The following is a 112312-nucleotide window of genomic DNA, read 5'->3' as shown; positions in this document are numbered from 1 at the left end:
CCAGATCACCGGTCACTGCGACGAGGACCGCATCGGTTGGCTTGTGCAGTTCCTCGCGGAGCTCTGTAACCGTACAATCACACGGCAGTTCCAGACGAACGCCGTCCACGGTCGCCCAGTGTGTCTCCATGCGGTCACAGACGGTCGATGGGACTTATACCGTTGTGCACGCAGTGACAGGCAGCGGTCAGTAGTCGTCTCTTACCACCGAAACGCATATTTTGGCGGCACGTCCACACCATCTCCTCACACCTCATCAGAATTGTACCCAACCATACGCAGAGCGACGAATCTATCACACAGTGTAACTGCGCTGAAAACGCTTAGGAGTGTCGCGCTCACATGGGTAGTCGTGAGCGAAAATCGCGTCGTTCAGGGTCGAATGGTGACCGCACAGACGCTTGCAGAACTGATCGAAGACGACTCCGTTATGGAGGCCGAGCAAATTTCCGAGGCCGAGACGGACTGTCCAGAGTGCGGCGGGAACGTCCTCGAGGTCGGCTACATGCCGTCGGTGACGGAGTTCGTGACGGGACAGAAGTGCCAGGACTGCGACTGGGCAGCGACGGACCGGGACTGAGCCGCTGTTTTCTCTCAGGCTTCCACTCGAGTGCACGGTCAGATAAGCGTACACGGTCAGATGCGCACTCGAGTACACGGCTCTTGGAGGACTCCGACGAACACAGGGTCACCAGATGAGCAGCTCGAAGACGGTGACGACGGCGGCGAGAAAAATGTGCTCGCCGTCGACGATGAACCCGTAGTACAGCGGTCCGTAATCCGGATCAGCGAACGGAATGTACGCCCCGACGTAGGCGTTCATCGCGAGCACTATCAGGAACCGACTCGAGAGCACTCCGCTCAGAACGAGTGCGACGACGACCGCTGCGATCACGACGTTTGTCACCTGCGCGCCGATGCGAGTCCAGCGCGGCCCGAAAACGTTCGGCACCGTCGCAATCCCCTCCTCGCGGTCCCCCGTGATGTCCTTGAGGTCGAAGATGACGGCTGCGACAGTAATCATCGCGGTGACGTAGCCCGCCAAAAACAGGATGTCGACGGTCCAGAGCTGCTGGTAGTAGTAGCCCATTCCGAGGGGCAACAGTCCCCAGGCGAGGCCGACTACCACGTTCTTCACCAGAAACACCTGCTTCAGGCCACTCGAGTACGCCGCGGCGACGAGCAGCGGGACGAGCATGTAGCCGGCCCCCGGAACGCCGGCGGCGACGGCGGCGACGATTGCGAGCAGGTACAGCCCAGCGCCGACTGCCAGCCAGAGTCGGCCGTACCGTCGCGTCAGCGCCGCTCGGTCGGGCATGTTTTCCTCGTCCTCCGCGAGGTCCGTGAGCCGGTTGACGGTGTAGACGAACATCGTCACGGCGAAGACGATGAACAGCGGCAGCGCCTCGATGGGAAGGTCGGCAAGCAGCGCCGTCGTCACGACGACGCTCATCGTCGCCAGCGAGATAAAGAGGTTGCTGTGGACGAGTAACTCGAGTGCGCGCGTGAGTGACGAGCGCCAGCGGTCGACGGTGTCGGCGCTGTCAGTGTCAGTGTCGGTATCGGTCGAGGTGGTCACGGGTACCCTTCGCTGGGAGTGGCGGGTGTGGGTTGGTGGGGGAAGGCTGTCGTCGGGTCGGACGTCGTCGCCCGGGGCGTCGGTGTCGACACTGCCGAGACAGCTGGAGTGAACACGGAGTACGTTTGGATCCGTCGGGAGTCAAACCCTTCGGTCCGCGGTCTGCGTGGGCTGGCTGCTGCCGTGTGTCCGAGACAGTCGCCATCCACGTAACAGGCAGATATCACGCCGCGAGTGGAAACTAACAGGATTTAAGCAAGGTCAGAACGGCCGTTCGAATGGCTATGAAACTGCACGAGTACCAGGCGAAGCAGGTCTTCGCCGACGCCGGCGTCCCCACGCCGTCGTCCCAACTCGCCTCTGACGTCGACGGTGTACTGACCGCGGCCGAAGAGATCGGGTATCCAGTCGCAGTCAAGGCGCAGGTACAGGTCGGCGGCCGCGGCAAGGCCGGCGGGATTGAACTCGTCGAGAACGACGAGGAGGCCCGTGAGGCCGCCGAGTCCATCATCGGCATGGACCTCAAGGGCTACCACGTCGGACAGGTTCTCGTCGAGGAAGCGGTCGACTTCACCGACGAACTCTACGTCGGCATCACGATGGACCGCGGCGAGGGCAAGCCCGTCGCTATGGTCTCCACCAAGGGTGGAGTCAACATCGAGGAGGTCGCCGAGGAGGACCCCGACGCGATCGCCCGCGAGCACATCGACCCCGCGTTCGGCATGCATCCGTTCCAGGCCCGCAAGGCCGTCTACGACGCCGGTGTCGACAAGAGCGTCGCCAACGACGTCGCGAGCGTTCTCACCACCCTCTACGATCTTTGGGAGAGCCGCGACGGTTCCGACGCCGAAATCAACCCGCTGATGGTCACGGCTGACGACGAGGTCATCGCAGCCGACGCCGTGATGAACATCGACGAAGACGCCCTCTTCCGCCAGCCCGAGCTGGCCGAGATGGAAGAAGAAGCTGCAAGCGGCGGCGACGAACTCGAGCAGAAGGCAGACGAGTACGGCTTCGACTACGTCCGTCTCGAGGGCAACGTCGGTATCATCGGCAACGGTGCCGGTCTCGTCATGACCACGCTCGACCTCGTCGACTACTACGGCGGCGAGCCAGCGAACTTCTTGGACGTCGGCGGTGGCGCGAAGGCAGCACGCATCGCCAACGCGCTTGATATGGTCTTCTCCGACGACAACGTCGACAGCGTCGTCTTCAACATCTTCGGCGGCATCACCCGCGGCGACGAGGTCGCCAAGGGGATCAACGAGGCACTCGAGCAGTTCGACGAAATCCCGAAGCCGGTCGTCGTCCGTCTCGCCGGCACCAACTGGGAGGAAGGCATGGAGATTCTGAACGAAGACCTCGTGACTGTCGAACAGACACTCGAGGACGCGGTCGAGCGTACCGTCGCGTACGCCGAGGAGGTGAACGAATAATGAGTGTGCTAGTCGACGACGACACGCGCGTCGTGGTACAGGGAATTACGGGCGGGGAAGGCAAGTTCCACGCCGAACAGATGATGGAGTACGGCACCAACGTCGTCGCCGGTGCGGTCCCCGGCAAGGGCGGCCAGGAGGCCGCCGGCGTGCCGGTCTACGACACGGTCCACGAGGCCGTCGAGGAAGAGAACGCAGACACCTCGGTCATCTTCGTCCCGCCGGCGTTCGCGGGCGACGCCATCTTCGAAGCGCTCGACTCCGACCTCGACCTCGCCGTCGCAATCACGGAGGGTATCCCGACCCAGGATATGGCGAAGGTCAACAAGCGCCTCTCGGAAACCGACACCCGACTCGTCGGTCCGAACTGTCCCGGCCTCATCACGCCCGGCGAGGCAAAACTCGGTATTCTCCCCGGCAACATCTTCTCCGAGGGGAAGGTCGGTCTCGTCTCGCGCTCCGGGACGCTGACCTACCAGGTCGTCGACAACCTGACCAACCGCGGCATCGGGCAGACCACCGCCATCGGCATCGGCGGCGACCCGATCATCGGCACCGACTTCGTCGACGCACTCGAGCTCTTCGAGAACGACGACGAGACGGAAGCGATCGTCATGTGCGGTGAGATCGGCGGCGAGGACGAAGAAGAGGCAGCAGCGTTCATCGACGAGCACGTCGATACGCCGGTCGCTGGCTTCATCGCCGGCCGCACGGCACCGCCAGGAAAGCGCATGGGCCACGCCGGTGCAATCGTCTCCGGCTCCGGGACTGGCACCGCAGAGAGCAAGATTAACGCGCTGAACGACGCGGGCGTCCCCGTCGGCGACACGCCAGAAGAAGTCGCAGACCACATCGAAGAGTTCATCGCCTGAGCGCGGACACGCGCTCCGTTTTGCGGTTTTTGTGTTCTGTCGTACCGTTCGATTCAGCTCGACCCACGTCCGTGAGTCGGAACGCAACTCTGGCTACCGAAAGGTCTCCACCGACACGTTCCGATAATTCGTCAGCGTCCCCCGCTCGCGTTCGACCCGTTGTTTCGCGATCTCGAAGTACTCCTCCTCGAGTTCGACCGAAATCGAGTCCCGGCCACAGCGGGTCGCGCCGACGGCCGTCGAGCCGGAACCGGCGAACGGGTCGAGGACGGTGTCGCGGACGAACGAGAACATGCGGATGAGCCGTTCAGCGAGCGATGCGGGATAGGGTGCAGGGTGGTCGGTCTGTGCTTCGCCGGTGATGTCGGTCCAGAGCTGGCGGAACATCGTCTGGTGGCGGTCGGCCTCGATCAGGCTCAGGACGCGCTCTGCGACAGTTGGGGAGCGGTAGTCGCCGGGTTTGCGAAAGAGCAGAATGTACTCGATATCGTTTTTGATGACGGCACCGGGTTCGTACGGTTTGCCGAGAAAGCGCGCGTTGCCGCCGGCTTCGAGACTCGAGTTGCCGATCTTGTACCAGATGATCGGCGCGAGATTGTCGAAGCCGATGTCGGTACAGCGCTCCTGAATGGTGGCGTGCAGCGGGAGGACGCGGTGGCGGCCGTGGTCGCTGCGCGAGCGGAGCACGTCGCCGACGACGATGCACATGCGGCCGCCGGGGACGAGCTTCTCGTAGCACTGCTCCCAGACGCGGTCGATTTCGTCGTTGAACGCCTCGTAGCCATCGATATCCCCCAGCTGGTCCTCGCCGCCGGTGCCGTTCTCGTAATCTTTGATATCGAAGTACGGCGGCGAGGTGACGACGAGTTCGATGCTCTCGTCGGGCACCATCGAGAGGTCCCGCGCATCGCCGCGGTGGAGTTCGTGATGTGACGGGAGCGCGTTGACGGCCTGGTCTACCTCCCCCATTCGTCCCCTGTCCCGCGCGAGTTCGGGGAGTGCAGACTTCAGCTCCCCGTCAGTGCGCTCGAGCAGATCCGCGCAACTGTCGGGGACGAACTCCCGTAAATCCACGTCTGTACTCATTAGCTACCAATGGAGACCCACCCCGTGTCAAAGCTGCGTTTGTCCTCGTGAGGGTGCTGTTGCGCTCTGCGTACTCGCTCGCCACTGCCTCACAGCCGACTCACCGTCGTTGAAAAGAACAAGAGTCGTAGGCTCGGTCTGCTGGATTCGGTCTCCGGTCTCGAGTGTCGACACCGCCGACACCGCCGACACCGTTGGCCCCGTCGATGCTCAGCTATCCCGCCGCGAGCTCGCGACGACCAACGGCCAGCCCCGCGATAAACGCGAGCACGACGACGCCGATGACGAAGCCGTCGACGACACCGAATCCGCCGTAGGGCGAGGAGGTCGCAAACAGGCGCGTTACCTGCATCAGCGCGACGACGAGGAACGCCAGACCGAACAGCGACGAGGTCGCAACCCAGGCACCCCGTCGCACCGCCGTCATCGACTCGTCCGCATCAGTAACGCTCCGTTCTGTGGGCTCTTCCGGCGGGTTGGGCGTCGTTCGATACTCTTTCCCCATGGTAGCACGCGACACGCGAGCGCCTAAAGGTGTATTCGGTCATCGCCCTAGATGTCAACTGATAGTCGTTGCCACTCATCCGTAGGTACCGTTCTTCTCCAGCGCCAATCCGCCCCCCGCTTGCAATCACGGGCTGTTCCGTACGGCGAATCTACGCTGGCGTGGCCTCGAACACTCACTGTAACACGGCACAGCGAGTGGTCTCAGCCCGACGGGATAGCAACAGAGGTGCTAGTATGAGTCGATGACGGGGTACTCGAGTACCGACAGTAGCGAGGCGTGTCCGTGATTGCGTTCGAGAGCGGTCAGAAGAGGTTGCCGACGGTGGTGCGGAGGCGGGTGAGGACGCCATCGGTGTTTGTGTTTGTGTCTGTTTCTGTGTCTGTCTCTGTGTCTACCTCTGCGTCTGGCTCGGGCTCGCTATCTCTATCCCTCTCTGTGTCTGTGCCCGTCTCACCCTCGATGGCTGCAGAGTCGTCGACAGTGCGCTCATCGTTCGTCTCGTCGACAGCGCGGTCCGTAATCGGACCGTCGTCAACGACCCGCGGGGAGTCAGCAGGTGTGTCAGCAGCGTCGGCGTGTGCATCGACCGATTCGTCCGTGGCGGACGCGTCAGGATCTGGTCCGGCGCCAGGAGTTCCTGTCTCAGAGTCGGCTCCCGTTCCGGCTCCGGACTCAGACTCTCCTTCCGACTCCGTCACTGTCTCGTCTGCCTCCACCGACTCACCAGTGTCAACCCAGAGGAACTCCTGTTCTTTCGTCCGGCCCGTGAGCAACAGTTCCTCGAGTTCCCCTTCGTCTGCCAGCAGGCCCTCGAGGTCGTCGCCGGGGTGCTCGTCAGGTTCCTCGTCGGCGCTTGCGATGATATCGTCCGGGCTGTCCTCGTCGAGGACGTCGTCGACGGCGGCTTCGTCGTCGCCTTTGAGCTGACCGAAGACGGAGGCTGCGGTCTGGTCGGCGACGCCGTCGCTAGTCCCGGTGGTGTCAGTGCTGGTTTCGTCGGCGCCGTCGGTCTCCTCGGCCGTCGCTGTTCCATCGTCGTCGGTCTCGCTGGCGTGTCGCCTGGTCTCGTCCTCGTCGACTGCCGGCCCGCCGAACACGTCGTCGGTCATCTCGCCAAAGAGATCCGTCCCGTGCCCGCCGACGTCGACGCCGCCATCCCCCGCGTTGTCGTCGGTCGTACTATCGGTCATGCACGCTCACAGTCACACTGTATTATAATAGCTAATTAATTTTTGCAATTTTTCCTGTCACGTCCGAGATGAGACGTACCGTATTAGTGTATTGGCCGTTCTCGTCCGAATAGCGATGAGTGGGTGGACGAATGGTCACTTCTGTCTAACACATCCTGTCTTTGGGAGTGGGACGGGAGTAATGGATACGTCTCCGGTTGCTGACTTCAGTCAGCGAAATCCGCGCAAACACTATTAGTCACCGCGATGAATGTCAAGGACTACCATGACTGGCATCGAGTACGACGATTTCCTCGACCGCGAGTACGACCCCGATTCGACTGACCTCGTCTGTACCTTCACCATCGACCCAGCCGAAGGCATGTCGATGGAAGCCGCCGCGAGCCGCGTCGCCTCGGAGTCCTCGAACGGCACGTGGGCCGCCCTGCACGTCGACGAGGACGAACTAACTCATCTCGGCGCGGTCGCCTGCGGAATCGACGGCGACGAGATCACCGTCGCCTACCCCGCGGAACTGTTCGAGGCGGGCAGCATGCCGCAGATCCTCTCCTGTATCGCGGGGAATATCATGGGTATGAAAGCCGTCGACGCAATCCGACTCGAGGACTGCGAGTGGCCCGAGTCGATTACGTCGGGCTTCCCCGGCCCGCAGTTCGGCACGAGCGTCGCACGCGAGAAACTCGACGCCGGCGACCGCCCGATTCTGGCGACGGTTCCGAAACCCAAGGTCGGCCTCTCGACGGACGCCCACGTCCGCGTCGGCGAGGAGGCCTGGCGCGGCGGCGTCGATCTATTGAAAGACGACGAGAATCTTACCGACCAGGACTTCAACCCGTTCGAGGACCGCCTCGCGGAGAGTCTCGCCGCTCGCGACCGCGTCGAGGAGGACGTCGGCGAGCGCAAGGACTACCTCGTGAACGTCACGGCGGAGACGAACGAGATGGTAGAGCGCGTCGACCTCGTCGCCGAACACGGCGGCGGCTTCGTCATGGTCGACATCATCACCTGCGGCTGGTCGGCCGTCCAGAGTGTCCGCGACCGGTGTGAGGAACACGGACTCGCGATCCACGCCCACCGGGCCATGCACGCTGCCTTCGACCGCATGGACCACCACGGTGTCTCCATGCGTGTCATCGCACAGCTTTCCCGGCTCTGCGGCGTCGACCACATTCACACCGGCACCGCCGGACTCGGCAAGCTCGCAAACGAGGACACGCCTGGGATCAACGACTGGCTCCACGGCGACTGTCACGGGCTGAACCCCGTCCTCCCCGTCGCCTCCGGTGGCCTCCACCCCGGCGTCGTCGACCAACTCATCGACGCGCTCGGTACCGATATCTGCATTCAGGCCGGCGGTGGCATCCACGGCCACCCCGACGGCACCCACGCCGGCGCGAAAGCGCTTCGGCAGGCTACCGACGCGAGTCTCGAAGGCGTCCCACTCGAGGAGTACGCGCAGGATCACGCCGAACTCGCGACCGCACTCGATAAGTGGGGGAGCGAAACACCGCGATAATTCCCGTAACGGGCCCCGTCGTGCCAACTTCCTTATGAGAACGGAACCGTGAGAGTAAAACCACGCCACGGACTCCCTTCAGGCGAATGGAAGACTGCGACCGCGGGTTCGACCTCGAGGCCCGACTGGGGTCACTCGAGGAACGCGCGCAAAAACGGACGCTCTCCCCCGTCGATCGGGTCGCCGAGCGCGGCTACTTCGCAGACGCCGCCGGCGGCGATCTGCCGGTACTCGACGCCGACGAGGCGCTCGTCTTCTCCTCGAACAACTACCTCGGGTTGACAGACGACCAGCGGGTGCAGGACGCGGCGCGACAGGCCGCCGCCACCGTCGGTACTGGTGCCGGTGCGAGCCGCATCATCACCGGCGATACCATGGTCCACCACGACCTGGAGCGACTGCTCGCCGAAACCAAGGGCACCGAGCGCGCGCTCGCGTTCTCCTCCGGCTACGCTGCGAACGTCGGTACGATCACCGCACTCGAGCCGGACGTCATCTTCTCCGACGAACGCAACCACGCGAGTCTCATCGACGGCTGCCGACTCGCCGGCTGTGAGACCGTCGTCTACGACCACTGCGATCCGGCGAGTCTGCGCGATGCACTCGAGTCCCGTGCCGCGGCCGACGCCAGCACGGGGACGAACGGAGACAGCGACGACGAATCCTGGCTCATCGTCACGGACACCGTCTTCAGCGTCGACGGCACCGTCGCGCCGCTCTCGGAAATCTGCGACCTCGCCGAGGAGTTCGGCGCGTGGGTAATGGTCGACGAGGCCCACGCGACGGGGCTCTACGTGGACGGCGGCGGCGTCGTGCAGGCGGAGGGACTCGAGGACCAGGTTCACATCCAGATGGGGACCCTCTCGAAGGCGCTTGCAAGCCAGGGCGGCTACGTCGCCGGCAGCGACGCACTCATCGAGAGTCTGCTCAACGAGGCGCGCTCGTTCGCCTTCTCGACGGGACTCGCACCGACGGCGGCCGCGGCCGCGAGCGAGTCGCTTCACCTCGCACGCCACAGCGAGGCGCGCGAACAGCTCTGGGAGAACGTCGCGCATCTCCGGGACGGACTCGAGACGATGGGGTTCTCGATCCCGGGTGAGTCCCAGATTCTCCCCGTTGTCGTCGGCGACCAACGAGATGCGCTCGCGTTCGCGGACGGGCTTCGCGCCCGCGGGATCGTCGTTCCGCCGATTCGGCCGCCCGCGGTGCCAGAAGGTGAGAGCCGGCTCCGCGTCGCGCCGATCGCGACCCACGACCGCGACGATATTATCACGTGTCTGGAGGCGTTCCGGACGGTCGGCTCCGAACTCGGGTTGCTGTAGCGGTTCGTTCGATGTGCGCGGCGGTTCGGTCTCGGGCACGCTCTCGATCAACGTCTGTTCTGCACAGGTTTCAGCCCCTCTATAGTGCTACTGCCGCGTTGTTTGCTCGTTTCGGTTCTCGTCCTCGACCTCGTCATCGTCGATCCCTCGCTTCGCTAACTGCCCCTTCACGACCATTCCAACCCCGACCAGCCCGAAGAACGCACCCAACACCATCCAGAGGACGGGTGCGTTCGACTGCTCCGTCTCGAGAAACGCCGCCTCGGGCTCGCTTGGATCGAGATACGCCGTCACCTGTTCACCCTCCGGGTACTCCGCGACGATCGACTGGGCTGCCGACCGACTCGAGTGCCCGCTGCGAGAGTCACTCGCGTGGAGATTCGAACTGGTGTACGTCGACTCCTCGTAGGTGTATTCGAATTCGACGACGGGGTAGTACGTGGAGCCGCTACTGCCGCTGCTTGAACTCCGTCGGTCGACGTCCGTCTCGACGATTTCGGCGTCGACCTCGACTGCGTTCTCGAGGCGCTCCTCCTGAGTGGTGTAGTCGGAGTAACCGAGCCAGATGACGCCGGCACCGACGAGGAGTAACAGGAGTGCTTTTCGAAGATTTGGTTTCGTTGTGGTATCGCTCTGGTTCTCGCTCCCGGTATCGATGCTGGTCTCAGTCTCAGTCTCGGTCTCGGTCTCGCTGCCAATAGCGTCTTCCTCACCGGTGCCTGCTGTGAAGCTGTCAGCGTCGTTGGCACCCATTGTGAGGGCGTCGTCATTACTATCACCTGTTGTGAAGTCGCTCTTGTCGGTCATGGACCTGCTCGTGCGGAACGGGGCCAGGGCGGTACCCACCGAGCCGAACCGCGATTATGACGACGTGTCTACGGGTGACGTATAGGTCTTTCTACACCTCACAGAAGTGGGATCGTTGTCACTGGAGACGCTATAGACGGCCAAATTGGACGAGATTGATCAGAAGAAGTCGTTCAGGCCGGACTGATCGTCGTCGGTCTCGTCTGGTGCACCTGTTTCAGCAGGTGTGTCGTCCGGCTCTTCCTCAGACGAACCGGCCCCGTCCTCTCCCGCAGAGACGAGCGTTTCCTGTCCCTGTCCATCGCTGGCTGCTTCAGACGCCTCGTCGTCGGCCGGCGAATCCGCGTCCGTCGCCGCTGCTGAATCGGTGTCCGAATCGGACGTATCGAAGAACGCAGAGCCGGAGTGTTCGACCGTCTGCTCGGTGAGTAGCTCTTCGGCGTCCTCGACGATCGACTGGACCTTGTTGGTGCTCTTTCCACTTCCCGTCACGAACGAGACCTCCTTCTCGTCGAGCTCGTACGCCGCGGCCATTTGCACTGTCAGATCCCGATTCTTGCAGTGGTGGGTCATCGCCGAGAGGAACGGCATGATCTCTCGGCGGGCGGTCCCGACACTCGTTCCCTCGCGCTCGGCGATCCGTTCGGCGATTGCGTCGCGCGTCTTGCGCGTGCCCTTGCTGCTGCCGAGTTTGCGCCAGTAGCTCGGCGGCCCGTACCTGGTCCAGCCTCCCTTGGGCTCACGGCGGGAGGCGGCGACGCCGGCAGTCATGTTGTCCGAGGCGTAGCGCCAGAACGAGTAGTTCTGCGTCGAACGAACTCGGCCTAGCCAGCGGTCGGCGTTCGCGAGGAACTCGTAGGCGTCCGCCAGTTCCGCACCCTGGTAGTCCTTGGGGACGTTATCTTCGATCCAGTTCAGCATCTCGTCCGGGTTCTCGTCGACGTCGTAGGAGGCCTTGAGCGCACCTTCGGCGTCTTCTTCCTTGATGAGCGTGTCCAGAAAGTCGAAGATACCTTCCGTCGTGTCACGGTCGCCGGTCACCACGTCGTCGACGGTCAGTCGTTCGGCTTCCTCGGCGACTGCCTGGAGGTCGTTGACCGCAGATCGGAGGTCGCCGCTCGTGTCCTCGGCGATCTTCTGCAGGGCGTCGTCCTCGAACTCGATGTCCTCGCGGCGACAGATATCCCGCAGGACGGGGACGATCGAGCGCTTCGAAACGTCGCGGAACTCGATCGTCTCGCAGGCGTTACGGAGACTCTGGCTCATGTCGTAGAACTCGTTGGCCACGAGCACCATCGGCTGGTTGGCGCTCTTGACGACGCGGGTGACCTCCCGCGAGCCGCCGTAGTCGGCGTTGCCGTGGAAGTTGTCCGCTTCGTCCAGAATGACCAGCCGTCGGCCCGACTCGCCGCCGGTGAGCGTCCCGCTCTTTGCGGCCTCGCCGGCGATGCGCTCGATGACGTCGGCTCCGCGGCTGTCGCTGGCGTTGAGTTCCATCACGGGCCACCCCAGATCGTTCGCCAGCGCGTGGGCGGCCGAGGTCTTCCCGACGCCGGGGCTCCCGTGGACGATCACCGCGTCCCGGTGGTCGTCCCAGGTCTCGGCCCACTCCTTGAGTTTGTCGCGGGCCTTGTTGTTCCCGCGTACCTCCGACAGCGTCGTCGGACGGTACGTTTCGGTCCAGTCGCTCATTGCTGGCTATTGGGACGAGTCGCGTTTAGGGATTGCGGAGCATCACTCCTCGGCGACCGTCTTCAGGTCGAGTCGGGAGCTACGTCTGCGTACGTGTCGTCGCTCGAGACGATCGTCTCACCGCTCGATTCGACGAGGTGGAGCGCATCGAACGGCGTGAACCCGTGGTCTTCGACGTACGTTGCTGCGGCGACGACGGTGTCTACGTCACCGCGTACCTCGACGAGGTTGACGGCGTTCGAAACGACGCGTTCGGTGTCTCGGTCCTCCCGGTAGGCGACCATCAGGAGTTCGATGAGCGTGAACTGTGAGGTCCACAGTTCGTCCTGGTGCGCGCGATACACTGTCTCGGCAGCCTCTCCGAGCCAGTCCTCGTCCTTGATGAGCGCCAGTAGAAAGTCGGTTTCCGCGTACATCTATCGGCCGGCCTCGTCGAGGGCTAGATCTCGTGCACCGTCGCGAAGTTCGTCGGCCGACTTCTCAACATCCCCGAATTCGTTTCGGAGCGCCTCGAGTGGATCCTCGGCGACCGGCACGAGCTTGATTCCGTCGTGAAGCTGCACGATGTGGTAGCGCTCGCCGTATCGCTCTCGAATTTCCTTCGGAAGCGTCAGACGGCCACGGTCGTCCAGAGCTACGTCGGCCATAGTCGGTATACTGTGGGCGAAAAGAAAAGCGTTCCCCGAATAAACAAAAATACCCATCAGAAGAGAAACTCGTTTACATCCGCTCCCTAAACGCCAGCTATGTCGCTGGAAATCACCGTCGGTGGCTGGCTCTCGCTCGTCGTCACCGTCGCTCTCGCCACAATCGTTGCCGGTGGCATCGGCGTTCTGTACGGCTACGTCGCATCTCGGCTCAGTGGAGAAACGGCAACACGCGGACTGAATACGATCACAGTAGGCTTCGCAACCGCTGTTGCCTTCGCCCTCTGGTTCAACGTCGATCTCGGACACGTCGCGGTTCCCCGACTCATCTCCGATGGCTTCGCAGTGTTGCTGGCCGGACTCGCCGGCGGAGTCGTCGGAACGGCGTCCGTCGTCGGTACCCTTCGGACGACACCCGACCTGTTCCATTCTGCTGACCCGGCGACCGTTTGTCGGCGGTACGCTCGCTCTCTGACGATGCTCATCGTTCTCGCGTTCGGTTTTGCCGCCCTCCTCGTTCGACCGGTCCTTCAGGGCGGTCCACTCGCTACGCTCGCGCTCGTCCCACTCATCGGTCTTCTCTGCTGGGCCACTACACCCGTTCTCATTTCGCTTCTGAACCCCGTCCGCCAACCAACCGACGCTGAACGAGCGCGTCTAACGGGTGTACTCGAGTCCGCGGCGCTCACACCACGCTCCGTCCGCGTTCGTGTCGTCGACTCCGAGACTCAGTTCCTGACCACTCGCCTCGCCGGGCCGCCGCAGTATCGAGTGCTGTTCGTCTCGCGGGCGGCACTCGAGTCGCTTGACGACGAGGCTCTCACGGCACTGGTCGTCGCGCGGCGTGAGCAAAAGCGCTGTTACAGTACGCTGGTCGTGATGCTGCCGCTTCTCGGTGCAGCTGTAGGCTTCCTTCTCGCGTTCTTCCTCAGCGGGGCTGCTGTCGGTGCGGTCCTCGCACTCGCGACCGTCCTGCTCGGATGGGGCGGAACCAGACGGCTGCGGTACTTCACCGACAGACGAGCCGCCGACGAAGTCGGCGCTGCCGTCCTCACGGATGCCATCGAACACGCTGTTGGGACGGGTGGGTTCACTCACGATACCGATCCCGGTCGTGAGTGGTTCTCCCCAAACCCGTCGTTCGGCGCGCGAATCGAACGGCTACGCGCACGGTCGGACGCGACTGATAACGGCGGAGATAGCGGTGCTGCTACGTCGCAGTGACGGCCGCCTACGCAAGCCAAGCCGCGGACGCTAACTGAGTCGAGCCCGAACCGTCGGTATGAATGTCGCACTCCTCACCGTCGGCGACGAACTCCTCGCCGGGCAGACGACGAACACCAACGCCTCCTGGCTCGCCGCCCGACTCAGCGACCGCGGCGCGACCGTCAGGCGCATCCTGACGGTGCCCGACGAACGCGAACTCATCGCGAGCATCGTCGCGCGCTGGCACGACGACCCCGAGTTCGACGCGGTCATCGTCACCGGTGGCATCGGCGGCACGCCCGACGACGTCACCGTTCCCGCGGTGGCCGACGGCCTCGACCGCGAGTTCGTCGTTTTCGAGGAGATTTACGACCGACTGCGCGAGAAAGCCGCCGCGTTCCGGGAGGAAAACCCGGAGCTGGTCGCCGACTACGACCTGCAACTCGACCTCGAGGTCGCCGCCTCGCTCCCCGAGGGTGCAACACCCATCGTCGTCGACGAGGGCTGGGCTCCCGGCTGCGTCGTCGACGGCGTCTACGTCTTCGCCGGCATCCCCGACGAAATGCGCGCGATGTTCGAGAGCGTCGCCGACGAGTTCTCCGGCGAATCCGTCGCCCGGACGATCTACACCCCCGCTCCCGAGGGCTCGCTGCACGACGTACTCGAGTCCGTCACGAACGAGTTCGACGTCAGTGTTGGGAGCTACCCGCGCAGCGAGCAGCGACCGGGGCGGATTCGGATCACTGGGACGACCGCGGAGTCGGTCGACGCGGCGGCGTCGTGGGTTGAGTCGCGTGTCGAGACGGTAGAACCAGCGTTCGAGTCGGAGTAATCAGGTGGGTGTGGCTACCGGTACAGCGAGACGTACAGCATGCCGAATCCGACGATGAACGGAATCGTTTCGACGATGTAGAACGCCGTTGCAGCCGACGGGAGCTGTGACGTGATCGTCGTCAGGGCAACGCCCATACTGAGGAAGGCAAAGCCGATGAACGCCGACTCGAGTCGTTTCGACTGACTCTTCGTGTACGATTGAAAGCTGATGAGGGTGAGGCCGAGTGCCAGTGCAAAGACGGTCAGTTGCATCAGCATGAGGACCCCCTCTGCGAGTGCGTCGAGCATTAGTGGAGATCACCTGAGTGAGAGAGTGTTGGAGGGAGGGGTTGTAGCGGTTTTGGCAGGCGCGTTGGTTCCGTATTCGTGTCTGTATTCGTATTCGTATCCGTATCCGTGTCCGTGACTGTATGCGTATTCATCGACCGAATCGCAGTGAGAGGAGTCGTCTCTCCGTTGGCTGAGTTGATTGCGGAGCTGTACTCGTCCCGGTATCGGGGTATCGTCGCCACCGCCATCATCATCACACGTCCAGCGATCACTACTGGACTCCGAGTTCGTCCCACAGTCGCGTGAATCGGTCGGGGAGATTCTCCTCCCGGAAGATTCGGACGTCGTACTCGTCGTCTTCCAGCGAGATGACCGTGCTATTGAAATTGCACGTGTACTCCTTGTAGTGATTCCCGTCGTCGGCGACGAGCGTCCGGTCATTGATCAGTTCGTTCTCTTTGAGGACGTCGAGGCGACGATAGATCGTCGGTTGTGAGAGCTCGAGTCGCTCTGCGAGCTCCTTTGCCGAGCCCGGCTCACGACTGATCGAGGCGAGAATGGTCCGCGCATGCTCGTCCCCGATCGTATCGAGAATTTCCTCGATGGAGGACTCCTCATTCATGTCTAACCCGTTGCGCGAGTCACAGCAAAAGGCTTTCCCAGTCCGGCCGACTTTCTCCATCCGTTATATTTTTATTGGCCGAAACGTATTGGCTAGTACTGACACGGACCGCGGTACTGTCAGCAGAGAACAATATACTCTTGCCGCTATTCTCAATTCCTGAAGACACCTATATATACCCCTTCTCTGCGTTCGAATCCGCTGATCGGGATATATCATATGTTGGTGAGAGTGACGAGTATGGCAACGACTGATGGTGTGTCAAACGGGATGACTGAACCCTGTGAAGTCTGTGAAGTTGACACCTTACACGAAGTTTCTGTGCAGCTCGTTACTGAAGGCGGCGAAGGCGCTAACGCGCGGTACTCGCGAGAACCGTACCGCGTTCGCGAGTGCCAGCGCTGTGGTAACCGTGAGAGCAAGCGAATGAACAACGCGTAGTCGAACCCGACACGCGAAACTGACGCTTTTTCCGCAGCCGTCGATCGAATTCGACGCGCTCCGGTAGCTACTTGGGGACCCCATCCGACCGACGACTATGGGCGGACGCGGGCCGAAACGCGAACTCGCAGAGAAGATCGCCGGCGAAATAACGCTGAGTGACGACCCCGGAGCGACGCTGCGCAAGTGGCGGACCGACTTCGACATCTCTCAGACTGATCTCGCGGCCGAACTCGACGTCTCTTCGTCGGTGATCTCCGACTACGAGAGCGGCCGCCGTGAGAGCCCCGGCATCGGCGTCGTCGGCCGACTCGTCGAGGGACTCCTCACGATCGACGAGCGCCGCGGCGGCGACCGGATCCGGCAGTACGGGCGCGTGCTCTCCGCGGGGTTCGACAGCGACGTCGTCCTCGATCTGCGCGAGTACGCGAGTTCGGTCCGTCTCTCGGAACTCTACACCGATGTCGACGCGACGGAAGTCGCCTCCGGCGGCACGGATCGCATCAGCGGTCACACCGTCATCGACAGCATCGAAGCGATTACCAGACTCTCCAGCGAGGAATTCTTCCGTCTCTACGGCCAGAGCACCAACCGCGTCCTCGTCTTTACGGGCGTCACCCGCGGCGAAGCGACCGCCGTCGCCCTGCGCGTGCTCAACCCGACGCCGAACGCCGTCATCCTCCACGGCATCGACGAAGACGACCTCTGGCCCCACGCGGCCGACCTTGCACGCATCGACGGCTACTCGCTCGCCGTGACCACGACGCCGCTCGAGGACCTCCTCGACGAACTGGTGGGACTCGAGTAACCCTGCTATGGATCGAACCGAACAGTGGACGGCTGCCCTGGCGGTGTTCTACCTGGCAACGCTCGCACTCGTATACGTCCTCGATGAGCCGAGCGCCTGGCTACTCTGGGCGGTCGGCATGGTCGTCGTCTCCGGTGCGGTGTTGATCGCGTTCAACCGGTCGACGCCGGTCGAGGACGATGGCGCTGCTGAGCAGCACTCGGAGTGACCCGTTACGATCCCATCGTTCACCAGGAGAGTGCCATCCACCACAGCGCTGCGCTGCCGGCAGCGATCATTGCCAGACCCCAGAGTACCCCGCGATCGACCGTTCCGCGGAACCACGCTCGTGCGAGCGCCGTCTGATCGCACCCGCTCTCGATGAACAACTCGGTCGTCGGCTTTCGTGCAGCGATGACGAGCGGTGTGCCGTCCGTTTCTGTAGCCGGTGTTGCTCCAATGCCGTCTGTCGCGACAGTAGGATCCACAGCGGCACCCGAATCAGCCGTCTTCGACCGCGCAATACCCGTGACCGTCACCTCGGCACCCGGCTCGAGTACCGTCTCGTGATACGTCCGCTCCTGATCGACATCGGCCGCGTACCGCGCGTCGCGCAGCCACGCCGCGAGGCGGTCCGGCGGCGTCTCCGATGCCCGCACCCGTGTCGTGGTCGACTCGAGTGCAACCGCTGCGTGGGCGGGGTCGACTCGGATCTGACCGGTGTCGTCTTCGAGGACGAATGGGACGTGGTCGCACTCGAGTTGCTGCGTTTCGTTCGCGGTTCCGATTCTCAGTCGAGTCGCAAGCAGACTGCTGAGGCGAGCAATGAACGACGACGGTGTCGCTGTGTCAGCGTCGGTTGCCGTAAGCTGGTACCAGACGGCGATGGTCCCTGTCAGTGGTGTGGTGAGGGTGTTGGTGCTAGTGTGGGTTCCACCGCTCGTCTCACTATCCGTCGTCGGAATCACTGTTCCCGAAACGGTGATGAGTCCGTCGTCGACGCCGCCGATAGCTGTCGGTCCCTCTTGTCGGAGCCGGTAGCTGGTCACCGCGGCGACGACTCCGCCGGCAAGGAGATAGAAGCCACCGCCAATGGCGATTCCGCCAAGAGCAGTCGCGAAGAACGCGCCACGAGCAGTCCCCGAGTCTGCCGCCTCGGGCCAGAACGGATAGCCGCCGACCGCAAACGGTAGCCAGACGACGAGCGTCGCGACCAGGAGCGTCCCGGCGTACAGCCGCGTTCCGAGAGAAAAGCGCCGTCCCGCCCAACGGGCACCAGACTCCGGATCCGGATCAGCGTTGTCGGCGTGTATCGCCAGTGCAACGAAAACAGCCCAGATGTGGCCGAGAAGTACGAGTGCGACCAGGTCGAGTCCGGTGATGGTGGAGATCATCGATCGCTGAACCCGGCGCGGTTCGTCTCGCGTTGTACTCGAGTAGCCAACTGGGGCCGGTGACGGGCGGGATGCGGATACGGATACAGATGCAGCATGCTAGCGAGGAGAGCAACGGTCAACCGGCCCTGATCGTTGATCGTTATGGGCCGCGATTAGGCAACCTGTGCTTCGTACTCGTCAGCCGAGAGCAGGTTCTCGAGTTCGTCCGCGTCGGCGGGATCGATCTCGAGCATCCAGCCGTCGCCGAACGGGTCGTCGTTGACGAGTTCGGGCGCGTTGAAGAGTTCCTCGTTGATGGCGACGACCTCGCCGCCGACGGGGGCGTAGAGATCGGAAACGGCCTTGATGGACTCGATAACGCCGAATTCGGCTTCCTGAGAGAGTTCGTCGCCGTCGTCAGGCAGTTCGACGAAGACGACGTCGCCGAGTTCGTCCTGTGCGAAGTCGCTGATACCGACGCGGACGGTTCCGTCGTCGGTTTCGAGTGCCCATTCGTGCGATTCGAGGTATCGTCGGTCGTCGGGAATGTCGAAGCTCATGTGAGGTGTCTGGGTATCGTGTCTGCGGTGTGTGAAGTGGTTCGTCTCTCGGTTACGGGTCGCTATCTTCGTCTGCGTGCAGCCGGTACTTAAACCGTATCGATGAACGGCATCGTTTCAACTCTTGCCTTTTTCGACTGGCCGCGGACGACGACTTGTAGGGTCGTTCCCGGCTCTGCGTACTCACTCGGGACGTAGCCGAGGCCGATCGGCTGGTCGAGTGTCGGACTCATCGTCCCGCTGGTGACGGTGCCGATAACGCGGCTATCCATGTTTGTAATGTCGTAGCCGTGGCGTGGAATCCCGCGATCGATCAACTGGAAGCCCACGAGTTCCTCGTCGAAGCCGTCCTCGCGAGCCGACTCGAGTGCGTCGCGGCCGACGAACTCGGTGTCGAGTGCGACGGTGAAGCCGATGCCGGCCTCGTACGGCGTTCGTGGATTCGATTCGAGGTCGAAGTCCTGGCCGGCGAGCAGCAGGCCGGCTTCGATTCGGAGCGTGTCTCGCGAACCGAGCCCACAGGGTTGGCAGTCGAACTGTGCCCAGATGTCCTCGGCCTCGGTGGCGGGCACGATCAGTTCGAAGCCGTCCTCGCCGGTGTAGCCGGTGCGTGCGGTCCAGCACTCGACGCCGTCGACGGTTGCCATCGTCGCCGTGAATCGGTCGATATCGGTGACCGACTCCTCGGTGACGTCGTCGACGAGTGCGGGTGCGTTCGGCCCCTGCACGGCGAACATGGCGTACTCGTCGGTCTGATTATCGACGGTCGCCTCGAGGTCGAACTCGTTGCGGTAGCTGATCCACCGTTCGTGGGTCGCTTCGTCGGTACCAGCGTTCGGAACGAACAGGTAGGTCGCCTCGCCGTCCTCGTCTGGAAGGCGGTAGACGACCGTGTCGTCGATGATCTGTCCATCTTCGTCCGTAATCGTCGCGTATTGGGAATCGCCGACAGCGAGTCGGGTGACATCGTTGGAGGTCAGCCGTTGCATCAACGTCGTCGCGTCCGGACCGGTGACGTGAATCTGGCCCATGTGCGAGACGTCGAAGATACCGACGTCCTCCCGGACGGCCTCGTGTTCCGTCTGAATCGAGTCGAACTCGACCGGCATATCCCAACCGCCAAACTCCGTAAATTTGGCACCACGTTCGTCGTGAATCCCACGCAAAGGCGGCGTCTGAAGCGGCATACTCGGCAGGACACGCCGGGGATAGTAAGGTCTTTTGTGATTGTGTTGTCACGATCGTGACGTGTATGGCGCACACTGTGAGACAAAAAAGCGGGATGCGTCGGTGCGGAGGCTGTACCCGTATGGCTGCTGCCCTGACAGTCACCAGACCACAGCCCTGGTCCTCTAGTAGCAACTGCAACTGTTTACACACTAATCACCGAGGAATCTGGCGATTAGGTGTACACTGACTTGCAGTGGCTCCTATCTGTCACGACCCACTCGAGTTGGCATGGCGTGGCCGATGTCCGACTGCTGGTGTGGGTGGCGTGGTGCGTGCTGGCGTCGTCGTGTCAGTGGCCGGCACTCGAGTGGAACGTGGGCTTGGTGTGAAACGCCCCGGTCGGGACTCGGTTAGGAGCCCAGTTCTTCGATGGTGAGCGTGTAGGAGCCACTCCCGTCGTAACGGTCGACGAGGATACCGAGTTCCTCGTTACCATCCAGGTCGACCTGGATCTCCTCGTCTGCGCCCCAGTTGTACGAGCGGCGGTCGTAGTCGCTCGTCGTCGGCGTGCGACCGTCGAGTGTCAGGAAGAGGTCGAAGGTGGCACCTGACGATGGGCCGTCGAGGGTGACGGTTGCGTGACACGGGTTGTCGGTCGACAGCTCGTAGCTGTAGGTGTCACTCGGGTTGCCGCCCCAGCCGCCGCTGAGGTAGCCATCGGCGCTTGCGGTGTTCGTCTCGTCACCACATTCTCCGTCACCTGGATCGTCATCGTCGTCGTCATCATCGTCGTCGTCCGGATCCGTCGTCACTGCCTGCTCGGCGTCGACCCGACCGTAACCCTGTTCTTCGGAGGACAGCCCGATGTCGACTGCAGTGTTTTGCAGGTGACTACGCAGTTCATCGTTCGAGAGACCCGGATGGGCCGACAGTGCGAGGCCGGCGACACCGGCGGCGACCGGTGACGCCATCGAGGTGCCCGAAAGTGCGTCGTAATCGTCCCAGTTGACCGTCGAGAGAACGTTCCCGCCGGGTGCGGCGAGTTCGATCTCCGGGCCGACGTTCGAGAACGACGAGAGGGTTTCGCCCTCGTCGAGCGAGGAGACGGCCATGACGCTGTCGTAGGCCGCCGGGTAGGAGACGCTGCCACCGTAGTCGTTCCCTGCTGCGGCAATGAGCAGCGTTCCCTGGTCTTCGGCGTACTGGCAGGCGTTGTCGAGCGTCTGACTGTAGCCACCGCCACCGAGGGACATGTTGATGATGTCTGCATCCTGGTCTGCAGACCACTGAATTGCGTCGGCGATGTCTGAAAGTGACCCACCGCCACCGTCGCCGAGCGCGCGTGCTGAAAGCATCGAACAGTTACTGATGCCGGCGTGTCCGGTGCCATTGTTCGTACCGCCAGCGGCGATGCCGCCGACGTGTGTGCCGTGGTTCTCACCGGCACTGACCGGATACGGGTCGCCGTCATTGTCGACGAAATCGTATCCGTAGTTCGAGACGCTGCCGTCCATGTTCTCCGCGAGGTTCTCGTGGTCGTACTGGATACCCTGGTCGATGACCGAAATCGTCACGTCACCGTCGCCGTAGGTCTCCGCCCAGGCCCCCTCACAGTTGACCTGCTGTGGCGCGTACTGCTGGCCGTACATCGGGTCGTTCGGGACTTCCAGGGTTTCGTAGGTCGCGTTGTCCTCGGCGTACTCGATGTCGTCTTCCTCGAGGACGTTCCGTTTGAAATTCTCGCGTGCCTGTTCGGCAGCGTTGCTCGGGAACTTGACCGCAACGTAGCCGAGCGTCTCGTTCGTGTGGACGATGTCCGCGTTCGCCGGAATCTTCGATTCGACCGTCGCCTCCGTGCTTGCTGCGCGCTCGGAGACGCCGACGATGATCTCGTCCTTTTTGGGGCCGGGCTCGCGTCCCGGTGTTGCGCTGGCAACTCCCCCGAGTCCCAGGAAAGCCCCCAATGCGCTTGCCGCTTTCAGTACTGATCGCCGCCCGACATTTCTATTGGTATCACGTGTCATGATACGACATAGAAAATACTGACTTTCTATTAAAGTGTTATGAAACAGGTTAGAATTTACACCGATAAATCTAGGCATCTATTACACTTCTACAGTCTAATATCTCTAAGAAATAACCGTCGACAACAAGGTTCTGCTGATACGTTCTTTGAGGCTGGTAAACACTCGCATAGTTTGCAGATAATGGGGAATACTGCGCTCTGGTTCAGACACGTTGTCGCCCAGGTGGAAACCGAGGGTGAGATTGGCGTAACAGCGCTGATTTGTCTCGGATGTCACGTGACAGCACCCCGCCTCGACCGCTGTCTCTGCCCGCTCTCGGTACCATCCCCACCCGGTGAGTGGCGCGCGTCAGTAGCCCTGCTCAGTCAACTCGAGTGTGTACGTCCCACTCCCGCCCGTTGCGGTGACGAGGATACGAATCTCGTCGTCCGACTCGAGTGCGGTCGTGAGCGACTGGCTGTCGCCGGTGTCGGTGGCAGACGCATCGGCGTCCCACTGGGTTGGCCGTCGCCCGTCACGCGTGATGTAGAGTCCAACGTCGGAATCCGATGGGCCCTCGAGCGTGAGCGTTAGTTCACACGGGTTCGCCGTCTGCGGTGTGTATCGCCAGCGCGCGGTGTCGGGCCACCAGCCGCTGCCGTCGAGGTCGCCCTCGACGCGGGCGGTGTTGGTTTCGTCGCCACACTGTGGCTCGTCCTCGTCGTCACCGTCGTCATCGGGTTCGTCGTCACCGTCGCCGTCACCCTCGTCAGCGCCGTCTTCTGTTCCATCGTCGCCATCACCCGCTGTCTCCTCGATAACCTCTTCGGGAGACAGTCGCTCGCCGTCGAGTTCGACCCACATCACGTCGGGTTGGCCGATCTCGATCGACGTGATCGCGCCCTCGACGCTGAAGGCGTCGCCCTGCCCGCCGCCGGTGACGCCGCCGGCGTGCCAGGTGCCGTCGTCTTCCTCGATGTAATCCTCCGCGCTGTAGGTGCCGCCCTCGATGGTCCCACCGGAGGGTGTCTGTCCGGGAGCCGTCGTAAACTCGACCGGACCGGTGGCAGTGAACTCGTAGCCGGCGAATCGAGCGTCGGGTTCGGTGACGAACGAGAGCAGGTGGGTTTCTCCGTCCTCACTGTCGTCGTCGTTCTCCGAATCCTCGTCGTCCTCACCAGCTTCGTCGTCGTCCCGTTCGTCCGGCCCATCGTACCCCTCCGGGGCTGTCGTAACTGCGTTCCCCGCATCGACGCGACCTGCACCCTGTGCTGCCGAACTGAGGCCGATATCCGCGGCGGTGTCTCGCAGGTGCTCGCGCAGCGCGCTACTCGAGAGCCCCGGATACACAGACCTGACAAGTCCGGCGACGCCGGCGACGACGGGGGCGGCTGCCGACGTTCCAGAAACCCGGTCGTAGCCGTCGTTGAGCGTCGTTGAGAGCAGGTTTTGCCCGGGCGCGGCGAGATCGATCTCGGAGCCGCGGTTCGAGAACGATGCGAGTCGATCGCGCGACGTGACGGCCGAGACGGCGAGGACGTCGTCGTATGCGGCTGGATACATGACGCTGCCACCGCTGTTGCCGGCCGCTGCGACGACGAGCGCTCCCCGTTCGGTGGCGTACTCACAGGCGTTTTCGAGCGTCCACAGCCCGCTCGAACTCCCCAGCGAGAGGTTGATCACGTCGACGCCCTCGTCCGCCGCCCACTGGATCGCATCAGCGATGTCCGAGAGCGCGCCCCGGCCCTGTTCGTCGAGCGCCCGCGCGGCCAGCAGCGAGCAGTTGCTGATTCCAGCCTGCCCCGTCCCGTTCCCCGTCTCGCCGGCGGCGATTCCGGCGACGAGCGTCCCGTGGGTGTCGTCCCTCGAGAGCGGCTCGGGATCGCTTCCCCGGCCAACGAAGACCGCTCCGACACGGTCATCGAGGTTTCCGACAAGGTTCTCGTGATCGTACTCGACACCCTGGTCGACGACCGCAATCGTCACGTCGTCGTCACCGAGCGTTTCAGCCCAGGCCGCCTCACAGTTGACCTGCTGTGGTGCGTGCTGGCTGTCGTAGTACGGATCGTTCGGCGTGTACAGCGACTGCAGCGTCGCGTTCTCCTCGACGTACTCGACCGCATCGTTCGACTCGAGTGCATCCCGAATCCGATCCACCGCCTCCGCGGGGAGTTCGGCCGGGAGCTCGACGGCGACGTACTCGAGTTGCTCGTTCGAGTGGACGACCGTCGCATCGGCCGGCACCGCGTCGCGCGCCGTTCGTTCGGTGCCGTCGGCCGAATCGCGCGCGTATGTAGATTTAATTCCGAGGAGTAGTTCCGTCTGTTTCGGCCCTGGATCGCGGCCGGGCGTGGCACTCGAGAGACCGGTGGCTCCGACGAGCCCACCGAGAACTCCGGCACCCCTGAGCACCGATCTGCGGCTTCGCGTATCGCGTCGTTCTGGTTGCATGCGATGATAGTCATCTTTTCGTGAAAGTAGTAGAGTTTTATCGAACTCAGAACGATTTATTCTCTATTTCTTACAGTCAATTTATGATTCTAGAAACATATGTTGTATATAAGTGCTGCACAGCTGTAGGCGGCGACTTATACGAGACGGAGTGGCGTGAGAAACAGAGACACTGTTTTCGCCCGACGGCGGTGGGGTGAACTAGCTGTCGCGATTGGAGGTGCCAGAACAGACGGGGAGAGAGGCGAACACACCCAGTGGCAGCGCTCTGCGGTGAACGAGAGTGGGAGTTCCAGGCGGTTTCGCTACACCTTTCCCGGACCCGTGGCTACCGATCGGTATGTTTGACCGCGTTCGCGCCCGTCTCGCTCCCGATACCGACTCCCACCGCGAGCCAGCCGTCGGGCTGTTCGTCGACGGGCCGAACGTCTTCCGCGACGAGTTCGACGTCGATCTCGACGACCTCCGCGACGTTGCGAGTGATCTCGGCCGCGTCGGCGTTATCCGACTCTATCTCGACGAACACGCGACACCCGGGCTCATTCAGGCCGCCGAGGCGCGCGGCTTCGAAGTCGTCATCACAAGTGGCGACGTCGACGTAAAGTTAGCCGTCGACGCGACCGCACTCTCGACCGACCGGACGGTCGACACGCTCGCGATCGCCTCGCGCGATACCGACTTCAAACCCGTTCTCGAACACGCGGCGGCGCAGGGAATCGAAACGATCGCAATCGCGCCGGGCACCCACGGCCGTTCGGATGCGTTGCAGAACGCGGCGGACGAGGCGATCACACTCGGTTCGTAAGCCGTCCACCGGCTGAGACTTTATACCCGCGCCGGTCGTGCGAACAGCTATGGAGACGGTATCACACCAGGGCCGGGAAACGGCCTACGAGGTTTCAGACCGGGGTGGGGAGGGGCCGACGATCTGTTTCGTTCACGGGAGCGGCGGCACGCGGGAGGCCTGGAAATCCCAGCACCGCCTCGCCGATCAGTATCCCGTCGTCACGCTCGACCTGAGCGGTCACGGCGACTCCGGCGATATCGACGCGAGCGCCGGCTACACAACCCTCTCGGCCTACGCCGACGACGTCATCGCCGTCGCGACCGAAACCGACGCCGACGTTCTCGTCGGCAACTCACTCGGCGGTGCCGTCGTCATGCACATCCTCATCGAGCGCGGCGACGAGTACCGTCCGGACGCCGTCGTCCTCACCGGCACCGGCGCTCGTCTCGGCGTACTCGAGGACCTCCGCAACTGGCTCGCAGACGACTTCGAGCGCGCCGTCGAGTTCCTCCACGGTTCCGACCGCCTCTTCCACGACGCCGAGAGCGAGTTGGCGACGCACTCGAGTGACCAGATGCGCGCGTGCGGGCAGGCGGTCACGCAGCGGGATTTCGAGACGTGCCATACGTTCGACGTGCGCGACGAACTGGGTGGGATCGGCGTGCCGACGCTGGTCGTCTACGGCGAGCACGACAAGCTGACGCCGCCGCGGTATCACGAGTTTCTGGTCGACGAGATCGACGACGCTCAGTCGGTCGCACTCGAGGACGCGGCGCACATGGTAATGCTCGAGCAGCCGGCGGCGTTCAACGAGGCGGTGAGCGAGTTCGTCGCGTCGACCGTGGAGTAGGCGGGAGAGCGCGGTACGCGGAGTTGGATGGCATGGTATCGAAGCGGTTTTCGGATTAGTGATGGGTTCGGTCGGTGGTCGAACGACTGCGTTCAGCGGTCGAACGACTGCGTTCGGCGATCAATGCCAAAGAGGACACCACCAACCACAAGCAGTCCGACCGCGACCGAGACGATCGGTGTCCCACACCGGTTCACGCCGCCGTCCGGCGAGTACTCTAGCCAGAGCCACGAGTAACCCTCGTACTCGAAGCCACCCGGCGGTCCGCCGACGTATCCAACGTCGGTGCAGGACGAGAGCGGAAGGGTGGGTTGTGGGAGCAGGACCAGGGCGAGGACGATTGCAAGCGCCAGTGTGCCGCCGATAAAGAGGCAGATCGCACTGACTGACGTCACGATACGCGACATACTGTCTGTTAGCGCTATATTGCAATCAATGTTGGTTGTATCATCAATCAACAACAGTTTTGTGAGACATGTCTGTACTGAACGTATGGACGATCAGTCGCCGAGCGATGACCCGGACGGGAGAACAGACGCGGAGAGCGACTCAGACGACGAGTGGAACCCACGCCTCCCCAGTGATGTCTTCGCAGACACCTTCCTCCGGGCGGAAAACGGGCGGGTCATCACGTTCAACGTGCTCCTATTCGCGACCATCGCGATCGGATTCGGTGTTCCACCGGTCCTGTACAACATCTTCGCCGGGTTCGGTGGTTCCTTCGGGATGGAAGGTGAAATCGAGAGCCTCCACATCGTGGTCGATGCGATCGGCTCTGCAATTTTGCTCGCACCGGTTGTGGCGACCCTGACCGGCGTCCTCACCGGGACTCAGTTCGACCAGTCGCCGTCCGCCGTTGGCACGCTCGGTGCCATCGGTGCAGTCGCCGGCTTCGTGGTGTTCTGTCTGCTCTTGTTCGTTCTCGGCTCACTCAGCGGCATGCCGTCGAACCCACTTCTCAGCGCGCTCGCCGAGGATCTATTCTTTCCCGTCACGATGATCGCCGGAGTCGCGCTCGCTGCGTTCGGTGCGGCGGCTACCGCGAGTGCGTTTTCCCAAGGCTGACGCCTTCGTTTGGAATACGATCTACGATCGACACCCTACAACCCAACCTCGCCGTCATCGCTATACGCACCGACCGCGAGCACTAACCGAACCGCTCAATAAATCTCGTCCAGATCCGCCGACTCGTGACTGTGCTCGTCCGCCGGGAACGAGCCAGATTCGACTGCCTCGACATAGTCATCCACGGCCGACTCCATCTCCTCGCGAACCGACCCAAATTGCTTCGCGAACGACGGCGACCACTCGCTCAACCCGACCGCGTCGTCGACGACGAGCACCTGTCCGTCACACTCGGGACCGGCACCGATTCCGATCGTCGGCGTCTCGAGTTCGGCCGTCACCTCGGCAGCGAGATTCGACGGGATGTGCTCGAGGACCAGCGAGAACGCGCCGGCCGCCTCGTGCCCGCGAGCGAGGTCGAGAATCTGTTCTGCGGCCGCCTGGTCCGTCCCTTGCCGAGGGTAGCCGCCGTACTGGTTGACGTGCTGTGGCGTCAGCCCGAGGTGAGCCATCACCGGAATCCCGAGCTGGACCAGTTTTTCGGTGAGGTCGACCGTGTGCGGACCGCACTCGAGTTTGACCGCGTCAGCGCCCTCCTCTTTGAGCATTCGACCGGCGTTTTCGATGCTCGCGGCTTCGTCGACGCCGAAGGAGAGGAACGGCATGTCGGCGACGACGAGGGCATCGTCGGTTGCGCGGCTGACAGCGCCGACGTGGCGTGCCATGTCGTCGACGGTGACGGGGAGCGTCGTGTCGTGGCCGAGCGACGTATTGCCGAGGCTGTCGCCGACGAGGATGATGTCGACGCCGGCGTCGTCGACGATGTCGGCGGTCGGCGCGTCGTAGGCCGTCAGCATCGTGATCGGTTCGTCGCCTGCTTTGGCGCTCACGTCCCGGACAGTGGTCATGCGTACGTTCGTGTTCGCGTTCGAATAGTAAACAGCACCGTTCTTCAGCTGCGCTGCTGGCGAGCCGTCGCGACGCGAGTAGCGCGCGAGTTTCGGGCGCGCCAAGCACACGAGTTGGGTGGGCCACAGCCGCTGCGAGCGGCGAGTCGCGACGCTTAAGAGGGCTGAGTCGGGAGATTCACTCGTGCCAGACCCCGTCGAAACCACCACGCCCGACGGCGTCGATTACGGGTGGGTGATGCAGGTGACGTTCGTCCTCACGATCCTGATCGGGGCACCGATCGTCGCGCTGCTTTCGACGAGCGCGGAGCTTCCGACGTGGGGGTCGCGAGCCGAGTTTGCAATCCGCGTCGGTGCGGTCATCTGGCTGTTCGTCTCGATTTCGGTATTTCTGTACGCGAAGCGCGCACAACGCTAACGCGTCCCTATGCGAGGCTGGGCTTGGGGGTCGAAGTGAGAGAAGCGTAGGAACGAGAGCAAGCGTGGTGCGGGACAGGACACAAGAAACGAGAACCCGGCGGCCGCTTCAGACACCAGACGGCCCATCGTCGACGTACTCGAACTCGACGCCGGCCCGCCTGGCCGTCTGTTCGTCCCGTGCCGAATCACCGATAAAAACCGCGTCCGACGGTTCGACACCGAGCTCGTCGACCGCAACGAGCAACGGCTCCGGATCCGGCTTCTGCGTCTCGACCGTATCCCGACCGACGATCACGTCCACCGCCGACGCGAGTCCGTGGGACTCGAGTGCCCGTCGGCAGGCGGCCTCACAGTTGAGCGAGCAGACGCCGACCGCCGTTGCTTGCGCGCCGTTTTCGAGTTCGTCCGCGTGTGCGAGCCGAGGTGAGGTCGATGCACCGTCGCGTTCGTGGGTGGCGATAGCCTCCTCGACGGCGTCCGTGAGGCCAGCGTCGCCCGCGCCCTCGAGCATCGCCCAGAGATCCTCGCTTGGCGGGTCGACGTTCGCGTCGGCGTAGACGCTCCGTACGTCGGCAGCGACGGCGTTCCAGTCGACGTCGAGGTCGACGAGCGTGCCATCCAGATCGTAGACGATCGCGTCGTACTCGGTCACAGTGCTGTGGAGGGCCGGCGGGTCCATAGGGACTTCGGTCAGCCCGGTCGAGTCCGGCTGTGAGGATCGGGATTACTCGAGTCGGGCTAACTGATTGAGCGCGTACACGGTCCGCAACACGTCGACGCTGCGACCGCGGTCGAAGACGAGTTCGTCCGTGTCGAGGACGTGCTCCAGGGTGTCCCGCGAGGCGTGTTCGGGAGCGGCGGCGATGCCGGCGTCGTTCTCGGCGGCCCAGCGCATGACCCGCAGGTCGCTCTTGGAGTCGCCCATGACGAGCGCGAACGGGTCCGCGACGTCGAGCACGTCGAGCGCGCGCTCGACACCGACGACTTTGTTGAGTTCGAGACTGCCGATCTCAGCGGCGTCGGCCTCGTAGTAGGCCACGTCGATTCGGTCGAGCACGGCTTCGAGGTCGCCGGGAACGGCGTCGGGGTCGAGATCCGGGTACGCGCCTTCGCTCTCCAGGACGGCCCGAATTTCGGGGTCCTGGCTGGCGTAGAAGGTATGCGTCCAGTCGGTGATCGATTCGCCCTCGAGTTCGACGTCGCCGTTTTCGGCGTCTCCACCTTCCTCCACACTGCCGAACGCGGCCACCGTGCCTACCGAGTCCGCGAGCAACTCGAGTACGTAGACCAGTGCTTCGTCGATGATCTCGCGGGCCTGGGTGGAGCCGGTTTCGTAGTTCGGCTTCATCGTCACGTTGAATTCGTTGCCCTGCAGGTGACAGCCCCGCCGCAGATCCGCGGGGGCGTCGGGCAGGATGCGCGAGCGCACGTCGTCGAAGACGTCCCGAATCTCGTCGTCCAGGTCCTCGTAGAGCAGTTGTTTCGTGTCGGCTCCGTGGCCCGGCGTGAAGACGCCCGTCCCCGCCTCGTAGACGATCGAGAGGTCGCCGGAGTGGACGATTTCGCTGCCCAGCCCCTGGATCGCAAAGCCCTTGACGTTCTCCAAGGTCTGGCCCGTACAGATGACGATCGGGATCCCGGCTTCGTGGAACTCCGTCAGTACGTGTAGTGTCTCGCGGGGGATCTCGTTGTCCGTGCCACCGGCCGAGCGCAGCGTCTCGTCGACGTCGAGCACGAGTACGTTCACCGCGCGGCCGTACTTGGCCTCCAGATCGAGTGCCGTAAACGCCTGATCGCGGGTCGTGTGCGCTGCAATCTCCGCGAACGTTTCGCCCGCTGCAAAGTCACTGCGGATCTCGTTCTTGCGCGCTTCGAGTTCGTCGTTTGCATCCTGCCAGTGCTCGAGTGCAACTCGCGAGTCGACGGCGGGGAAGATGTCGACGAACTCCTGATACTCACGCAACGTGGTGGTGTCGTACTCGTCGTACAGCCGGTAGACGAGATCGTAGCGTTCCATGTGATCAACTGGCAGTGGCAGCGGGATAATCGTTTTCAGTCGGGTGTTGCGGTGCGTACGTAGGACGTGTGCTACCCACCGCTCTCGCTCTCGCTCTTGCGTGATCGTTGCCGTGGTCCACGGTCACGGCCCATTTTCGAAAGGACGACACGACTATAAAAACCGCGTCCGAAGGACAGCATATGAAAAACGTCGACGATCTCATCGAGAGCGCTGCTGAACTGGCGGCGCGCGGGCTCTCGAAGGGCGAAATCGCAGACGAACTGAACGTCTCACGCGAAACCGCAAGCTGGCTCGTCGAGCGAAGCGATGCGACGACGCAGTCCGATGCGGAGACGGACACAGCGGATACGTCGTCGGCACCAACGACCGCTGCCGAGAACGGGAGCCGTCCACAGGACATCCACGTCGACTGGGCCGCGATCGGTCGCGACAGCAAGCGGATGGGCCATATCGCTGCTGCAATGGCCGATCTCCTCGCAAAACACGGCGAGGATGTCGACCTGACGATCGGGATCGAGAAAGCGGGTGGTCCGATCGCCACGCTCGTCGCGCGGGAACTCGAGACGGACCTCGGCACGTACACGCCTGCAAAACACCAGTGGGAAGAAGGCGATATCGAGGATCTCGGCGGGACCTTTTCCCGGAACTTTGCCGGCATCCGCAACCGAGAGTGCTACATCGTCGACGATACCATCACGAGCGGGACGACGATGCGAGAGACGATCGAAGCGATTCGCACGGAAGGTGGCGAGCCGCTTGCCTGTGTCGTGCTCGCGGACAAACAGGGGATCGAAGAAATCGAGGGCGTCCCGGTCTACTCACTCTTGCAAGTGATCAGTGTCGGAACAAACGAGTGACACCGTTCGCTGTGCAGTGTCCGACCGATAGCACACGAGACTGGCGGCCAAGACAGACAGTTTCTGCGTTACGAAACTCTTCTCGTTTGATTAATCGAGCGTCTCTTCGGTGTCTTTCACCCGGAAAGCGTTCCATACGCGAGTGATCCCAGTCCTCGCTCCGGTTCGAGTCAGTGATGTGAGTGAAACGCTCTAGTGCCCGCGTGGCCCCTGCTCGTAAACGATTGTTAGATGATGGCCTGAATTCGCCGTGCTCGGCCATGCCATCTGAGTATGTGTACCCTCAGAGATACAAATTTATGCCGCATGTTACCATATATTTATCTCGGTGTCTTGGGGAGTGGATGTAACAATCGTTTGTCCGCTGTACCCGCGAGATAGGTGCCGCATTCTATTGGTGGTCGCCGTTCCGGTATGGAAGCGAGGATCTGACAATGGACGACCGACTCACACGCCGACGACTGATCGCGATCAGCGGTGCGGTAGGCGCTGCTGCGCTCGCAGGATGTAACGACGATCCGGAAGATCCTGATGACCCGGCCGATCCGGGTGACGACCCAGCAGATGACGACGATCCAGCCGATGAGAACGGCATGGATGACGAGAACGGAGACGAAGAGAACGGCATGGACGATGAGAACGGCGACGAAGAGAACGGCATGGACGATGAGAACGGTGACGAAGAGAACGGCATGGATGACGAGAACGGCGACGATGAGAACGGTGACGAAGAGAATGGTGACGAAGAGAACGGCGACGAAGACGAAGACGACGAAGACAACTAACCGTCACCAATAACAGTCACTTCTTCGGAACTGAGCGCGCCACCGACCAGGCGCTACTCCGTACCGAGCAACAGCGAGTCACAGAGTTCGTCCGGCCCGCCGGACTCGAGTAGCTCGCGCTGTCTGGTTGCCCCGCTGTCGCGTTCGTAGACCTCGCGGATGCCGTCGATACCGAGGCGAGCACACTCGCGGTCGACGACCTCGCCGAGGTCGACGGTGCCTTCGAGGTCGCGGTCGATAAACGAGGCCTCGTGGCCGTAGCGCAGCGCGCGCCACTTGTTCTCGTCGAGCAGTTCGCGTCGGTGGCGCGAACTGGGAGTGCCGTCCTCGTACTCCTCGGCGAGCGCCTCGACGAGCGCGTGGGCGTACTCGACGAACGCCAGCACGATATCGGGCTCGGCCTGGCCGTCCGGCGTGCGGAGTTCGACGGTGCCGTGTTCGGTATGCGGACGCACGTCGTACCAAAGTTCGCCGCGGTCGTTGATCGAGTCAGTTTCGAGCATCCGGCGCTCGAAGCGGTCGAAGTCCTCGTAGTCCTCGAAGTAGGTCGGCATCCCGGTGTTCGGAAGCCCCTCGAAGAGTTTCGCGCGTGCGGACTGCAGGCCGGTGTCGAAGCCGTTCCAGTACGGCGAGTTCGCCGAGAGAGCGAGCATGATCGGGACGTACCAGCGCAGTTCGTTGGCGATCCAGACGGCCTTATCGGCGTCGTTGACGCCGACGTGGACGTGGACGCCAGCGGTGGTGTTTCGATGCTGTGGGTACTGAATGCGATCGAGTTGCGCGCGATAGCGTGGCTTTTCCGCGTGCTCGAGTTCACGCCAGCGCGCGAGCGGGTGGAGCCCCGCGGCGGCAATTCGGAAGCCGTGGCGCTCGGCGTGGTCGACGAGTGCACGACGGATCTCGAGGAGCACCTCGCGGGCGTTGCTGGGATCCTCGATGAGCGGTGTCTGGGTCTCGATGACGAACTTGAACAGTTCGTGGTCGAGTCTGTCGGCGAGGATCTCCGGAGGGTCGTGGTCGTAGACGAGTTCGTCGGTACCGCTCGTGGGTCGACCGTGCTCGTCGACGACGAAACACTCCTCTTCGATCCCCAGCGTGCCCATGCGCGTGAACGAATCCGGCGACCCGCGTTCCATCGTCTGGACGTTTCGTCTGTGACAGTAAATACGGTTTGGAGTCGGCACACTGTGTCGGTAGGACAGAGTGTCACGGAGACAGGAACGATTTTACCGGCGAGTCACCACTCACTCGCCACAGCGCGAAACGTGAGACTGTACAGGGCTGGGCTTCATCTCACGCCGCAACTCGTCTGCTGGGCCATCCTACTCGCCCGCTGCATCCGCTTTCGCGTCCGTCTGCGTGCTCGTCTCCGCGGTCGCACTCTCGCGCAACTTGAACTTCTGCACCTTCCCGCTCGGGTTCTTCGGTAACGCCTCGACGAAGACGTACTCTCGCGGGCGCTTGAAGTCTGCAAGATGGTCGCTCTCGAGTACGTACTCGTCTAGTTCCACATCACTGATGGCGCTGCCGTCGGTGACGACGTAGGCGGTGACGCGCTCACCCCACTCCTCGTCCGGTTCGCCGACCACAGCGGCCTCCTCGACGGCGTCGTGAGCGAACAGTACGTCTTCGACTTCGGCCGGGTAGATGTTCTCGCCGCCCGAGACGATCATGTCGTCCTTCCGGTCGACCACGTAGAGGTAGCCGTCATCATCGTGATAGCCCAGATCGCCGGTGTAGTACCAGGTCGTCCCCTCGTGCTCGCGAAGCGACTGCGCAGTCGCCTCCGGCCGGTTCCAGTACTCGCGCATCGTACACGGGCTGGCGATGAGTATCTCGCCGATTTCGCCCTGTGCAACGTGCTGGTCCGGGTCCGCATCCGGTTCGACGATCCGCACCTCGTGGTTGAGCGCCGGCAGTCCCGCACAGCCTTGCTTCTCGAGTTGGTCCTCGGGTCGCTGGATCACACCTGCCGGTCCGATTTCGGTCATCCCATAGGCCTGCAGATAGTCCTCACAGAGGTGCGTGCGGCAGTTCTCGAGCACCTGTTCGGGCATCGGCGCAGCGCCGTACAGCCCGACGCGCAGCGAGGAGATGTCGACATCCAGGTCGGCAGCGGTCAACGACAGCGCGTTCCAGGCCGTCGGTGCGGCGAACAGCAGCGAGACATCGTACTCCTCGATCGCCTCGAGCGCCGCCTGGGGCTCGAACTCGTGGTGGATAACGGTCGTCGCCCCTCGCTGGACGCGCGGGAACAGGTTACAGTGCAACTCTGCACAATGGTACAGCGGCATTACCGACAGTCCGACATCGTCTCTCGTCACGTTCATCTCGGCGATACACAGCAGGTTGTGATCCACCATACTCCGGTGTTCGTGGACGACTCCCTTCGGCCGCCCCGCCGTCCCCGAGGTGTAGATGAACGCGTAGGCATCGTCCTCGGCCACGTCGACCGCGGGTCGGTTGGCTGCGCCGGACTCGAGTACCTCGTCGAACGCGGTCGCATACGACGGGACATCGTCGTCGATGTAGACGTAGTCGTCGACGGACTCGAGTGCGGGTCGGGCAGCTTCGACGGCCTCGCGCGTTGCGGCCTCGAAGACGAGTAGGGCCGCCTCGGCGTCGTTGACGATGTACTCGATCTCACCGCCCGGCAGGCGGAAGTTCAGCGGCGTAAAGACGGCACCGATCTTTGCGCACGCGTAGACAGTGATAACGAACTCGTTACTGTTGTGCAACACCGTCGCGACCCGGTCACCCTTCTCGATGCCGCGCTCTCGGAGCGCGTTCGCGAGTCGATTGACGCGCTCGTCAAATTCGGCGTAGGTGAAGCGCAGGTCCGCACGCGGGTCGATGATCGCGTCGCGGTCGGGGTACCGGTCAACCGTCTGCTCGAGTGTGTCACCGATTGTGGTGTAGTTTGACATTCCGCATTGCGGTTCCACAACGGATCGGATAGCTGTTGGGGCTGGATACAGCCGTTGAACCGCAGTCACCTGAGGTCGGTCGCAGTCACCCGAGGTCGGTCTCCCAGACTCATAGAACGGTCGGTATCCGCTAATTCGGTTGTTCACCGCCGAAGAACGGTCACGCGTGCTTCGAGGCTGGAACGACGCACAATCGATGCGCCGTTACGTCAGTCGTGACCGGCGTTATCCTCGATGCCGTTTGTACCGGTGTTCGTCTCTGCGTCGTCTGTGGAGTCGTCGCGGTTGCCCGTATTCTCCTGCGCTGCGTCCGTTGTGTCCGTCGTATCCGTCGCGTGATCGACGCCGTTTCTCTCTTCATCCGTGTCCGTGTCCGTGTCTGTGCTTGCATCTGCACCTGCAGTATCGCCGGTCACATCGGCGTCCTCGTTGCCGTCAGCCTCGTGTTCATCGTCCGCGTCGTCCGACTCGAACTGATAGGTGGCAATTTCCGTCGAGCCACAGACTGGACACGTCTCGGGATACTCCTCGAACTTCGACCCACAGTGTCGACACTCGTGGAGGACCACTCCATCCGCGTCGGCCGGCGGTCTGTCATCCGCCCGTTCTCGTTGCAAGAACGACGGAAGAAGCCTGTCGAGTGACATCGTAGTGTATTAGCTCGGTCGTGTCGGCGAGTGTGCAGTGCCATCAGGCCCGCGGAACGCCGTTAGTGCCGGTTCGTTCGTTCCGTCGGGTGAGAAGACGGTCACCACGTCGTGTGGTCTAATTTCGGTATCACCGTGGGGCGTGATCACTGCGTCGTCGCGTTCGATTGCGACGACGAGTGTCTCGTCTTCTAAGACGTCGTCGTCGGCGGCCGACTCGAGTGTGCGGCCGGCGATCGGCGCGTCTTCGTGGACGGAAATTTCGACGACTTCCGCGCCGCCGGTGAGACTGATGTAGTCTGCGAGCGGTTCGCGGCGGCGACCATCTGCGGGGCCGTAGGGCGTGTAGGGGAAGTCGTGCTCAGTCTGCATGAGGAACTCGTCTTCGATTGCAACGTCTAGTTGTTCGAGTTCGCGTCCGATGCGACGGAGGTCGGCGGTGTCGGTGCCGACGGCGAGGACGTGGAGGTTCATGTGCCCGCCCATGAGTTCGCGGACGTTGATCACGCCCGGAATCGTCCCGATTCGGCGGGCGACGCCCTCGACTTCGCCGAAGGATGCGTGACAGAGGAAGAGATTCATCAGCGAGCCGTCGGCGTGCTCGAAGTCGACGGTCGCGTGGTAGCCGTCGATGATGCCGTGTTCTTCGAGTTGGGCGATCCGGTTGCGGATCGTCGCACCGGAGACGCTGACTTGCTCTGCGATGGCGGGGGCTGACGTGTTTCGCGCGTCGGACATCAGCGCGTAAATGATTCGCCGATCGATTTCGTCAAGGCGATAGCTGCCTCCGGACCCATCTCCCATGTCCCTTTCTGCGTGACGACAGAATATATATCTACGGTACTTTCTATCGCCTAATTTGAAGTCGGTTGGTTTTCGCATCGAAAATGATCAGTTCAGTAACTGGTGCATCGTGAGCACCGCTGTGTCTGTCAGTTTTTCTCGAAGCTGACGAGTTGCGTCATCAGGACGGTCTACCGTACACAGAGAGCAGACACGACAGTGACCCGCCGGTTCCGGCGAACAGATGTCGACCGTCACGATACTTCCTCCGGGAGGACGAGTACTGGAACATCCCCCACTGTCACGAGTCGTCGCGTCTTGTCGCCGGTGAGTACTCGGAGAAGACGGCTGCTCTCCCGAGGCACGAACGCGATGGCGGCACCATCGTGTTCGTCGACGACAGTCTGAATTTCGTCGATGATATCCCGCCCGTACCTGAGTTCGGTTTCAACTTCGTATCCAACCGGCTCGAGTGTCTCGAGCGCCTGCTCGAAAACCGTTTCCGCCTGGCGCTGACGCGCACCGAGTGGCGCTTTGTCAGGTGCACCACCCGCTTTCTCGATCACGTGAACGACGTGGATCAACACGTCTGGTGCGACGTGCTGTCGTATCGATTCGTACGTTTGTCGTGCATCCGCCTCGTTTGCGACCGGGACGATTACACGACGGAGTTGTTGTACTGTCATCGGTCCATCCGCTCAGCGCGGTTCATCCCCTGGTGCTGCGATGGCAGACTGAGACGAATTCACTACGTGAGTGGCTATCATCTATCGCTTCCCGTTCTCGGTCGGTGATGACGATACGCAGATATATTAGTCTCTAGGTTACGATTCCGAATTTCTCGCCCGATATTTTACCGCTTCAAAATATACGACAGCAGTGTGAATTCACTACCGCTCTCACTCATAGAGTCCAGCGGTCCGGAAGAGCGCACCGAACAACACCGCAATCGGAATGATCTCGAGACGCCCAATCCACATGTTGAAGAACAACATCGCTTTGGCCGTCTCGGGCATCTCTGGACCGGTGATTCCCGCATCGAGGCCGACATTACTCTGTGCACTCATCACGTCGAAGATGACGTACTCGAGTGGGTGGTCTGGCGAGAGCGTCCAGAGGAGGACGGCGACGCCGACGATGAGGAACACGATCCAGAGGACGAAGACGACGGCAGCTTCGGTGTACTCCCGCTGGGCCTGTGTTTCTGAGAGTGTCCGCTTACCGAGGCGGAGCTTTCTGATCGCCGTGTCTGGAGAGAAGACGCTCCGAATCTGCCAGAGGGTCCCTTTGAGAAGCGTGGCGACGCGGATGAGTTTCAGCCCGCCGACGGTCGAGCCAGCGGCGGCACCGGTGAGCATACCGAGACAGACGAGCAACGTTGCACCGGCTGTCCAGGCCTGTTCCGTGCCGTTGCCGATTGTCGCAGTACCGAAGCCAGTGTTCGAGGTCGCAGAGACGAACTGGAAGAGCGCGATACGGAACGTCTCCTCAACGGTTTCGTACTGGTCGGTCAGCAACAGGGCGGCAGTTAGTGCAACCGAGCCGATGCTGAACCAGATGAAAACCCATCTGGTCTGAATATCGGCGTAGATATTTCGAATCTCACCTTTGAGGATGAGATAGTGAATCGGGAACGCAATGCTGCCGGCGACCATCACCGGGATGACGGCGTACTCGATCAGCGGACTCCCATAGTGACCGATCGAGTCGGCGTGGATCGAGAAACCGCCGGTGGCGATGGCGGTCATCGCGTGGTTGATCGCCCCCCAGAGTGGCATCCCGACCGCGAGGAACAGCACGATGGCTGCAGCTGTAAAGCCGAGGTAGAGCTTCCAGATCTCTCGAACCGTCGAGACGATACTGGGGTGAATCTTCTCCGATCGGGCTTCGCTCTGGTAGAGCGTCAACGAGCCGCTTCCGGGTCGCGCGAGAATGGCGACGGTGAGAACGATGACACCGACGCCGCCGACCCACTCTGTGAACGAGCGCCACCAATGTAGCGACCGCGGGAGGTCGTCTTCGACGGCAGCCATCGTCAGCCCGGTGCTGGTGAAGCCGCTCATACTTTCGAACATCGCGTTGAGCGGCTCTCGAAAGACAGCCGTCGTGTCGTTGATCGCTGGCGTGTTCATCCACGCTGGAAGCGGATCCACAGTGATTCGTCCATGCGATCAGAAGGAACGGTACGCCGCCGAGGACGCCGACGACGCCCCACGCACTCGCCGCGATGAGCATCCCGTGAAGCGTTCCGGGGTCCGGCGCGTTCGCGAAGCCGCGTGCGAGGGCCGTCCCGATAGCGAGCATGAGCAGACCCGAGACGACGAACGCCGGCACCGCGAAGTACTCGCCGTTAAGCGCGGCGACTGGAACGGAGAGAAATGCCATGAGCGAGACGACCTGCACGATACGGCCGACGCCTCGCCCAACGGTACTGAACTGCATCGGAATCAGTGCTCACCGGTGAACGCTGCGACCGCATCTGCGAGCGAGACATCGTCCGTGAACACCGTCACCTGATCACCCGCCCGAATCGACGTATCTCCTTTCGGTGGTCGGATCTCCGAACCGCGCTTGAGCGCGACGACGAGACAACCGTCCGGGAGCCGCCCGGACTCGGTGGCCGTCCGGAGTCGCTGCCCGCTCATCGGTGCGTCTTCGGTGACGGTCAACTCGACAAGTTCCGTGTCGTCCTCGAGGTCGATAAAGTCGCTGACGCCGGGGTACCGAACCGAGTGGTAGAGATAATCGGCGATCAGCCGCTGTGGATTCTCGATGAGTGTAACGCCGATCTTCTCGAACACTGGTAGGTTTTCGGGGTCGTGAACAACACTGACGAGATTTGCGACATCGTGTTCCTGTGCGAGCAACATGACCATGATGTTGACCGCGTCGACGTTCGTCGTCGTAATGACGGCATCAGCACGGCCAATTTCGGCATCTGTGAGCGTGCTATTCGTCGTCGCATCCGCGTTGAGGACGAGACAGTCGTACTCGCTCGCGATTTCGTTTGCGCGTTCCTCGTCGTCTTCGATGACGACAACGTCGTTGCCGTCCGCAACCGCGAGGTCGATCAGATTCGAGCCGATGCTCCCTGCGCCAACGATAATGATGTACATCTCTTATGCCTCCGAATCAGTCTGCGTTTCGTCCGAACCGGCCGATTCGACCCGTGAAAACACGAGGACGGGCTGTTCACTCTCGGTGATCAGGCGATACGATTCCGTATTCGATAGCAGCCGTTTTAGCCGGCTCTCCGGCTGGTGGGCAAATCCGATAGAGGATGCGTCGACCGCCTCCGCTGTCGCGATAATTTCGTCGACGACATCGGCCCCGTACCGAAGTTCGCGGCGAATCTCCGGACCATTCTGAAACCACGTCTCGACGATTTCGAAGATCGATTCGGCCGCCGTTGCTCGCGCCTCGAACGGCGCTTTGTCGGGATAGCCGGTTGTCTGTTCGAGTACGTGGACGACGGTGATCGTCTCGACCCCGTCGTCGACGACCGACTCGAGTGCGTCACACGTCGCACGTGCATCCCGTTCGTTTGCGATCGGGACCACGAGTTGTTCGATCAGGGAGTTAGTCATCGTCTCCCCCTGGTGTACCGGTTGTGTACTCGTTGCCGCTATCGTCTGTCGTCAGTGACCTCATATTGGACACTGATGACACTATTTTTGATTTGGGAATATAAGACTGTCTAGTTTAGGAATCAAAAATATTCTCCACTCAAATTGACTAAGGAGAATTGCTCGGTCGGTCGCGGAGGAGAGACCATCAAAATGCAGCCCGGTTTTGTGCCACCTGAAAAAAGTAGTTGACTGGCTTGTCACTGTGATACTCACCGTCTCGATAGCAGTCCAGACCCGCTGGTCCGGATCGATCAGCTTGCTCAGTCAATACACTTAACAAAGAGTGGGGTTCAGTATCCCAGTATATGAGCCGACTTTCGATCCACAAACATCCGCGGCGTCTTTTCTCTCTATTCAGTATCCACGGGGGTGTCAGTGTCTATGTCTGACCAGGAACTCGCACGTGATCTCGGCTTCCTCGAAGCGTACACGCTCGGCCTCGGCACTATGATCGGAGCCGGTATTTTCGTTCTGCCGGGCATCGTCGCCGAAAGCGCCGGTCCCGCGAGCATGATTTCGTTCGCGGTCGGCGGACTCGTCGCACTGCTAGCGGCTCTTTCACTTTCAGAACTGGCAACTGGTATGCCGAAAGCTGGTGGTAGCTACTACTACGTCAACCACGCGCTCGGCAGTTTCTTCGGTACGATCGTCGGCTGGGGTATGTGGGCCGGACTGATGTTTGCGACCGCGTTCTACATGCTCGGCTTCGGCCAGTACCTGCTCGATCAGTCGTCGGGTGCGCCCGCCGTCGTCGTCGCCGCTCTGGGCATGGCCGCACTCCTCGTCGCCGTTAACTACCGCGGCGTCAAGGAAACCGGCTCGCTCCAGAACGTCATCGTCATCCTGCTCGTCCTCCTGATCCTCGTCTTCATCACCGTTGGAATCGCGCGTATCGATACGACGCTGCTCGATCCGTTCGCACCGGATGGCTGGGGAGCTGTCGGCGCCACGGTCGGCACGGTGTTCGTCGCGTTCATCGGCTTCGAGGTGGTCGCCACCAGCGCTGAGGAGATCAAAGATCCGGGACGGAACCTCCCACTGTCGATGATCGCGGCCGTCCTCACACCGACGGCGCTGTACGTCCTCGTCATGCTCGTCAGCACCGGTCTCCTCCCGGTTCCAGAGCTCGAAGCCTCCGACGTGCCCGTCGCAGACGTCGCCGCGACCGCCGCAGGCATGTTCGGCTCGCTCACCGTGGGCGAGTACACACTCGAGTTCGCCACGGTTGGCTCGGTCGTGATGATCGCCGGTGCGATCCTGGCGACGATTTCCTCGGCGAACGCGTCGATTCTCTCGGCTGCGCGGGTCAACTACGCGATGGGCCGAGATCAGATTCTGACGAACTGGCTCAACGACATCCACGACCGGTATCGGACGCCGTACCGCGCGATTCTCGCGACGGGGGCAATTATCCTTGCACTGATCGCAAGCCCGCTCCCGATCGACACGCTCGCGGACGTGGCGAGCTTCATGTTCCTCATTACGTACGCGCTCGTCCACATCGCGGTCGTCGTCCTCAGACGCGCGGAGCCGGCGGAGTACGACCCGGACTTCCGGATCCCGGCGGGGCTGTATCCGCTCGTCCCGGTGCTTGGCTTCGTCGCGTGTCTCGTCGTGTTGGTCCAGATGTCACTTACCGTTCAGCTGATCGGCGTTGGCATTATCGTCGTCAGCATCGGCTGGTACGTCTTCTACGCGAAAGAACAGGCGATTTCGACGACGTTAATCGGTGAGGCCGTCGCGCCGGCGGACGAGGAACGCCCGGAGAACGATGTCTACCGCGTCGTCGTCCCCGTTTCGAACCCTGAAACGCAGCGGCCATTGATCAGATATGCTGCTGCGAGCGCTGCGAGTCAGGACCAGGATGCTGAACTCGTTGCCGTCAACGTCATCGAGGTCCCGCCACAGACCTCGCCGTCGCAGATCGAGTTCGAAGAAGAGCGCGTCGAGAACCAGCGCACACTCCTGGACCGAACCATCGAGGCCGCCGACGATCTAGACGTGCATATCAGAACGCGCGCGATCGTCGGCCGAAACGCGGGTGAAACGATTCTCTCGGTACTCGAGGAGGAGGCGGCAGCTCACATCGTCCTCGGCTGGGCGGGTGAGCGCCGTCGCCGAGACGTGCTCTTTGGTTCGACGATCGATCCGGTACTCGAGCGCGCTCCGTGTGACGTGACGCTCGTTCGAGATCCCACGGAGGAACCGGGGGACATCGTTGCACTTGCCGGGAGCGGACCGCACGCGCCAGCTGCTGCGCGCCGAGCGGGCGAGCTTCGGCGGGCGTTCCCCGAGAGCTCGGTGACGCTGTTGAACGTGCAGCCGCCGGTGGAACCGGACGGTGGGATGGTAGCAACGGCCGATACTGCGACGGAAGGGACAGTTGAAGACGAAAGAAAGCGCGAAGGCGAGGGCGAAGGCGAAAACGAGGATGAGGATGTGGCCGTGGATGCGGACGCAACGGACGACGTCGCGCTCGACCCGACTGCGATCGGTCGCGAAACGATCGCAGATGTCGCGCAAACGGCCGATCTCGCGGACGACGAGTTCGAGTCCCGCGTCGTCATCGACGAGGATGTCCGGGAGGCCCTCGTTGAGGCGGTGCTTACCTACGACACAATCTGCGTCGGGGCAACGGGAACGAGCACGGTCGCACAGGCGCTGTACGGATCGATCCCACAGCAACTCGAACAGGAACACGACGGAACGGTCCTCATGGCCAGAGGAGAGACCAGAACGCCCCGAACGTTCCGGCAAGCACTGGTCCAACGACTCGAACGGTGACCAATCGATGGCTACACTAGTATCCATGAGAGACGATGTTTGCATGGGAGAGGTGAGTGTGGAATGCGCGTAATCGTCGTGGGTGCTGGCGAGGTTGGCCGATCGATCGCCGCCAATCTGGAATCGTCGCACGACGTCGTCGTCGTCGACCGCGACGCAGAGACGGTCGAGGAACTGACGTACGGGCTCGACGTGCTCGCGATTCAGGGAGACGGAACAAAACTCGAGACGCTCCGCCAGGCCGGCCTCGACGACGCTGGGTTGGTGATCGCCTGCACCGACGACGACGAGTCGAACGTCGTCATCTGTGGAGCTGCGAAAGCGAACGGCGACACCTTCACCATCGCTCGGGTGAGACGACGGACCCTTCTCGAGACGTGGACCGGTTCGGAAGGGGCCTTCGGCGTCGACTTCATGGTCTGTACGGACCTGCTGACCGCCCAGACGATTTTCCGGATTTCGGGCCTACCGGCCGCACAGGACGTCAACATGTTCGCCGGCGGGCTCGTCCGGATGGCCGAGTTCGAGATCGGACCGAACAGCCCCGTCGCCGGTTCGACGGTCAGGGAGGCAGACCAGTACGATTCGCTGACGTTCGCCGCCATCTTCCGCGGCGAGGAGATGATCGTTGCAACCGGCGAGACGAGCATTCAGGCGGGCGATCGAATCGTCGTCATCGGCAGTCCCGAGTCCGTGACCGGGTTCGCCGACGACATCGTCTGTACCCACGACACCGACGCTGACGAGGTCGTTATCGTCGGCGCGAGCGAGATCGGCTTTCAGACCGCTCGCGAGTTCGAAGAGCACGGGTTCAACCCGCGGCTGATCGAACAGGACCACGACCGCGCTCGCGAGTGTGCCGAAGCCCTGCCGAACACGATGGTAATGGAAAACGACGCCACGGACGCCGAGTTCCTCGCGCGCGAACACGTCGACGAGGCGGACATCGTCGTTGCGGCGCTCGACGGCGACGAGAAGAACCTGCTCGTCTCCTTGCTCGCGCGCCGACTCGGCGTCGACCGGACCGTCGCAGTAATCGAGAATCTCGAGTACGCGGAACTCTTCGAAACGGTGGGTATCGACGTCGCGATCAACCCGCGCGAGGAAACCGCCGAAGAGATCGTCCGGTTCACCCGGACGGATCATACGGAAAAGATCGCGATGCTCGAGCACGACCGGGCAGAAGTGATCGAAATCGAAGCCGGCCAGAACAGCGTTCTGACGGGTCGAGAGATTGCCGACGCGACCGCGGATCTCCCTGACGGGGTCGTGATTGGTGCGATCTCGAGAGGCGGTCGTCTCGTCACGCCGCGCGGGACGACGGTCGTTCAACCCGGCGACCACGTCGTCGTTTTCGTTGACTCCGCGGTGTTGGATGAGGTTTCACAGGTGATCTGATGCGGCGTCGCCTTCACGTCAATCTGCGGGCAGGGCTAGCACTCGTTGGAACACTACTTGCCCTGCTCTCGATTGCGTTTATCGTGCCGATCGTCACTGCCCTGCTGTATGGTGAGGATCTGTGGGTGTTTGTCGTCTCGATGGCGGCCACTGCCGGATTCGGCCTCCTTCTCCGTCAACTCGATCCTGACCCAACACCCGGTGCGCGAGAAGCGTTCTTCGTCGTGGCGTTCACCTGGCTGTTCGCGTCGATCTTTGGCGCGTTACCGTACATCCTCGCGGGAACTGGGGCAATTTCCCACCCGACCAACGCACTCTTCGAGAGCATGAGCGGCTTCACGACGACCGGCGCGACGGTGATGGAGACGATCTCCGTCGAGGAGCACTCCCACGCGATCATGCTGTGGCGACAGCTCACACAGTGGCTCGGCGGGATGGGAATCATCGTCCTCGCCGTCGCAATTCTCTCACAGCTGGCCGTCGGTGGCGCACAGTTGATGGAAGCCGAGACGCCGGGACCCGGCGTCTCGAAGCTCACGCCACACATCGCCGAGACGGCTCGCGTGCTCTGGCTCGCGTACATCGGCTTTACGCTGCTGTACATCGCACTGTTGTACGGTCTCCACCTCACGGGCTACGCGCCGGAGATGGACGCGTACAACGCCATCGCACACGGCTTTACGACGCTGCCGACTGGTGGGTTCTCCCCCGAAGCCGACAGCATGGCTGCCTTCTCGCCGGCCGTGCAGTGGCTCGTGATCCCGTTCATGTTCATCGCGGGCGTCAACTTCGTCCTCTGGTGGCACATGCTCGCAGGTGACCGCAGGGCACTCATCAACGACACCGAGTTCCGATTCTATCTCGGCGTTGTCACCGGGATGACGCTGCTGCTGACCGCCGTGCTCGCAGTCACAGCCAGTGACGTCGGTCCAGATCCGGGACTCGAGTCCAGCCTGCGCCACGCGGCGTTCCAGATCGTGTCGTTGACGAACTCGACGGGGTACGCGAGCGTCGATTTCGACGCGTGGAGCGGCCCGGCACAGGCGCTCTTGCTGTTCGTGATGTTTCTGGGCGGCAGTACGGGGTCGACGGGTGGCGGGATCAAGATGCTTCGCTGGCTGGTGATTCTCAAGTCACTTCGTCGGGAGGTGTTTACGTCGATCCACCCGGAAGCAGTGCGACCGGTTCGCATGAACGGCAAGGTGCTCGACGAGGAGGCGATTCGTGGGATCTACGCGTTTACGCTGCTGTACGTCGCGATATTCTTGGTCGGCATCGTGCTCCTCGCGGTCGATACCGCACGCGTCGGCTACGATATCGGCACGATCGACCTCGTTAGCGCGTCCATTGCGACGCTCGGAAACATTGGGCCCGGGTTCGGTGTTGTGGGACCGATGGCGGGCTACGGCGACTTCCCCGAGACCTCGAAGTTGCTCATGATTCTCTATATGTGGATCGGCCGGCTAGAACTGTTCCCGGTGCTTGTGTTATTGACGCGGGCGTACTGGCGGTCGTGAGCCGGGCAGTGGTAGTTAACTACTGTCCGTCTCGGCGAGTGCGTACACCGATCCGTCGCCGCTGCCGACGTAGACGACGCCGTCGACGACCGCGGGGCTGGCGGCGACCCAGCCCTCTGTCGTGAACTGCCAGTTCGTCTCGCCCGTCTCCGCCGACAGCGATCGCACGGTGCCGTCCTCGTTGCCGACGTAGAGTGCGTCACCGACGACGACCGGACTGCTTCGGACTCCCTGAAAGCCGCTCTCGGCCCAGAAGTACGTCTCGGGGCTCGCAGTCTCATCGTCATCGTCTGGCTCCGGTCCTGCAGTTGGCGAGAGGGCGTGGACGTAGTTATCGAAGCTCGCGGCGTAGACTGCGTGTTCCGTGACGGCCGGACTCGCCGTGACCGAGCCACCTGTCTGGAACGTCCACCGGATGTCGCCCGAGTCAGCCTCGACTGCGTACAGCAGATCGTCGTTGCTGCCGACGTAGACGACGCCGTCTGCGACGGTCGGCCTGCTCTGAATCCGGTCGTCCGTCTCGACGCGCCAGCGTTCGTCGATCGGATTATCGGTTTCGTCGCCATTAGCAGCGCCAGGCCACTGTTCTTCAGCCGTCTCGATGTCGACCGCGTAGAGCGAGTGGTCCGTACTCCCGAAATAGACGGACCCGTCTGCGACCGCAGGTGCACGCATGACGGAGTCTTCGGCCTCGAACGCCCACAGCAGTTCGCCGTCGTCGGCGTCGAGCGCGTAGAGGTGGCCATCGTTGCTGCCGACGTAGACGACGCCGTCAGCAACGGTTGGACTTGCGGCGACACCTTCGTCGGTCTCGAACGTCCACGTCGGTTCCGGCTGCGTTCCGTCCTCGTCTGCCGGCAGCGCGTACACCGTCCCGTCCATACTCCCGACGTAGACCGTTCCGTCGACCACCGACGGACTGCTCGTGATCGACTCGCCAGTCGCGAACGACCAGCGCTCGTCGCCGGTGTCCGACTCGAGTGCGTACAGTGAGCCGTCCATGCTGCCGACGTACACTGTCCCGTCGACGACGACGGGGCTGCTGTAGACACTGTTGTCTGTCGGGAACTCCCACAGTGTCTCTACCTCGGCTGTCGGGCCGACGCCCGGTGCGTGACCGGTGTTCCCCGCGTCGTACTGGAACGACTCCCAGGAAACGTCCGCATCCGGATCGGCCGACGGAACCGACGGCGTCACGTCGTCGGTACTCACCTGTTCAGCATCGTCGGAGAGACAGCCCGCCAGCCCGAGCATGCTCCCCGTCGCTGCACTCGCCAGAAACGCTCGTCGGTCGCACGGTCCGTTCATTCGTCTCTTGGTGAGTGTCGGACATCACTATATATGGGTTTTCTGTAACACGAACGAAACTGCTGGTGTCGTCGGCACTTCCGGTACCGGTACCGTCACTGCCACCGCCACCGCCATTTACATCACCACCCTCCCTACCCGACAGCTACTCCGTACCCGACAGCTACAGCGGCCGCGCCACGATCCCCAGATGGTCCGCGTGGTACCGCTCTAAGGATTTCGTATCGAGTACCTCGTACTCAGTTTCCAGTTCTTCGCGCACGTCGTCAAACACCGCCGCCGGGTCGCGCGTCACGTCTTCGCTTCGGGCCTTGACCGCCAACAGCAGTCTGCCGTCGTCGGCGAGGAACCGCCGGTTCTCGAGTGCAACTCGCGCCTGCCCGCGCGTGGCAACGTCCTGGACGATGACGTCGATGTCCGATTCGACGACGTGAGCGTAGGTGTCTGGCTTGCGGGCGTCCGCGAGCAGCGGGAACAGCCGTGGACGCGAGGCCGACGCCTCAAGGAGGTCTCGGGCTGGCCGAGCCGCGAACTCGACGGCGTACGTTGGGCCGGCGAAGTCCGCGACGTGGCTCACCGTCGTTCCGCTCGCCGCGCCGAGATAGAGGACGGTGTCGCCGCCCGCCAGATTCGTCTCCATCTCGAGTTCGATCATTGCGCCGAGTTTCGAGCGGCTAGGGTCCCAGGCGCGCCACTCGCCGTCGGTCGGTTCGCCGTAGACGGGGTCGCCCCGGGTGGCGAGGCGGCCGTCACCGTCGCCATCGCCGCCGAACGCGTGGCGCTCGACGCCGTCGGGGAGCGCGTTATGCATCGGACTCGCCTCCATTTTCGGCGTCGTTGCCGGCAGTGCCATCGCCATTGTCGTCGGCCGCCGTCGTCCGCGCCTGAATCGTCTCGACGCGCTCTTCGAGTTCTGCCTCCAGTTCCGGCTTTCGCTCACCAGAGTAGTGGTCTACGCGCGCGGCGATCGCGACCTTCCCCGCGACGGCACGGGCCGCAGAGCCGCGCTCGTCCGGATGCGTCCCGCGAACTGCGTCGTGCATGTAGAGAATCCCGTGCTTGGGCGAACTCGCGTGCCCGCGAAGGTGGGCGAACAGCGCATCTTCCGCACCCAGCACCTGAATCGTCCCGCTTGGCTTCTTCGCGAGGGACTCGAGTCCACCCGCCAGCGAGAGCAGTCGGGCACCGAGCACCGGCCCGGCGAGGGCGGCGAGATTCGGTGCGACAGTTGGCGTCTGGCGCTCGACGAACTCCCGGAGGTCGTCGGCTTCGTTCGCGAGGTCGACGACGCGTTCGGCCAGGGAGGCGATCGGTTCGTGGCCGGACTCGAGTGCGTGCTCGCCAGTGACGATGTCGCGGGCGAACGCGGTGCCGGTGCCGGCGTCGGCGTCGATGGTGCCGGCCCACTCGGCGAGGCGTTCGGCGAGTTCGTTGGCGGTGCGTTCGCAGTCGTCCATGGCGCGGACGGCGTGGACGAGCTGGCGGTCGTCGGCGGCTTCACGCTCGGTGACGGTGGCGCGAGTGGCTGCCATCGTTGCTGTGTGCAGCAGGTCGTAGTACTCGTCCTCGTCGTCGGCAATGCCGGTTTCGACGGCCAGTGCTGGCCAGTTGTCGGGTGTGGCGGCGGTTCCGTCGCGGATCGCGGTGACGGCGGTGGTGTCGTGGGCGTCGGTGTCGACGGTGTCGAGGTCCTCGAGGTCGTCGGCATCGACGGCCGCGAACCAGGCCGACTCCGCGGCGGCGCTGTCAGTCATACTGCTATCGTAGTGACCGGGCTCGTATATGCGTTCCCGAACGGTACAGGAAACGGTGTGGCAGAAAAGGTGGTGAGGAAGAACGGGTAGTGTGGCAGAGCGGACAGTGTGGCAGAACGGGGGTGGTTAGGTGTCGCTCTCGAGCTTGCTCTCGGTGTCGGTATTGGTGTTGGTGTTGGTGTCGCCGTCGCCGTCAGTGCGCTCGTGTTTCCGGCCAAACAGCCGATCACGAAGCGATCGCGAGGTCGGTCGTTCGGCGAGCAAGACCGAACAGTCGACCTCGTTGACCACGTCGTAGGCCAGCGAGCCGCGGAACAGCCGCGAGAGCAGGCCGCGTTCGGTCGCGCCGATAACGACCAGCGAGTGGTCACGGGCTGCCGTCGCAATCGCAGATTCGACGTCACCAGAGGTGTCGATTCGGATCGTCGCATCGTCCAGTCCGCGCTCAGCGGCCCACTCGCTCAGGAACGCTTCGCCGTCCTGTTGGCTCGTCCCCTCGTCAACGACGTGCAGGAGGGTGATCTCCGCACCGACCTGTTCACGGAGCTCTCGTGCGACTTCCGCGCTCAGTTCGGAGTCCGGGCCACCCGCCGTCGGCACCAGCACGCGCTCAGGATCGAAGCCGCGGTCGTTGAGCACGAGGAAGTCACACGGCAGATCGTGCGTAAGCTCGTCGAGCGGCCGTTCGGCACGACCCGCAGACCACGGTCGGTCAGGACCCCAGCCCATAACGACCGTGTCGGCGTTCTCGCGCTGGGCGACGTTGAACACCTCGTCGAACGATCGATGGGAGACGACCGTTCGAACATCGACGGGCACGTCGAGCGTCTCCGTACTCTGCTCGACGTTCGTCATCAGCTTCTGGGACTCCGCGTCGATGCGTCGCATGTGTTCGGAGCCCTCCTCGAGTGGCGTCTGGTCTGGCACCTCGACGATGTGGACGGCCTGGACGCGACCGTCGTTTGCCTTCGCCAGCACGCTCGCGAGCGAGAGCAGTTCGGATTCGGTTCGTGGATTCGAGACGGGGACGACGACGGTGTGTTCGTCCTCGTTGGCGGGTTTGACGGCACTCGCCGCGGTGACGGCTGCGTCAGGCATCTCGGAGGAGCGGTCCAGGATGTACGTCCCGAGCAGTCCCTCGAGATCCGTCTTGGTTCGCGCGTACGCGAAGTACCAGATAACTGCGAAGACGACGAACGCGCCGGCGATCAGGGTCGCCGTGTTGTCCATGTAGTAGATCAACCCGAGCGAGAGGACGAAACCGGCAATCGGCAGGTACGGGTAGAACGGTACCTCGAAGTCCGGATCGTACTCCGGCGGGTTCGTCTCCCGGAAGACGATCAGCGAGGCGTTGATCAGCGCGTAGACAACCAGGTGGAGCACGCTTGCTGCACTCGAGAGGATCTCGACTGTCTCACCGAGGCCGATGATGAAGATGATGATCAGGCCACCGGTGATGGCGATCGAGCGGTACGGCGTCGCGAATCGGGGGTGGATCTCGTTGAGCGAGTCGGAGACGATTTTGTCACGGCCCATCGCGAAGTTGATACGCGCGGACGCGAGGATCGATGCGTTCGCACTCGAGGCGGTTGCGAGCAGTGCCGCGAGCGTAATCGACGTGACGCCAATCCCGAGAATCGGGATTTCGAAGCCGGCGACCGGGAACTGGTAGTCGAAGACGATCTCGGCCGCGTAGGACATCGGTGCGTCCTCGACCGTATCGAGGAAGAACTCCTCGTGCGGAATCAGTCCCATCAGAAGCCCGACCAGGATGGCGTAGATGACCATCACGATACCGACGCTGCCGATGATCGCGATCGGAAGGTTCCTGCCGGGGTTCTTGAGTTCCTCTCCGATGGTCGCGATCTTCGCGTAACCGAGGTAGGAGACGAACACGAGCGCCGCACCGGGGAGCATCGCGCCGACACCCTCGGGGGCGTAGCTGCCGTCGGCGGTGACGGTTCCCCAGTCGAACGAGAAGAAGCCGACGATGGCGAAGATCGTGAGGAGACCGAGCAACAGGGTCACGATGACGGTCTGAATGCCACCCGTTTCCTTCGCGCCGATGTAGTTGACGCCGACGAACACGGCACCGGCGATGACGGCACCGATCTGAATTTCGGTGAGAACGAGCGGGCCGATGGCAATCGTCGGGAGGAGTGCGAGTTCACCAACACCGGGAATCGGGACAACGACACCATCGAGTAAGTCAGCAAGATACCCACCGAACCCGATGCTGTAGAACGCGCTCGCGAAGGCGAGTCCGATCCAGTCGCCCATCCCCGATATCGACCCGAACAGCGGACCGAGCGCTCGGTTGATGTAGTAGTACGCTCCGCCGGCTTTCGGCATCGCCGTTCCCAGTTCACTCACGGAGAAGGCGTTGATCATCGCGATCATCCCGCCGACAATGAACGAGACCACGACGAGTGGACCGGCCTCCTGTGCAGCAATACCTGGGAGGACGAAGATCCCGGCTCCAATCATGGTCCCGATACCGATCGCGAGCGCCGAGACCAGCCCGAGGTCTTTCGCGAGTTCCTCGTCGCTGCCGGTCATCGGACTTCCCTCCGGGGTCGACGATAGTCAAAAGTCGAGAGTGAGTGTGGTTGTGTTGGTCGTGTCATTGTTGTGGTTGTCTCGTGGTGTGGTTTCCGCGAGCTATCCTTCTCCAATACTGTATCCGGACGCGATGCGAATCCGGCGCGGTATCGAAAGTCGCGTCTGGTCGGATACGTTTCCCCACAGTCCAAACATACTCGACCGAAGTGGGACTTTCCTCTTAACTGGTTCGTTTGTCCGCCGAGAACGTGTGGGACGCACTCCCCCAGCCGACTGGACCAAATACATCCGCTCACTCCTACCCACAAACGTGCTCCCAGACCAGCAGCGTCGGCGGCAGGACGATAACTGCCATCAGGTACGAATAGATCACGCTGATCACCATCACCAGTCCGAACTGGCCCAGGATCGGCGTGATTGCGAGCACAAGCGAGCCCGCGCCACCGAGGGTCGTCAGCATCGAGCCCGTTAGCGCGCCACCGGTCCCCTGCATCGTCGTCACCAGCGCCGTATAGCCGTCGCCACACTCGTTGAACTCGTCGATGAACCGGTGGGTGACGTGGACCGAATAGGCGACGCCGATCCCGATCGTGATCGACAGCGCCGTCCCCGTCAAGGCGTTCAGCGGAATATCCAGCAGCGGCATCGTTCCGCCGAGGAACGCCACCGTCACCGCAATCGGCACCAGATTCGCAATCCCCAGCGAGGCCCGTCCTTCCAGCACGTGGTAGATCACCATCAGGAACACGGCCGTCAGCCCGAGCGCCAGCGCGAGGCTGAGCATCGACGACTCGAAGATCAGATCCGAAATCTCCTGAAAGACGACGATGTCTCCCGTCGGCGTCGTCTCGAGCCGGAAGTCCGTCGCTAGCTCTTCGGCGTCGGCCGTCACCTCCTCCTGCGTCGCGCCCGCCTCGACCGTGTAGATCACGCGCATGCTGCGCTGATCCTCGGTGATGTACTCGAGTGCCGCCTCGCGCGAGTCGGATTGGAGCAACTGATCGAGGATGTGACCGACGTTGCGGTCGGGGACGCCGGTGTTGCTCATGTCGTTGGCTGCGAGGAGGTGGGCGAAGTCGTCGTCCTGGTCGGCGTGGTCATGCATGACGTCGATGATGCTCTCGCTGTCGGCGACCGCGTCCTCGGTGACGATGGTCGAGGGTGGGTCCTCGCCGGCGCGATAGACGGACTCCAAGACGTGGTCTTCGTATATCGGCCCCTCGACGTAGACGGTGACCTGGTCGTCCTCACCGCTCTCGAAGTTATCGTTGAGGTAGGTGATGGTCTGGGTCGCGGTGTACTCGGAGGGAGCGAGCGGTTCTGGGGCGGCCTCGATGTAGCCCGGAATCTCCTCGGGTGGGAGGAAGTCTTCCTCCTCGAAGGTCGTGTCGACGGTCGTCGCGTACGCGCCCGCGCCGCCGGTCACGAGCAGGGCAACGAGCAACATCGCGATCGGTGCGCGCTTGCCGAGGTGTGCGCCAGCGGGGAGGAGGCGACCGAGCGTGGAGTCTTCGGAGCCGAGCGGGGACGTGCTAAACAGCGGCAGGTCGTGCCGACGGCGCAGGCGGTCGAGCCAGACCTTCACTGCGGGCAGGAAGATGCCGAAGATGAGGAACGTAAAGAGGATCCCGATGCTCGCGACGAACCCGAACTCGCGGATCGGGTCGAGATCGCTCGTCACGTTCGCTCCGAAGCCAATGACGGTGGTCCCCGTGACGATGAAGAAGGCGATGAGCAGTTGCTCTGCGGCGTCTTCCATGCTGGTCTTGATGCTCGCTCCGGTCACCCGCTCCTCGCGGTAGCGATTGACCGCGTGGATGCCGAAGTCGATCCCGACCGCGAGCAACAGCGGCGGAATCGCGATCATCATGATGCTGAACGGAATCCCGGCGTAGCCCGTGAAGCCGAACGTCCAGATGACGGTCATCACGAGCGCGACCAGCCCGAGCACGAGGTCGAACGGATCCCGGTAAGCGACGATCAGGAAGACCAGCAGGAGAACGATCACCACCGGGATAATGATCCCGAGCGAATCCTCGATCACGTTCTCGAACTCCGCGTCGAAGATGCCGCCACCGAAGACGACGATCTCACCGTCCGCGGCGTCAGCCACGTCCTGCAACTGGAACTGGACGTCCTGCGGATCGGTATCGCTCTCGTGGGTCGCCGTCGCGATGGTCGCCGACGCCGAGGGCTCTGCCGGACTAACATCGTCGCTCAGCGAGGCCGCAAAGGACGGCTCGTCGGCGAGGTCGCGAACCGTCTCGCGAACGGTTCCATCGTCGGTGCGTTCGAGCGTCCGAATCTGCTCGTCCAGCGTCGTCGCCGTCGGGTCGATCGCCTGGGCGACTCCCTGGGCGGTGCTCGCCGTCTCGGCGACGCGGAACTCGTCTTGTTGTTCGATGTGCTGCTGGAACTCGAGTAGGCGGAGCAACGCGTCCCGGGTGAGCACGTTCTCGCCGCGCTGAATGAGCTGTGTCGTCGGCGCGTCGGATTCGAACGGCGGTTCGAACTCCTCGTTGACGGCGTCGTTGGCCTCCTGTGCCGGAATTCCATCGGCAAACGTGTCGATGTCCTCGTCCATCTCGATCTGGCCGAGCCCGCCGGCGAACAGTGCCGTGACGAGCAGGAAGGCGACGATGACTGCCTTCGGCCGGTCGGTAATCCAGTAGGTGAGCGCCCCGAGGGTTCGCTGGAGGAGTCCGTCGCCCATCGTCTCAGTGGTCGGTCTCGGCGGGGTCTGGTTCGGCCTCCTTCTGGGCGGCCGTTCGGTCGTCGAGCACGTCGGTGTCGTCCGGCGTCGAGCCAGCGTCGTCGCTCACGGATCCACGTTCGCTTCCGTCGCCGGGCTCGCTAAACCGCGTCTCGACAGCAGCCCCGTCGTCTCCGCTTTCCGCTTCGGAACCCCGGTGCCGTGCGAGCGGGTTCGGAATCGAGATTGCAGCGAGTCGGCCGAGGACGGGAACGCCCTCGACGGCGGCCGCGAGTCGCGCACGGAACCACCAGACGGCAGCGCCGACGCCGCCAACGACGCCAAGGATAGCCAGCAGTGCCTGGGTCGAGAGTCCGTCGTCTTCGGGTTCGACGACGTCGATCGGCACCCGGTAGGTGTCCGTCAGCTGTGAGTTCGACCGCGCGTCGTCGTACCGGAAGTCGAGCCGGAGCGGGTACGTCTGAGCCATCGCGCCGTCCTCGACCGAGACGTCGAAGATGACGGTCGCAGACTCGCCGGACTCGAGTGCCGGGATGAACGCCTCGTCGTCGCTGCTGTCGAGCGGATCGTTCGTGAACAGCTTCGCTTCGATGTCGGTCACCGTTTCGTCGAGCTGGTTCGTCACCGTGAGTTCGACGTCGCCGCCGCTGGCGCGCTCGAACGTCGCGTTCAGCGCGTCGAGGGCGAACTCGTCGCGTTCGGGGGCGACATCGACCAGCGCGTCGAGTGGCTCGGTCATCGTGCGGACCTCGTCCGCACCGTTGCGATAGCGCACGTCGGTTTCGACCACGCGGGGACCGGGCTCGGCCTCGCCGCCGACGCCGATGCGGAACTCGAACGGTGCGGACTCGCCGGGTTCGAGTTGGCCGACCGCGTACTGTCCCTCGCGGGGATAGACGTTCGAGCCACTACCGAGGCTGTCGTCGAGGTCCGGGACGATGCCGTTGTCACCGCTGTCGTCGACGACGATGACTGCCCCGTCGACGGGGTTTGGTCCCTCGTTGACGAGTTCGCCCTTCACCGTGCCGTCCTCGCCGACCGTGAGGTCACTGGTAACGTTTGCGAGCCCGAACGACTGCTGGTCCTTCGTTGGCGCGCCGACGCGGAGTTCGCGCGAGGTCTGATCGACGCCCTCCTCGTCGCGGAACTCGACGGCAGCGGTGACCGGATACGTCCGTGCGACGGCGTCATCCACGAGCTCCATGTTCGCAGTCGCCGTCACGGTCTCGTTGATCTCCCAGTCGCCGATGTACTCTTCCGTCCCGGCGGAGAGCTCTGACTCCTCGGTCGTCGGCGTGACTGCCTGGAGGTTCTGGTCGGCCGCGCCGAACTGGACCACCGCATCGCTCGCGTTCTCGACGCCAGTGTTGGTCAACTCGAGTTGGACCGTCCCGCGGTCGCCGACGATGAGCTCCGACTCGATGAGGTCGGCGTCGAAGCGTGCGCGGTCGTCGACGACGATGTCGACGGTTTCGGTGTCCGTGCTGGTTCGTTCCGAGCCGCCGGAGGTCGTGTAGGTGTAGTCGATTTCGACCTCGAGTTCGTAGCTGCCCGCCGAAGCGTTCTCGTCGACGACGATGTCGAACGATTCGGAGAGTAGCATCTGGCTCGACATGGTCGGCATCGGCGTCGTCTCCGTCTGGACGGAGACTGGCGTCTCGTCGTCCGCCGGGCTGACATCGACGGTGATGTCGCGGGCGTCGCCAGGTGGCGTGTCTCCGACCTCAGCGTCGTCCTCCGCGGACGCACCGTTCCGGATCTCGAGTTCGATTGCAGTCTCCTCACCCGGTTCGACGATGTTCTCGGGGAGATACACGTCGAAGTCGGGGTTCTCGGACGCTGTCACGATCAGCGGCGAGCCAGCCACGAGTCCGACTGAGAGCAAAACCAGAAGCAGGCCGACGAGGTACGTCCGTCTCATTACCTGACCGTTTCGTCAGCTCACCTATCAACCTTTCTATTGCAAACCACAAGATTGTTGTTTCTAAGCACAGTGATACGAGTATGGACGACGATCACATCGAACTGCTCGCCGAACTCGGCCTCTCGGGCTACGAGGCGCGAGCGTACCTCGCACTCGCGCACAACGGCTCGCTCACCGCCGACGAAGTTGCGAGCGAAGCCGATATTCCCCAGGGCCGGATCTACGACGTGCTAAACTCGCTCGTCGATCGCTCGCTCGTCCGCGCCGACGACGGCCGGCCGCGGACCTACGTCCACGTCGAGTCGACCGAAGCCGTCGACCGACTGCTCGAAACCCGCGTCACCGAACTCGAGGACAAACAATCAGCGTACGAACGCACCGCCTCGGCGGCAGCCGACGCCCTCGCTGATCTCTCGCACTCGAGTACCACCGCCGGCGAGGGGTTCGCGACGAGTGCCCTCCACGACCAGGCCGCCCAGGACCTGCTGCTCGAGCGCTTTGCGGCCGCGGACGACTCGATCCGGATCGTCGTCGACGCGGTCGACATCGGCCCCGAGTGGCGTGACGTCTTCTCGGCGCGGCTCGCCGACCTCCTCGAGACCGGGCTCTCCGTTCGACTGCTCGCGAGTGATCTCTCGAGTGCGACCGACAAACTCGGCGCGCTCGTCGACGCCGGGCTGGCGGTTCGTCAGGTCGAACGCGTTCCTCAGCAGCGGTTCATCGTCATCGATGGTGTCGAGGTCTGTCTGGAGGTTGTCAACCCCGTCGCGGACGAGGAGCTACTCGCGGTGGTCAACTTCCGGGATAACGAGACGGCACGAGAACTCGCAGAGAGCTTCGACGAACTCTGGTCGGCTGCCGAGCCCGTGTCACCGGTAGAGGGTAGCGACGAGCAATAAATCGAAGTTGCAGTTGCAGTTCCGTACAGTTATAGTTAGTTGCAGCTGGTCAAACCCCAAATGTCGCCCGGAGCATATCACGCGTTCCGGGACCGAGACCGACCGCGACGACCGTGATGAGCAGGAGGATCGTATAGCGCGGACTCTCCTCGAAGACCGTTTCGTCGAAGATCCAGATCACGAACACCGCAGCGGCGAGTTTGACCAGGAGGAACGGCCACGCTGCGCCGGTTACGGAGACGACATCCGCTGGAAGGAGCGAGCGAGTCGTCTCGACGATCGCTTCGTTCACCGGGTGTTTCGGAAGCAAGTTGTGGTCGTGCCCGAAGACCGTCGCCCAGTCGAGGCCGATGACGTTCGCGACGCCGTCGACGGCGTGCGCCCAGATGACGACCGCACCCATGAACATCGTTCCGCGGTGGATACCTGGCATGAACGCGTGGGTTGCCCGCCAGGTGAGCCACGTCGCCACTGTCGCACCGACGAGTGTTACGATGAGGAGCCACGGATAGAACGTGGCGTAGGGTTCTGCCCAGGCGAGATAGCTAAGGTAGCCGATCGTGCCGGTGAGCAACACCGTCCCGATCGCCCCCAGCGGGTACTCGTAGCCCGGGACGTAGTCGTTGCGCTCGAGCCAGACCGAGACGACGACGGCGACGAACGCGACGAAGAAGACCACGAAGTAGATGAGCGGACTAATTAGCAGACCGGACCACGGCAGCTGGATGGCAAGCTCACCGGTTTCGCGGTAGGCGGCGACGTTCGCGTCCTCGACGACGCGCAGGGCTCCGCCGAAGAGCATGAACGGGAACAGTCCGTAGAAGCCAGCTCGGTAGCGCTCGATCTCGAGTCGGTCGATCAGGAAGACGATCCCGATGACACCCAGGATGAGCGTCGGGATGTAGCCGGCGTAAGAGACGAACGTGTACCCTGGTGACGCAGTCGGGCCGGCGTCAGGGCCGGCTTCGCTGGCGGGAATCTGTTCACCGCCAGCCCAGGCGACCTCGCTCCAGCCGTGGGCGTCGGCGACGACGGGGCCCCAGTAGTACTGCCAGATGATATCGACGTACACCCGCTCCGGAAACGCGGTCGCGGCGAATATCACCGCGGCAGCGAGTGCGACGACGGTGAGGGCCCAGACTTTGAGCGGGCCGTACCGTTCGACGGTCTCGTACATACCCGATATGCATGGGGGCGCGTGCTTACCGTTTCCGGTTTTCCTCGTTTTCTGCTACACCACCAACACGGGGACGGCGGTCAGTTCGCTCCGCCCTCGATCGCTCGCGCAGCCGCGAGCACCTCCTCGTGAATTTCGGTCTCACCGTTCGACGCAACCAGTCCGTCGCTGTCGTGTCGCCAGCGCTCGCCCTCCAGATCCGTCACGACACCGCCCGCCTCGCGGATCATGCCAACACCCGCGACCGTGTCCCAGGCGTTCGCCCGCCTGTTCGTCACGACGCCCTCGAGTGCCCCCGCCGCGACCATCGCGAGTTCGAGCTGGGCACAGCCAAAGCGACGGATGTCACCGAAGCGGGTGACGAGTGCGCGTGCGGCGGCGGTGTACTCACCCCGTTGTTCGAAGTTCCACCAGTAGGTCGGACAGACGGTGCTCGCCTCGGGGTCGGTGCGGTCGCTGACCGACAGCGCCTCGCCGTTGCGGAAGACGCCATCGGGGCCGAAGCGGTAGGTGTCGGAAAGTGCGGGAAAGACGTTCGTCGCAGCGACCGGTTCGCCGTCGACGACGGCGGCGACGGCGGTGCCGAACGCGCGGATTTCGTTGACGTAGTTGTTGGTGCCGTCGATGGGGTCGATGATCCAGGCGGGACCCTCTTCGGGGACGGCTTTTAGCGCGTCGCTCTCCTCGCCGACGATGGGGTCGTCTGGAAATGAGTCCTGAATGACGTCGATGACGGCGTCCTGCGCGTCGCGGTCAGACTGTGTGACGACGTCCGTTTTGCCGTCCTTGTACTCGATGTCGAGATCGGTTCGGAAGGCGTCCTGGGCGATGTCGGCACCCGCGGCGGCCGCCTGGGTGGCGACGGTTGCCCGTTGTGCCGTCGCGTCGACCTCGCTCTGTGTCTTCGCCCTCCCGTCCTTGCTCTGTGCTGCCGTCTCGTCGCCGTCGCGATTACTCATTAGCACTCATCGGTGTCCCGCCCTGAAAAGAGGTGGCGATTGCTACAGTTTGGGCGAGACTATGGCTGTGACAGATACCACACTCGCTGTCGAGCAATCGTCAGCGCAGAAGTTTGCGAGGGAAGATCGCTTCGTGCTGATCTTCCGCATCTTGCGATGCGAGGGGAGGGAATCGAACCACCTCCGGGAACCTGCGCAACGCGCAGAACCCCGGCGTCATTCGATCCCTCCTGCATCTCACTCGGCACGTCTTTGTGCCTCGTTGCGATGCGAGGGGAGGGAATCGAACCCACGAACGTCTACACGAGCGGATCTTGAGTCCGCCGCCGTTGGCCGCTTGGCTACCCTCGCACGCACGCCACAGTTGGTCGGTCGCTGGGTTAAACGGTCCGGTTTTGCTCTCACGACCGACCCAACCGTCTCGCCTGCGTCTGATCTGCTGTTCCGTTCCACCACGTATACTCACGGACGATCCCAGATACCGTCATCTCCCACGACCACGCTCAACACAGCCTTAACCAGCAGGTACCGGCTTTTTTGACGGGCTCTGTGTGGCCACACACATGGCGACCAGCAGACAACTCACCGTCGACCTCGCGGACACCGAAGCCATCATCGGCCGCCCGCTCACCATCCGCGTTCGCGACTCGAGTTGCCGTCCGGTCGAGGGGGCGATAGTCAGCACCGCAACAGGCTCGAAAACTGCGCGAACAAACGCCGACGGCTACTGCCAGCTCACGTTCCACTCGCCGGGTTTCTGGCAGCTCTTCGTCACCCGCGAATCGGACGAGCGCCACACCTACCGCCCCACCACGACGGTCGTTCGCGCGATTACGGCCGGTGCGGCGACACAGCGTACGCGACGTGCAATCGCGTCTCAGGCGTAGTGGAACACCGACTCCGACACATAGTACTCGAGACATCCACTTCGAGACACCCACCTCAACCACACCACCGCAACGCACACCGCTGCTACGGCAGCCGGGACTCGAGTGCGCCGTCAGCGTAGTCGGTCCGGCAGTTCGGACAGCGGTAGCCGCCGCTGGCGTTCTCGTAGAGGCGCTCACCACAGCACTGACACCGTCCGTAGGAATGGATCATCTACCCTGACGTTGGACGCAACCGAAATAAACACTTCGCTTACCTGTGTCTGACAGCGTCTCCGGAGTGGCTGTTGGATGCGCTGGAGCCGGGTATTAGTGGCTCAACACGGCGAGTTGTGCTTGTTCAAATACTGGTTGATTAGTGTCTGACGTATCAGCTGGTGGGGACCGACCCGTCTCGAGAGCCACCACTAACTCCCTCGAACTCGGAAGGGTACTCGAGTGGCATGGACGAGCACACGAACGATCCGTCGGTCGGGCCGCCGGCGAACGAGCCGACTGGGTGGGTGCCAGCGGCGGACAACACTCGCGGTGGCGACAGCAACAGCAATGGCGGCCACTGGGAACACGCCACCCTCCGTCGCGCTACCCGCCACGGCGTTCGTCTCTTCAACGACGGCGCGTACCACGAGAGTCACGACTGTTTCGAACTCGAATGGTACAACTACGGCCGCGGTTCCACGGAGAGCCAGTTTTGCCACGGTATGGTGCAGGTTGCCGCCGGCGTCTACAAACGGGTCGACTTCGAGAACGACGAGGGGCTGCGCTCGCTCTTTCGGACCGCACTCCAGTACCTCCAGGGTGTTCCGCGGGACTTCTACGGCGTGGACCTGCTCGAGGTCCGCACCGTGCTCACGAACGCACTCGAGAACCCGGCCCGCGTCGACGGCTGGCGGATTCCGATCGACGGCGAGCGACCGGTTGCGGGGCCGGCGGACTACGAGTATGTGGCGGCACTCGAGGAGTGAGACGGTCTGTTGTGACCTGCACTGGTGATCGTGTCCCCGGTCAAGTAGCATCGGAATCCCGTCACGGCGATCTGCCTGTGCCGAAGCCGCTTCTTGAGCTCACTGCGTGCAGTTGGTTCCCGAGAAGTCCCACGGCAAGTCACACGGCGTGTCAACGCACCAAATGTTCCCTCGAAGACCGAATCTCCTTTGGGGCCGAAGCACCAACAGTCGTGTAATGAAAGTTGCACAGCTCGGGTCGGGAACGCCGGAAATTGCGGTTGTAGCCGGCGTTCACGGCGACGAACCCTGTGGCGTTCGGGCAGTCGAACGGTTACTCGATGAGCAGCCTGCAGTTACCCGACCAGTCAAACTGATCGTCGCGAACGAGAAGGCACTCGAGCGTCAGGTTCGCTTTATCGACGAGGACCTGAATCGAGCCTTCCCCGGCGATCCCGACGCGAAGACTCACGAGGGACGACTCGCGAGCGAACTGGTGGACGAACTCGAAGGCTGTCTGGCGTTCTCGATGCACTCGACCCAGAGCCACGCGGAACCGTTCGCAATCGTCAACCAGGTTACGGAGACAGCGAGAGAGCTGTGTCCCCAGATCCCGGTCGCTGCGATGGTCGAGACGAGTATGTTCGCGGAGGGACGACTCTTCTCGTCCGTCGAGACGATCGAAGTCGAGTGTGGGTTACAGGGCTCGGAAACCGCAGCGGAAAACGCAGACCGTCTCACACGCGCGTTTCTGACCGCCGTCGACGCGCTGCCGGGCGACACCGTCCACCGTGACCTGCCGGTGTTCCGACTCACTGACGTCATCCAGAAGGAGCAAGCAAAGACGTACGAGGTCTTCGTCGACAACTTCACCGAGGTCGCAGCGGGCGACCCCTTCGCGGCCGCCGACGGTGAGGCACAGATCGCCGAAGAGGCGTTCTACCCGATTCTCATGTCCTCGAACGGCTACGAGGATGTCTTCGGCTACACGGCAGAGAAACTCGACGTATTGACTGCAGAGCCGATTGCCGACTGACCCGGCGTCCCATCCCGAAGGCGCTGTTGTCGGCGTCACCGACGCCTACAATTTTCCCTGCGTCTGTAGCATTTATACGCAGCGACCCCCTTCCCGCGAGTGATGAGTCTCTCACTCCTCGCACTCGCGTTCGGCGACCTGTTCCCGAACGGGATCGAACACTACGCGGTCGGCGGCCTCTTCGTCGGGCTCGGCGTCGCCGTGATCTACCTCGGCACCGCGATTCCGGCCGGCGCGAGCACGTTCCTCGAGTCGACGCTGTCCTACGCGTCGAACCTCTCGCGCTTCCAGCAGTACCGTCCGTCGCGCGACTGGCGCGTCGTCTTCACCCTCGGTATCGTCGCCGGCGCGTTCGTCTACGCCGCGACGTTCCAATCCGGACTCGTCTCGAGTTCGCTCCACCAGCCCGCGACCACGGGTGAGTTCCTGGAGGTCGGCGGTCTGACCCTGTGGCTCACGGAAGTCCAGCCCTGGCGGCTGTTCCTCGGCGGGGTACTCATCGGCGTCGGCACCCGGCTCGGCAAGGGCTGTACCTCCGGTCACGGCGTCTGTGGCGTCGGCTCCGCCTCGGGTGCCTCGTTCGTCGGCGTCGCGACGTTCCTGTTGATCGCGATCGGCGTCGCCCAGCTCGTTGCGGCGCTGGGGGTGAGCCCGTAATGAGCGCCGACCACGAACAGCATCCGCTGTTTCTCCCGCTGGTCTTCGCCGGCGGACTGATCTTCGGCTTCGGCCTCGGCTTCAGCCACATGGCCCAGCCGGAAGTCGTCCTCAACTTCCTCCAGTTCGACGACTTCGGGCTCCTATTCGTGATGTTCGGTGCCGCCGTCGTCACCGGTATCACGTTCTTCGGCATCAAGCAGTTCCGAAGTACGGCTCCGTTAACGGGCGCAGTCTACGGTCGCCGGCTGAAGACCCTCGACAAGAACGTCGTCATCGGCGGCGGTATCTTCGGGGTCGGCTGGGGGCTGTCGGGCATCTGTCCCGGCGCGGCCTACGCCAGCCTCGGCGTCGGCAACATTACCATCCTCTACGGTATCGCGGGCATGTTCGTCGGTGCATACTTACAGGGCTACTGGCGCTCTGCGAGCGCAGAGAGCGACGCGCCGGCAGCGGCCGCGGACTGAGGGGACTCGCTGTGGCGGTTTGCTTACGAACCCTCCCACCATATCCGCCAGCCGGACGCAAGCCGCGAACGCCAGCCGCGAATGCCAGCCGCGGACGCAAGGTCTATCCCACTCACGACCATACTACTACTCGACAATGGACTTTCCACCAAACCAGGGTCTCGATCAGGAGGAAGTCACCGAACAGGTCGAGGAAACCATCGCCGACAACGAGGTCGTCCTCTTCATGAAAGGCACCGAACTCATGCCTCAGTGTGGCTACTCCCGTCGCGCGCTCGGCCTCATCTCCGAGCACCGCGAGGAGTTCGAAACCGTCGACGTACTCGAGTCCCTCGACGAGTATCGCACTGCGCTCAACGAGCACAGCGGCTGGGAGACCATTCCGCAGACGTACGTCGACGGTGAGTTCGTCGGCGGCTCGGACATTCTTGCGGAACTCGAGGAGCGCGGCGAGCTTGCAGAGACGCTGGATACGGCGTGATCGCCGGGGTCCGTTGCGCAGCCTTCGGCCGGTCACCCGACTGGCCGACGACCGGTCAGTCGAACCTGTCACTCACGGGCGCAATGGCAGATCATATAAGCCCCGCGCCCGTAGTATCACCCAACGACTGTCGCTTCACACCTTCCCACTATGTCAACAGAGGAATCCAGACACGTTTATCGGCTCCACTCGACGCTCGAACTGCCACTCGAAGATCTCCGCGACCACATCGACGAGGCCGCCTATCCGGACGGCATTGCCGATGTGGAGATCACGCGACGGAACAACACGCTGATCCTCAAGGCGGTCGCCGAGGATCAGTCGGTCAGTAAGTACACGCCGACGGCACAGTTGAAAGCGAGCGTCACGGAGAACCGGGTGTACGAGGAGGATCCGGACGAGCGCCGCCAGAAGTCCTTTAGCTGGGACGAGGAGGAAGAAGAGGAGATCGAGTCCGAACTCGTCGAGTACGCCGCGTTCAAGGGCGACCGCGAGACGGTGCTCCAGAACTCGCTGTTGCAGTACGAGATGTTCCTCGTCCTCTGTGAGATCGCCTCGGCGGCCGAGAAGGGGACGCTGACGGCCATTTCGGAGCACGACGGTGACCTCGAGGCGACTCGAATCGTCGACGGCGAGACGCGACCGGCGGACATCGAAGTCGTCGAAGGGCCACGCGATCACGGCTCCGGCGAGTCCGGTGTCAACTGGCGCGACAACAAGTTCATCAGCGACTAACGGGTCGAAGACACTTCTCCCGCTGGGTTCTCGTTACGAGTGGCGACGCTCTCTCGCTACTCACACATATGTAGTCTGTCACCTGTGCCCCCCGCTCACTCATTGCCAACGAGTCGATCGTATCGGTCTGGGTACTCGCGCAGCCTCGCTCGTCCCAGAAGCGCGTGCAGGTAGTTCTGTACGCGCTCGTTCCAGGGCGTCCACGCCCCCTCCTCATCCTCGTATCCGTCCCACGAACTCCGGCTCACGTCTGTCACCCGGAGGTCACCAATCCCTTGCTCTGAGAGGACGACCAGAAACGGCGTCTGATCTGCTTCGATGGTCGACTCGTACGTCGACCGCGCCCTCCGCTGTTCATCCAGCAGATGGCCAGGATCGAAATCGTCATCAGACGGATCGATGACGAGATTTTCGACCGCAAACTCGTGGGCTCGCCAGTCGGCCAGCCCCCGGCTCAGTCCGAGTACCTGCACCAGCAGAAAGTCGTCATCAACCGACCTGCGCCACGGAACTGGCGTCCCGGCTGGAAACACCCATCGGGCGAGGCGGTCGTGTGCGAACTCGTAGGGACCGTAGCGCTTCCCCTCCACGTCGTCCTCGATATACGACAACTGGACCTCGTCGCGTGTAGGCATAGACTCGAGTTCCTCGGTCAACGCATCGCGAACGGTTTCGAGGTGGTCGGCATGCGGTCGGGCTGCGGCGGCGTCGCCGCCATCGACGCCAACGTCGTCCCACAGGCGGTCGCGGTAGCGTTCGGCGGTTTCGACGTTGATTTCGGCCTGCAGGAGGCCGGCGGTTATGTCACCGATATCGCGGGGGTCGTAGTCGTCGATGTCGGGGCTGGTGTCGTCGGTCTCAGCAGTTTCAGCAGACTCGTCGAACGCCTCGAGATCAGCCCATCCCGCCCGTCCCCGACCGACCTGCAGTTCGGACTCGATCTGGGTGTACCAGGCCAGATCACGCTCCGGATCGAGGACCGGATAGCCACTGATGTCCGCGATGACTGCGTCGATTCGATCGAAGAGTGCGAACGACCGCTCGGCGAGTTCCTCGAGTGTAACAGCATCCTGTTTCGCCCGCGCCTCCCCGAGGTGTTCCCCAGCGAACTGCATTCCATACACGGCGTTGGACAGTGCCTCGTTGTACTCGCCGTCCGCGAGTGCGTCCTCGGCAGTCCCGAGCCAGCCACCTGAACTGCGCATTCTTCGCTCGTCGGTATCGATTTCGTCCCAGCGCTCGAGTGACTCCGTCTCAGTCTCTGCCAGCAACTCGACCGCCATACGAGCGTGCGCTTCGGTCACGGTGGGCTGCCAGAGCGCACTCGGTGTCGGGGGTTTCGGATAGTAGTTCGTCGCGACATCGACCAGACTGTTCGGCAGCGCCGTCGGCCGCGTCGCGCCGAGGGCGACGACCGCGCTCCCGGTGAGTCCGACACCGCCAGCGGTTCCTGCCAGAAGCTGTCGACGGGTAAGCGAGGGAGGATCGGGGACCATATTATTCGATGATGACTGCTAGCGTGCTAAAATAACTTTTCGTCTGGCGTCCAAAATGCGACCCCCCCTCGTCAGCGGACCGGAGTCACGAGACTGGGTGGACTCGAGCATCGGGGTGGGTCGATTCGGCCGAGCGGGGGATAAGACCGGACCGACGCTTGGAGTCGGGGCCGACGAATAGCAGCGCTGCCGTTGAACGCGACCGGGAAGTGAGTGCCGGTAGTCGCCGTTTTCCGTCTGTAAGCACGCCGTATCACCGCTTCGGCCAGAAGCCAGCAGTCGACTACCAGTCGTACTTTTCGGAACTGACCTGTGGAATACGGTGACGGTTCGCCGTTTCAGTCGGTTACGCATCCTGAACACTCCGGGCGAGCGCGGTAGTCAGTTCTTTCGACCCGTTTGCTACCACGCACAGTGAGTGACCGGTCACAATCACTGCCGTCGTATTTCGGCCCGACGTATTCGAAAACAAGACTTTCAGGCCAGTGACGTGCTTCTTTTCGGTAGCGCGCTGATAACGATAGGGTCGCTACGAGAAGCCGAGAGTGCATGATTCACGAGGTGATCCGTCGTGCGCTGTCTCTTCTTTAACAACACGCCGGCACACGTCCACCTGTACAAACACACCGTGTCACGGCTCGAGGATGCGGGCCACGAGGTGCTCGTGCTCGCGCGGGGAGACGAGTGTACCGAGGCGTTGCTCTCGTACCACGACGTGCCCTACGAAACCTACGGCGACCGCAGTGAGTCGCTCCAGTCGCTGCTGTGGGAGGTGCCGGCGCACCTCTCGACGATCGCTCGGCAGGCGCGTCGGTTCGACCCCGATGTGGTCTTCGGAATCGGACCCTACGCCGCGTACACGGGGGCGATTACGCGCGCGCCAGCGGTCGCCGTGCTCGACTCCGAACCCTCGCTCGACCACGTCGTCTCGAAGCCCTTCGTGCGCGCGATTCTAACACCCGAGGCGTTCCGGAAGGACCTCGGCGCGAAACACTACCGGTTCCGTGGCTTCAAGGAATCGGCGTACCTCCACCCCGACGTCTTCGAGGCGGACGAGTCAGTCAGAGCGGACCTCGGCGTCGACGCGGACGAACCGTACGTTATCGTCCGACTCAATGCGTTCAACGGCCACCACGACGTCGGCAAGCGCGGGTTCTCGGCCGACCAACGCCGGCAGCTGCTGTCGACACTCGCCGAGCACGCGACCGTCTTCGTCTCGGACGAGGGCGGCGACCTGGCACTCGACGAGCTCGACGTGCGTCCGTACGAACTCCACCCCGCGCGGATTCACGACGCGCTGGCGGAGGCGGAGCTGCTCGTCGCTGACACGCAGACGATGGTCACCGAGGCCGCCCTGCTCGGCACGCCCGCGATCCGCTCGAACTCCTTCGTCGGCGAGGACGACATGGGGAACTTCATCGAACTCGAGGAGCGCGGACTCATCGACAACTGCAGCGAGTTCGAGACCGTTCTCGCCCGCGCACAGGAGTTGCTCACGGACGAGTCGACGGCCGAGACGTGGGCGAAGCGACGCGACAGCTACACGGCTGACATGGTCAACCTGACCGAGATCATCACGTCCATCGCAACGTCCTACAGCGAACCGAGCGCACAGCCAGCGACGGCTGAGGTAACGGGGGTGCGTGCGGACTGATGCGCGTCTGTTCCATCGTCGGGGCCAGACCCCAATTCATCAAGGCCGCCGTCGTCTCCCGAACGCTTCGCGATGTCGCCGAGGAAGTTCTCGTCCACACCGGCCAGCACTACGACGAGGAGATGTCCGACGTCTTCTTCGACGAACTCGAGATTCCCGAGCCGGAGTACAACCTCGGAATCGAGTCGGACACCCACGGCCGACAGACCGCGCGGATGGTCGCGGCGATCGAGCCCGTCATCGAGGAGACCGAGCCGGACGTCATCCTGCTCTACGGCGACACGAACTCGACACTCGCAGGTGCGATCGTCGGCTCGAAACGCGATGTCGCCGTGGCACACGTCGAGGCCGGGCTCCGGAGCAACAACCGATCGATGCCCGAGGAGATCAACCGCATTCTGACGGATCACGCCTCTGACCTCTGCTTCGCCCCGAGCAGGGACGCGATTCGGAACTTGGCGGACGAAGGGATCTCTGACGAGGTCTACTGGACCGGCGACGTGATGTACGACGCTATCCTCGACGCCCGCGAGCGCTCGGCCGACCAGTCGACGATCCTCGACGACCTCGGCATCCAGCCCGGCGAGTTCGTCCTCGCGACCGTCCACCGCGCGAGCAACACGGACGACCCCGAGAACCTCGCGGCAATACTCGACGGCCTCGCCGACGCACCCCTGCCGGTCGTCTTCCCCGCCCACCCGCGCACCGTCAACCGACTGCAGGAACACGGCCTCTGGGAGCGCGCGAGGAGCGAACTCGAGTTGATCGAGCCACTCGGCTACCTCGATTTCGTCCGACTGCTCGACACTGCGGAACGAGTAGCGACCGATTCGGGCGGCGTCCAGAAGGAAGCGTTCTTCCTCGAGACGCGCTGTGTGACGCTGCGCGAGGAGACCGAGTGGGTCGAGACGGTCGACTGTGGCTGGAACCGGCTCGTCGGCCCGAAGACGGCTGCGATCCGCGAGGCGCTCACGACGGACTGGGCACCGAAGTCGACCCCACGTCCGTACGGCGACGGACTCGCTGGCCAGCGGATCATCAGCCTCCTCCAGCAGCACCTCGCCGATAGTGAACTAGAGGAGCAGCTCGAGGCGCCGCCGTTAACCAGCGCGTAGGCGGGTCCGAGATTCCGACAGAGGTTTCCGGTCCCCCAAAGCGTTTTACCGTGGTAATTATATCTAATTACGAGATGAGCGAGAACTTCCCCGACTACGTCGATGTCGACTACGAGGACGGAACCGGCGAGGATCCCGTCGACTATCCACACATCAACGACAAGATCGAGAAGGCAGTGGAGGTCACCCGCCAGGGACTCGAACAGTACGAAAACCCCGCGGTCATGTGGACCGGCGGCAAGGACTCCACGCTCGTCCTCTACTTCGTCAGCCAGGTCGCAGAGCGATACGACCTCGAGGTCCCCCCCGCAATCTTCATCGACCACTACCAGCACTTCGACGAGATCCACGACTTCGTCGACCACTGGGCCGACGAGTGGGATCTGGAAGTCATCTACGCCCGCAACGAGGACGTCGGCGAGTACGTCGACGAGCACGGCCTCGAACCCGGCGACGACATCGACATCTCGGGGCTCTCCGAGCACAACCAGCACCACGTCGAGAACATACTCGAGTACGAGGAGGACACGTTCCCGTTCCTGCTCGACACCTACGTGGGCAACCACCTGCTGAAGACGGTGGCGCTGAACAACGCCCTGGAGGAGCACGACGTCGACGGCGTCATTTCGGGCGTCCGCTGGGACGAACAGGAGGCTCGCGCCGACGAGACGTTCTTCTCGCCGCGCCACGATCCGGACATCTACCCGCCACACGACCGCGTGCAGCCGATTCTGCAGTTCGACGAAGCCGCGGTGTGGGAGGCCTTCTGGAACTTCGTCGTACCGGATACGGTGCCGGAGTTCCCGGACGACGGCTACGTGCCGGAGAGCGACACGGACCTGCCGAACGACCTCACGCAGGACGACATTCCGGTGTCACCGAAGTACTTCGCCGGCTTCCGCTCGCTCGGCAGCGAAGTGAGTACCGAAAAGAGCGACGAGGAGCCTGCCTGGCTGCAGGATCTGGAGGGAACGACCGAGCGTGCGGGCCGCGCACAGGACAAGGAGGACCTGATGGAGCGGCTGCGCGACCTCGGTTACATGTGATGCGGGCGAACTGAGAGCCGGTAGCCGGGTGAGCGACCCGTTCATTTTGAGTTGCACTCGACTTTCGAGTCTCATCGACGAACCGCCCGCGCTCGGGCGGTGTACTTCAACAAACGCGAAAACTGCGTTCCGTGCGAACGACGGCGGTCTCAGTGTCGGCGTTGGCTCAGTTCGTCGCGCGGTACTCGCCGTGCTTGACGCCGAGTGCGAGCATGATCGCGCCAAAGACTGCCATCGAGGGCACGACCATCATCAGAATCGTGTCTGGAGCCATCCCCATCGGCATCGTCATCAGCCCGGCCGTTCCGAGCGCGATGATCAGGATGAACGCGGCGACCGTCTTCGGCAGGTCGAGTTCCATACCCGATGTTCGGGGTTGTACCGGCGTAACGCTATCGAAACAGACTGTTCGTTGAACGAGAAGAAACCGCAAGCGCTTGCGCCGACTACTCCGACGGGCGCACCAGATTCGCCAGTGCGACGACGGTTCCGAGGAACCAGCCAAGCGGGAAGGAGATCCCCACCCACATCGCCGCGTAGGCAGCCCCTTCGAGTTCGTAGTTCGCGCGCAGGAACTCGTTGAGCCCACCGACGTGGAGGATGTTATCGAGCGCCCAGGCCGCGAAGTCGTAGCTCGGCTCGAGGACGACGCCCTCGAGTGACGGCGTGACGAGCGCGGCGACGACCGGCGGCAGGAACAGCGCCGTCATCGCGAACGGGTAGGCGAACAGCACGGAGACGGGTCGGCCGCCGACCTTGGACGCACCGGCTGCGAGCGCGGTCGAAATCGTCGCGACGGCGCTTGCGGCACCGATCGCGATGGTTTCTTCGACCGGCAACTGGAGGTGTGCGATCACCGTCAGCGTCCCCCAGACGAGCAGTGCGATGGCTGTCACGCCGACGATGCCGAGGCGGGTTCGCGTCGAGTCGAGTTTCGCCGCGTAGTAGCGGGTAGCATAGCCAATGACGGTAAGCGGGTACAGGATCAACAGCCCGAGCGTGCCGAAGACACTCCAGGCGTAGTAGGCGATCTTCTGTGGAAGCGTCTCGGGACGCCACTTTCCCATGACGGAGTGGCCGCGACCGCGCTGGCGCGGAAAGACGAGTTCCATCCAGGCACCGTGTAACTGATCGAGGTCAGCCCTGATCGCACCGATGATCCCGCCACCGCCACCACGTTGCGTGCGGGTGGACATACCTGAGCCAAAAAACTGACGTACCGTAAACTTTCCTCCTTTCTTGTTTTTCCGCTCGTCAAATTAGTCATAATTCTAATACTTGGGCAGCTGCAGGCCAATCTCCCGGCGGGTCAGTTCCAGAGCCCAAACTCTGGATCGACTTTCCGATCCGTCTCCTCGATCGCGTCGATCGTTTCGATGTCGTCTTGGTCTAACTCGAGTGCAAGCGACTCCCAGTTGTCCCGAATGTGGTCCTCGCCGGTCGCCTTGGGGATCGAAGTAACCCCAATCTCGCGCAGCCAGGCCAGACTGACCTGCGCCTCGCTGACGTCGTGTTTGTCGGCAATCTCCTGGATCTCGGGCTGGTCGAAGACATCGCCGCGAGCGATCGGCGAGTAGGCGACGACTTCGACATCGTGTGCCGCGCAGGCGTCGCGGATCTCCTCCTGGGGAAGCAGCGGGTGCAGTTCCACCTGATTCGCAAGGATTGGTGCGTCACAGCGCTCGACGGCCTCCTTGAGTTGCTCGGGCTGGAAGTTACTCACGCCGACGTTCTCGATGAGTCCCTCTTCGTGGAGTTCCGAAAACGCGTCCAGCGTCTCTGCCGGGTCGTACGTCCGCGCCGGCCAGTGGACGTACAGCAGGTCGACGTACTCGACGCCGAGACGGTCGATACTCTCGCGGGCCGTCTCGAGTACGTCGTCGTACGCGAGATTCGAGAGCCAGACCTTGGTCGCGAGGAAGACATCCTCGCGGTCGACGTCGGCCGCGGCGATTCCCTCGCCGACGGCTTCCTCGTTGTCGTAGGCCTGGGCGGTGTCGATGTGGCGATAGCCCGTCTCGAGTGCAGTGCGAACGCTCTCGGCGCACTCCTCGGGCGAGTCGTTCTGCCAGGTTCCCAGGCCGAGCATCGGCATGCCGGCTGCGGTCGGACACGTCTCAGGTGCAATTTGTTCGGCGTTGTCGGCTGCCATATCCGACGAGAGGAACGGGATGCGAAAATGGGTTGGGGTTGCGGCGGCGGGCGGAGAGCGGTTGTGAACGGGTGACAACGGTTTCCCCACAGCGGTGTCGCCCCAGCGTCAGTCGTAGAGATGATCCCAGGGCCGGTGGGACTCGAGTACCGCGCTCCCGGCGAGCACGGTGTCGTCTCCGAAGCGGGGGCCGACGAGCTGGAGTCCGACGGGGTGTCCCGCGTCCGTGAGCCCGGCAGGCGCGGAGGCGGCGGGGTGGCCGGTCCAGTTGAACGGCCAGGTGAGCGGCCACTCCCAGGCTTCTGCGTCGAGGTCCTCGTGGAGGCCGACGTTGGCGCGCGAGAGCGTTGGCGTCACGAGCAGGTCGTACTCCGAGAGCACGTCCTGTACGGCGTCGAAGATGGCCGTCCGGGCGATATCCGAGCGGGCGATGTCGGCGGGACCGTACTGCTCGCCCAGTTCGAGCATCCGGTAGAGGCTATCGGTGATCGCCTCGGGGTGGTCGCGCAGGTCGATCCCGTGGGATTCCGCGGTGACGGTGGCGCTCTCGAGCATCGACGTCGTGAACGTCGGGATCACCGCCTCGATGAGGTCGTCCAGTTCGTAGCCGTGATCGATGGAGACCTCCTCGACGGTAGCACCTGCGTCCTCGAAGGACGCCACCGCGTCGTCGACGACCGAGCGAACCGCGTCCGTGACCGGGAAGACGTCGAGAGCCGGGCTGTAGGCGATCCGCAGGTCGGTGGACGGCTCCTGCACAGCGTCTCGGAACGCGATATCGACGGGAACACTCTCGGGGTCGTCAGGATGGTGACCCGCCATCTCTGAGAGGAACGCGGCCGAATCGGCGACGGTGCGCGAGAGCGGCCCCTTCGTCACGTGGTGGCGGGCCCGGCCGAAGCCGTTGGGTCTGCTGATCGAGGGGACGAGACCGAACGTCGGTTTGAAGCCGTAGACGCCGCAGGCGGCCGCCGGAATGCGAAGCGAGCCGCCCGCGTCGCTGCCGGTCGCGACGGGCGTCATTCCTGCCGCAACCGCCGCCGCGGAGCCGCCGGAGGAGCCGCCCGCGTTCAGTTCGGTGTCGACCGGCGACGCCGTCGCCCCGATCACGTCGTTGGTCGTCGTCCCTTTGTGGCCGAACTCGGGCGTGTTCGTCGTCCCGAGCACGATTGCGCCGGCCTCCTCGAGTCGCGCAACGGTGACGGCCGTTTTGGGTGCCACGAAGTCGGAAAACAGCGTCGAGCCGAAGGTGTAGGGCAGGCCCTCCTTCAGCGAGCCGAGGTCCTTGAGCGCGATTGGAACGCCGTGGAGGGGGCCGATCTGTTCGTCACTGTCGTCGCTCCCATCCGGGGCGTCAGCGCCGGCGGACTCGAGTACCCGGTCCGCTTCGGCGGCTGCCTCGCGCGCCTCGCCAGCGCAGACGGTAACAAAGGCGTTGATTTCGTCGTCGCGTGCGTCGATGCGGTCGAGATGTGCCTCGACCGCCTCGGTGGCGGTCACCTCTCCGGCTCTAATTTGACTCGCGAGTTCGGTGGCCGACAGCCGCGTGAGTGCTGACTCGTCAAGACGATCCGTTTCGTGGCGCTCGCGTGACATACCCGTACTGTCTCACGAAGTGAAATATACGTTTGCTCGGCTGGCGCGCTCGTCGGGTTCGTCGGAGGGATCCTCTACTCGAGTTCGAGTGCCCCAAACTGCTCCGGCGGCACGCGATTCTCCGTCGCCTGCTCGAACGCATACGCGAGTTCGAACAGCCGCGGCTCGGCGAACGTGCGGCCGAGTAACTCGAGTCCGACCGGGAGCCCGTCGTCGGTGAACCCGGCAGGGGTGACGATCGCGGGCAGACCAGTGTGAGCCGAGAGTTCGCAGTTCATCTCCTCGAACGGCTGGTGCTCGTCGACGGTGACCGGCGGAACCGTCGAGGGCGGGTACAGCAGGGCGTCGAGGTCGTGGTCGGCCAGCGTCGCAAGCACGCTGTCGCGAAGCTCCCTGCGGCGTTCGAGCCGACGCAGGTAGCCCGTGTTGTCGTCGAGTGAGTCCTGATCGGTTCCGAGGATCTCACCGCCCTCGAATCGGGCCTCGATCGACGGCGCGAGTTCGCCCGAGTCCACGATGGCTGCGAGTGATTCCTGCGGGGCATCATCGCCGAGCGTCTCGAGATACGCGTCGAAGTCCCGCGCGAACTCGTATGCGAGCACGCGAGCGCTCAGGAGCCAGTTCGTGTCGACGACGTCGACCGGATCGACGACCGTCGCGCCGGCCGCCTCGAGGTCGTCGATAGCGTCCTCGAGGACGCTCGTCACGGCTGCGGCGTCGTCTTCGGAGACGGCCTCGTACTCGTCGGCATCGCCCTGGAGCCCGAAGAACTGCCGGGCGATCCCGATTCTGGCACCGTCGAGGCCGTCCGCATCGAGGTGGGCGGTGTAGCCGTCGTCGGGAACCTGCCCGACACCTCTGGCCGTGACCGGGTCCTCGGGATCGTAGCCGGCCATGACATCGAGCAGTCGCGCGGCGTCTTCGACGGTTCGTGCGATGGGGCCGGGCGTGTCCTGCGTTTCGCTGAGTGGGACGAGCCCGGTTCGGCTGCACAGGCCTCTGGTCGGCCGAACGCCGATGAGATCGTTGAACGCGGGCGGCGAGCGATTCGACGAGCAGGTGTCGGTGCCGGTGCCGATGAGGCCCAGGTTTGCGGCGATAGCCGCGGCGCTGCCACCACTCGAGCCGGACGGCCGGTGCTCGAGATCGTAGGCATTTCGCGTCGCGCCGCCGAGCGAACTGATCGTGTCGACGCCGAAGGAGAGTTCCTGCAGGTTCGCCTTCGCGATGATGATCGCGCCAGCCTCCCGAAGCTGGTCGACGATGAACGCGTCGCGGGAGGGCTGTGAGTCCGCGAGCGTCGTCGAGCCCGCCGTGGTCGGCATGTCGTGGGTGTCGTGGTTGTCCTTGATAATCGTCGGAACGCCGTGGAGCGGCCCGACGAACCCGTCGCGCTCGAACTGGGCATCGAGGTCGCGGGCGCGGTCGCGAGCCCTGTCGTTCACTGTCAGGATCGCGTTCAGGTCGTCGTCGTAGGCGTCGATGCGCGCCAGATAGCGCTCGACGAGTTCTTCAGCGGTGACCGCGCCGTTGGCCATCGCGTCGTGAACGGCTGCGACGCTGGTCTCGAGCAGGTCGAACGAGTCTGTGTGGTGTGTGGGCATCTGTGAGTGGAGTCTATCGGGTGGTCTCGGAGAAGGAACCTGAATCTATCGTCCGCGGGGTGACATGCCGCGGCGCGGTCTGGCTGTCGCGTTCCGATGATAGCTCGGTGTTGCCACCGTTGTAACGCATCAGCAGCCTCCCACTCGGCACGTGCAGGCTACTCGCGTTTGGCCGCGGAGCCCGTTCGCCGAACCGATGACAACGACAACCACTCGAGTCGATGCGATCTCGAAGGCGAGCACAGCGACGACGGTAATCGACGCGATAATGGAGTTCGTACGCGGGAGGCGAGCGAGCGGGCTCTTCCTCCTCGGGGCCGCAGCACTCTCCTCGCGAATTCCGGGCGTCGGGACGGCTGCCTCGGTGCTGTTGCGTGCGTACCGGCGGCTCCGATAACGAGGATTGTAAGTCGAGAGGCGCGACCTCAGAGAAGCAGTCTCCCGCTAGTCCGGTTAGTACTTCGGCTCAGCGCCGCTGATATCGTACACTCGATCCAGCACGCTATCGCGCTCCGAGCGCCAGGCGTCGAAGTGGTCGGGGCTGTCCGGGTAGCTGTCGTAGACGCCCTTGAGCGAGCCGGCGGCCTGCTGGACCTTGTAGAGGTCGTAGAGCGTATCCCAGTGGCCGAAGGTCTTGATCAGTGTTTTGAGTTTGAGCCCGAGACTCATATTGGCAGTCCCCTTCTTACCGATCGCATCGACGAGCTGTTGGCCCGGCATCGCCGTGAGGACCGAAACGAGGTCGTCCAGTTCCTGTGCGGTGCCGAAGATGTTGTAGAGGTCCATCGCCGCGAAGCGCTTGCCGAAGTCCGTCTGGACGCGCTGGTTGTACTCCCAGAGGGCCGCCTCGCTCACGTCGCCGTCGGAAATCGCGTCGACGGCGATCTTCGCCGCCCAGTGGCCACCTTTTGCGGCACCTGGAATACCACCGCCGGTACACGGGTTGACGTGCCCAGCCGCGTCGCCGACGGCCACGTAGCCGGGGTGGACCGCCGAGTCGTACGGTCGGCGGGTCGGGAGGGCGGCACCAAGCTTGTTCTTCACCGTCGCGTCCTGGAACTCCTCCCGATTGGCGATGTCGTCTTTGAGCGCGTCGACCAGTTCCATCGGCTCCTGACTCATCTGGAAGCCCAGTCCCGCGTTGATCTCCGTCGCCGAACGCGGGAAGTACCAGAGGTAGCCCAGTTCCTCAGTCGGCTTGAAGACGAGCGCGTCGTCCCACTCGACCGGCTCTGGCACCTCGAGTACCTCGCGGTAGGCCGAGCAGAACTGCGAGTAGTTGACGTTGGTGTCGAACGACGACGCCGAGAGGTCCGCCTTGTCCTGCAACACCGAGAGCGCACCCGCGCCGTCGATGACGATTTCGGATCGGTACTCGAGTGCCTCGCCGTCCCTGATAGCGGTCACACCCTCGACGGTGCCGTTCGGCTGGATGACGTCGTTGACGACGGTGTTGTAGTGGATGTCGACGCCGGCGCGGTCGGTTTCTTCTAAGAGGATCTGACCGTACTTCCAGCGGTCGACGACGCCGCCGGTCTCGTTGAACGGAATCTCGAGACGCTCGCCACTCTGTGGGTTCTCGAAGATGGCGCGTTCGATTCCCTGATTGGTGAACGCCTCGTCTTTGAGTCGCTCGCGGTCGAGCACGTTCGGGAAAGAACTCTTCCCCTTGATGCCGTCCCCACAGGCGATGTAGCCCCCTTCCTCCTCGCTCTTGCGCTCGAGAAGGACGACGTCGAGCCCCTCCTTGGCGGCGGTCGTCGCAGCGAAGCAGCCGGCAGTCCCCCCGCCGACGACCACGATATCGTAGGCCTCGGTAGCCGAAGTCATCTCTATTCCCGCTAAAGGGTGTCGGGAATTAAAAATACGTGGGAACTGTTTTGATGCCGCTGGGACGACGGAATAGGGTGATTGTCGCCTCCGTCGGGGCAGAAATCGCTGCTTCTGGAGTCACTGTGTCTACAATTACGCTCTACTGATACATCCGAAGCGGCTGCGCCTGCGTGCTCTGTTCCTGACCGACCGCCTGCATCTGTTGTGCGAGCTGCTCTCGTTTCTCACGGATATCCTCGGCGTGGTCGACGAGTTCCTGCACGTCGACCGAGAGATCGGCTACGGGTGCGATAGCGTCCTCGAGAAGCACGCTCGCTGCCTCTGGGTCGGGGAACTGCGGGCTGCATTCAACGACGAGTCCGAGGCTGTCGTAACCGGCCTGCGCCGCGTGGTTGATGAGCGCGCCAGTGGGGCCGGTGACGACACCATCCTCCGGTGGGACGTCGATCTCGCGGTCCTCGAGGAGATCTGGTGCGCTACCCGTTCCGATGCCGTAAAGATCCGGTCGCTCGCCGTTGTCCCGATCAGCCGGTAATCCGCTCAGGTACAGCGGCATCGCGTCGTAGTCGATAAGCCAGCTCGTTACGCACTCGGCGACGTTGTCGAGCGCTTCCGGTCGGATTGGCGCGTCGCTTTGCAGTGCGAGCAAGTCGTGCTCCTCGCTGACGTAGAGCCGTACGGGTGGCCGAACGGTTCGGTCACCACTCCGGTAGACGCCGATACGAGGCAGCCCCTGGCAGTGGACGCTCGCGTAGTAGCGCATATCGAACTCGTCGACGAGATGGTCGGTTGCGATTTTGCCGACAAGTCCGATGCCGGGAAAGCCCTCGACGAAGGTGGGGTCATCGAGGTCGGCCTCCGCTCCCTGCAGACTGATTCGTGCCATGTGTTGGCAGACTCCGCGAGTGGGCATAAAAACGACGACGCTGTCGGCGACCGAAGCGGACGGCTCGAGACGGGGCGGGTGGTTGGGGAGCGGGGACGAGGATCGGGAGCGGGAGTGGTGAGGAGTGGGTGCGGTGGCAGGGACGAGGAGTGGAAGTGGAAGTGGGAGTGGGAGCGGGGGTGAGGACATAGATGGGAAGCAGGGACAGGGCAACGACGGCCCGGCCTTCGAAACCCACAAACGCCGGGCAATCAAATCGAAGACTAATGGAGCCATTCGAGCGGTACCGACCGATCATCGACGACTTCGAGGCCTTCCTCGGCGCCTGCGAGCGCCCGCTCGGCAACGCCGTGCGCGTAAACACGATCAAGGCTTCCCCCGAGCGAGCGACCGCCGCACTCGAGGAGGACGACGTCGCGTACGAGCAGGCCGAGTGGAACCCGCGCGTGCTACGCCTCGAGACGGACTCACCGGGCTCGACGTGGACCTCCTTTCACGGCTTTACTCACGGTCAGGAGGAAGTCTCGGCGGTCCCGCCGGTCGTCCTCGATCCCCAGCCCGGCGAGCGCGTCTGGGACTGCTGTGCGGCCCCCGGCGGGAAGGCAACCCAGCTCGCCGCGCTGATGGACGACCGAGGAACGGTCGTCGCGAACGACAACAACCTCGGACGCATCTCGGCGCTGCGGTTCAACGCCGAGCGCCTCGGGGCGACCAGCCTCGCGGTGACGAACGACGACGCGCGAAACTACTCCATGAAGCGATTCCCGTTCGACGAGTTCGACCGGACGCTCGTGGACGCGCCCTGTTCCTGCGAGGGAACGATTCGGAAGAATCCTGACGCGCTCGACAACTGGTCGGAGGGCCACATCGACACGATAGCGGGCATCCAGAAGGGCATCCTCCGCCGAGCGATCCAGACGACCCGCGAAGGTGGCACCGTCGTCTACTCGACGTGTACCTTCGCGCCGGAGGAAAACGAGGCCGTCGTCCAGCACGCCATCGACGAGGAGGACTGCCGCGTCGTCGACTTCGACCTCGAGCTGGAGCACGCACCCGGCCTTACCGAGTGGCGAGACGAGACGTTCGATCACACACTCGAGCAGGCCGCGCGGATCTACCCACACCACAACGACACCGGCGGCTTCTTCGTGGCGAAACTGGAGGTGACCGCCTGATGAGCGACACCGCCGACGACCTGCGCAAAAACGACGGTCAACAGTTCGGCCGCCTCCCCGAAACCGACGCCGACCGAACCGTCGAGGGCCGCGTCAGCCGCGCTGCCGTCGTCGACTACTTCGAAGACCGGTTCGCGATCCCGCCCGAGACCTTCGACGACTACACCTTCTGGGAGAAGGGCGCGGGCAAGATCTGGCTCTACAGCGGCGAGGCCGACTCGCCGCTCGAAATCGAGGCTATCGGCATGACCTGTCTGCGAACCCGCCAGGAGCACTGGAAGCCCACGACGGACTTCGTCCAGCGCTTCGGCGCACACGCCAGCGAGTGCGTGATCGATCTCGACCGCGAGGCCGCCCGCCGGTTCGCTGCCGGCGAGGACCAGGAACTCGAGTGGGACGGCGATTGGGGATACCTGATCGCGGCCCACACCGTTGCGGGCGAGCGCGAACCGCTCGGGATTGGACTGTACGTCCACGGCGAACTGCGATCGATGGTACCGAAGGGGCGACAGCGAGAGTTGTAGTCCCCGTTCGAATCGGTCGCTGTAGCCGGACAGCCGTTTTCAGTGTGACGCTGAGCAGCCTCAGGCCAGATCGAACTGCGCGTAGTGTCGCACCAACTCGAACAGCCCGTAACAGGCGATCAGGAGGCCGAGCGCCAGCAGGAACGCCCGCGCAGATCGAACAAAGAGGTAAAGTTCCGGCAGGAATCCAACGAGTGCAACCGCCGTGCCGGCAGCGACGAACTGGAATTCTCGTCTCATCCGTTACAGTCCGTTCTCACAGCGGATTGAAATATTACTTTTGGTGATCGGATCGGGGTCTTCGACCCTGACAGAATCCTTGAGATGGTCGTCGATGGCTCACTTGTACGCTGGACACGCTTCCGAAGAATGCGGGACACGGACCCGTCGCACCCACTACCGGAGTGCGCCCACCAGCGACCGCGCCGTCCCCGGCCCGTTCTCGAGTACCGCCCGCGGAAACCGACGCCGAGCGCCAGCCAGGGCGTACTCGAGTGCCCGCGTTGCATCGTCGAAAATGCCGGTTCCGTGACCGACGATGACGCGGTCGGGTTCGTACTCGCGCAGCGAGTGGGGCGGGTCGAGTCGGAAGAAGAGTTCGAGGCCGAGGCGTTCGTCGTCGACGAGGAAGGGGTCCGCCGTGCCGATCGATTCGGGGGTGTATAGCGTCTGGTGATTGTCCCAGTAGAGAATCGCCTCGTCCCAGAGCGGGATCGGCTGGCGGCGGACGACCTCGACGACGGGGTCGAACGAGTCCGCGTAGCGCTCGATCGGGGCCGTCGTTCGGTCGTCGACGCGGCCCATCCACTCCGGGATGGTGATGGGAACGTCGTACCGCCGCGCGAACTGTTCTGCATCGCGCGTGTGCCAGCACGAACAGATTGCGACGCCGGCGACTGCGGTCTCGTGTTCCTCGGCGAGATCATCGATCAGGTCGTCGACGCCGGGTGCCCAGAGCGGATCGAGGAGCCAGACGCCGGCCTCGCCGACGACGGCGTGACTCGCCCGCTGACCGAGTTCATCAGGGTGAGCAAGCCAGCCGACGCCGTCCTCCCAGCGGTCGATTTCTTGGAAGCCGCTGGCTGCCTGTCGTTCGTATGCCATATCTGTGGGTGCATGCGAACGGTAATAGCAGTTTGCGTCAGCGACGACGGGGAGGCGGACAACTGACGCGCCTCAGCGCTCGACGACCGTCCCGCCGCTCAATCCCTCCCACTCCACGCGGTAGCCGAGCGCGGCGAGCACTGCGCTGGCGTCCGTCAGATCGGACTCCTCGAGAACGGATTCAGCTTCTTGGAGAGTCATGCCGACCTCCATCTCGTCGCCGACGGACTCGAGTACCCGCGGGCGAACGAGCGTGCGGCCGACGCGGTCGTGCTCGGGGAACTGCGTCTCCGCAAAGGCATCGGTGCTCACACCGTGACGACTGGCGAGGGACTCGAGTGCCACGACATCGTCGTCGGGGGTGAGTTCGGCCGGCAGTTCGGCCGCGCTTTCCTGGACCAGGTCGGCCTCGTACTCGCGGAGCACGTCGACGACGGCTTTGACGCGGACGGTCCCGGAATAGGGAATCGCGCGGTGGTCTCGCGTCTCGATTGCCTCGCCGACGCCAAGCGAGTCGTCGACCGCGACGAGGAGGTCGACGTCTTCGAGGGACTCGAGTTGGTCGAGTTTCTTCTGGACGTATTCGGGCGTCCAGAATCCCATAATTTCGAAGTAGAGCCGGTACTCGCCGTGGGCGTACTCGAACGCGAAGTCGGGAATCATCACCCGCGTGCCCGTTGCGAGCGGTTCGGGTTCACGGACGAGATTCCAGTCGAGATCGAGTTGCGTGAAGCGGGCGGCGAAGTCGGATTCGACGCCGCTGTCGAAGGTCACGTCGGCGACCGGTTCGGCGTCGGGGACCGTGACCGGGTCGTCGTGGGAGAGCGAGAGCGTCCGCTCGGTACCGCGGTCGTCGATGGTCGCCTCGAGGTGCCAGGCCTCGGCGCTCGCGACCGTCCGCAGGAAGCGCGCAAAGCGGGTGCCGTACCGTCGCGTCGCCCGGAAGAGGTGTGTCGGTCCGGTGACGACGACCTCGCGGTCGCTCGCGAGACTGGCGGTTGACCCGGCCGCCGCATCGGGGTTCCGGATTTCGTACATCAATCGCAGCCGTTTGATCGCCGAGACGAGCGCCTTCGGATCGCTCGATCTGACCCGCAGTTCGGTCGCGTCGAACAGCGCCGTCTGGGCCAGCGAGAGGTTGTACTGCGCGAGCAGGTCGTCGGGGCCCCAGCGCGAGGCGACTTCGGTGAGGACCTGGCGCTCGTCTAAGTCTGCGTAGAGAGTGGACTCGAGTGCGTCCGCCGACACGCCGAGCGATTCGCCGGCCCGGATGAGCGCCATAGTACGCTCGTCGTCGGTAACGACACCGACGGCGTCTGCGGCCTCGAAGACCGCGCGGCGAGCGCGTTCGGGGTCGACATCGGCGTCGGTTTCGAAGGTGGATTCGCGTTCGAGCAGCGCCGAGAGGCCGCGAACGAGTTTGAAGTCGTCCGCGTTCCGTTCGAGGTCGGTGAGGGCGTCCTCGAGGTCGCCGCGCTGCTGGTCGACGTGTCCCTGGTAGGTACCGATGACGCGAGCTGCGAGCGGGCGGTGCTCGCGTGCGGCGAACTGTGGGTAGAAGCCGCCGCCGGCGCGGGAGACGCGCAGCAGGTCCTTCGTCAGCATTTCTAGCTAGTACTGGGAGCGACGGGGGCAAAAGTCACGCGACCGGCCCATCGTGTTTCGTGGACTCAAAAAGAGTCTTTTAGGTGACCTTCCATTGGCGAGACGTGATAGCACAGCAGCTGCCAGTCGGTTCGATGAACAGTGTCCCGGCGGTCGACGAGTACGTGCCGGCGCTCATCGGCGCGGTAGTGACTGCCGCCATCTTCGTCGTCGCGTTCGTGGTGCTCTACTGGGTTGGAAAGGCACTCTTGCTCAGTCTCACCGAGCGGTCACTCGAGAGCCGCGGCTTCAACGAGGGGCTGATCTCGCTCGCGCGAAGTATCGTCACCGCGCTCATCCTGCTCGGGTCGGTCGCAATCGCGGCGACGGTCGCCGGCTTCGGCACGATTCTCGTGGCGCTGTCCGCGCTCGGTGGTGCCGTCGTGTTGGCAGTCGGGTTCGCCGCACAGGACCTCATCGCCAACTTCGTCGCGGGAGTCTTCATCGTCAAAGACGAGCCGTTCACGATCGGAGACATCGTCGAATGGGACGACAATCAGGGCGTCGTCCGTGACATCCAGCTCCGGGTGACACAGCTCGAGACGTACGACAACGAACTGGTGACTGTGCCGAACTCCGAACTCGCCGACTCGGTCGTCGTGAATCCGTCCAGAAACGGGCTGCTTCGCGTCTCCTACGACTTCGGCATCGGCTACGACGACGACATCGGCCAGGCGAGATCGGCGCTCATCGAGGAGGCCGAACAGGTGCCGGGTGCGCTCGCAGAGCCCGAGCCGTCGGTCGCCGTCACCGACCTCGGTGACTCTGCGGTCGTCCTCACTGGACGATTCTGGATCGATCCTGCAGAACACCGCCCTGCTGCCGCACGAACGGCCTACATCGAGGCCGGCAAGGAGCGACTCGACGCGGAGGGGATCGATATGCCGTACCCGCATTCACAACTGACTGGGTCCGTGACGGTTGCGGAACGGACGGAGACCGAGACTGCCTGACAATCGCCGCACCGCGACGACGTTTTGCTGTTCTAGTGCTCATCTTTCGGCCCCCCGTCAGAAGCGCTGTCTGATCGACACAGCCAGACTGGTTCCGCCCTTCACCTACTGTTTTAATTGGAAGAGGAACGAAACGATAGAAAATGCCCTCCTATACGCGCCGTCGGGCGCTCACACTACTTGGGGCAGCCAGCGCTGGCCTCGCTGGCTGTCTCTCTCGTGACACCACATCCGGCGACCTCGGCCACGTCACGGGCGAGTGGGCGGTCGACGGAAGCGAACCCGGCCGAACTCGTTCGGTCAGTGAGATACTCGCTGAGCCGGAGGCAGTCTGGACGACCGAACTCGACGATGTACGGGCGACTCGAACACCGTCGATGGTCGATGAGCGGCTCTACGTTCCAGCCGATGCGGTTTCTGATCGTGCGCGACACCGGTTCCAGTTGCACGCACTGGCGACAGAAACTGGCGAAGAGCGCTGGCGGGCCTCCCTTCGCTCGGATCCAAACGCGTCCCCAGCAGTCACCAGCGAACGGGTGATCGTCAGTGCACAGCGCGAGCTCGAAGCGGGACGACTCGTCGGGTTCGAACGGCGCGACGGCGACGAACGCTGGCTCTACGATATCGATGCACGGGTGACCGCCTCGCCGATGGTCGACGGCGGGACCGTCTATCTACCCGACTGGAGCGGCTCCGTTCACGCGCTTTCGGTAGCCGATGGTTCTGTTCAGTGGTCTCGTCAGCTCGGTGATGACGAGTCCAGTCGAACGTTTTCCAAGCCGGTTGCCGTTCACGACGAAGCGTTGTTTGCGGGCGCTCGCTCGGGCCGTACCGGTGTTCTTGCCGTCGATGCTGCGACTGGGAACGAGCGCTGGGCACGTTCTACTGCTCCTGTGATCGCAGGCCCAGTCGTCGATGACGACTTGGTCGTCGTCCAGGCAGAGAGCGTCCTCACAGCGTTCGAACCGAATGGAACTGAGCGCTGGACGTTCAACGTGGTTGATGACTACTGGGAAACCCCGCTTGCGATGGACGATGAGCACATCTACGTCTCGACCGTCGACACACTCTACGCGATTACCCGAGATGGCGAGCGCGGATGGGAGTACGACCTCTCTGAGCGGAGTGGCGGTCCGCCGACCGTCACCAGTGACGAGGTGCTCATTTCTGAGGACGGAACGCTAACGGCGCTCGCACGAACGGACGGCGAACCACGATGGAGTCTCGAGACGGACGGGAACAGAGACGTCGTCGCGGTACCGGATGCGGTATTCATGCGCGAATCGGGCGGACGCATAACTGCACGTAGCCCGGAGTGAAACAGTGTCTCCCGGAGCGAGATCGGTGGGAGTTTTCAATCTGACTGGGCGCACAACTGTTCACAATCAAACTGGTCAGTATCGATGTCTCTCAGTCCAGATGTGACTAATACCTATACCATCCGTTCGCATCAGTCAGTGGTGCAATGTCCGACCAAACCGAACGAGAGATCGTTCGCCGAGAACTGGATCACTCCGCCCCCAATCCTGCGGTTCAGATCGCAGAAATCGTTGCTGAACTCGAGAACACCGAACCCACACGCCTCCCGACGATGTACGACTGCGTAGACGGAATGCTCGACAATCTTTTTTCACAGCCGCCCTCGGCGGAGGCACAGATGGCAGTCGAGTTTAGCTACAAGTCATACCGGATTACGGTCGAACAGGATGCAACTGCCACGTTCGTCAAAACCGGGTGAAACCATCAGGACCGGCGTTCGGCGGCGTTTTCTTCCGAGGTATTTGCACTGATGACCTCGTAGAGAATCGCACGGCCGGCACGGGCCGCAGAAATTTCCGCTGGAGATTGGTCCGTACTCGAGTCCAATTCGTCACCAGTGTCACCGGCCTCCTCCGAGCCACCAGTTTTCGGCCGCAAAATCCGACCAAGTCGCTGGGTAAACTCCCGTTCGCTGCCGCTGCCCGAGAGAACGACCGCCACGTTGGCGTCGGGAACGTCAACACCTTCGTCGAGGACGTTTGAAGTCGCGATACGCGTGTAGGTCCCATCGCGGAAGGACTCGAGTAGCGCTCGGCGCTCGGCGGCACCGGTCTGGTGGGTGATCGTCGGGATCAGGAAGCGTTCGCTCACGTCGTACGCGAGGTCGTTGGACGCGGTGAAAACGATGATCCGATCGTTGCGGTGGCGATCGAGAATGTCCTGCAGGGCGTCGAGTTTCGCCTCGCTGCCGCGGGCGAGTTCGCGGGCGCGCTGGCGGGCCAGTAGCGCCTCGCGAGCCGCGGGGTCGTTCCCGGATCGTTTGACGAGTTCCTGGTAGTCAGAACCGCTTTGCATGCGGATGTTTGAGCGAGCGAGATAGTTCGAGAATACGTTCTGCTTCTCCTCGTATTCCTCGCGCTCGGCTGGTGTGAGCGACACCTCGAGTCGCTTGACGTCGTAGGCTGCGAGATGGTCGCCCGCCAGTTCGTCGACATCGACGCGGTGGACGAGCGGGCCTACGATTTCCTCGATGATTTCGTGGGCCTCGTCCGGCCGTTCGAACGTCGCAGTCAGTCCGAGGCGGGCGGGTGCGGCGAGTAAGCGAGCAATCTCGCGGTAGCCCTCGCCGCCGAGGTGGTGGACTTCGTCGAAGACGACGAGGCCGAACCGGTCACCGACCGAATCGGCCTTCAGATACGCCGAATCGTACGTCGAGACCGTGATCGGCTCGCGGCGCTGCTCGCCGCCGCCGAAGCGACCGACCGCACAGTCGAACTCGGACTCGAGTTCGCGCTGCCACTGCTCGAGTAAGTCGATGGTGGGGACGACGACGAGCGTCGGGACGGCGAGACGTTCGATCGCCTTCAGCGCGATGACGGTCTTGCCGCTGCCGGTGGGGAGTTCGAGAACGCCGGCGGGTGCGCGCTTGACGGCGGGAGTTGGCTCAGCCAGGTCGGCCCACCGGTCTGTCTCCAGCCAGGACTCGAGTGCCTCGCGCTGGTACGGCCGGAGTTCGTACGCCGAGTGGAGGCCAGCGGGGAGGTCCGGAATGTCGAGAACTCGGTCGTCGATGTCGACACCGGTGTCGGAATTATCATGGACATCGCCATCACCACCACCATCGACAGCAGCGGCCTCATCCGCAGCCGAGACAGCACATAGTGCCCGTCGGATTGCGGCGTACCGAAATGCTGGTGTACGGACGGTGTCCGTTCGTCGATCGTACTCGAGTTCGAGGTCCAAGTTGAGCGCGCGCTCCGCGACATCATCTCGAAGCGACTCGACGAACGTGTTCTCGCGTGCTTCGAGTCGAATCGTTCCGTCCTCGTATCGGAGTTCGATCGGTGTGGAGTCCGAGGTTCGACTCACGGACGGTGTTCGGGGAGAGAGGTACATATACTGTTGGATGGGGAGAGGCTGCTTGCGCGGCCGACCAGCGCTGTTCGGGGTGTGTAGTGGGGACCGCGCCACATCACAACCCAATAACCTATCGAGTCAGGCGGCGACCTCAACCCTTTTAGTATCGCTGTTCGTTGACCCGAATATGAGTGACGACGAGGGCACGAACACGCCAGCCCAGGGTGTCCCGTCCGAGGACGAATCCGCCGAGACGGCGGCTGACGAAGACGTTGCGTCGGCCGTCGCGGAAGCCGAATCCGAATCGGCGGAGACGGAGTCGGAACCGGACACAGAGACTGCCGATACTGCAGACGAGACTGCACCGACGGAGTCTGCCGCGGAGACGGACGCAGACGACGCGGCCGACGACTGCAACTCGGACGCACCAGCATCGGACCACGAGTCAGGCGAATCGGAGTCGACCGAGTCAGCCGAACCAGCCGAGTCGACTGCTAACGAAACGTCGACAGACGGGACGGACGCTGTGGCCGAACAGGAGGTGGACTCCCAATCGGAACTAGAATCCGGACCCGAATCCAAGCCCGAGCCTGGATCCGAACCCGGACCTGACGCTGACTCTGCCTCTGACTCTGGTTCAGAGGCAGAGACAGGTACGGACACGGACACAGACCAAGACCCACCCTCTGACGCCCAGCAACTCGTCGACCGCCTCGCAGAATACGACGAGGACCTCGCACAGACCATCGACACCGTCGTCAGCCAGGCACAAGAGCTCTCGAGCACCGTCGAGCATCAGCGCGCCGAACTCGAGGACTTGACCGAACGCGTCGAGGCCCAGGCCGAGACGATCGGCGAGTTGCAGGACGAACTCGACGCGCGCGAGGAGGAACTCGCGGCGAAAGAGGAGGAAGTCGAGGACCTAACGAGTCGCCTCAAGCGCAAGCAGGCGGACTTCCAGAACTACAAGAAACGCGCGAAAAAGCGCCAGGACCAGATCAAAGACCGTGCGACGGAGGATCTCGTCGAGCGCCTGATCGGCGTTCGAGACAATCTGAAGCGCGCGCTGGAGGAAGGTAGCGACGATGTCGACGGTCTCCGGGACGGCGTCGAAATGACGCTGCGCGAGTTCGACCGCATTCTCGAGGACGAGAACGTGTCCGAGATCGATCCGGATCCCGGGACGGAAACCGATCCGCAGCGCCACGAGGTGATGATGCAGGTCGACAGCGACCAGCCGGAAGGAACCATTGCGGACGTCTACACACCAGGCTACGAAATGGGTGAGAAGGTTATCCAGAACGCGCAGGTGACGGTCTCGAACGGCGAGTTAGCGACTGACGAGGGCGGAGAAACCGACTCCGACACTGACGACAGTGGTGATGGTGACGACGCTGGAAGCGGTGACGACACGGCCGACAGCCAGTCCGCGTAGTCTCGGGATTCCGACTACCCACTGACTACCTACTGATCACCCACTGATCACCCACTGACTACCCAGTCGTTTTTGCCCACGCTGTGATGGGGTGCTGTTCCATTTTGCTTCAGTTACTTTCAGCACTGCCAACCCGTTCTAGTGCCGGCTCCAGCATTGGCGCGGTCCCATCACCACGCCAAGAGTTATTCGACCAGCGTCCCTAGGATGACTACTAGTCATGTTGTCAATCGGTAACATAATACAAAACGCGACGGTCGCTGCGCCGCTCCAGGTGCAACTCGAGGACCCGCTGGTGCTGGCGGGGGCGCTCCTCCTCGTCCTCGTCGTGGTCACCGTCTGGTCGATGGTCGAGATCGTCGACGCATACGACAGGGGTGCGCTCACGATCTTCGGCGAGTACCGCAAACTCCTGGAACCGGGGCTGAACATCGTTCCGCCGTTCGTCTCGCGTGTCTACATGTTCGACATGCGAACGCAGACGATCGACGTGCCGAGTCAGGAGGCGATCACCCGCGACAACTCGCCCGTCACGGCCGACGCGGTGATCTACATCAGGGTGATGGACGCCACGCGAGCGTTTCTCGAAGTCGACAACTACGAGAAGGCGGTCTCCAACCTCGCCCAGACGACGCTGCGCGCCGTCATCGGCGACATGGAACTGGACGACACGCTCAGCCGCCGCGAGATGATCAACGAGCGAATCCGCCAGGAACTCGACGAACCGACTGACGAGTGGGGGATCCGCGTCGAGAGCGTCGAAGTCCGCGAGGTCAATCCCTCGCCGGATGTCCAGCGCGCGATGGAGCAACAGACCTCCGCAGAGCGCAAACGCCGCGCCATGATTCTCGAGGCGCAAGGTGAGCGCCGCAGCGCCGTCGAGAAGGCAGAGGGAGACAAGCAATCCAACATCATCCGCGCACAGGGTGAAAAGCAGAGCCAGATCCTCGAAGCACAGGGAGACTCTATCTCGACCGTCCTCCGTGCTCGCTCCGCCGAATCGATGGGCGAACGCGCCGTTATCGACAAGGGGATGGAAACGCTCGCCGAGATCGGCCAGGGTGAGTCCACGACCTTCGTTCTCCCGCAGGAACTCTCCTCGTTGGTCGGACGCTACGGCAAGCATCTCTCGGGAAGCGACATCGAACAACAGGACGGCCAACTCGAGAGCCTCTCGTTTGACGACGAGACCCGCGAACTGATCGGCCTCGACGATATTAGCGAGATCATTGGTGAGATCGACGAGGAAGCCGAGATGGACGTCGAAGCGATGGAGCAGGAAGCCCAGGCGATCAAAGAGGGGGAGGATATGGGCGCTGAGACGGGTGAGACGATCGACATTGCAGAGACGCGTCAAGATTCAGATTCGGAACCGGATCAGTCCTGACCTCGCTCGTCGCGTCGCTGCCTTTTCAAAGACGGTCCGTTCAGAACCGGGACTGTGCGTCGTGCTTCGACGTTCGACTCAGTCGAGGAGCCGGCCTCGTCGCCGGAGAAGCGTCGTGAGGTGACCACCGGTGGCATCAATCTCGAGCCTCGCATTAGGGATGCTGTCGACCAATTGGCGAGCGGCATCGATCGGAACGTTCTCGTCTTCGGCCCCGTGCCACAGGCGGATTGAACGATCGACATCCGCGAGCGGGATGTCCCAGTCCGTTGTGAACAGCGCCGATTCTGTGATCACGCCGCGGGGCGGGATGACGGCCTCGAGGAAGTCCTGTTTGATGAGTTCGGCCTCGCCGGCGGTGAGCGCTTCACGTTCGTCTGCCGTCGTATACTGCGAGACGACGAGCGACGGCGCACTCCGACTGACGAGCCATGACTGAAGTCTGAATAGCCCGGACAGGATCGTCGGCGTGCTCATCGCGAGCGCCCCGAGGAGACGGTGCGTCCAGGGCGGTGACGGGGAGAACGACGGCGGTGCCGTGCCGGAAACGATGTCGACCTCGCCGACGAGATCACTGTGGGTTGCAGCGAGGGCGAGCGCGTGCGGACCACCACCGGAGAACCCGACGATGTCTGCCCGAGAGATGCCGGCGTCCTCGAGAACGACTTCGAGCACGGCTCCCGTATCGACTAGCGTGCGCTCTGGCCAGGGACTCGAGTTCCCGTATCCCGGTCGGTCTGGAGCCAGAAGGCGTACGCCACGGTTTCGCGCTGCCGTGTCGAACAGTCTCCCGAAGCACCGCGAGCCTGGCGTGCCGTGGAGGAACAGGACTGGCCGTCCGTCGACCGACCCGTACTCTGCGTAGGAGAGGGTACGTCCGTCATCGACCGAGACTGTTCGCTGCCGGCCTGGTTCTCCGGGGAGATCGACCGCCGATGACGCAGAACATCGTTCGCTCACTAGGACTCGACTATCGCCGTGGCTGTGAGATCGTTTTCCCGCACTGGTCCGGTTTTTTATATGGATCCTATCGAATCAGTAGCGTATGAAACGCGCCACCATACACAGTCGGTATCCCGAATCGATGGCGCACCCAATCCACCGTCGCCTTGCGGACGCGAACGAGGTGTCTCGCGCAGACCTCCTCATGTGGGGGCCGATGGGAACCGCAACCACACTCGCCTGGTACGACGGGAAGCCGGAAGCGGTCGCCAACCTGCTTGCACCAGTCGAGAGTATCTCCGTGTCAGACCTCGTCCCCGGTGACGACGGCACGTACGCTTTCGTCTCACAGACCGAGTTCGAACTCGACCCGGCCGTCCTCGAGGTGCTTGCCGATTCCCGCGTCGTGTTTCTTCCGCCGGTCGTCTTTCGTGATACGGGCGTCGTTCGGTTCGAAGCCGTCGGCAAACCGACCTGCCTCAGCGACTTCTACGCTGAACTTTGCGACGTACTCGAGTGCGACATCGTTCGAGTCCGTCCGTTCGTCAGACGGGCATCACAGGCTGAGCTGACGGCGCGACAGCGTGCCGCTCTGGAAGCCGCCATCGATGCCGGCTATTACGATGTCCCGCGAACTGGTTCTATCGCGGATGTTGCCGCCGAACTCGAGTGTTCTCGGAGCACTGCGGGCGAACTAGTCAGAAAGGCTGAATCGGGTGTGGTCACATCCTCCGCGGAGTTACGTGATCCGTAGCACCGGGTACCACAGCCTCCTTCGCATTGTGTCCGGGGCGAACCGTACTATCGCCGCTCTTGAAACGATTTCCACACCGATCACACCGTCATCTGGCCGTCGGATATGGAAACACTTCCAAGAACGACGATAGCAGCGCGCGTCGACGATGAGCACGACACTTTTGCCCGCCGCCTGTGAGATGCAGGTATGCACGTACACGTCGTCGCCGACGATCCGGTCCGCGCGGCGCTCGTCGCCGCGCTCGGAGATGTCGACATCACCGTCGAGAACGCCGAGCCCGCAGACCTCGACGATGCCCGATTCGCCATCGTTAGCGACGTTGCCGGCGCACAGACGTTCGAGCAGGCCAACGAGGCAGCCCTCGCTGGCAACACGCCCTGGGTCGCCGTCGAAATCGGCGGCGTTGGCGGCCGTCCCCTCCCCGCCGTCGACGCCGCAGTTGCCGGCTTCGCACCGGCGTCCGGCCCCGGCGTCGGCTGCTACGACTGTCTCCGGACCCGCGTCGCAGCCGGACTCGAGTCGGACGCCGACACGAACGCGACCGACACAGCCGGCGGCCGCCCAAGCACCGACCGCTCCACTGCCCGCCTCGCCGGCGCGCTCGCCGGCCGAGAGTGCATCCGCATCTTCTCGGGTGAGGAGCAGTCCGTGATCGGCCACGTACTCGAGTTACCCCACGTCCGTCGGCGGGTGCTGCCGGTCCCGGGCTGTGTGTGTGCGTCGGGCGAACGCGACCGGGCGCTCTCGCGGGACGACGACGCGCTCGGACTCGATGCGGCGGTCGAACACGCAGAGCAGGCGATCGACGACCGGGTCGGGATCGTCAAGTCGATCGGCGAGATCGAATCCTTCCCCGTCCCCTACTATCTCGCGACGAGCGCGGAGACGCGCGGCTTCAGCGATGCGAGCGCGCCAGCACAGGCTGCGGGCGTCGCAGACGACTGGAACGCGGCGCTGATGAAGGCCGTCGGCGAGGGACTCGAGCGCTACTGCGCCGGCGTCTACCGGGACGACGAGTTCGTCCACGCGAGCGAGGCGGACCTCGACGACGCAGTAGCGCCGACGGAACTCGTGCGGCCGAACGATGCGCCCACGTACGACCCGTCGGCTGAGCACCGCTGGGTGCCCGGCGAGAACCTCGCGACCGGCGAACAGGTACATCTCCCTGCCGCCGCGGTCCAGTTCCCACAGCCTGGCGAGTCGCTGGTTCCCGGCATTACGACCGGCCTTGGCCTGGGTTCTTCAACCGTCGACGCGCTCCTGTCCGGCCTGACAGAGGTCATCGAGCGCGACGCGACCATGCTCGCGTGGTACTCGACGTTCGACCCGCTCGGGCTCTCGGTCGACGACCCGACGTTCGACGTGCTCGAGCGCCGCGCGCGAAGCGAGGGGCTCACCGTGACGCCGCTCCTTGTCACCCAGGACATTGACGTGCCAGTCGTCGCGGTCGCAGTGCATCGAGACGACGGAGGCGACGAGTCCAAAGACGATGCCTGGCCCGTCTTCGCTACCGGTTCCGCCGCTGGCCTCGATGCGAGCGCCACTGCCGTCTCGGCACTCGAGGAGGCCCTCCAGAACTGGATGGAGTTGCGCAATATCGGCCCGGACGAGGCGGCCACGGCGTCGGGTGCGATCGGCGAGTACGCCGCCGCGCCACTGTCAGACGCCGCGCGCTCGTTCATCGATGTCGAACAGACGGTGCCTGCAGCCAGTGTCGGCTTGACCGACGGTGGAGAGGATGACAGCGAGGGCGAGGATCTGCCCAGCGGACGCGACCAACTCGAGTTGGTCGTCGACCGAGTGCAGGATGCGGGGCTGACGCCGTACGCCGCGCGGCTCACGACGCGAGACGTGGCTGCGGCGGGCTTCGAGGGAGTTCGCGTCGTGGTTCCGGGTGCACAACCGCTGTTTACTGGTGAGCCGTTCTTCGGTGAACGAGCGCGGCGTGTTCCAGCGGAGATGGGGTTCGAGCCGCAGCTCGACCGAGCGTATCATCCGTACCCGTGACTACGCGAGTCGTCTGACACTGACGCTGTCGCTTTCGACCCGAGCGGAGCGTTCGGGATCGATACTGCGGTGCCGACGGAGATCCAGCAAGTAGCTCCGTGGCTGGTGGTAGGCTTTGCGAGGGCAGTTACGAGTCAGAATCGGAGTCAGAACTGGTGTCGGAGCCAGAATTAGCGTCGGAGCCAGAGTCAGAATTAGTGTCGGAGTCGGATTCTGTCTGATTGTCCGGGAGTTCCGACTCGTCCTCGAGTTCCCCTGCTGTCTCGTTGTCGATCGTTTCGTTCTCCGTTGGCTCTCCATCGGAATCGCCCCGCTGGACCTCGATCACGAGGTCGTCGTCGTGAATTCGGACGGAGACCAGCATCGTCTCTGGGGTAACAGAGACTTCCCTGACGTCCGCCTGTTCTTCGTCCGTGCCGTCGTATCGCACGAACCGAACGCTCTGGGTGGTCGCCTCGAGGTGGGGCGGGCTCACTGTCTGGTCCGGCGTGACGGTGTAGCTCTGGTCGTAGGTTTGACGACCCGCTTGCTGGTCGTACGCTTCGATCTCGATATTGTGCGACCGTTCGGCCTCGCTGTGAATCTCGATGGGGATGATGCCCTGGAAACTCCCCTGAAAGTGCTCCTCGACGGCATCGACACAGCCCGCGAGACCGACGGTGGCGAGGACGCCTGCGGATCGGAGTGCCGTACGGCGGTTCACACACGCGATTCGGGACCGAGCAAACGTATGTGTTACCTTTCGCGAGCCACCGCCGCGTGTGAACCCCACCCAACCATTTTACCACCGAGCGCGAATAGCAGGCTATGGAGAAAGTCTCGATCGACGAGGTCGACAACGAAACGAATCCGATGGGCGTCCACTCGGTTCGACGACCGATCTCGGCGGCGCTCGGCTTCACGGATTTCGCGATGAACTATTTCGAACTCGAGCCCGGCGAATCCTTTTCGGGCGGCTATCATACCCACCACGACCAGGAGGAGGTTTTCTACGTAGAGGCTGGAACGGCAGCGTTCGATACCGAAGACGGAACGGTGACGGTCGAGTCTGGCGATGTGATCCGCTTCGCACCGGGTGAGTTCCAGCAGGGGTACAACCCTGAAGACGCCGACGAACGGGTTGTTGGCTTCGCGTTCGGTGCACCGGGCGCACAGCACGAGTGGGACCAGATCGAGTCACTGGTTCACTGTCGGGTCTGCGAGGACGAACGAGGCCACGGGCTCACGATTACCGATGACGGTGCGTTCGAACTCACCTGCACGGACTGTGAGAACTCGTTCGTGCTTGGCTGAGTGGTACTCGAGACGCGGTTGCGGAGAGGCCGGATGTGGTAGCAGGAAGACGAGACGGGGGAGAGGAGAGACCGGGGACGGGAACAGATTAGCTGTCGTTCGGCGAGTAGTTCGGCGCTTCGTCCGTGATAACCACGTCGTGCGCGTGGCTCTCGGCCTGGCCGGCCGAGGAAACGCGAACGAACTCGGAACGTTCCTTGAACGCCGGAATCGTTTCTGCACCGACGTAGCCCATACCGGACTGCATCCCGCCGGCGAGCTGGTGGAGTTCAGACTGGAGCGAACCCTTGTACGGCGTCGCTGCCTCGACGCCCTCCGGGACGTAGTCTTCCTCCTCGTCTGGCTCCTCCTTGAGGTACCGGTCGCTGTCGCCGGATTTCATCGCGCCGACGCTGCCCATGCCGCGGTACTGCTTGTACTTCTTGCCGTTCATCGTGACGACGCGGCCGGGGGCCTCGTCGGTGCCGGCGAAGTAGGAACCGAGCATGACGGCGTCTGCACCGGCGGCGATCGCCTTGATCGCGTCGCCGGAGTACCGAATGCCGCCGTCTGCGATGACGGGAACATCGTGCTCGCTCGCAACGTCTGCGACCTGTGCGACGGCCGTGATCTGTGGCATACCCGATCCCGAGACGACGCGGGTCGTACAGATCGAACCGGGTCCGATGCCGACCTTGAGCCCGTCTGCGAACTCGACGAGCTCTTCGGCCGCCTCACGGGTCCCGATGTTGCCCACCACGACATCGGCGTTGACGCTCTCTTTGATCTCGCGGGCGCCGTCGATGACGTTCAAATTGTGCGCGTGTGCGGTGTCGATAAAGAGGATGTCCGCGCCGGCTTCGTCTGCGGCTTCGGCGCGTTCCTGCTCGAACGGGCTGACTGCGACCCCACAGCGCAGACGACCGTCCTCGTCGCGAACGGCCTCCTTGTATTCGCGGCGCTGAAGAATGCCCTGCATCGTCACCAGTCCGACGAGGAGGTTCTCGTCGTCGACCACCGGAATGCGCTCGATTTTGTGCTCGTACATCAGATCGAACGCATCGCGGGCGTTGATATCTTCTGGTGCCGTGATGACCTCGTCGGTCATCGCTTCCGTCACCGGGTCGTCCTCGTTGACCTCGAGGTGTGGCCGGATGTCGGTACTCGAGATGATCCCGAGCACCTCGCCGTTGGTGTTGACGACAGGTGCGCCACCGACGCCCTGCCGGGCCATCAGGTCGTCGACTTCGCGGACGGACATCTCGGGATCTGCGGTGACGACAGAGTCGAAGGGAATGACGAGCTCGTCTGCGCTCTTGACGCGCTCGATTTCCTCGACCATCTCGTCAATGTTCATGTTGCGATGGAGGACACCGAGGCCGCCGTGGCGGGCCATCGCGATTGCCATGTCGCTCTCGGTAACGGTGTCCATCGCGGCGGAGAGAATCGGGACAGAGAGCTTGACAGAGGCCGATACGTTCGATGTGAGGTCTGCGTCATCTGGTTCGACGCGGCTCTCCTTGGGTCGAAGGAGGACGTCGTCGAACGTAAGCGCCTCTGGTACAGTGAGTTTCGACGAGTACGGCTCGTGCTCAGGAACGTCGTTCGCCATGTAAACTGTCCGAACGCCCGGGCAAAAAGCGTTGCGAGATACATACCGAATGCGAACTGCTGGCGGGTGTGTTGAGTTCAGACAACGAGAGAAACAACCGAGGAGTACAACACGCACATAGCGCGCTCGTATACGTCCCGAACTGGCTGGTCCGGCGTCCACTGTTTATGCGGTCCAGGTTGAGGGATACCACCTGTCGGGCAGATAAGTGCACCTTCGTCAGAATCTGCGCGTTGACGGCGGAAATATGCCGAGTTGTGTAACCGTATCTCACGCAACGTTTATTGATAGCCCGGTGTTCCACTCGTGTATGAACGCTGTGAGTTCCAGCGAGACCCGAACCGTTGGCCGGACGAACGCCGTCTCCGTCGCCAAAAATATGTTCGGGAAATTTACACTTCCTTTCAAACTCACAGCACGAGGCCGTATCCGGACGAACTGGCGGGTATCGAACCTGTCTGTGCGTGACCGGTTATCATATCACCCATCGGCCTCGGGTCATGGCCATCGTTCCTAAGCGATGAGCGCATCTCAGCACCCGGTCGCACTCCGTCTCGAGCGGTTAGTCGGTGGTGACGCCAAGCTGTTGGCGCTCGTGATGATGCTCCCGCTGATCGATGGCGTCTTCCCGGCGCTCATCCTGGCGGGTGCGATCGACGACCCGTGGAGCGCCATTCAGGTCGGTCTCCTCATCTTCGGCGGCAGTGCAACCGTCGCCGTTATGCTCGCCGAAATGAACGGGACGCCCCGTGAACAGGTCGCGATCGTCCTGCTCGTCGGCATCCCGCTCATACTGCTTGCCGCCGTGCAAGCCGCGCTCGCCCCGGCAATCGAGACGGTCCTGAACGAAGAGACCATCACGCGCTTCGCTGCGGTCGTCATCCTCGCAATCGCTGCGAAGACTGCGAGTGCGACTATCGGCGAGTATCTGCCCAGTCCGGGCGTCATCATCGGCCTCGGGTTAGTCGCGAGTATCGATCCGAACGGCGCTGCGTTCACGATGATGGACGACCCCGCACTCGTGATGAACGCGACGCTCGCCGCAGTGTCCGGCGTCGCGTTCGCACTCGCGATTGCAATCAGCGGTCCGTACCTGCGCGAGTACATGGACATTGATCGCTTCCGTTTCGGAAGCGCCGTCGCACTCGGACTGTTGCCACTGTCGCTGCTCGGCATGGCATTCGGACAGGCACCGCTGGCTGCGCTCGTCGTGGCCGCACTGTTCGCGATCGAGTTCCCGTTCGAACGCGACTCGGAGTCTGCCAGTTCGGACGGTCCATCTGACGGCCCAGCACCGGTTTCCACGACTGCGTCGGCACCCGCGAACACCAGTACGCCGTCACGGAGTCCGACGACGTCGTCGAACGCAACGCCGACGCCGTCGTCGTTCGTCCCGGCTGTCGGAACCGGGCCACTCGCAGATGGTGGAGAGGATACCTCGGAGACGCCATCGTCCAGCGGATCTGCTGCGGCTGCCGACTCGAGTTCGACAGCGGCTGCAGATGCGACGGCAGCCGAAAGCGAAAACGAACGTGAGCGGAAACACAAACACGAACACGAACAGGCATCCGTTCAGGCCCAACGTCACGGCCACGACCAGTCGACGAGCCAGGATGACGACGACAACGGAGCCTACCCCGGTGACGACACCACCGAAACCGAAGGACGCGCCCCCTGGCTGTAGTCCGAATCGAAACCACTTTAGGCACCATCCCCCAACGAGATATCGAGGGGTCGTGGCCAAGCCAGGGATGGCGACTGACTCCAGAGGCACCGCGCCCGGGACGACACTCCAGACTGATATACTGATCGGACACCTGATCAGTGTCCGTGTGATGACCCTCTGGAGTTCCGAGGCGCACCGGAGATATCAGTCGATCGGGGGTTCAAATCCCTCCGACCCCATTTCCTCACCGCAAACAACGACATGAGCGCGGGCTCTTTTTGCAGGGAACTCGAGTACGAGCGGTATCGCTAACTAGATCGTCCCACCCAACAACAGACGTGACACGGCAGGAGACCGACGGGTAGTGGGTGGGAACCGGTCGGTAGCGAGAGCGCAGTTTGAAGAGTGTCAGGGTAGTCATCCCTGACAGACGAAATACACGTGTTGCAGACGTGTTGGAATGCTAGCCTCGCAGTAGGGGGAGTACTCCGGCTACGAGACCACTCCGACGTTGAGAGTACACGGTAATAATCCATTATCTGCGGGCAAGCCTTGCCAACCCATACCATAATAGAGTGAAGCGTTCTTCTATCAGCCGAACGGACCGTCGCTGGCAGTGAGGGGCGCGACCGTTTTAGCAGGGCGGCACCTATGTGTAGCAATGACACCCCCAGTACCGGTGGACAACGAGCAGCGGCTGTATCGGTCGCAACCGCGTGACGGGCGACAGCGGCATGCCCGGAACGCTCGTTCCAGTATCGTCCGTTCGCAACGGCCCGCCCCAAGTGTCCCACTCGAGCGACGTGGCCGTGGTGGCCGGTCAGCAACCGGTCGGCGGACGAGTCGGGATGCTGGTGATGACCACAACGAGAGTAAGGATGAGGATGCCAAGAACGCCGAACGCGGTGGGTCTCGGTCCGAGGATAATTCGGACGCTACTCGGCGGGCGGACAACACGGATCGGATGGTTACCGTTCCAGAGCAACAGCTCGTTCAACTCCAGAATACGCTCGTCGCTGTCGCACATGCGGCGAACATCTCGATTGGTGCACCGTGTGCCCACTGCGAGCGCAGCTATCTGATGGCCGCAGACGGTCTGTTGTTCTGCCCGCACTGTAACTATCGGCGCTCGCTCTGAGCGCCGTTCGATGCAACACGGGTGGGCGAAAAAACGGCGGATGTGAGGGGGAGTGGTGAGGGGAAGTGGGGGAGGGAGGTGGATAGGCGCGTGCGGCACGCGATCGATTGGCCACTGTGACGGCACGCGGTCGTGTACATGCGGGGACGATGCCACGACCACACTGGCGAACGCAATCGACTGCAGCGGTACGAACCGGCACACGTAGACGGGGACGTCACACGCCGAGATCCCGTCGTCGGTGCACCACAGCGGCGACGATTACTGGTCGGTCCCGTATTTCGTCCCTGTATACCGGACTATGTCCGGCACCCATGACTATCACGATACCGTACGTATAATCACCTCTGCCTCGCGTGCTGTGAGAACCACTGGTTGGCAGCCGTGTATCGGCAGGAAACGCGACGAACGAGTAGTTATACGGCGGACGTCCACCAAGAATCAAACATTCGAACTCCAAAACGAAACTGGGGACGAAATTGTTCAATATCGCAGGCCATAGTGGTATATTGGCCACAACAATTAGATTGATTAGTGGACGGATAGTTACTTCTCATGTCGGCTACCCGCCGACCCCGAGACGCATTGGCTACCGACTGACAACTGCGAGTGCCGGTGGAACACTCTGCTCAATCCCGGCGGCAGGCATTCGTGGCTGTGTGCCTGTCGTCATCTTCCAGACACACCTTTTGTAGGTAATTGATCACTCGAGATGGTGACCTGTGTTCTGCGTTCGGTCGAGGTGCTATAGTAGCCGCTGCAAGTCACTGCGCACCTGCTCGCACGACGAGCGCGCGGTTCGGAGTGAGCTCGGTTCGGAGCGAGCGCGGTTCGGAGCGAACGAAGTGAGTGAGAACCGCGGAATAACGAACGGGGAACGACGTGACCCGTGAGTGGGCTGTGCGATACCTGTGCAAGACTACGAGTACGAACACAACCACGAATACGAACAGACTCCTCACTACAATCGAGAAGACGAAAGCGGAAACGCGAATACGGACACAACAGCCATCCCGGCGGTGGGTTCCCGGCGACCGTCAATCAGCGCGGGAACGAGTGCCCACCGATGGGGAGTCGGCTACCGGCTCGAGTGCACGGTGTGCGTAGAACGCGACCGAGAAATCCTGCGGACTCGGAATCGCACACGCGAGCCAGCCGATTACAAACGCCGTCACAATCGTCGTGTCGATGTCAACGGGAACCGCAACGGGCGAGACGAATCCAGCACCAGCGGCGAAGACGGGAACTGCAAGTGAAAGCGGTGCGAGCGCCGCGGCCCGAAGTATCCACGCGGGTTCGTGTCCGCGCGGTCGTGGATGTACGACCGCCCACGGACGCCCAGCGAGTATGCCTGCGAATCCCGCAGCGCTCCCTGGGAAGTACGCAATCGTGTAGTCAATTCGCCCAATGCGAAGGACGACCGCGTGCATCCACTCGTGTGCCAGCAGGCCGACGACGACCGCAACCGCCAGCGCCCCACCACTCAGAGCCACCGTTGCCATACTTGCACTCATCGTTCAGACGGGGACCACCCGGTAGAGACATCCCATCGCCGTGATATCGTTCGTCCAGCCATCCCACCACCAAAGTGGTTAGCGTCGACCGGCAAAGCCCCCCGCCTGTATCGATGAGTGCTTTAAGTCCGGCCGACCACAGCGCGCCAACGGTTAAGTGGTATCGAGTGGTGTGGTATACCATGGCACTACGAGATACACTCGAGTTCGGCCACGCCGATCGGAAGGCCATCTACGAGTACGTCGAACGCCACGGCACCGTCTCACCCGAGGAGGTCCAGGAGCGACTCGGGATCGATCCCGGCGGCTTTCGCCACCACGTCGCGATCCTCAAACGCGACGGGCAACTCGAGGAGACCGATAGCGAGCTGCACGTCACGATCGACGCCGGAGCCGAAGAGGAGTACGCCGCCGGCGAGGTCTCGTTCCACATCCGGCCGGCCAGACAGGAAGACCTCGCGGGCATCGTCGGCGCGATTCGACAGGTCGCAGAGGAGAAAACGTACATCGAGGGCGAGAGCGTCGCCGACGAAATCGACCACGAACAGGCCCTGCTCAGACACAACGAACTCGAGTCCCGGATGTTCTTCGTCGCGACCGTCGAAGACGAGGTCGTCGGCTGGGTCCACCTCTACGCGCCGGAACTCGAGAAGCTGAGTCACACGGCCGAACTCACCGTCGGCGTCGTCGAGGGATACCGCGGTCACGGCATCGGTTCGCACCTGCTCGCGCGTGGACTCGAGTGGGCTGGCTCGAACGAGTACGAAAAGGTCTACCAGAGCGTCCCCTCCAGCAACGAGGAGGCGATCGCGTTCCTCGAGGAACACGACTGGGAGACGGAAGCGGTGCGCGAGGACCACTACAAGCTCAACGGCCACTACGTGGACGAGGTGATGATGGCGATCGAGCTGTAGTGTCGCCACTGTCGGTACGACAGTCGGAAACCAGTCGCAGTTCAGCCCGATCTCGGTCTCAGCTGTACCCTCGGCTGCGATCTCGATTTCGGATGTCGGCTACGCTTCTCGAGTAGCGGCCGAAAAACCGAGACTGAGCGAGTAGTGCCAGCGGCTACCGGGTAGCAGTTCGCGGATCGCGGCTCGCGGATCGCGGCTCGTGGTCAACAGTCAGCGCGGACTCTCCTCCTGTTCGGCCAAATCGAACAGATCGTCGTACCCCTCGTCCGTCGGCAACTGGTCACGGACGTCGTCGATCGCGCCCGGTTCGACGGCCTCTGTCACGACTTCCATGACGATCTGGGTGTGGAACGCAGCGTCAGCCCGGTCGTCCTCGCCAACTTCCGAGCGCTCGCTGACCCGGTCGATGAACTCCTCGAACTCGAAGCGTTCGACGTCGTCGACGTCCTCGAGGAACCGGCTGAGTTCTTCGGGCAGCTGTGCGCCCAGGTTCTGGGCCTCGCCCGGCTGGATGCGCTCTGAGAGCGTCGTCAGCGTCGCCCGTGAGATGCTCAGTGCGGCCTCTCGTGAGTCGAGCTGTGCGCCGTGTTGAACCTCCCCGATGAAGTCGTCGTACTGCATAGTCGGCCCTTCCGGTCCACTGCAGTTGAGACTGAGCCCTTCAGCTGAAAGGTGGGTGGGACGAATTACAAATCGGCGGCATGGCGCGCTATACGCCCCGTTTGCGTCGTATAGTGTCTCCAGCCGGTAGCTCGTTTCATCGAGCCGTCCCTGCAGAACCATGTCCCAGAACCGAAAGACAATTTGAGCGGACGGAGCTACTGGTTCCCATGCTTTCGATCGCACTTGCCGGAAAGCCAAACGCCGGCAAGTCCACGTTCTACACCGCGGCGACGATGGCCGAAGTCGACGTCGCCAACTATCCGTTCACCACCATCGACGCCAACCGTGGTGTGAGTTACGTCCGCACCGACTGCCCCTGCCTCGAGCGCGACGAGCGCTGCAACGCTGACGACTGTGAGGACGGCAAACGCTACGTCCCGATCGAACTCATCGATGTCGCCGGTCTCGTTCCCGGCGCACACGAGGGCAAGGGACTCGGGAACCAGTTCCTCGACGAACTCACGAACGCCGACGTGATCATCAACGTGATCGACGCCTCCGGCGGCACCAACGCAAAGGGCGAACCCGTCGACATCGGCGAGCACGACCCACTCGAGGACATCGACTTCGTCGAGGAGGAGATGGACCTCTGGCTCGCGGATATCGTCGCCCGAAACTGGGAGTCCGTCGAGCGAAAATCTCGCTCGCCCGACTTCGACATCGACGACGTGCTGGCGGACATGCTCTCGGGCTTCGGTGCCTCGCCCACACAGATCGCGACCGTCCTCCGGGATCTGGACTACCCCGAAGACCCAATTCAGTGGGAGGACGAGCACCGCGAGGCGCTCGCCCGCGATGTCCGCCAGCGAACCAAGCCGATCGTCGTCGCGGCGAACAAGATCGACGTGGCTCCCCAGGAAAACGTCGAGCGACTGCTCGAACTCGACAAGCCCGTCATCCCGACCACGGCCGAAGGTGAACTCGCACTCCGCCGCGCCGCCGACAACGACCTCGTCGACTACGACCCCGGCGACGAGACACTCGAGATCGGCGACGGAGTGAGCGATGCACAGCGAGGTGCACTCGAGGACCTCGCCGATACGATGGGTGAGTGGGATGGGACGGGTGTCCAGTCGGCACTGGATTACGCGGTGTACGATCTGCTCGAACATCTCACCGCCTATCCGGTCGAGGATGCGTCGAAGTGGTCTGACGGGAGCGGGAACGTGCTTCCGGATGCCTTCTTGCTCCCAGACGGGGCGACGCCGGTCGATCTCGCGTACGCCGTTCACTCCGATATTGGCGACGGCTATCTCCACGCGGTCGACGCGAAGTCGGGCCGAGACGTTGGTGAAGACTACGAGCTTACAGAAGGGGACGTTATCAAAATCGTGTCTACTAACTGATCATATTGTAACAAATAAGACTCTGCGTTTTAGGCGGGCGCGGTGATCAGTACAGGGCAAGCAGTGTGCACTCACCGCGAGCGAACGGAGTGAGCGAGCGGGCCGACGACCGACCCGTAGGGGAGGGAGGAGTGCTTTTCATCGAAGTTTTGCCGAGGGCGCGACGGAGTCGCGCCCGCAGCGCAAAAGTTCGGTATGCATCTGTAGTGATCATGAAGTCGAGAACGGGGTTTGTATGTCGAGTGCACTGGCGGCACTCATAGGCCTAGCTCAGGTGATGAGTGCGAACTACTAATACCGTAGTTCGTTACTCGTCTGCAAGCGCGTCGTAGATATCTCGGTTCGCGTCACGGTCAGCCGCTGCCACCTGCTGGATGAGTTCTCGTCGGATGTCGTCCATCATTTCATTGGGCAGGGTACTGGACTCTGAATCTTCCCCGGTTGTCATGGTTTGCCTCTGATTCCGGTAGCAGTTACTCGTTTAGTGGTTAGATGATGCCCATCGCGTCGAGACGCTCCGGCAGATACGTATCCGTCACGAAGTCCAGACCGTGGGACGCGAGCGACTGCTGTTCGGACTTCTTCTCGATCTCTAACTGCAACTCGATCTGTTCCTCCCAGTACTCCGTCTGGAAGCGCGGGTCCTCGAGTTCACTCTCCAGCGCGTTGATGTCCGAATCCGACAGCGGGTCGGTCGGCAGGTCGTACTCGACGATGTCGGCGGGCTGGATGCCAATGTACTCGGCCTCGGGCGTCGCGAGGTACTCCGAGAGGTGTGCCGACTTGATCGAACCGTAGGCGACCGAGCCGTAGATGCGGTACGACCACGGGTCACCGTCGGCGAAGACCGTGACCGGCAGGTCGAGTTCGTCGTGCAGGCGCTTCGTGATTCGCCGGGTCGCACGGGCGGGTTGGCCCTTCAGGTGGACGATCAGCGCGTTGTACTCCTCGTCGAAGCCGTTCTCGACGAGACGGTCGCGCATACCACCGGTCTCCACCGCGAGGATGAAGTCCGCGTCGGTATCCAGGAACTCGATCGTGTCCGGGTTGTTCGGAATCTGGTAGCCACCCTCGCCGACGTCTTCCTGGCAGTGGATCTCGCGTTCGCCGCGCCGGGTCTGCTCGCGCAGGTGTAGCGGCCCCATGAGTGTCGCACCGGATTCCTCCGGACGCATGTGGAAATCCTCACGGGTGACGCCGGAGACGATCTCCAGATCCTCGATCAGACCGTTGGACTCGTCCTGGTCGTTGAACTGGGCTTCCTTGTTGTCCCAGCTTTCGGAGAGGTAGTAGAGTTCACGCAGGGTCGAGGAGCGATCCTCCTCTAACTGGTCTGCGAGGAACTCGATGGTGTAGACGGCCTTCAACAGTTTGCGTGCGCCGCGGACGGAGTTGGCCGAGCGGGTCGACTCGCGGTCGCCGTACACCCAGACGTCCATCTCCTCGTCGTACTCGATGTTGTTCTTCGTCCGCGTCGGCACGGACATGTGCGGGATCTCGCCCAGTTCGAACTGATCGTAGAACTGTGCCGCTAGATCGATCAACTGCGCTCTGGCTTGCTCGTTGTCTGCGCTCATATTACTGTTTCACCGTCAGTTTCTCGGTTTCGACACCCTTCACGTCCAGATCGAAGCTCGCGTCGTCTGCGACCTCGTACTCGAGTACCGCGTCGTCGCCGCTCGACACGTCGGCCTCCCACTTGATGAACCACTCGCCGTCCATCTCGACGACGGTCGCGCCGTCGGAGAGGCCGGCCGGTTCGGCCGAGACGATGTCGGTAATCTCGAGCGTCTCGTTCGTACTCGAGTTGTTCTCGACGACGACGGAGACGGCCTGGCCGTCGCCGTTCTGTTCGAGTTCGCGCTCGACGAGCACGTTGTTCATGATACGGGCGATGGCGTCGTCGATGTCGGGTTCGTCGCGGCCGGTGACTTCGGCGACCTTCGTTGCCATTTCGGGCAGGATGGTGCCGAGAACGTTCTGTTTCTTCCGGCGCTTTTGCATCGAGCGACGCTTGTTGAGGAAGCTTTTGAGGTCGCGGGCGGCTTCCCGGATGGCGAGTTCGATCTCGTCTTCGATTTCGGGGACGTTCGCGACGGCGTCTTTCGACTCGCTGGTGAACGGCACGTTCGTCGAGGCGACGTGGACCATGATGACGACAGGGCCGTTCGGCAGGCCGGAGCCGCCGGGCTGGTCGAGTCCATAGTTGCGCCAGCCGATGGATTTGACTACGTCGGTCGTCGCACATGCGCCGCGCTGGTAGACCAGCGGGACGCGGTTGGCGAATCGCATCACGTTCGCGCTGCCCTCGGCCGGCAGTTCGCCGCCGTAGGCGATACCGGCTTCGACGACGAACGGATCGCCGCCGTGGACCTCGGCGTCTCGCGTGGCCGAGGAGTAGAACTCCGCGTCGAACTCCTTCTCCAGACCGGCCTGGATGAGGTCGTCGGAAATGGGTGAGAGACACCGCGTCGGCGGAGCCATGATGTCGGTCGCGCGCATTCCGTCGACCAGATCGCTCGTCGCGTCGCGGTCGCCCTCGAGTTCGCGCACGAGCGGCGGGTCGTCTGGGACGGTGGCCATCACGCCCCAGATCGCCTCGACGACGTTCTCACGGGCGGTGTCGCCGAATGCGACATCGTCGTACTCCTCGGTGAGTTCGGCCGCGCGGTCGACGTACTCTCGCAGCGTCGTGTGGGTGAGCCGGTGGCGCGGGTCGTCGTCGGTCTCGTCTTCGAAGGTGCCGCCGAGCCGGACGGCGAAGGCCTGGATGACCTCGTCGTCCTTGCGGGTGCTCGTGGCGTCGTCGGCGAGGTTGTAGAGGTCGGTAACGAGGCGGGATTCGCTCTCGATAGCGTCGTCGGCCGCTGGGTCGGCCGCGTCGTCATCGTCCGCCGGTGCGGCGTCGATGAGTTCGAGCCAGACCGCGTTGACGGCGTTCTCGCGGACGGTGTCGCCAAACGTCGTCCCGTGTTCGTCTTCGACATCGTCAGCCGCGGAATCGACGACCTCGCGCAGTTCGTAGTGAGCGATTCGGTCGAAGTCGGCGACCTCGTCTTCGATCGCTCCGGCGAACGCAGCCGTCGCGTCGGCTCCCTTGTTCGCGGTGGCGTCGGTGACCGCTGCGTCGAGGTCGACCGACTCGTGGCTCGCAGGCGGCTGCCAGCGCATCTCACGGCCGTAGTGACGGTCACGGAACGCGTTGATGACCGACTCGGCGGTCTTCTTGCCGACGCGGGTGAACTCCTCTTGTAAGAAGCCGGAGACGGTCTGGGAGTCGGTCGCCGCGAGCATCTTGATCACGGTCCCGAGTTCGACGCCGTGTGGGTGCGGGCGGATCTCCTCGGTCTCCTTCGGTAGCTGATCCGTCGCCCGCTCGAACTTGAAGTGTGCCTTGGGTTCGCGAAGCTCGAGTCGGGCGTGTGGGTTGACGACCGCCGTGTGCTTGATGTAGTTGTGAAGCTGCTGGCGGGCGCGCATGTTCGCCTCCATCTCGAGTTCGATGCGCGTCCCGTGTGGGCGATCCCAGGTCGTCGTCTCCTCGACGCTGATCTCGGGTTCGTTGTCGTCCGTGTCGACGATGAGTTCGAAGTACTGTGCCTCGTCTGTGCCTTCGGTCCGGCTGGTGATCTTCGCGGGTTTGCCGCTCGTGAGCTGCGAGTAGAGCACGGCGGCGGAGATACCGATCCCCTGCTGTCCGCGGGACTGTTCGCGGGCGTGGAAGCGAGAGCCGTAGAGGAGCTTCCCAAAGACCTTCGGCAGCGATTCCTTGGTGAGTCCCGGTCCGTTGTCCTCGACGATCAGGCGGTAGTAGTCGCCTTCCTCCTGTATTTCGACGTAGATATCCGGGAGAATACCGGCTTCCTCGGCGGCGTCAAGCGCGTTGTCGACGGCCTCTTTGACGGCCGTGACGAGGCCTCGAGCACCGCTGTCGAAGCCGAGCATATGCTTGTTCTTCTCGAAGAACTCGGCGATGGAGATCGCTTGCTGGCTCTCTGCCAGCTCCTCGGCGATCCCCGATTCCTCACCGAGTGTCGACTGGAACGACGTCATCATCCCCTTGTACTAACGGGGAGGCTAAAAGGTGTGTGCTACCGGAGTGAAAGTGATACTGGTATGGGTAATTCTGATCGGGGAGTTGGTATCCCGAGTGGTTTCGACCCGCAGATCTGTCGTGATTCTCCGGCTACAGGCGCTCACAAAGGTTTAACCAGCAGCGAGACTTTGTCCCGGGCAAGAGGACACATGGATCCAGACGATACAACCGAGCGACAGGTGGACGACACCACGGGTGACAGCCGACCGTCTGCCCAGTCTACCGACGAGACGGGAGCCGACGGTCGGAGCATCCCCGATTCGACAGCGGCCGACGCCACTGGTGACACCGACGGTGACGTCGACGCTGATGCTACTGCTGACGCTCGGGATGAAGCCGACCGTGGGGCTGACGGTACCAGCAAGTCCAGCGAGACGATCGAACCCAGCGAGGCCACCAATAACGACGAGACCAGCGACGGCATGCGAACAGCCGCCGTCGAAGAAGTCGACCAGCGTATCGTCGACCTGCTCTCGTGGATCCTCGACACCGAAACCCGCGCGAAAATCTACGTCCACCTGCTCGCACACCCCGCGAGTACCTCGGAAGAGGTCGCGAAGGGGACCGGCCTCTATCCGAGCACCGTCCGGGAAGCCCTCGCCGAACTCCACGACGAAGAGCGCGTCACGCGTCAAAAACGCGCCAGCGAGGGCGCGGGGAACAACCCCTACGAGTACACCGCGATCCAGCCGAGCGACCTCGTCGGCGGCGTCGTCGATCAGGTCCAGCAGGAACTGAACACCATCTTTACCCTCGACCGCGTCCTCGATCGCTCCGCAGACGCCACCGGTGAGTCCCAGACCGACGGCTCCGACCCAGTGACGATTACGGTCGACAGTGACGACACCTGCATCGGTATTGACACCGACGCAGATGCAGATGCAGACACAGACACAGACACAAACACAGATGCGAACTCGAACGCGAACGAAGCCGTGGACAGCAACACGAGTACAGGAACGGACACAAACACTGACCCCACCCCCGCCGCTGACGCAGACAGTACTCCCAACACCGATTCACCCAACGGGTCCGACACCCACGATCAGTAAGACATCCAGAGCCCGCTATCTGCCGACAGTCGGCTCCGTCTCGTGACTCCGATTTGAGGAGTGGGTGTTCAGTCAGTCTAACTCGAGTACGGCTGGGCGCTCGAGTTCAAGTTCGAGAGTGTATTCCTCATCGGCTTCATTCTTGAGCGACGCTTCACCAGCGGATCCGATAGCTGCGGCCGTCGTCGTCGGCCAGCGATCGGTCGTGGTCAGTACCTCGAACTCGCCGTCGGCGAGCAACACGGTATCCTCGCTTTTCGCGCCCTCAATCGTCGGATTCCAGGCGTAGGCCATCGGTGCGACGACGCTCGCCTCGTGGTCGGGTGTCGCGATCCACTCGCGGCCGGAGAAGCCGGCAGCACCGCCCTGGTGATGGTCCATCCATTCATCGGAATAGCCGACCGCATCGTAAGCGTCCTGAATCGCGGTGAACACGTCGCCAGCCGTGCCGTCGGTTTCGGCGGCTTGTCGCGTCGCGGCGAGCGCGGTTGTCTCGACACGTGCAGCAGCCTCGTGGCGCTCGGTCAGCCACTCGGGTGCGTCGAACGCGACGGTCCGGGTACAACTCGCGTGGAGACCGGCCCGTTCGGTCGTCACAGAGACAAGCGCGTAGTCGCCGAGTTCGGCGTCGGTCGGCGTGTAGTGGCGATAGCGCTGTGCGCGCTCGGAGCCGCCGACGAGGATGACCGGGGCTTCGATATTCCGTGCTGAGAGCGCAACCCGCAGTGCAGAGGCGACCTCGTGTTCGCTGTCCCCCGACCGCAGCTCTCGGCAGACGGATTCGACGGCAGCGGCGGTCTCCTGACCGAGTCGCCGGTATCGCTCTCGGTCCTGTTCGGTTAGCGGTTGCCGGAGCGGCGTCGGATCGACTCGCTCGAGACCGGGGATATCGACGTCGGCAGCGGCGCGCTCGTCCTCGCCGACGCGGGCAGCGATCACCTCGGCGAGTGAGTCGGTGTGCCAGCCGAATTGCTCGACGGAGACGGCGTCTGCGTCGAGGTCCGGGAGCTCCTCGTCCTCGATTCGCTTCGCTTCGTTGTTCGTCGTCACGATCCGCACGTCGTCACCGTCGTAGCCGGCAACGGCCACGCCGGTCGGCGTTTCCCGGTCGACGACGCTGTTCCCGCCGGTCAGCCAGGCGAAGGCGTTCGGCCGGGCGAACCAGACCGACTCGAGTTCGTTGCGCTCGAGGTAGTCGTCCAGTCGCGCGCGTTTGTCCATGCCGGGTGCTGGCGTGGCGGCGTCTTGAATCCGACGGACCGCTGACTCGGTGGCACCGTCCTGAGAGCGAGTCGTGTACGTGTTCGGTGACCTTTGACTGGCCACGACTCGGGCAATGTAAGTACGGCTGGTCCTAACCCCCGCGTATTCGTGTCGTCCGATAGCCAGACCACCGATAGGGGACTTCGCTCGCTGATCGCCAGGTTCGGTGTGCCGCACCTGCTCGCGACGACGCTCGTGCTCGTCGCCGGGACAATTTTGCTCGGTGTCGCCGCGAAGGCGACCGGGTCGGGACTTGCCTGTGAAGCGAACTGGCCCCAGTGTGACGCCGGGCCGTTCAACCTGCTCCCGGCCAATCTGCCGAGTTTCTACGAGTGGTTCCACCGCTTCGTCGCCATGTTCGCCGGCTTTGCCATCGTCGGCTCCGCCGTCTCGGCGTGGCGCAGCCCCGACATCGACCGCCGCGTCGCAACGCTCGTCGTCCTCGGAATGGTACTGACGCCGATTCAGGTCTACCTCGGCCGAGAGACGGTTCTGAGCTACGAGATGGAGATCCTCTCGCTGCATTTCTGGACCGCAATCCTCATCTTCGCGATGTTCGTCGTCGCGACGGCACTCGTCTGGAAACCGCGTCTTCGGTCCGCTCACATCCCTGCAGTGCTCGCGCTTGGATTGGTCTCACTGCCGCTCCACGTCGCGCTCAGTCCGACTGATCTGGGGCTCGTCTCGGACTACTCCCCGACGGTACAGTTGCTCCAGTACGGCGTCACCCTCTCGCTGCTCGCGTCCGTCATCGTTGCCACCATGGTGACCAGCTGGCGAAAACAGGATCGGCCACTCCTCGGTTTGCTCGCCGGGACGACCGCCCTCACGCTCGCTGTGACCTACCTTGGCCGTCGTGCAGTAATGACGCTCAATCCGGCACTCGATCAGCTCTATCTCATCCTTGCCGGCGTGCTCTTACTCGCGTTCGGTGTCGTGATCTATCGAAGTCGACAGTAAGCGGAGACTTTGGTTGTCGGCTCACCGATTCCAGAGGCCCAGTCACTACTCTCGGCCCAACTCGTTGCTGTTCTCGAAATCCAACTCCATCACCCAATCGTCGTCACGACACCGACCGCACAGACGATGGCACCGACGCCGAGCCCGAACAACACGTAGTTCGCGACCGGATTCGCTGCCCGTGTCAGGTCAAGCGTGTAGTGTCGGTCCGAAAGCGGCCAGAACGGGCGGATCCCCATCGGGGTGAGTGCGTCTGCAAGAAGGTGTGAGACGATTGCGAGCGTCCCAACAGTGAACGCAAACACAATCAGCCCGAGTCCCACGAACGGTGACGACTGGCCGACCAGAAGGGCAGCGGCCGTCGCAACGAGGATCCCAACGAGCAGCGCAAACCCGACCGTGTGCGTGGGTCCACGATGGTCGATTATCGGCACTTGCTGGTCGAAATCCGGCAGTGTCGAAAGTGCAACAGTGACGACTCCACCGATGAGCGCGAGCCCTTCGTACCCCCCAACTGCGACCGCAGTCCCAAGCGGTGCATACACCAGCAGGGCAGCCCCGTAATGGCCGACCTGATACATTTGTAACCGGAGAGACAGCGACCAAATATAAATCCTCCGCGAAACGAGTGCGGGTCGCCGCTACTGGATACGAACCGCCGGCAGGAACGCGCTGGTGTCGGGATACAGCGGACGGATAGAACAGCACGGCGAACGGAATCTCTACTCGAGGTGACTGCCACGGCTGTCATAAACGACTTCGATATCTAACGAGGACTTACTTGTAAGTCCGTGGGAATATATCAGCGAAGATAGTCAGTATGCATAGCCGAGGGAGAGTCGACCAACCCCAGCCGAGAGATCCCCCCGTGACCGCCAGACCACACCTCCAGCCGACCGCTATCGGCACCACCGCCGACAGATGAGTGTTATCGCCACCGTCGCCGTTCCGGCAACGGCATTTCCGCTTGGCTCTGTACTGGATACCGCCGGCACAGGCGATGCCACAGTCTCTATCGAAACGACAATTCCAACGAACGAAGGGGTGATTCCCTACCTCTGGGTCCCCGGTGACATCGCCGACGCCGTCGTCACGACGCTCGAGTCCCGGTCGACGGTTGCCGGCGTCTCGATCATCGACGAGTTCGACGGCACCGCCCTCGTCGAAATCGAGTGGGCGACGAGCGTCAACGGAATTCTCGCATCGATCCAGGAGAGTGACGCACTCGTAACGAACGCCATGGGAACCGCCGACCAGTGGACGTTTCGGCTTCGATTCCCCTCTTATGACTCCCTGTCTGCGTTCTACACTGCCTGTGTCGACCGCGAGATTCCGATCGAACTCCTCCAGCTTCACGAGGCCGTCGGTGCGAGCGACGACCAGCGCTTCGGTCTTACGGCCGCCCAACGCGAGTTGATCATCGCCGCCTACGAATCGGGGTACTTCGACGTCCCCCGCGAGACCACACTCGTCGAACTCGGCCACGAACTCGGAATCTCCGACTCCGCAGTCTCCCAACGGCTCCGGCGCGGCCTGTCGACACTCATCGGCTCGACGCTTGCCATCGACCCCCACTACACCGAGAGCGACGACTCGGGGTACTCGAGTCCCACCGCCGTGAGTCCGGACACTGCTGTCAGTGATGACACCGAGCCCGGAGTATCGTCGGACGAGGGGGACACAGAGCAGTACGAATACGAGTATAGCGACGAATCGACACCGACAGCTGAGGGGGAAGACAGTGTCGATGAATTATAGTAGCCACTGCAGGTCAGTGCACACCTGCTCGCACGACGAACGCGCGGTTTGGAGCGAGCGCGGTTCGGAGCGAGCGCGGTTCGGAGCGAGCGCGGTTCGGAGCGAACGAAGTGAGTGAGAACCGCGGATAACGAGCGGGGAACAGCGTGACCCG

The 112312-nt window shown here is 63.0% G+C and carries 105 protein-coding genes, 2 tRNA genes and 2 pseudogenes (1 of these 109 cut by a window edge); 49 read left to right on the top strand and 60 right to left on the bottom strand.

Features of this window, described 5'->3' with window-relative positions; genetic code table 11:
• Window positions 1–130: the beginning of a hypothetical protein gene (locus BBD46_RS15290; RefSeq protein ID WP_071402557.1), read on the bottom strand. It extends 239 nt beyond the left edge of the window; the window shows 130 of its 369 coding nt (coding positions 1–130); it begins with the start codon at window positions 128–130; the stop codon falls past the left edge of the window.
• Between the two features lie 222 nt (window positions 131–352).
• Between BBD46_RS15290 and BBD46_RS15285 the strand changes: the two genes are divergently transcribed.
• On the top strand, window positions 353–580 hold the full coding sequence (locus BBD46_RS15285; RefSeq protein ID WP_071402556.1) for a DUF5795 family protein: 228 nt from the start codon (window positions 353–355) through the stop codon (window positions 578–580).
• A gap of 108 nt (window positions 581–688) precedes the next feature.
• Here BBD46_RS15285 and BBD46_RS15280 read toward each other — a convergent pair whose 3' ends face one another.
• On the bottom strand, window positions 689–1579 hold the full coding sequence (locus BBD46_RS15280; RefSeq protein WP_071402555.1) for a UbiA family prenyltransferase: 891 nt from the start codon (window positions 1577–1579) through the stop codon (window positions 689–691).
• 284 nt (window positions 1580–1863) lie between these two features.
• Between BBD46_RS15280 and sucC the strand changes: the two genes are divergently transcribed.
• Complete coding sequence (gene sucC, locus BBD46_RS15275) at window positions 1864–3015, top strand: ADP-forming succinate--CoA ligase subunit beta (protein ID WP_071402588.1); 1152 nt, start codon at window positions 1864–1866, stop codon at window positions 3013–3015.
• The gene (gene sucD, locus BBD46_RS15270) at window positions 3015–3887 is read left to right on the top strand and encodes a succinate--CoA ligase subunit alpha (RefSeq protein ID WP_071402554.1); all 873 of its coding nucleotides are present in this window, start codon (window positions 3015–3017) and stop codon (window positions 3885–3887) included. Before sucC ends, sucD begins: the two co-directional genes overlap by 1 nt.
• 93 nt (window positions 3888–3980) lie before the next feature.
• Here sucD and BBD46_RS15265 read toward each other — a convergent pair whose 3' ends face one another.
• From BBD46_RS15265 to BBD46_RS15255, 3 genes are all read right to left on the bottom strand, one after another.
• A complete protein-coding gene (locus BBD46_RS15265) occupies window positions 3981–4973 on the bottom strand; it encodes a DNA-methyltransferase (protein ID WP_071402553.1) in 993 nt (330 codons plus the stop codon).
• 214 nt (window positions 4974–5187) lie between these two features.
• Window positions 5188–5478: a hypothetical protein gene (locus tag BBD46_RS15260; protein ID WP_071402552.1), complete on the bottom strand. Its 291-nt coding sequence runs from the start codon at window positions 5476–5478 to the stop codon at window positions 5188–5190.
• A gap of 305 nt (window positions 5479–5783) precedes the next feature.
• A complete protein-coding gene (locus BBD46_RS15255) occupies window positions 5784–6671 on the bottom strand; it encodes a hypothetical protein (protein ID WP_071402551.1) in 888 nt (295 codons plus the stop codon).
• A 265-nt stretch (window positions 6672–6936) separates the two neighbouring features.
• On the opposite strand from BBD46_RS15255, the gene rbcL reads away from it, so the two are divergent.
• Together rbcL and BBD46_RS15245 are read left to right on the top strand one after the other, a co-directional pair.
• Window positions 6937–8187, top strand: a complete 1251-nt coding sequence (gene rbcL, locus BBD46_RS15250; RefSeq protein ID WP_071402550.1) for a type III ribulose-bisphosphate carboxylase — start codon at window positions 6937–6939, stop codon at window positions 8185–8187.
• A gap of 86 nt (window positions 8188–8273) precedes the next feature.
• Window positions 8274–9509 carry an aminotransferase class I/II-fold pyridoxal phosphate-dependent enzyme gene (locus BBD46_RS15245; protein WP_071402549.1) on the top strand — a complete coding sequence of 412 codons (1236 nt, stop codon included), beginning with the start codon at window positions 8274–8276 and terminating at the stop codon, window positions 9507–9509.
• 87 nt (window positions 9510–9596) lie between these two features.
• Here BBD46_RS15245 and BBD46_RS15240 read toward each other — a convergent pair whose 3' ends face one another.
• From BBD46_RS15240 to BBD46_RS15225, 4 genes and pseudogenes are all read right to left on the bottom strand, one after another.
• The gene (locus BBD46_RS15240; RefSeq protein WP_071402548.1) at window positions 9597–10316 is read right to left on the bottom strand and encodes a DUF3592 domain-containing protein; all 720 of its coding nucleotides are present in this window, start codon (window positions 10314–10316) and stop codon (window positions 9597–9599) included.
• A gap of 159 nt (window positions 10317–10475) precedes the next feature.
• Entirely contained in the window at window positions 10476–12008 is a 1533-nt protein-coding gene (locus tag BBD46_RS15235; RefSeq protein WP_071402547.1) for a replication factor C large subunit, read from the bottom strand.
• A gap of 42 nt (window positions 12009–12050) precedes the next feature.
• Window positions 12051–12424, bottom strand: a pseudogene (locus BBD46_RS15230) (PIN domain-containing protein).
• Entirely contained in the window at window positions 12425–12655 is a 231-nt protein-coding gene (locus BBD46_RS15225; protein WP_071402546.1) for an AbrB/MazE/SpoVT family DNA-binding domain-containing protein, read from the bottom strand. It abuts the pseudogene before it with no gap.
• 99 nt (window positions 12656–12754) lie between these two features.
• On the opposite strand from BBD46_RS15225, the gene BBD46_RS22720 reads away from it, so the two are divergent.
• Both BBD46_RS22720 and BBD46_RS15215 read left to right on the top strand, forming a co-directional pair.
• Window positions 12755–13879, top strand: a complete 1125-nt coding sequence (locus BBD46_RS22720) for a peptidase (RefSeq protein ID WP_171908217.1) — start codon at window positions 12755–12757, stop codon at window positions 13877–13879.
• Between the two features lie 58 nt (window positions 13880–13937).
• Complete coding sequence (locus BBD46_RS15215; protein ID WP_071402545.1) at window positions 13938–14693, top strand: competence/damage-inducible protein A; 756 nt, start codon at window positions 13938–13940, stop codon at window positions 14691–14693.
• Between the two features lie 14 nt (window positions 14694–14707).
• Here the strand turns inward: BBD46_RS15215 and BBD46_RS15210 are convergent, their stop codons facing one another.
• Window positions 14708–14983, bottom strand: coding sequence for a DUF7521 family protein (locus BBD46_RS15210; protein ID WP_004216484.1), 276 nt, complete (start codon window positions 14981–14983; stop codon window positions 14708–14710).
• 253 nt (window positions 14984–15236) lie between these two features.
• The gene (locus tag BBD46_RS15205; protein WP_006651982.1) at window positions 15237–15587 is read right to left on the bottom strand and encodes an ArsR/SmtB family transcription factor; all 351 of its coding nucleotides are present in this window, start codon (window positions 15585–15587) and stop codon (window positions 15237–15239) included.
• Between the two features lie 240 nt (window positions 15588–15827).
• Here BBD46_RS15205 and BBD46_RS21745 point away from each other — a divergent pair, with 240 nt between their 5' ends.
• The 3 genes from BBD46_RS21745 to BBD46_RS15195 all read left to right on the top strand — a co-directional run bounded on the left by BBD46_RS21745 (window position 15828) and on the right by BBD46_RS15195 (window position 17044).
• Window positions 15828–16028 carry a hypothetical protein gene (locus BBD46_RS21745; RefSeq protein WP_006651981.1) on the top strand — a complete coding sequence of 67 codons (201 nt, stop codon included), beginning with the start codon at window positions 15828–15830 and terminating at the stop codon, window positions 16026–16028.
• Window positions 16029–16125: 97 nt separating this feature from the next.
• Window positions 16126–16836 carry a helix-turn-helix domain-containing protein gene (locus tag BBD46_RS15200; RefSeq protein WP_071402544.1) on the top strand — a complete coding sequence of 237 codons (711 nt, stop codon included), beginning with the start codon at window positions 16126–16128 and terminating at the stop codon, window positions 16834–16836.
• Window positions 16837–16843: 7 nt separating this feature from the next.
• Entirely contained in the window at window positions 16844–17044 is a 201-nt protein-coding gene (locus tag BBD46_RS15195) for a hypothetical protein (RefSeq protein WP_071402543.1), read from the top strand.
• Between the two features lie 19 nt (window positions 17045–17063).
• Here BBD46_RS15195 and BBD46_RS22715 read toward each other — a convergent pair whose 3' ends face one another.
• From BBD46_RS22715 to BBD46_RS15170, 5 genes are all read right to left on the bottom strand, one after another.
• The gene (locus BBD46_RS22715) at window positions 17064–18209 is read right to left on the bottom strand and encodes a GIDE domain-containing protein (protein ID WP_071402542.1); all 1146 of its coding nucleotides are present in this window, start codon (window positions 18207–18209) and stop codon (window positions 17064–17066) included.
• Window positions 18210–18364: 155 nt separating this feature from the next.
• A complete protein-coding gene (gcvH, locus tag BBD46_RS15185; RefSeq protein ID WP_071402541.1) occupies window positions 18365–18751 on the bottom strand; it encodes a glycine cleavage system protein GcvH in 387 nt (128 codons plus the stop codon).
• Window positions 18752–18840: 89 nt separating this feature from the next.
• Window positions 18841–19938, bottom strand: coding sequence for a glycine cleavage system aminomethyltransferase GcvT (gcvT, locus tag BBD46_RS15180; RefSeq protein WP_071402540.1), 1098 nt, complete (start codon window positions 19936–19938; stop codon window positions 18841–18843).
• A 393-nt stretch (window positions 19939–20331) separates the two neighbouring features.
• A complete protein-coding gene (locus BBD46_RS15175) occupies window positions 20332–21945 on the bottom strand; it encodes a S8 family serine peptidase (RefSeq protein ID WP_071402539.1) in 1614 nt (537 codons plus the stop codon).
• Window positions 21946–22296: 351 nt separating this feature from the next.
• On the bottom strand, window positions 22297–24378 hold the full coding sequence (locus tag BBD46_RS15170; RefSeq protein WP_071402538.1) for a S8 family serine peptidase: 2082 nt from the start codon (window positions 24376–24378) through the stop codon (window positions 22297–22299).
• Window positions 24379–24718: 340 nt separating this feature from the next.
• Between BBD46_RS15170 and BBD46_RS15165 the strand changes: the two genes are divergently transcribed.
• Together BBD46_RS15165 and BBD46_RS15160 are read left to right on the top strand one after the other, a co-directional pair.
• Entirely contained in the window at window positions 24719–25183 is a 465-nt protein-coding gene (locus BBD46_RS15165) for an NYN domain-containing protein (RefSeq protein ID WP_071402537.1), read from the top strand.
• Window positions 25184–25232: 49 nt separating this feature from the next.
• On the top strand, window positions 25233–26015 hold the full coding sequence (locus BBD46_RS15160; protein ID WP_071402536.1) for an alpha/beta fold hydrolase: 783 nt from the start codon (window positions 25233–25235) through the stop codon (window positions 26013–26015).
• 92 nt (window positions 26016–26107) lie between these two features.
• Here the strand turns inward: BBD46_RS15160 and BBD46_RS15155 are convergent, their stop codons facing one another.
• A complete protein-coding gene (locus BBD46_RS15155) occupies window positions 26108–26422 on the bottom strand; it encodes a hypothetical protein (RefSeq protein ID WP_071402535.1) in 315 nt (104 codons plus the stop codon).
• 85 nt (window positions 26423–26507) lie between these two features.
• On the opposite strand from BBD46_RS15155, the gene BBD46_RS15150 reads away from it, so the two are divergent.
• Window positions 26508–27080, top strand: a complete 573-nt coding sequence (locus BBD46_RS15150; protein ID WP_071402534.1) for a hypothetical protein — start codon at window positions 26508–26510, stop codon at window positions 27078–27080.
• Window positions 27081–27175: 95 nt separating this feature from the next.
• On the opposite strand, the gene panB is transcribed toward BBD46_RS15150, so the two are convergent.
• Window positions 27176–27988: a 3-methyl-2-oxobutanoate hydroxymethyltransferase gene (gene panB / locus BBD46_RS15145; protein ID WP_071402586.1), complete on the bottom strand. Its 813-nt coding sequence runs from the start codon at window positions 27986–27988 to the stop codon at window positions 27176–27178.
• Window positions 27989–28172: 184 nt separating this feature from the next.
• On the opposite strand from panB, the gene BBD46_RS15140 reads away from it, so the two are divergent.
• Window positions 28173–28406, top strand: coding sequence for a DUF5822 domain-containing protein (locus BBD46_RS15140; RefSeq protein ID WP_071402533.1), 234 nt, complete (start codon window positions 28173–28175; stop codon window positions 28404–28406).
• Between the two features lie 108 nt (window positions 28407–28514).
• On the opposite strand, the gene BBD46_RS15135 is transcribed toward BBD46_RS15140, so the two are convergent.
• Window positions 28515–29087 (bottom strand): HAD family hydrolase, encoded by a 573-nt coding sequence (locus BBD46_RS15135; RefSeq protein ID WP_084777776.1) that lies wholly within the window; start codon window positions 29085–29087, stop codon window positions 28515–28517.
• A 45-nt stretch (window positions 29088–29132) separates the two neighbouring features.
• Complete coding sequence (locus tag BBD46_RS15130; protein WP_071402532.1) at window positions 29133–30425, bottom strand: HAD family hydrolase; 1293 nt, start codon at window positions 30423–30425, stop codon at window positions 29133–29135.
• 182 nt (window positions 30426–30607) lie between these two features.
• Between BBD46_RS15130 and gfcR the strand changes: the two genes are divergently transcribed.
• Together gfcR and BBD46_RS15120 are read left to right on the top strand one after the other, a co-directional pair.
• Window positions 30608–31285: a transcriptional regulator GfcR gene (gfcR, locus tag BBD46_RS15125; RefSeq protein ID WP_071402531.1), complete on the top strand. Its 678-nt coding sequence runs from the start codon at window positions 30608–30610 to the stop codon at window positions 31283–31285.
• A 434-nt stretch (window positions 31286–31719) separates the two neighbouring features.
• A complete protein-coding gene (locus BBD46_RS15120) occupies window positions 31720–32070 on the top strand; it encodes a hypothetical protein (RefSeq protein ID WP_071402530.1) in 351 nt (116 codons plus the stop codon).
• A 53-nt stretch (window positions 32071–32123) separates the two neighbouring features.
• Here the strand turns inward: BBD46_RS15120 and BBD46_RS15115 are convergent, their stop codons facing one another.
• The 8 genes and pseudogenes from BBD46_RS15115 to BBD46_RS15080 form a co-directional block, all read right to left on the bottom strand.
• The gene (locus tag BBD46_RS15115; protein WP_071402529.1) at window positions 32124–33206 is read right to left on the bottom strand and encodes a glutamate--cysteine ligase; all 1083 of its coding nucleotides are present in this window, start codon (window positions 33204–33206) and stop codon (window positions 32124–32126) included.
• 186 nt (window positions 33207–33392) lie between these two features.
• The gene (locus BBD46_RS15110; protein WP_071402528.1) at window positions 33393–34997 is read right to left on the bottom strand and encodes a long-chain-fatty-acid--CoA ligase; all 1605 of its coding nucleotides are present in this window, start codon (window positions 34995–34997) and stop codon (window positions 33393–33395) included.
• A gap of 209 nt (window positions 34998–35206) precedes the next feature.
• The gene (locus BBD46_RS15105; RefSeq protein ID WP_071402527.1) at window positions 35207–35644 is read right to left on the bottom strand and encodes a hypothetical protein; all 438 of its coding nucleotides are present in this window, start codon (window positions 35642–35644) and stop codon (window positions 35207–35209) included.
• A gap of 9 nt (window positions 35645–35653) precedes the next feature.
• A complete protein-coding gene (locus BBD46_RS15100) occupies window positions 35654–36448 on the bottom strand; it encodes an Lrp/AsnC family transcriptional regulator (RefSeq protein ID WP_071402526.1) in 795 nt (264 codons plus the stop codon).
• 233 nt (window positions 36449–36681) lie between these two features.
• Window positions 36682–37113, bottom strand: a complete 432-nt coding sequence (locus tag BBD46_RS15095; RefSeq protein ID WP_071402525.1) for a universal stress protein — start codon at window positions 37111–37113, stop codon at window positions 36682–36684.
• Between the two features lie 213 nt (window positions 37114–37326).
• A pseudogene (locus BBD46_RS15090) lies at window positions 37327–38869 on the bottom strand (TrkH family potassium uptake protein).
• A gap of 5 nt (window positions 38870–38874) precedes the next feature.
• Window positions 38875–39543, bottom strand: coding sequence for a potassium channel family protein (locus BBD46_RS15085; protein ID WP_071402524.1), 669 nt, complete (start codon window positions 39541–39543; stop codon window positions 38875–38877).
• Between the two features lie 3 nt (window positions 39544–39546).
• Window positions 39547–40014, bottom strand: coding sequence for a universal stress protein (locus BBD46_RS15080; RefSeq protein ID WP_071402523.1), 468 nt, complete (start codon window positions 40012–40014; stop codon window positions 39547–39549).
• Window positions 40015–40437: 423 nt separating this feature from the next.
• Here BBD46_RS15080 and BBD46_RS15075 point away from each other — a divergent pair, with 423 nt between their 5' ends.
• The 3 genes from BBD46_RS15075 to BBD46_RS15065 all read left to right on the top strand — a co-directional run bounded on the left by BBD46_RS15075 (window position 40438) and on the right by BBD46_RS15065 (window position 45755).
• Window positions 40438–42840 carry an amino acid permease gene (locus tag BBD46_RS15075; RefSeq protein ID WP_071402522.1) on the top strand — a complete coding sequence of 801 codons (2403 nt, stop codon included), beginning with the start codon at window positions 40438–40440 and terminating at the stop codon, window positions 42838–42840.
• Between the two features lie 63 nt (window positions 42841–42903).
• A complete protein-coding gene (gene trkA, locus BBD46_RS15070) occupies window positions 42904–44238 on the top strand; it encodes a Trk system potassium transporter TrkA (RefSeq protein ID WP_071402521.1) in 1335 nt (444 codons plus the stop codon).
• The gene (locus tag BBD46_RS15065; protein WP_071402520.1) at window positions 44238–45755 is read left to right on the top strand and encodes a TrkH family potassium uptake protein; all 1518 of its coding nucleotides are present in this window, start codon (window positions 44238–44240) and stop codon (window positions 45753–45755) included. The genes trkA and BBD46_RS15065 overlap by 1 nt, the downstream gene beginning before the upstream one ends.
• 15 nt (window positions 45756–45770) lie before the next feature.
• On the opposite strand, the gene BBD46_RS15060 is transcribed toward BBD46_RS15065, so the two are convergent.
• From BBD46_RS15060 to BBD46_RS15035, 6 genes are all read right to left on the bottom strand, one after another.
• Complete coding sequence (locus BBD46_RS15060; RefSeq protein ID WP_071402519.1) at window positions 45771–47063, bottom strand: PQQ-binding-like beta-propeller repeat protein; 1293 nt, start codon at window positions 47061–47063, stop codon at window positions 45771–45773.
• 163 nt (window positions 47064–47226) lie between these two features.
• Window positions 47227–47874: a fibrillarin-like rRNA/tRNA 2'-O-methyltransferase gene (locus BBD46_RS15055; protein WP_071402584.1), complete on the bottom strand. Its 648-nt coding sequence runs from the start codon at window positions 47872–47874 to the stop codon at window positions 47227–47229.
• Complete coding sequence (locus BBD46_RS15050; protein ID WP_071402518.1) at window positions 47867–48817, bottom strand: NOP5/NOP56 family protein; 951 nt, start codon at window positions 48815–48817, stop codon at window positions 47867–47869. The genes BBD46_RS15055 and BBD46_RS15050 overlap by 8 nt, the downstream gene beginning before the upstream one ends.
• 126 nt (window positions 48818–48943) lie before the next feature.
• A complete protein-coding gene (locus tag BBD46_RS15045; protein ID WP_071402517.1) occupies window positions 48944–51376 on the bottom strand; it encodes an amino acid permease in 2433 nt (810 codons plus the stop codon).
• A 301-nt stretch (window positions 51377–51677) separates the two neighbouring features.
• On the bottom strand, window positions 51678–54092 hold the full coding sequence (locus BBD46_RS15040; protein WP_071402516.1) for an efflux RND transporter permease subunit: 2415 nt from the start codon (window positions 54090–54092) through the stop codon (window positions 51678–51680).
• 4 nt (window positions 54093–54096) lie between these two features.
• Complete coding sequence (locus tag BBD46_RS15035) at window positions 54097–56013, bottom strand: COG1361 S-layer family protein (protein WP_071402515.1); 1917 nt, start codon at window positions 56011–56013, stop codon at window positions 54097–54099.
• 83 nt (window positions 56014–56096) lie between these two features.
• Here BBD46_RS15035 and BBD46_RS15030 point away from each other — a divergent pair, with 83 nt between their 5' ends.
• Complete coding sequence (locus BBD46_RS15030; RefSeq protein WP_071402514.1) at window positions 56097–56915, top strand: TrmB family transcriptional regulator; 819 nt, start codon at window positions 56097–56099, stop codon at window positions 56913–56915.
• A gap of 49 nt (window positions 56916–56964) precedes the next feature.
• Here the strand turns inward: BBD46_RS15030 and BBD46_RS15025 are convergent, their stop codons facing one another.
• From BBD46_RS15025 to BBD46_RS15015, 3 genes are all read right to left on the bottom strand, one after another.
• Window positions 56965–58092: a DUF63 family protein gene (locus BBD46_RS15025; protein ID WP_071402513.1), complete on the bottom strand. Its 1128-nt coding sequence runs from the start codon at window positions 58090–58092 to the stop codon at window positions 56965–56967.
• An 80-nt stretch (window positions 58093–58172) separates the two neighbouring features.
• The gene (locus BBD46_RS15020) at window positions 58173–59051 is read right to left on the bottom strand and encodes an inositol monophosphatase family protein (RefSeq protein WP_071402512.1); all 879 of its coding nucleotides are present in this window, start codon (window positions 59049–59051) and stop codon (window positions 58173–58175) included.
• Window positions 59052–59319: 268 nt separating this feature from the next.
• Window positions 59320–59402, bottom strand: a tRNA-Leu gene (locus BBD46_RS15015).
• A gap of 212 nt (window positions 59403–59614) precedes the next feature.
• On the opposite strand from BBD46_RS15015, the gene BBD46_RS15010 reads away from it, so the two are divergent.
• Window positions 59615–59938 (top strand): hypothetical protein, encoded by a 324-nt coding sequence (locus BBD46_RS15010; RefSeq protein WP_071402511.1) that lies wholly within the window; start codon window positions 59615–59617, stop codon window positions 59936–59938.
• 85 nt (window positions 59939–60023) lie between these two features.
• On the opposite strand, the gene BBD46_RS23375 is transcribed toward BBD46_RS15010, so the two are convergent.
• Window positions 60024–60152, bottom strand: a complete 129-nt coding sequence (locus BBD46_RS23375) for a hypothetical protein (protein ID WP_006651938.1) — start codon at window positions 60150–60152, stop codon at window positions 60024–60026.
• A gap of 229 nt (window positions 60153–60381) precedes the next feature.
• Here BBD46_RS23375 and BBD46_RS15005 point away from each other — a divergent pair, with 229 nt between their 5' ends.
• From BBD46_RS15005 to BBD46_RS14980, 6 genes are all read left to right on the top strand, one after another.
• Entirely contained in the window at window positions 60382–60903 is a 522-nt protein-coding gene (locus BBD46_RS15005; RefSeq protein WP_071402510.1) for a DUF309 domain-containing protein, read from the top strand.
• Window positions 60904–61120: 217 nt separating this feature from the next.
• Window positions 61121–61918 (top strand): succinylglutamate desuccinylase/aspartoacylase domain-containing protein, encoded by a 798-nt coding sequence (locus BBD46_RS15000; protein ID WP_071402509.1) that lies wholly within the window; start codon window positions 61121–61123, stop codon window positions 61916–61918.
• Window positions 61919–62020: 102 nt separating this feature from the next.
• Window positions 62021–62575, top strand: a complete 555-nt coding sequence (locus BBD46_RS14995; protein WP_071402508.1) for a YeeE/YedE family protein — start codon at window positions 62021–62023, stop codon at window positions 62573–62575.
• Window positions 62575–63042, top strand: coding sequence for a DUF6691 family protein (locus BBD46_RS14990; protein WP_071402507.1), 468 nt, complete (start codon window positions 62575–62577; stop codon window positions 63040–63042). Before BBD46_RS14995 ends, BBD46_RS14990 begins: the two co-directional genes overlap by 1 nt.
• A gap of 136 nt (window positions 63043–63178) precedes the next feature.
• On the top strand, window positions 63179–63523 hold the full coding sequence (locus tag BBD46_RS14985; RefSeq protein WP_071402506.1) for a glutaredoxin family protein: 345 nt from the start codon (window positions 63179–63181) through the stop codon (window positions 63521–63523).
• 150 nt (window positions 63524–63673) lie between these two features.
• Window positions 63674–64258, top strand: coding sequence for a DUF7110 family protein (locus BBD46_RS14980; protein ID WP_071402505.1), 585 nt, complete (start codon window positions 63674–63676; stop codon window positions 64256–64258).
• A gap of 95 nt (window positions 64259–64353) precedes the next feature.
• On the opposite strand, the gene BBD46_RS14975 is transcribed toward BBD46_RS14980, so the two are convergent.
• Window positions 64354–65754 carry a hypothetical protein gene (locus BBD46_RS14975; protein ID WP_071402504.1) on the bottom strand — a complete coding sequence of 467 codons (1401 nt, stop codon included), beginning with the start codon at window positions 65752–65754 and terminating at the stop codon, window positions 64354–64356.
• A gap of 571 nt (window positions 65755–66325) precedes the next feature.
• On the opposite strand from BBD46_RS14975, the gene BBD46_RS14970 reads away from it, so the two are divergent.
• The 3 genes from BBD46_RS14970 (at window position 66326) to BBD46_RS14960 (ending at window position 69569) form a co-directional block, all read left to right on the top strand.
• On the top strand, window positions 66326–67408 hold the full coding sequence (locus BBD46_RS14970; protein ID WP_071402503.1) for a DUF354 domain-containing protein: 1083 nt from the start codon (window positions 66326–66328) through the stop codon (window positions 67406–67408).
• Entirely contained in the window at window positions 67408–68523 is a 1116-nt protein-coding gene (wecB, locus tag BBD46_RS14965; protein ID WP_071402502.1) for a non-hydrolyzing UDP-N-acetylglucosamine 2-epimerase, read from the top strand. Before BBD46_RS14970 ends, wecB begins: the two co-directional genes overlap by 1 nt.
• 74 nt (window positions 68524–68597) lie before the next feature.
• On the top strand, window positions 68598–69569 hold the full coding sequence (locus BBD46_RS14960) for a phosphoadenosine phosphosulfate reductase family protein (RefSeq protein ID WP_071402501.1): 972 nt from the start codon (window positions 68598–68600) through the stop codon (window positions 69567–69569).
• A gap of 166 nt (window positions 69570–69735) precedes the next feature.
• On the opposite strand, the gene BBD46_RS14955 is transcribed toward BBD46_RS14960, so the two are convergent.
• The 5 genes from BBD46_RS14955 to BBD46_RS14935 form a co-directional block, all read right to left on the bottom strand.
• On the bottom strand, window positions 69736–69930 hold the full coding sequence (locus BBD46_RS14955) for a DUF7333 family protein (protein WP_071402500.1): 195 nt from the start codon (window positions 69928–69930) through the stop codon (window positions 69736–69738).
• An 85-nt stretch (window positions 69931–70015) separates the two neighbouring features.
• On the bottom strand, window positions 70016–70765 hold the full coding sequence (locus BBD46_RS14950) for a hypothetical protein (protein WP_071402499.1): 750 nt from the start codon (window positions 70763–70765) through the stop codon (window positions 70016–70018).
• Between the two features lie 113 nt (window positions 70766–70878).
• Window positions 70879–71721, bottom strand: a complete 843-nt coding sequence (locus tag BBD46_RS14945; protein WP_071402498.1) for an aldo/keto reductase — start codon at window positions 71719–71721, stop codon at window positions 70879–70881.
• Between the two features lie 108 nt (window positions 71722–71829).
• Window positions 71830–73317 carry an amidase gene (locus BBD46_RS14940; RefSeq protein ID WP_071402497.1) on the bottom strand — a complete coding sequence of 496 codons (1488 nt, stop codon included), beginning with the start codon at window positions 73315–73317 and terminating at the stop codon, window positions 71830–71832.
• A 74-nt stretch (window positions 73318–73391) separates the two neighbouring features.
• Complete coding sequence (locus tag BBD46_RS14935; protein ID WP_071402496.1) at window positions 73392–74921, bottom strand: amidase; 1530 nt, start codon at window positions 74919–74921, stop codon at window positions 73392–73394.
• Window positions 74922–75117: 196 nt separating this feature from the next.
• Between BBD46_RS14935 and BBD46_RS14930 the strand changes: the two genes are divergently transcribed.
• Entirely contained in the window at window positions 75118–75318 is a 201-nt protein-coding gene (locus tag BBD46_RS14930) for a hypothetical protein (RefSeq protein ID WP_071402495.1), read from the top strand.
• Between the two features lie 56 nt (window positions 75319–75374).
• Here BBD46_RS14930 and BBD46_RS14925 read toward each other — a convergent pair whose 3' ends face one another.
• Both BBD46_RS14925 and BBD46_RS14920 read right to left on the bottom strand, forming a co-directional pair.
• Window positions 75375–76751: a geranylgeranyl reductase family protein gene (locus BBD46_RS14925; RefSeq protein ID WP_071402494.1), complete on the bottom strand. Its 1377-nt coding sequence runs from the start codon at window positions 76749–76751 to the stop codon at window positions 75375–75377.
• Between the two features lie 142 nt (window positions 76752–76893).
• Entirely contained in the window at window positions 76894–77640 is a 747-nt protein-coding gene (locus tag BBD46_RS14920; protein ID WP_071402493.1) for a proteasome assembly chaperone family protein, read from the bottom strand.
• Window positions 77641–77906: 266 nt separating this feature from the next.
• Between BBD46_RS14920 and BBD46_RS14915 the strand changes: the two genes are divergently transcribed.
• On the top strand, window positions 77907–78815 hold the full coding sequence (locus BBD46_RS14915) for an RsmB/NOP family class I SAM-dependent RNA methyltransferase (protein WP_071402492.1): 909 nt from the start codon (window positions 77907–77909) through the stop codon (window positions 78813–78815).
• Window positions 78815–79339, top strand: coding sequence for a DUF7122 family protein (locus BBD46_RS14910; RefSeq protein ID WP_071402491.1), 525 nt, complete (start codon window positions 78815–78817; stop codon window positions 79337–79339). Before BBD46_RS14915 ends, BBD46_RS14910 begins: the two co-directional genes overlap by 1 nt.
• A 60-nt stretch (window positions 79340–79399) precedes the next feature.
• Here BBD46_RS14910 and BBD46_RS14905 read toward each other — a convergent pair whose 3' ends face one another.
• From BBD46_RS14905 to BBD46_RS14895, 3 genes are all read right to left on the bottom strand, one after another.
• Entirely contained in the window at window positions 79400–79579 is a 180-nt protein-coding gene (locus tag BBD46_RS14905; RefSeq protein ID WP_006167031.1) for a hypothetical protein, read from the bottom strand.
• A gap of 156 nt (window positions 79580–79735) precedes the next feature.
• A complete protein-coding gene (locus BBD46_RS14900) occupies window positions 79736–80443 on the bottom strand; it encodes a hypothetical protein (protein WP_071402490.1) in 708 nt (235 codons plus the stop codon).
• A gap of 72 nt (window positions 80444–80515) precedes the next feature.
• Window positions 80516–82048, bottom strand: coding sequence for a DUF790 family protein (locus BBD46_RS14895; RefSeq protein WP_071402489.1), 1533 nt, complete (start codon window positions 82046–82048; stop codon window positions 80516–80518).
• A gap of 134 nt (window positions 82049–82182) precedes the next feature.
• On the opposite strand from BBD46_RS14895, the gene BBD46_RS14890 reads away from it, so the two are divergent.
• The 3 genes from BBD46_RS14890 to BBD46_RS14880 all read left to right on the top strand — a co-directional run bounded on the left by BBD46_RS14890 (window position 82183) and on the right by BBD46_RS14880 (window position 84778).
• Window positions 82183–83040: a mechanosensitive ion channel family protein gene (locus tag BBD46_RS14890; RefSeq protein WP_071402488.1), complete on the top strand. Its 858-nt coding sequence runs from the start codon at window positions 82183–82185 to the stop codon at window positions 83038–83040.
• Window positions 83041–83183: 143 nt separating this feature from the next.
• Window positions 83184–84359: a PQQ-like beta-propeller repeat protein gene (locus BBD46_RS14885; protein ID WP_084777775.1), complete on the top strand. Its 1176-nt coding sequence runs from the start codon at window positions 83184–83186 to the stop codon at window positions 84357–84359.
• 146 nt (window positions 84360–84505) lie between these two features.
• Window positions 84506–84778 carry a HalOD1 output domain-containing protein gene (locus tag BBD46_RS14880; RefSeq protein ID WP_071402487.1) on the top strand — a complete coding sequence of 91 codons (273 nt, stop codon included), beginning with the start codon at window positions 84506–84508 and terminating at the stop codon, window positions 84776–84778.
• Between the two features lie 5 nt (window positions 84779–84783).
• Here BBD46_RS14880 and BBD46_RS14875 read toward each other — a convergent pair whose 3' ends face one another.
• Window positions 84784–86415 (bottom strand): DEAD/DEAH box helicase family protein, encoded by a 1632-nt coding sequence (locus BBD46_RS14875; protein ID WP_071402486.1) that lies wholly within the window; start codon window positions 86413–86415, stop codon window positions 84784–84786.
• Window positions 86416–86563: 148 nt separating this feature from the next.
• Here BBD46_RS14875 and grpE point away from each other — a divergent pair, with 148 nt between their 5' ends.
• On the top strand, window positions 86564–87811 hold the full coding sequence (gene grpE / locus BBD46_RS14870; protein ID WP_071402485.1) for a nucleotide exchange factor GrpE: 1248 nt from the start codon (window positions 86564–86566) through the stop codon (window positions 87809–87811).
• Between the two features lie 220 nt (window positions 87812–88031).
• On the top strand, window positions 88032–89198 hold the full coding sequence (locus BBD46_RS14865; protein ID WP_071402484.1) for an SPFH domain-containing protein: 1167 nt from the start codon (window positions 88032–88034) through the stop codon (window positions 89196–89198).
• Window positions 89199–89276: 78 nt separating this feature from the next.
• Here the strand turns inward: BBD46_RS14865 and BBD46_RS14860 are convergent, their stop codons facing one another.
• Window positions 89277–90158 (bottom strand): alpha/beta fold hydrolase, encoded by an 882-nt coding sequence (locus BBD46_RS14860; RefSeq protein WP_071402483.1) that lies wholly within the window; start codon window positions 90156–90158, stop codon window positions 89277–89279.
• Window positions 90159–90243: 85 nt separating this feature from the next.
• Between BBD46_RS14860 and BBD46_RS14855 the strand changes: the two genes are divergently transcribed.
• Window positions 90244–90894, top strand: coding sequence for a helix-turn-helix domain-containing protein (locus BBD46_RS14855; protein WP_071402482.1), 651 nt, complete (start codon window positions 90244–90246; stop codon window positions 90892–90894).
• A 189-nt stretch (window positions 90895–91083) separates the two neighbouring features.
• Window positions 91084–92904, top strand: coding sequence for a YcaO-like family protein (locus BBD46_RS14850; protein ID WP_071402481.1), 1821 nt, complete (start codon window positions 91084–91086; stop codon window positions 92902–92904).
• Between the two features lie 127 nt (window positions 92905–93031).
• On the opposite strand, the gene BBD46_RS14845 is transcribed toward BBD46_RS14850, so the two are convergent.
• The gene (locus BBD46_RS14845; protein WP_071402480.1) at window positions 93032–93607 is read right to left on the bottom strand and encodes a hypothetical protein; all 576 of its coding nucleotides are present in this window, start codon (window positions 93605–93607) and stop codon (window positions 93032–93034) included.
• A 104-nt stretch (window positions 93608–93711) separates the two neighbouring features.
• On the opposite strand from BBD46_RS14845, the gene BBD46_RS14840 reads away from it, so the two are divergent.
• Window positions 93712–94197: a cupin domain-containing protein gene (locus tag BBD46_RS14840; protein ID WP_071402479.1), complete on the top strand. Its 486-nt coding sequence runs from the start codon at window positions 93712–93714 to the stop codon at window positions 94195–94197.
• 88 nt (window positions 94198–94285) lie between these two features.
• On the opposite strand, the gene guaB is transcribed toward BBD46_RS14840, so the two are convergent.
• Entirely contained in the window at window positions 94286–95788 is a 1503-nt protein-coding gene (gene guaB, locus BBD46_RS14835) for an IMP dehydrogenase (RefSeq protein WP_071402478.1), read from the bottom strand.
• A 520-nt stretch (window positions 95789–96308) separates the two neighbouring features.
• On the opposite strand from guaB, the gene BBD46_RS14830 reads away from it, so the two are divergent.
• The 3 genes from BBD46_RS14830 to BBD46_RS22265 all read left to right on the top strand — a co-directional run bounded on the left by BBD46_RS14830 (window position 96309) and on the right by BBD46_RS22265 (window position 98592).
• The gene (locus tag BBD46_RS14830; RefSeq protein ID WP_071402477.1) at window positions 96309–97472 is read left to right on the top strand and encodes a DUF5794 domain-containing protein; all 1164 of its coding nucleotides are present in this window, start codon (window positions 96309–96311) and stop codon (window positions 97470–97472) included.
• Between the two features lie 46 nt (window positions 97473–97518).
• Window positions 97519–97693: transfer RNA gene (locus BBD46_RS14825), tRNA-Trp, on the top strand.
• A gap of 422 nt (window positions 97694–98115) precedes the next feature.
• A complete protein-coding gene (locus tag BBD46_RS22265) occupies window positions 98116–98592 on the top strand; it encodes a hypothetical protein (protein WP_139173634.1) in 477 nt (158 codons plus the stop codon).
• 1037 nt (window positions 98593–99629) lie between these two features.
• Here BBD46_RS22265 and BBD46_RS14820 read toward each other — a convergent pair.
• Window positions 99630–100094, bottom strand: coding sequence for a hypothetical protein (locus BBD46_RS14820; protein WP_071402476.1), 465 nt, complete (start codon window positions 100092–100094; stop codon window positions 99630–99632).
• 194 nt (window positions 100095–100288) lie between these two features.
• Here BBD46_RS14820 and BBD46_RS14815 point away from each other — a divergent pair, with 194 nt between their 5' ends.
• Window positions 100289–101020 carry a bifunctional helix-turn-helix transcriptional regulator/GNAT family N-acetyltransferase gene (locus BBD46_RS14815; protein WP_071402475.1) on the top strand — a complete coding sequence of 244 codons (732 nt, stop codon included), beginning with the start codon at window positions 100289–100291 and terminating at the stop codon, window positions 101018–101020.
• A gap of 210 nt (window positions 101021–101230) precedes the next feature.
• Here the strand turns inward: BBD46_RS14815 and BBD46_RS14810 are convergent, their stop codons facing one another.
• Window positions 101231–101641 carry a DUF2267 domain-containing protein gene (locus BBD46_RS14810; protein ID WP_071402474.1) on the bottom strand — a complete coding sequence of 137 codons (411 nt, stop codon included), beginning with the start codon at window positions 101639–101641 and terminating at the stop codon, window positions 101231–101233.
• A 209-nt stretch (window positions 101642–101850) separates the two neighbouring features.
• Between BBD46_RS14810 and BBD46_RS14805 the strand changes: the two genes are divergently transcribed.
• Window positions 101851–103029, top strand: coding sequence for a redox-regulated ATPase YchF (locus tag BBD46_RS14805; protein ID WP_071402473.1), 1179 nt, complete (start codon window positions 101851–101853; stop codon window positions 103027–103029).
• 307 nt (window positions 103030–103336) lie between these two features.
• Here BBD46_RS14805 and BBD46_RS22710 read toward each other — a convergent pair whose 3' ends face one another.
• The 3 genes from BBD46_RS22710 to BBD46_RS14795 are packed head-to-tail and all read right to left on the bottom strand — an operon-like array spanning window position 103337 to window position 107082.
• Window positions 103337–103477, bottom strand: a complete 141-nt coding sequence (locus BBD46_RS22710) for a hypothetical protein (RefSeq protein WP_171908216.1) — start codon at window positions 103475–103477, stop codon at window positions 103337–103339.
• A gap of 40 nt (window positions 103478–103517) precedes the next feature.
• The gene (locus BBD46_RS14800; RefSeq protein ID WP_071402472.1) at window positions 103518–104606 is read right to left on the bottom strand and encodes a DNA topoisomerase IV subunit A; all 1089 of its coding nucleotides are present in this window, start codon (window positions 104604–104606) and stop codon (window positions 103518–103520) included.
• 1 nt (window position 104607) lies between these two features.
• Window positions 104608–107082 (bottom strand): DNA topoisomerase VI subunit B, encoded by a 2475-nt coding sequence (locus BBD46_RS14795; RefSeq protein WP_071402471.1) that lies wholly within the window; start codon window positions 107080–107082, stop codon window positions 104608–104610.
• A 192-nt stretch (window positions 107083–107274) separates the two neighbouring features.
• On the opposite strand from BBD46_RS14795, the gene BBD46_RS14790 reads away from it, so the two are divergent.
• A complete protein-coding gene (locus BBD46_RS14790; RefSeq protein WP_071402470.1) occupies window positions 107275–108177 on the top strand; it encodes a helix-turn-helix domain-containing protein in 903 nt (300 codons plus the stop codon).
• A gap of 72 nt (window positions 108178–108249) precedes the next feature.
• Here BBD46_RS14790 and BBD46_RS14785 read toward each other — a convergent pair whose 3' ends face one another.
• Window positions 108250–109398 (bottom strand): M24 family metallopeptidase, encoded by a 1149-nt coding sequence (locus BBD46_RS14785; RefSeq protein WP_071402469.1) that lies wholly within the window; start codon window positions 109396–109398, stop codon window positions 108250–108252.
• Between the two features lie 150 nt (window positions 109399–109548).
• Between BBD46_RS14785 and BBD46_RS14780 the strand changes: the two genes are divergently transcribed.
• Window positions 109549–110400, top strand: coding sequence for a COX15/CtaA family protein (locus BBD46_RS14780; RefSeq protein ID WP_071402468.1), 852 nt, complete (start codon window positions 109549–109551; stop codon window positions 110398–110400).
• 89 nt (window positions 110401–110489) lie between these two features.
• Here BBD46_RS14780 and BBD46_RS14775 read toward each other — a convergent pair whose 3' ends face one another.
• A complete protein-coding gene (locus tag BBD46_RS14775) occupies window positions 110490–110981 on the bottom strand; it encodes a metal-dependent hydrolase (RefSeq protein ID WP_071402467.1) in 492 nt (163 codons plus the stop codon).
• Window positions 110982–111321: 340 nt separating this feature from the next.
• On the opposite strand from BBD46_RS14775, the gene BBD46_RS14770 reads away from it, so the two are divergent.
• Window positions 111322–112158 (top strand): helix-turn-helix domain-containing protein, encoded by an 837-nt coding sequence (locus BBD46_RS14770; protein ID WP_253184578.1) that lies wholly within the window; start codon window positions 111322–111324, stop codon window positions 112156–112158.
• Window positions 112159–112312: the final 154 nt, after the last annotated feature.

The organism is Natrialba sp. SSL1, assembly GCF_001861355.1.
Classification (GTDB): domain Archaea; phylum Halobacteriota; class Halobacteria; order Halobacteriales; family Natrialbaceae; genus Natrialba.
Note: the sequence above shows the minus strand (reverse complement) of the source record. Positions and strands in the feature narration are given on the sequence as shown.

What these genes read in the sequence shown, in the direction of transcription:
- sucC (WP_071402588.1), top strand. Translation starts at nt 1,864, where the DNA reads ATGAAACTGCACGAGTACCAGGCGAAGCAGGTCTTCGCCGACGCCGGC.
- sucD (WP_071402554.1), top strand. Translation starts at nt 3,015, where the DNA reads ATGAGTGTGCTAGTCGACGACGACACGCGCGTCGTGGTACAGGGAATT.
- BBD46_RS15265 (WP_071402553.1), bottom strand. Translation starts at nt 4,973, where the DNA reads ATGAGTACAGACGTGGATTTACGGGAGTTCGTCCCCGACAGTTGCGCG.
- BBD46_RS15260 (WP_071402552.1), bottom strand. Translation starts at nt 5,478, where the DNA reads ATGGGGAAAGAGTATCGAACGACGCCCAACCCGCCGGAAGAGCCCACA.
- BBD46_RS15255 (WP_071402551.1), bottom strand. Translation starts at nt 6,671, where the DNA reads ATGACCGATAGTACGACCGACGACAACGCGGGGGATGGCGGCGTCGAC.
- rbcL (WP_071402550.1), top strand. Translation starts at nt 6,937, where the DNA reads ATGACTGGCATCGAGTACGACGATTTCCTCGACCGCGAGTACGACCCC.
- BBD46_RS15245 (WP_071402549.1), top strand. Translation starts at nt 8,274, where the DNA reads ATGGAAGACTGCGACCGCGGGTTCGACCTCGAGGCCCGACTGGGGTCA.
- BBD46_RS15240 (WP_071402548.1), bottom strand. Translation starts at nt 10,316, where the DNA reads ATGACCGACAAGAGCGACTTCACAACAGGTGATAGTAATGACGACGCC.
- BBD46_RS15235 (WP_071402547.1), bottom strand. Translation starts at nt 12,008, where the DNA reads ATGAGCGACTGGACCGAAACGTACCGTCCGACGACGCTGTCGGAGGTA.
- BBD46_RS15225 (WP_071402546.1), bottom strand. Translation starts at nt 12,655, where the DNA reads ATGGCCGACGTAGCTCTGGACGACCGTGGCCGTCTGACGCTTCCGAAG.
- BBD46_RS22720 (WP_171908217.1), top strand. Translation starts at nt 12,755, where the DNA reads ATGTCGCTGGAAATCACCGTCGGTGGCTGGCTCTCGCTCGTCGTCACC.
- BBD46_RS15215 (WP_071402545.1), top strand. Translation starts at nt 13,938, where the DNA reads ATGAATGTCGCACTCCTCACCGTCGGCGACGAACTCCTCGCCGGGCAG.
- BBD46_RS15210 (WP_004216484.1), bottom strand. Translation starts at nt 14,983, where the DNA reads ATGCTCGACGCACTCGCAGAGGGGGTCCTCATGCTGATGCAACTGACC.
- BBD46_RS15205 (WP_006651982.1), bottom strand. Translation starts at nt 15,587, where the DNA reads ATGAATGAGGAGTCCTCCATCGAGGAAATTCTCGATACGATCGGGGAC.
- BBD46_RS21745 (WP_006651981.1), top strand. Translation starts at nt 15,828, where the DNA reads ATGGCAACGACTGATGGTGTGTCAAACGGGATGACTGAACCCTGTGAA.
- BBD46_RS15200 (WP_071402544.1), top strand. Translation starts at nt 16,126, where the DNA reads ATGGGCGGACGCGGGCCGAAACGCGAACTCGCAGAGAAGATCGCCGGC.
- BBD46_RS15195 (WP_071402543.1), top strand. Translation starts at nt 16,844, where the DNA reads ATGGATCGAACCGAACAGTGGACGGCTGCCCTGGCGGTGTTCTACCTG.
- BBD46_RS22715 (WP_071402542.1), bottom strand. Translation starts at nt 18,209, where the DNA reads ATGATCTCCACCATCACCGGACTCGACCTGGTCGCACTCGTACTTCTC.
- gcvH (WP_071402541.1), bottom strand. Translation starts at nt 18,751, where the DNA reads ATGAGCTTCGACATTCCCGACGACCGACGATACCTCGAATCGCACGAA.
- gcvT (WP_071402540.1), bottom strand. Translation starts at nt 19,938, where the DNA reads ATGCCGCTTCAGACGCCGCCTTTGCGTGGGATTCACGACGAACGTGGT.
- BBD46_RS15175 (WP_071402539.1), bottom strand. Translation starts at nt 21,945, where the DNA reads ATGACACGTGATACCAATAGAAATGTCGGGCGGCGATCAGTACTGAAA.
- BBD46_RS15170 (WP_071402538.1), bottom strand. Translation starts at nt 24,378, where the DNA reads ATGCAACCAGAACGACGCGATACGCGAAGCCGCAGATCGGTGCTCAGG.
- BBD46_RS15165 (WP_071402537.1), top strand. Translation starts at nt 24,719, where the DNA reads ATGTTTGACCGCGTTCGCGCCCGTCTCGCTCCCGATACCGACTCCCAC.
- BBD46_RS15160 (WP_071402536.1), top strand. Translation starts at nt 25,233, where the DNA reads ATGGAGACGGTATCACACCAGGGCCGGGAAACGGCCTACGAGGTTTCA.
- BBD46_RS15155 (WP_071402535.1), bottom strand. Translation starts at nt 26,422, where the DNA reads ATGTCGCGTATCGTGACGTCAGTCAGTGCGATCTGCCTCTTTATCGGC.
- BBD46_RS15150 (WP_071402534.1), top strand. Translation starts at nt 26,508, where the DNA reads ATGGACGATCAGTCGCCGAGCGATGACCCGGACGGGAGAACAGACGCG.
- panB (WP_071402586.1), bottom strand. Translation starts at nt 27,988, where the DNA reads ATGACCACTGTCCGGGACGTGAGCGCCAAAGCAGGCGACGAACCGATC.
- BBD46_RS15135 (WP_084777776.1), bottom strand. Translation starts at nt 29,087, where the DNA reads ATGGACCCGCCGGCCCTCCACAGCACTGTGACCGAGTACGACGCGATC.
- BBD46_RS15130 (WP_071402532.1), bottom strand. Translation starts at nt 30,425, where the DNA reads ATGGAACGCTACGATCTCGTCTACCGGCTGTACGACGAGTACGACACC.
- gfcR (WP_071402531.1), top strand. Translation starts at nt 30,608, where the DNA reads ATGAAAAACGTCGACGATCTCATCGAGAGCGCTGCTGAACTGGCGGCG.
- BBD46_RS15120 (WP_071402530.1), top strand. Translation starts at nt 31,720, where the DNA reads ATGGACGACCGACTCACACGCCGACGACTGATCGCGATCAGCGGTGCG.
- BBD46_RS15115 (WP_071402529.1), bottom strand. Translation starts at nt 33,206, where the DNA reads ATGGAACGCGGGTCGCCGGATTCGTTCACGCGCATGGGCACGCTGGGG.
- BBD46_RS15110 (WP_071402528.1), bottom strand. Translation starts at nt 34,997, where the DNA reads ATGTCAAACTACACCACAATCGGTGACACACTCGAGCAGACGGTTGAC.
- BBD46_RS15105 (WP_071402527.1), bottom strand. Translation starts at nt 35,644, where the DNA reads ATGTCACTCGACAGGCTTCTTCCGTCGTTCTTGCAACGAGAACGGGCG.
- BBD46_RS15100 (WP_071402526.1), bottom strand. Translation starts at nt 36,448, where the DNA reads ATGGGAGATGGGTCCGGAGGCAGCTATCGCCTTGACGAAATCGATCGG.
- BBD46_RS15095 (WP_071402525.1), bottom strand. Translation starts at nt 37,113, where the DNA reads ATGACAGTACAACAACTCCGTCGTGTAATCGTCCCGGTCGCAAACGAG.
- BBD46_RS15085 (WP_071402524.1), bottom strand. Translation starts at nt 39,543, where the DNA reads ATGTACATCATTATCGTTGGCGCAGGGAGCATCGGCTCGAATCTGATC.
- BBD46_RS15080 (WP_071402523.1), bottom strand. Translation starts at nt 40,014, where the DNA reads ATGACTAACTCCCTGATCGAACAACTCGTGGTCCCGATCGCAAACGAA.
- BBD46_RS15075 (WP_071402522.1), top strand. Translation starts at nt 40,438, where the DNA reads ATGTCTGACCAGGAACTCGCACGTGATCTCGGCTTCCTCGAAGCGTAC.
- trkA (WP_071402521.1), top strand. Translation starts at nt 42,904, where the DNA reads ATGCGCGTAATCGTCGTGGGTGCTGGCGAGGTTGGCCGATCGATCGCC.
- BBD46_RS15065 (WP_071402520.1), top strand. Translation starts at nt 44,238, where the DNA reads ATGCGGCGTCGCCTTCACGTCAATCTGCGGGCAGGGCTAGCACTCGTT.
- BBD46_RS15060 (WP_071402519.1), bottom strand. Translation starts at nt 47,063, where the DNA reads ATGAACGGACCGTGCGACCGACGAGCGTTTCTGGCGAGTGCAGCGACG.
- BBD46_RS15055 (WP_071402584.1), bottom strand. Translation starts at nt 47,874, where the DNA reads ATGCATAACGCGCTCCCCGACGGCGTCGAGCGCCACGCGTTCGGCGGC.
- BBD46_RS15050 (WP_071402518.1), bottom strand. Translation starts at nt 48,817, where the DNA reads ATGACTGACAGCGCCGCCGCGGAGTCGGCCTGGTTCGCGGCCGTCGAT.
- BBD46_RS15045 (WP_071402517.1), bottom strand. Translation starts at nt 51,376, where the DNA reads ATGACCGGCAGCGACGAGGAACTCGCGAAAGACCTCGGGCTGGTCTCG.
- BBD46_RS15040 (WP_071402516.1), bottom strand. Translation starts at nt 54,092, where the DNA reads ATGGGCGACGGACTCCTCCAGCGAACCCTCGGGGCGCTCACCTACTGG.
- BBD46_RS15035 (WP_071402515.1), bottom strand. Translation starts at nt 56,013, where the DNA reads ATGAGACGGACGTACCTCGTCGGCCTGCTTCTGGTTTTGCTCTCAGTC.
- BBD46_RS15030 (WP_071402514.1), top strand. Translation starts at nt 56,097, where the DNA reads ATGGACGACGATCACATCGAACTGCTCGCCGAACTCGGCCTCTCGGGC.
- BBD46_RS15025 (WP_071402513.1), bottom strand. Translation starts at nt 58,092, where the DNA reads ATGTACGAGACCGTCGAACGGTACGGCCCGCTCAAAGTCTGGGCCCTC.
- BBD46_RS15020 (WP_071402512.1), bottom strand. Translation starts at nt 59,051, where the DNA reads ATGAGTAATCGCGACGGCGACGAGACGGCAGCACAGAGCAAGGACGGG.
- BBD46_RS15010 (WP_071402511.1), top strand. Translation starts at nt 59,615, where the DNA reads ATGGCGACCAGCAGACAACTCACCGTCGACCTCGCGGACACCGAAGCC.
- BBD46_RS23375 (WP_006651938.1), bottom strand. Translation starts at nt 60,152, where the DNA reads ATGATCCATTCCTACGGACGGTGTCAGTGCTGTGGTGAGCGCCTCTAC.
- BBD46_RS15005 (WP_071402510.1), top strand. Translation starts at nt 60,382, where the DNA reads ATGGACGAGCACACGAACGATCCGTCGGTCGGGCCGCCGGCGAACGAG.
- BBD46_RS15000 (WP_071402509.1), top strand. Translation starts at nt 61,121, where the DNA reads ATGAAAGTTGCACAGCTCGGGTCGGGAACGCCGGAAATTGCGGTTGTA.
- BBD46_RS14995 (WP_071402508.1), top strand. Translation starts at nt 62,021, where the DNA reads ATGAGTCTCTCACTCCTCGCACTCGCGTTCGGCGACCTGTTCCCGAAC.
- BBD46_RS14990 (WP_071402507.1), top strand. Translation starts at nt 62,575, where the DNA reads ATGAGCGCCGACCACGAACAGCATCCGCTGTTTCTCCCGCTGGTCTTC.
- BBD46_RS14985 (WP_071402506.1), top strand. Translation starts at nt 63,179, where the DNA reads ATGGACTTTCCACCAAACCAGGGTCTCGATCAGGAGGAAGTCACCGAA.
- BBD46_RS14980 (WP_071402505.1), top strand. Translation starts at nt 63,674, where the DNA reads ATGTCAACAGAGGAATCCAGACACGTTTATCGGCTCCACTCGACGCTC.
- BBD46_RS14975 (WP_071402504.1), bottom strand. Translation starts at nt 65,754, where the DNA reads ATGGTCCCCGATCCTCCCTCGCTTACCCGTCGACAGCTTCTGGCAGGA.
- wecB (WP_071402502.1), top strand. Translation starts at nt 67,408, where the DNA reads ATGCGCGTCTGTTCCATCGTCGGGGCCAGACCCCAATTCATCAAGGCC.
- BBD46_RS14960 (WP_071402501.1), top strand. Translation starts at nt 68,598, where the DNA reads ATGAGCGAGAACTTCCCCGACTACGTCGATGTCGACTACGAGGACGGA.
- BBD46_RS14955 (WP_071402500.1), bottom strand. Translation starts at nt 69,930, where the DNA reads ATGGAACTCGACCTGCCGAAGACGGTCGCCGCGTTCATCCTGATCATC.
- BBD46_RS14950 (WP_071402499.1), bottom strand. Translation starts at nt 70,765, where the DNA reads ATGTCCACCCGCACGCAACGTGGTGGCGGTGGCGGGATCATCGGTGCG.
- BBD46_RS14945 (WP_071402498.1), bottom strand. Translation starts at nt 71,721, where the DNA reads ATGGCAGCCGACAACGCCGAACAAATTGCACCTGAGACGTGTCCGACC.
- BBD46_RS14940 (WP_071402497.1), bottom strand. Translation starts at nt 73,317, where the DNA reads ATGTCACGCGAGCGCCACGAAACGGATCGTCTTGACGAGTCAGCACTC.
- BBD46_RS14935 (WP_071402496.1), bottom strand. Translation starts at nt 74,921, where the DNA reads ATGCCCACACACCACACAGACTCGTTCGACCTGCTCGAGACCAGCGTC.
- BBD46_RS14930 (WP_071402495.1), top strand. Translation starts at nt 75,118, where the DNA reads ATGACAACGACAACCACTCGAGTCGATGCGATCTCGAAGGCGAGCACA.
- BBD46_RS14925 (WP_071402494.1), bottom strand. Translation starts at nt 76,751, where the DNA reads ATGACTTCGGCTACCGAGGCCTACGATATCGTGGTCGTCGGCGGGGGG.
- BBD46_RS14920 (WP_071402493.1), bottom strand. Translation starts at nt 77,640, where the DNA reads ATGGCACGAATCAGTCTGCAGGGAGCGGAGGCCGACCTCGATGACCCC.
- BBD46_RS14915 (WP_071402492.1), top strand. Translation starts at nt 77,907, where the DNA reads ATGGAGCCATTCGAGCGGTACCGACCGATCATCGACGACTTCGAGGCC.
- BBD46_RS14910 (WP_071402491.1), top strand. Translation starts at nt 78,815, where the DNA reads ATGAGCGACACCGCCGACGACCTGCGCAAAAACGACGGTCAACAGTTC.
- BBD46_RS14905 (WP_006167031.1), bottom strand. Translation starts at nt 79,579, where the DNA reads ATGAGACGAGAATTCCAGTTCGTCGCTGCCGGCACGGCGGTTGCACTC.
- BBD46_RS14900 (WP_071402490.1), bottom strand. Translation starts at nt 80,443, where the DNA reads ATGGCATACGAACGACAGGCAGCCAGCGGCTTCCAAGAAATCGACCGC.
- BBD46_RS14895 (WP_071402489.1), bottom strand. Translation starts at nt 82,048, where the DNA reads ATGCTGACGAAGGACCTGCTGCGCGTCTCCCGCGCCGGCGGCGGCTTC.
- BBD46_RS14890 (WP_071402488.1), top strand. Translation starts at nt 82,183, where the DNA reads ATGAACAGTGTCCCGGCGGTCGACGAGTACGTGCCGGCGCTCATCGGC.
- BBD46_RS14885 (WP_084777775.1), top strand. Translation starts at nt 83,184, where the DNA reads ATGCCCTCCTATACGCGCCGTCGGGCGCTCACACTACTTGGGGCAGCC.
- BBD46_RS14880 (WP_071402487.1), top strand. Translation starts at nt 84,506, where the DNA reads ATGTCCGACCAAACCGAACGAGAGATCGTTCGCCGAGAACTGGATCAC.
- BBD46_RS14875 (WP_071402486.1), bottom strand. Translation starts at nt 86,415, where the DNA reads ATGTACCTCTCTCCCCGAACACCGTCCGTGAGTCGAACCTCGGACTCC.
- grpE (WP_071402485.1), top strand. Translation starts at nt 86,564, where the DNA reads ATGAGTGACGACGAGGGCACGAACACGCCAGCCCAGGGTGTCCCGTCC.
- BBD46_RS14865 (WP_071402484.1), top strand. Translation starts at nt 88,032, where the DNA reads ATGTTGTCAATCGGTAACATAATACAAAACGCGACGGTCGCTGCGCCG.
- BBD46_RS14855 (WP_071402482.1), top strand. Translation starts at nt 90,244, where the DNA reads ATGAAACGCGCCACCATACACAGTCGGTATCCCGAATCGATGGCGCAC.
- BBD46_RS14850 (WP_071402481.1), top strand. Translation starts at nt 91,084, where the DNA reads ATGCACGTACACGTCGTCGCCGACGATCCGGTCCGCGCGGCGCTCGTC.
- BBD46_RS14840 (WP_071402479.1), top strand. Translation starts at nt 93,712, where the DNA reads ATGGAGAAAGTCTCGATCGACGAGGTCGACAACGAAACGAATCCGATG.
- guaB (WP_071402478.1), bottom strand. Translation starts at nt 95,788, where the DNA reads ATGGCGAACGACGTTCCTGAGCACGAGCCGTACTCGTCGAAACTCACT.
- BBD46_RS14830 (WP_071402477.1), top strand. Translation starts at nt 96,309, where the DNA reads ATGAGCGCATCTCAGCACCCGGTCGCACTCCGTCTCGAGCGGTTAGTC.
- BBD46_RS22265 (WP_139173634.1), top strand. Translation starts at nt 98,116, where the DNA reads ATGACACCCCCAGTACCGGTGGACAACGAGCAGCGGCTGTATCGGTCG.
- BBD46_RS14820 (WP_071402476.1), bottom strand. Translation starts at nt 100,094, where the DNA reads ATGGCAACGGTGGCTCTGAGTGGTGGGGCGCTGGCGGTTGCGGTCGTC.
- BBD46_RS14815 (WP_071402475.1), top strand. Translation starts at nt 100,289, where the DNA reads ATGGCACTACGAGATACACTCGAGTTCGGCCACGCCGATCGGAAGGCC.
- BBD46_RS14810 (WP_071402474.1), bottom strand. Translation starts at nt 101,641, where the DNA reads ATGCAGTACGACGACTTCATCGGGGAGGTTCAACACGGCGCACAGCTC.
- BBD46_RS14805 (WP_071402473.1), top strand. Translation starts at nt 101,851, where the DNA reads ATGCTTTCGATCGCACTTGCCGGAAAGCCAAACGCCGGCAAGTCCACG.
- BBD46_RS22710 (WP_171908216.1), bottom strand. Translation starts at nt 103,477, where the DNA reads ATGACAACCGGGGAAGATTCAGAGTCCAGTACCCTGCCCAATGAAATG.
- BBD46_RS14800 (WP_071402472.1), bottom strand. Translation starts at nt 104,606, where the DNA reads ATGAGCGCAGACAACGAGCAAGCCAGAGCGCAGTTGATCGATCTAGCG.
- BBD46_RS14795 (WP_071402471.1), bottom strand. Translation starts at nt 107,082, where the DNA reads ATGACGTCGTTCCAGTCGACACTCGGTGAGGAATCGGGGATCGCCGAG.
- BBD46_RS14790 (WP_071402470.1), top strand. Translation starts at nt 107,275, where the DNA reads ATGGATCCAGACGATACAACCGAGCGACAGGTGGACGACACCACGGGT.
- BBD46_RS14785 (WP_071402469.1), bottom strand. Translation starts at nt 109,398, where the DNA reads ATGGACAAACGCGCGCGACTGGACGACTACCTCGAGCGCAACGAACTC.
- BBD46_RS14775 (WP_071402467.1), bottom strand. Translation starts at nt 110,981, where the DNA reads ATGTATCAGGTCGGCCATTACGGGGCTGCCCTGCTGGTGTATGCACCG.
- BBD46_RS14770 (WP_253184578.1), top strand. Translation starts at nt 111,322, where the DNA reads ATGAGTGTTATCGCCACCGTCGCCGTTCCGGCAACGGCATTTCCGCTT.